A 110,336-nucleotide genomic window follows, 5' to 3' on the forward strand; every position below is an offset into this window, starting at 1 on the left:
TTGCTGCTGCTGTTCATCGACGGTGCTTCCAGTAGGCAATGAGCCCGGACAGATAGTGCTCCACGTCGTCGATGCGAACGCGGAAGCTGTGGTGCTTGATGAAGAACGAACCGGCAATGCGGTCCGGGTTGCGGAAGAACATCGCGAGTTCGGGCCAGAAGTAGCCGTTGGCCAGGTAGCGCGCGCGATGCTCGAGCGCGCGGTCGAACTTGGCGCGGTCGAAGCCCTCGAGCAGCGGGCGCAGCGCGGGGTCGGCGGCCAGGCGCTCCACCATCTCGCGCGCAGCCATCATGAGCTCGAGCAGGGTCGGGAAGGTGGTGATGCGCTCCAGCACGAAGTCCAGGTAGTCGGCCACGTTGCGCAGGCCGAACTGGTAGTAGCGCGTTTCGGGCCGATACCGCGTGAGCTCGTTGACGCAGTAGCTCAGCCAGTGGTCGTGCGCGCGCCAGTGCTCCGCGGTAATGAAGTGCTCGAAAGCCTTCTCGACCACGGCGAGCCAGCGCTCGTCCCGCGTGAGGCCGTACAGGCGCATCAGGCCGAAGGCCGCCTCGCCGTCGTAGTAGATGACGCGGAATGCGTCCTTCACCTCGAGCGACGGGTAGTTCAGCACGTGCACGAAGCGCCCGGTGGCCGGATCCTGCATGGCCTGGATGCCGAGCGCGAGCTGCTCCATCAGCGGCAGGTATTGCGGATCGCCCGTGAGCTCCGTGTATTTGACGAGCGCCAGCAGGCACACCGCATTGCCGCCGAGCTTGACCTCGTCGCCGATGTCCAGCAGGTAGGCCGCGCGCGTGCCGCCGGGCAGCTCGGCCTGGCGGATCAGCCGCTGCGTCAGCAGCGACAGCGAGCGGTCGATGGCCGCCTTCTGGCTGTCGCTGCGGGTCAGCTCCCAGGCCTCGAGCAGCGCATAGGTCGAGCTCGCGTGGCGCAAGGTGTTGTAGGTGGGAATCGCGCGGTCGAAGCACGGGAACCAGCCGTAGTGGAACTCGCCCGTGGGCTTGATCTGCGCCGCGAGATAGTCGCTCGCGCTGTCCACCAGGCTGCGCACCTGGCCGGCGCCCCACTCGGGCAGCGTGCGGTAGCCCGCCGCCTGTCCCTTGGGGGTGATGGGCCACGCGCCCTCCGCATCGGCATAGGCCGCGCGCGTGGTGAAGCACCACACCGGCGCCGCGTCGTCCTGCGGAAAATCGAGCTCGACACCGAAGCGCCGCTTCGCATGAAGGCGCAGGTTGCCCGGATTGGGCTCGGCATGGCCCACCATGCCGTTGTAGAAGATGGCGCTGCCGTTGATCTCCGGCGCGAGCAGCGCCGCGTCGAACGCCGCATCGAGGGACACGCCCTGGTTGAAGTAGTTGCGCTTGGTGCGCGCCAGGCGGTCCTTCAGCGCGCCCCAGCTCATGGGCTCGACCTGGTCGACCAGCTCCACGCGCACGCGGCGCGGCTGCATGCCGATGCGCTGTGCGAGCGCAATCGCCGCATCGCTGGCCTTTTGCCAGGCCTGCTCGGCGCTTTCGGCGCGCCCGGCGACCACGCGCGCGCGGCTCGCGCCGTCGCCCAGCGCAATCAGCACCACGCAGCCGGCCTCGGGCGTGGCGGCGGCGCCGGGCAGCGTGCCGTCCGGAGCGGCCAGGAGCTGCCTGGCGCGGTTCAACAGATCCATGGAGAGAGTCGGTTCTTGGGTCATTGCAGGCGCGAATGATGACAGGCCGCGCGCGCCCGCTGCAAATTCGGCGGCCTCTACGCGCGCCGCTCAGGTCCAGGTTTCGAGCACCGCGCTGCGCACCGCCTCGACGGCGCTCGCGTGCCGGCCTTGCGCCGCGAGCCAGCACAGCCAGGTGCGCGAGCGCCAGCCGTTCCAGATCGCGAGCTCGCCGTTGCGCTCGCCCTGCTCGGCCTGGTCGAGCCGCAGCAGGCCCGCGCCCATGCCGCTTGCGACCATGCTGCGCACGGCGCTTTCGCTGTCGGCCGTGCGGCCCTGCCGGTAGTCGCGGCCGGCACCCGCGAACAGCTTCTCGAGGTGCGTGCGCAGGATGCACGTGGGCGGCGTGCCCACCCACGGCAGCTGGGTGAGTTCGTCGAGCGTGAGGCCCGGGTGGGCCTCGGAAACCGGCAGCGGCAGCGCCACGACCAGCTCGACCGGAACCAGGCGCAGCAGCTCCATGCCTTCGACCTGCTCGCTGTCGCTGAGCGCGTAGGCGCAGTCGAGCTCGCCGCGCTGCACCGCCGCCAGGGTCTCGAACGACAGGCCCTGCCGCAGCTGCAGCGTGACCTGCGGATGGCGCTCCGCAAGCTTGACCAGCACCTCGCCGAGCCTCAAGGCCACCGGATCGACCACGGTGCCGAAGCGCACCACGCCCTGCGCCGCGCCGCGCAGCTGTTCGGCGGCCGAGCGCATGCGCATGGCCGAGGCCAGCGTGCGTTCGGCTTCCTCGAGCAGGCTGCGCCCGGCCTGCGTGGGCACCATGCCGCGCGGCGTACGCTCGAACAGCTTCACGCCCAGCTCGTCCTCCAGTGCCTTGAGCTGCGCGCTGACGGCCGGCGCGCTGGTGAACACGCGCTCGGCGGCGCGGGTGAGGCTGCCCTCCTTCGCAATAGCAACGAAGGTCTTCAGTTGGTAGAGCTCCATGGCCCAAATTGTGAGCGCTGGCGCGGCCCGCGTCCGTTCGTTTTTTCGGAGACCCCCGTCCAAAGAAGCGAATGGCCGCACCGCGCGGAAAAGCCGAAGCTTGGCGCCATCGATTCAATGCAACGAGGCTCGCACACCATGTTCACCGCCAATCCACGCCCGCTCGGCATTGCCGCGCTGCTGCTCGCCACCTCCGGATGGGGCGCCATGTTCCTTGTCGGCAAGGACGTCCTGCCGCACGTCGAGCCCGTATGGCTCACGCTGATCCGCTACAGCATGTCGGCCCTGCTGTTCGCTGCGCTGCTGCTGCCGCGCGGCGCGGCGCCCTGGCGCAAGCTGCGCCTGCACGCGCTGCCGCTGGCGCTGCGGGGCGCCGCGGGCTTCGGCGTCTTCAGCGTGATGCTGTTCGTCGGGCTCGCGCATTCAGTGCCCTCGCACGGCGCGGTGATCGTGGCCACCACGCCCATGACCACGCAACTGGTGCGCTGGGCCTTCGACGGCGTGCGGCCCGCGCGCCTGGCGCTGCTGGCGACGGCGCTGGCGCTCGCGGGCGTCGCCATGGTGTCGGGCCTGCTCTTCGGCACCGCTTCTTCGTCCGCCGGCTCGACGCTCTTCGGCGATGCGGTCGCCTTTGCCGGCACGCTGGGCTGGATCTGGTACACGCGCGGCGCGGCGCGCTTTCCCACGCTCGACGTGGTCGAGTATTCGGCCCTCACCGTGCTGGCTTCCTGGCCGCTGCTGCTGGCGGGCGCGCTGATCGCCACCGCCTTCGGCGCGAGCCATGCACCCACTGCCGAGGGCCTGCGCCTCTCGTGGCACGCGCTGCTGTTCGTGGGCCTGGTGCCGTCCGCCATCTCCGTGCTGGCCTTCAACTACGGCGTGCGCACGCTGGGTGCCGTCACCGGCACGGCGTTCCTGAATTTCGTTCCGGTGTCGGCCTTGCTGATGGGCGTTGCGCTGGGCAGGCTGCCCTCGGCCCACGAGCTGGCCGGCATGGCGATGGTGGTCGGCGGGCTGCTGCTGCATACGGCCGTGAACCGCAGAGCCGCTGCGGCACCGGCGCCGCGCGCCGCAGGCAACAGCAACCCGGCCTACCGCACCTGCGGTGCCACGCGCTGATCCGGCAGCGTGCGATAGAAGTAGGTGGTGTCGCACGGCTCGCCACCGGGCAGCAGCGCATAGCCCGGAACGACGCCGACGCGCGTCCAGCCGAGCCGGGCATAGAGCCGCTCGGCCTCGGCGCTGGAGGTGTCGAGCACGAGCAGGGTCTTTCCGTATTCGAGGGCCAGCTGCTCGGCGGCCTGCATCAGCAGTGCGCCGATGCCCTGGCGGCGGGCACGCCGGTGCACGAGCATCTTCGAGACCTCGGCGCGGTGCGGCTGGTTCTCGGGTTGTGCGAGCACCAGCTGCACCGTGCCGACGATGCCTTGCGCGTCTTCGGCCACCAGCAGTGCGCGTTCTCCGCCTGCCACGCCCTCGGCCACGTGGCGCCAGAAGGCCAGTGCGCGCTCGCGCGTGAGCGGCAGCATGAAGCTGACCGAGGCGCCGCCTTCGACGCAGTCGACGAGCACGTCGGCCAGCTGGCGGACATGTGCGTCGTCGACGCTGGAGAGAACGCGGATGCGCGGCGCGGGGGTTGCTGCTGGCTTTGTCATGTCATCTCCAGGAAGAGGGCGAGGTGGCGATCACGACGGCATAGCGCGCGATCTGCCGCGTGGGGTTGTAGTAGCTGGTGGGGCGGTCGAGCACCAGCGCCAGGCAGTCGCCCGCGCCGAGCCGGTGGCGGTCGTCGCCGAGCGTGACTTCGATGCTTCCTTCGAGCACCCACACCTGCTGGTGAACCTGGGGTTCCCGCGCGCCGGTTTCGTAGGCCACGCGCGCCTTGGGCGGAAAAAGAACCTCGACGATATGGATCGGCGATGCGGAGCCGCCGGGCGACACGTTGCGGCGCACATAGCCCGAATGCGGATCGCGCCATTGCGGCTGGTCGGCCAGCCGCGACACCGGGCCCGGCTCGGGCAGGGGCACATCGAACAGCGACGCCAGCGGAACGCCGAGGCCGGTTGCGAGTTTTTCGAGCAGCACCGCCGTCGGGCTGCTTTCGCCCCGCTCGATGAGCGAGATCATCGAGCGGCTGACGCCGCAATGCGCCGCGAGCGCCTCGAGAGAAAGGCCGCGGTCGGCGCGCAGGTCTCGCACGCGCTGCGCGATGCGGTCGTTGAGGCTGGATGGCTGATTTTCCATAATGTCGGACAGAATATCCAACAAAATGGAAGAACAGTCAAGGCAAGCCGTCGGCCACCCTGGGCCTCGACGACGGCTCCCACGAATCAGGCGTGGTGGCGACCAGCTCCTTGAGGTTGGACCAGGGCTTTGCGCCCGGCACGGTGGTGCCGCCCGTGATCGCGACCTTCGCGAAGGCCACCATGCGCTCGCGCAGGTATTGCCTGTCGCTCTCGGGCCAGGTCTCGATCGAATGGGGTGCGCGGGCCACCACGATTTCACGTGCACCAGGGATGCGGTCGTAGGCGGCCACGGTGCCTTGCAGTGTTTCCGCACGGTCCCACGGGCCCTTGCCGAAGAACGCGGCCGGCCATTTGTGCATGCCCGCGAGCGGCGCCGAGTTCGGATAGAACAGGATGTGATGATCCGCCGCCATGCCGCCCAGGAACAGGTTGCGGTCGGCCAGGTCGGGCGAGGCGGGCAGGTAGCCCGCGCCGCTCGCGAATGAAGACAGCAGGATCGCGCCCCTGATGTTCGCAAGCCCCTTGGGCGGCTGGCATTCGGGCACCGGCATGTCGTAGCTGCACGCACCCGAAAAGTTCTTGGCCATGGCCCAGGCCGTGGACATCGAGCCGCGCGAATAGCCGCCGAGCAGGATCGGAATGCGCGTCGACTTCATGCCGCCCAGCAGCCTGCCTGCCGCCTCGCTGCCCTCGAGCACGCGGCCGTCAGGCGTGAGCAGCCGCAGGCCTTGGCCGGTGTCGAGTTGCGCGAGCACGCGAAACACGTCCTCGCCCTGCTCCAGCGTGTGGGTGTCGCTGAATCCGCCCGAGATGCCCTCGCCGCGCCGGTCGTAGGCCAGCACGTCGAAGCCCGCCTGGTGGAGCGCATCGAGGTTCTCGCGCCACCAGCGCTGGCCCATGGTCTCGGTGGTGGCGTTCGGAAATTTGACCTCGACCGCGCGGCCCGTGGCCGGGTCGATGCGGTAGGGCTTTTCATCGGGATGCTGGATCGCGGTGAGCTGCCCGCCGCCGCCCGGCGCCATGATCGCCAGCGCGCGCATCCTGCCGCCCTTGCCGTCGTCGACGCCGCGGCCTTCGATGTACCAGCCGCGCAGCTTGACCGGATCGGCCATCTTCAGGCCAAGGCGCTCGAAGCTGTCGCGCGGCACGGTGAACTCGACCACGAAGGTGCTGGCATCGGCGCGCGCAATGGCCTCGGCATAAGGCGCCTTGGCGAAGAAGGCCGGGCGCCGGATCTGCCGCAGGTCGACGAGCCCTTCCGGATCGATCCTGCCGGAGGGATCGACCACGCCGGTCGAGCGCGTCGAGCGCGCCTTGTTCGGCGGCAGCCAGCGCTGCATCTGCGCATCGATGCGCGCGAAGCAGGCGGCATCAGCCTTGCAGGCGCGCCAGCGCTCCTTCAGGCGCGCATCGGTGAATTCATCGACGTAGTAGTCGCTCCCGGCATAGCCCGCGGGCGGACGGTAGGCGTTGACGCCGAACGGCACGCAGACGGTGCGGCCATCGGGCTGCCGCAGCCGGTAGCCGGGCAGCTCGTGGTTGCGGTCGACGCCCACCCAGGCGCGGCAATCGGTGGGCGGCGGCTCGGCCCTCGCGCTTCTGGATGAAACGGCGTCGCCGTGCGAAGAGCAGCCGCCGATGGCCAGGGCCGCTGCGAGCACCGCGCCTGCGGCCGGACCGATGTGAAAGAACGCGTGCATGTTCCTGTCTCCTTTCGATCCGCGCCGCGCGCGGTTCCACTGCTACAACAGCATGAAGGCCGCGGCGGCCACGAGCGTGGGCCCGAGCGCACCCAGCAGCAGTCCGCCAGCGCCGATGGTCTCGTCGGAGAAGCCGCGCTTGAGCAGCGCGACGCCCGCGGGATTGGGCGCGTTGGCAATCACCGTCAGGCCGCCGCCGGCCACCGCGCCGGCGACGAGCATGTACTTGGATTCGTCCGGGATGTTCGTGATCAGCGAGCCCAGGTAGGTGAGCGCCGCGTTGTCGGTGATGGCCGTGAGGCCCAGCGCACCGAAGAACAAGGCCAGCGGCTGCAGGCTCGATACGACCGGCTCCAGCCACCACTGCTGCATGCCGCCCAGCACCACCAGCCCGGCCAGGAAGAAGCCGACGAGCAGCGCTTCCTTGATGATCAGCGGGCTCTGGTGGCGCTCGTAGGCCTGCGTGAATCCGAGGAACATCAGGAACAGCCCGAGGAACGCGACCGGATGATGCGCGAACAGCACGATGCCGGCCAGCAGCACCAGGTGCACCAGGGCCACGGCGGGCGGCACGGGCGCTTCGGAGAGCGCCGCGTCCGCGGCCGATGCGGCGGGCAGGTGCTTGCGCAGCACGAAGGTGGCCACGGTGGCGTTGACGAGCACGGCGATGGCGGCCTTCCAGCCGAAGGTGGCGAGCATGAAGGCGCTGTCCCATTGCCAGGTCGAGGCCACCATCAGCACCGGCGGCGCCGCGTACGACGTGAGCGTGCCGCCGATCGACACGTTGACGAACAGCACGCCCAGCGCGAGGTACTTCACCGCTTCGGGCACCTGCGGCCTGAAGATCTGCGGCGCGAGCATGAGCGCCGCGATGGTCATGGCCGCGGGCTCGGTGACGAGCGAGCCCAGCAGCGGCACGGCGGCCAGCCCGAGCCATGCCGCCGCGACGGGCGTGGGCAGCGGCAGCACGCGCGCAATGAGGCTCACGCCCGACATGACGGTGCGCAGCACGGGCCGCGAGGCGGCCACCACCATCACGACGAAGACGAACAGGGGTTCGGTGTAATTGCGCGACTCCGCATAGCCGAGCGCCGGCCCGCCGCCGACCAGCAGGGCCATCGCAAGCACGAGCACGATGGCCCAGAAGCCGAACACGACCTCCACCTCGCCCAGCAGGTGGAACAGGCCGGCGTGCCGGGGAAAGCGGTGCGACAGCCGCTCGAACTGCTTGGCGGCAAAGGTGTGGAGGAGCGCCACGGCAAAGATGGCTGCGGCAACGTACTGGATGGTGGGCTCTTGCATGGGAGGGTGGCGTGGCTGATCCGCGTGGCGGCCCGACCATCGCATGAACCTGCGGCGCCGCCAACCAGAAGCAAGGGCCCCGCACCCGGCCCCAGTTTAACGGTGCCCGCTAGGGTTGTTGCTGCAGGCGCTGCAGCAGCTCCGCGCTCGGATAGCCATCCGCGGGCAGGCCGACGCTGCGCTGGTAGCGGCGCAGCCCTTCGCGCGTGGCGGGGCCCATGACGCCGTCGGCCGCGCCGGTGGCAAAGCCGCGCTGGGTGAGCGCAGTCTGCAACTCGACCATCTGGCTGCGCGAGAGCGCCGACAGGCTTCTTGGCCATGGCGTCTGCACGTCGGGGCCGCCGCCAAGGCGCTGCGCGAGCAGGCCCACGGCGAGCGCGTAGTTGGTCGAGTTGTTGTAGCGCAGCACGGCGCGGAAGTTCGGCCCGACCAGGAAGGCCGGCCCCTGTGCGCCCGCGGGCAGCAGCACCGAGCCGTCGGCAAATTCCGGCAGCGGCTGGCCGTCCATCGTCGTGATTCCCTCGGCCGCCCACTGCGTGCTCGGCTGGCGTACGGCCATGTCGGCGCGGCCGTAGTCGAAGCCCGCCGGCAACTTGACCTCCACGCCCCACGGCATGCCGGCCTGCCAGCCCGAGCGAGAGAGAAAGTTGGCCGTCGAGGCCACCACGTCGGGCATGCTGCCCCAGATGTCGCGGCGTCCGTCGCCGTCTGCATCCACCGCGTAGGCCAGGAAGTTCGAGGGCAGGAACTGGGTCTGGCCCATGGCGCCCGCCCAGGAGCCGATCATGCGGCCGCGCGCGATGTCACCGCTGTCGAGGATCTTCAGCGCCGCGAGCAGTTCGCGGCGGGCCCAGTCTTCCCGCCGCCCCTCGAAGCCCAGCGTGGCCAGCGCGTCGATGACCGGCGTGCTGCCGTAGTTGCCGCCGTAGTTGCTTTCCATGCCCCAGATGGCGACGACGATGGTGCCCGGCACGCCGTAGCGCGCGGCCGCCGCATCGGCTTCGGCGCGAACCTGCAGCAGCTTGTCCTGGCCCGTGGCAATGCGCTGGGGCGAGACGGTGTTGTCGAGATAGTCCCAGGCCGTGCGCGTGAACTCGGGCTGGGCGCGGTCCAGCTCGATCACCCGCGGAAGAAACTGCACCTGGTCGAAGGCGCTTCGCAAGGTGGCCTCGCTGATGCCGGATGCGCGTGCGGTGGCGCGGAAGTCTGCGACCCATTTGGCAAAGCGCTGCTGCTCGAGCGCGGCAGTGTCCGTAGCTGCGGGCGTGGGCGTGGGCGCAGTTGCGGGCCGCTGACCCGCTGTGGTGCCCGGCGGCTGCGTTGCCGATCCGGGCGGTGCGGAAGCGCAGCCTGCGACAAGCGCCGCGATGGCTGCGGCCATGAGGGCGGGCCTGATGGTGGACTGCAGGAATGAGGTGCTGCTGGTTGGATGCATCCACGGATTCTCACCCGTGCTGCACGGCGGCAAGCCGTTCTCACGCGCCGACGCGCCCCTTTCCTACACCTGCGGTGGACGGGCTGGCAAGCATGGGTCTTTCGGCAGCGACCCTCCTCGGCTCGGCTATGCCTTGCCCGACGCCGCCTGCTGCGTGAAGGAGAGCGCCAGGAAATCGACGAAGGCCCGCACCCGCGCGGCCAGCTGGTGCCGCTGCGGGTACACGGCATAGATATCCGCATCGGGCGTGAAGTACTGCGGCAGCACCTGCACCAGGCGGCCGCTGCGCAGGTAGCGGTTGATGTCCCACTCGGCCCGCATCAGGATGCCGTGGCCTTCGAGCGCCCAGTTCACAGCGATCTCGCCGTCGTTGGTCGCCAGGTTGCCGCGCGTCCTGACGGACTCGGTGCGCGCATGGCGCCCTCTGCCGCTCGTCAGGCGCCAGACCCCATAGGCCTCCTCGCCCTGGCGGATGCCGATGCAGTTGTGCCTGGCCAGGTCGTTCGGCACCTTGGGCATGCCGCGCGCCGCCAGGTAGGCGGGCGATGCGCACAGCAGCCGGCGGTTCGACGCGATATGCCTTGCCACCACGCGGATGTCCGGCGGCGCGCCGAAGCGCACGCAGACATCGAACAGGTCCTCGCTCGGCGCCGGCGGATTGACCGACAGCTGCAGCTGCACTTCCACGGCCGGATGCTTGCGCACGAAGCGCGAGATCAGCGGCGCGACATGGCTGCGCCCGAAGCCCAGCGTGGCATTCACGCGCAGCAGGCCGCGCGGCGTGGCGCGCGACACGCCCAGCAGTTCCTCCATGCCGTCGATCTCGCCGAGGATGCGGCGCGCATGCTCCAGGTACAGCTCGCCCTCGGGCGTGAGGCTCATGCGGCGCGTCGAGCGGTTGACCAGCAGCACGCCGGCGCGCGATTCCATCAGCGCCAGGTGCTTGCTGACCGCGGGCGTGGTGATGCCCAGTTCCCGCGCAGCGGCGCTGAGGCTGCCGGCGCTGGCCAGGGTGGAGAAGAAGCCGAGATCGGCCGGAAGGATGGCGCTGCTCATCGCGGCTCCACTGTTGAATACAGGTTAACGATGGCTTCACTTTAGCGCCGATTCCGCGGGCTCCTGCTTCCTACAGTCGGAGCTCTTTCCAACCTCCCGCAGACATCGCCATGAAGACGTACAAGATCGCAACCATCCCCGGAGACGGCATCGGCAAGGAAGTCGTTCCCGCAGGCCAGAAAGTGCTCGAAGCGCTGGCTTCGGCCAGCAGCAGCTTCGGCTTTGAATTCGAGAACTTCGGCTGGGGCGGTGACTACTACCGCGCGCACGGCAAGATGATGCCGGACGACGGCCTCGACGCGCTGCGCGGCAAGGACGCGATCCTGTTCGGCTCGGCGGGCGATCCGCACATTCCCGACCACATCACGCTCTGGGGCCTGCGGCTGAAGATCTGTCAGGGCTTCGACCAGTACGCCAACGTGCGCCCGACGCGCATCCTGCCCGGCATCGATGGCCCCCTCAAGCGCTGCGGACCGGACGACCTGAACTGGGTGATCGTGCGCGAGAACTCCGAAGGCGAGTACGCGGGCGTCGGCGGCCGCGTGCACCAGGGCCATCCGATCGAAGCCGCCACCGACGTGTCGATGATGACCCGTGCCGGCGTCGAACGCATCATGCGCTTCGCCTTCAGGCTGGCGCAGTCGCGGCCCCGCAAGCTGCTCACGGTCATCACCAAGAGTAACGCCCAGCGCCACGCGATGGTGATGTGGGACGAGATCGCGCTGCAGATATCGAAGGAGTTTCCGGACGTCACCTGGGACAAGGAACTGGTCGATGCATCGACCGCGCGCATGATCAACCGGCCGGCCTCGCTCGACACCATCGTCGCGACCAACCTGCATGCCGACATCCTCAGCGACCTGGCCGCCGCGCTCGCGGGCAGCCTGGGCATCGCCCCCACCGGCAACATCGATCCCGAGCGGCGCTACCCGTCGATGTTCGAACCGATCCACGGCTCCGCCTTCGACATCATGGGCAAGGGCCTGGCCAATCCGGTCGGCACCTTCTGGTCGGTCGTGATGCTGCTGGAGCACCTGGGCGAGGCCGAGGCCGCGCGGCGCGTCATGCAGGCGATCGAAGCCGTGACGGCCGACCCCGCGCTGCACACGCGCGATCTCGGCGGCAGCGCCACCACGGCGCAGGTCACGCAGGCCGTGTGCGCGCGGCTCGCCTAAAGAAAACACACGGCGCAGACCGTCAGCCAGGAGACAAAACATGATGAAGCAACCATGCGCCACCAGGCGCCGCGCCCTCGCGGGAACCGTCCTGGCGACCCTCGGCCTTTGCATCGCGCCCTGGGCCACCGCGCAAGAGCCGTGGCCGGCCAAGCCGATCAGCCTGGTCGTGCCCTTCCCCTCCGGCGGCACCACCGACGTGCTGGCCCGCGCGCTGGCCGATGCGCTCTCCAAGGCCCTGGGCCAGCCCGTGATCGTGGAAAGCAAGCCCGGCGCCGGCGCCACGCTGGGCGCCGACTACGTCGCCAAGGCCAGGCCCGATGGCTACACGCTGCTGATGGGCGCGGTGCACCACACCATCGCGACCAGCGTCTACAAGAAGCTGCCCTACGACTTCCAGAAAGACTTTGCGCCCATCACCACGGTGGCGATGGTGCCCAATGTGCTGGTGGTCAACGCGTCGCTCACGCCGGCCAAGTCGGCCGCCGAACTGGTCGCGCTCGCCAAGTCGTCGCCGAAGGAGATGACCTACGGCTCCAACGGCAACGGCACGGCCCAGCACCTGATCGGCACCCAGTTCCAGGCCAGCACCGGCGTCAGGCTGCTGCACGTGCCATACAAGGGCAGCGGTCCGCTCACCACCGACCTGCTGGGCGGACAGGTGGACATGTCCTTCGACACCATCACGCCCGTGCTGCAGCACATCAAGGGCGGCAAGCTGCGCGCGCTGGCCGTCACCACCGCGAAGCGCTCCGCCGTGCTGCCCGACGTGCCGACGCTCGAAGAGGCCGGCCTGAAAGGCTTCGACATCGGCACCTGGTTCGGGGTGCTGGCACCGGCGGGCACGCCGAAGGACATCACCTCGAAGCTTCACGCCGAGATGGCCAGGATCATCAAGTCGCCGGAGTTCGCCGAGCGGATGCGCGCCATCGGCGCCGAGCCGATCGGCGACAGCTCCGCCGAGATGGCGGCGCGCATCCGCGAAGAGACGGTGAAGTTCGCGAGGCTGGTCAAGGAGGGCAAGGTCGCGGTCGAGTAGGGCCGGATTCACGACGATCTTGTTACTCCCCGCTGCGCCCGCCAATCCATAGAGTTGCCTTGCGGCGCCATCCACGGCGCGCCACAAGGAGCCGGCGATGAGCATCGAGAGCAGCAACGACAGCAGCAGGAAAACCCGCGTCGCGCAGGCGCTCGGCGTGTATCGGAGCATCGCTGCGTGCCATGAGCGCCTTGCACGCGGCGATGACGTCCACGCGCTCACCGCGGCGCTGATGCTGCCCTGCTACCAGGCCGGGTTCAGGCGCCTGGCGCGCGAGCTGGGCCCTGCGGAGCAGGACGAGCTGAGCGCCGCGCTGCGGCGGATGGAGCGCGCCGATGCGCCTTCCCTTCCCCGGCATGGGGCTCCTTCCGCCGTTCATCGAGCCCAGACCGCCTGATACACTTTGCGCGCGTTGTCAGGTGTCCTGGCGCCCCGTATCAACGGCGGGGTGGCCAGGGTGAAACGGGAAGTCGGTGCGCGGCGGTGGAGAGAACACCGCGCAATGCCGACGCTGCCCCCGCAACGGTAAACGAGTCAGAAGCAAGGCCCCGGGATTCGGTCCCGCGCCACTGTGCCGCGAACGGCATGGGAAGGTGGTCTTGCTGGAGAGCCGATGGCCTTCCGCTCGTGAGCCCGGAGACCGGCCTGACGACCAGCGCATGACCTTGCGGTGGGCGAGGATCGGCGGGCGGCGCATGGCGTCCGGCTCGATGCAGGTGTGCATCCGCCGGAACCGCATCCACTGACGCCCCTCCGATTTCTCCCGCTGCCCGGTCCTACCGACCATCTATCGCGCGGCGGGCGCGGAGGAATCATCATGATGAACGAGCGAGCCATCGCTCCAGGCAGTGCGCCGGCGCCGGGAACCGTGTGGTTCGTCGGTGCGGGCCCGGGCGATCCGGAACTCATCACCGTCAAGGGCCGCGGCCTCGTCGAGCGCGCCGGGGCGATCCTGTTCGCGGGCTCGCTGGTGAGCGAAGCCGCGATGCGCTGGGCGCATCCGGACTGCGCCATTGCCGACAGCAAGGACATGACGCTCGAGCAGATGTCGGCCTGGCTGATCGCGCAGGCCGCGCGCTGCGAGACCGTGGTGCGCCTGCAGACCGGCGACCCGGGCCTGTACGGCGCGCTGATCGAACTGGTGCAGCCGCTGGATGCGGCGGGCGTGCCGATCGGGGTGGTGCCGGGCGTGTCCTCCGCCATGGCATCGGCGGCCGCGGCGGTGGAAAGCCTCACGCTGCCCGAGGTCACGCAGACCGTGATCTTCACGCGCGTCGAAGGCCGCACGCCGATGCCCGAGGGCGAGTCGCTCGAGGCGCTGGCCGCGCACCACAGCACGCTGTGCATCTTCCTGAGCATCACGCTGCTGGGCAAGGTCACGGCCGCACTCGCGGCCGCCGGCTGGTCGCCCGATGCGCCCGTGGTGGTGGTCCACAAGGCGAGCTGGCCCGGCGAAGAGAAGATCGTGCGCGGCACGGTGGCGACTATCCAGGCGCTGTGCCGCGAGGCCCGCATCGCGACCCAGTCGATGATCATCGCCAGCCCCACGCTGGGCGCGCGGCAGTGGACCACGCTCGCCAAATCCAAGCTCTACGACGCGAGCTTCACGCACCGCTTCAGGCGCGCGAGCGTTCCCGCCGAAACCCTGCGCCAGGAACTTCCATGAACTCAGAAACCATTCTGCTGGTGGGCCACGGCTCGCGCGAAAAATCCGGCAACGACGAGATCGAGGCCTTCGCCGCGCAATGGCGCGAGCGGCAGCCGGGCTGGCGCATCGAGGTCTGCTTCATCGAGTTCTCCGAGATCACGATGAGCGAGGGCCTGCGCCGCGCCGCCGAGAGCGCGCGGCGCGTGATCGTGGTGCCGCTCATCCTCAATGCCGCGGGCCACGTGAAGATGGACATCCCGCAGGCCATCGACGGCGCCCGGCTCAAGTACCCGATGGTGCAGTTCCTCTATGCGCCGCACCTCACGGCCTGCGACCCGATCCTGGCGATCCTGCGGCGCCGCCTCAAGGACGCGATGCAGGCGCTCGACATGCCCGACCCGACCACCACCGGCGTGGTGATCCTGGGCCGGGGTTCGTCGGACCGCCAGGCCAACGGCGACATGGCCAAGATGGCGCGCTGGCTGATGGAGGAGACCGACCACGAGCTGGTCGACCTTGCCTTCACGGGCATCACCTACCCGCGTCTGGAGCGGGCCGTGCAGCGCCAGAGCCTGCTGGGCATGAAGCAGGTGGTGGTGCTGCCGTACTACCTGTTCAACGGCACGCTGGTCGAACGGATCGCGCGCCAAGTCGAACACCTGAAGGCGCAATACCCGACGATCCGTTTTGTCTCCACGCGCTACTTCGGCTTCGAGCCCGAGATCTTTGCGCTGCTGGAGCAGCGCGTGGATGACCTGCGGCGCGGCGCACCGGCCGCGCTCATGCCCTGCGACGGCTGCAAGTTCCGCGACTTCGCGGTGGAACACGGGCTGGGCGGCCATCACCATGGCGATGCGGGCGCGCACGGCCATGACCATGGTCACGATCACCATCACGACCACGATCACGACCACGCGCATGGCCACGCCCATGCGCACGATCCGGTGCCGGTGCTGCGATGAAGCCGGCGTCTTCCACGGCGGCCAACGTCGTCACCGAGCAGCTCACCGCGGCGGGCCGTGCCATCGAGCACGATTCCTTCGCGGTGATCGACCGCGAGGTGGCATCGCATGCCTACACCGCTGACCAGTGGCCCGTGGTGCGCCGCATGATCCATGCGAACGCCGACTTCGACTTCAACGGCCTGACCGACTTTCATCCTGAAGCGGTCGACGCCGCCATCGCCGCCATCCGCTCGCGCGCCAGCCGCGTGCTGGCCGATGTCGAGATGATCTGCGTCGGCCTCTCGGCCCCGCGCCTGGCCCACTTCGGCATGGGCACGCACCAGTTCATCAGCGACCCCGACGTGATCTCGCAGGCGATGGCCGAAGGCACCACGCGCGCGGTGCAGGCGATGCGCAAGGCGCATCGGCTCGGGCTGGTCGACGGCGCGATCGTCGGCATCGGCAATGCGCCCACCGCGCTGATCGAGATCGTGCGGCTGATCCACGAGGAGGGCGCGCGCCCCGCGCTGGTGGTCGGCATGCCGGTGGGCTTCGTGTCGGCGGCCGAGTCGAAGGACCTGGTCGCGCTCGAAAACGACGTGCCCTGGATCGTGATCCGCGGGCGCAAGGGCGGCTCCACGCTGGTGGTGGCCGCGATCCACGCGCTGCTGAGCCTGGCCGAGGCGCGCGAACACGCCGCATGATGGACAAGGGCGCGCCCCGCGGCACCCGCACCGGTTTCACGACCGGTGCGTGTTCGGCCGCGGCGGCGCGCGCGGCGGTGATCGGCCTGGTCACGGGGCAGGTGCCCGGCGAGGTCGAGTGCCTGCTGCCCAACGGCGACCTCGTGCGCTTCGCGGTGCACGACGGCCGCGTCGACGGCGCGAGCGCGCATGCGATGGTCATCAAGGACGCCGGCGACGATCCCGACTGCACCGACAAGGCCCATCTCACGGCCGATGTGCGCCTGCTGCCCGAGCTCGCGGGCCAGGTGGTGCTGGCCGGCGGCGCCGGCGTGGGCACCGTCACCATGCCGGGCCTCGGGCTCGCCGTGGGCGGCCCCGCCATCAACCCGGTGCCGCGCCGCAACATCGAGGCCAACGTGCGCGCGGTGGGCGCGACGCTGCTCGACGAAGTCGGCCTCGAAGTCGCCATCTCCGTGCCGCAGGGCGAGGAGATGGCCAGGAAGACGCTCAACGCGCGCCTGGGCATCCTCGGCGGCATCTCGATCCTGGGCACGACCGGCATCGTCAAGCCGTACTCCACCGCCGCCTACCGCGCGAGCGTGGTGCAGGGCGTGCAGGTGGCGGGCACGCTGGGCCACGGCGTGGTCGTGCTCACGACCGGCGGGCGCACCGAGAAATTCGTGATGGCCGAAATGCCGGAGCTGCCCGAGCCGGCCTTCGTGCAGATGGGCGACTTCCTGCGCTATGCGATGGGCGCCGCGGTCAAGGCCGGGATCCGGAAAGTGGTGATCGGCGGCATGGTCGGCAAGCTCACCAAGATCGCGCAGGGCGAGACCATCACCCACGCCGGCCGGGCAGAGGTCGACACCGGCCTGCTGGCCGACCTGGCCGCCGGACTCGGCGCGCCGCCCGATGTGTGCGATGCGATCCGCGGCAACGAGACCGCGCGCTATGCCGGCGAGCGCATGGACACGCTCGGGCTCGGCGCCGCCTTTCACACGGCGCTCGCGCAGCGCGTCATCCAGACGCTGCGCACACGCTACCCCGACCAATTCGAACTGAAAGTGCTGGTCTGCGACTTCGAAGGCCGAAAGATCGCGGAGGCGCCGTGAACGACAACGACAACAACATGACCCACAAATGCCGCATCCTCGGCGTGCTGGACGACGGCGATGCGAGCCTCGGGCGCAGCGCGATGGCCCATCTGCAGCAGGCGCAGCTGGTGATCGGCGCCGCACGCACGCTGGCGCTGTTCGCGCCGCACATCGCACCCGGCGCGGTGCAGCGCGACCTCACCGGCGCACTGTCGCAGGTGCCCGAATGGATCCGCGCCGCACAGGCCGAAGAGCGCCGCGTGGTCGTGCTGGCCACCGGCGATCCGCTGTGCCATGGCATCGCGGCCTTCCTGGCCGCACGCCTGTGCATCGAGGCGATCGAGGTCATCCCGAACGTGTCGACGCTGCAGCTGGCCTGCGCGCGGCTCGGCCTGCCTTGGCAGGAGATGAAGTTCGCCTCGGTGCACGCGAAGGACGCGGGCGACTGGCTGCCGGGATCGCCGCCCGCGCACGGCCTCTATGCACTGTTGCGCGACATCCGCCAGCACGACCGCCTGGCCGTGCTCACCAGCCCCGACAACACGCCCGACCGCATCGCGCGCATGCTGGTGGCCGAGGGCCTGGCCGACGATTTCGAGATGGCCGTGGCCGAGCGCCTGTGCCAGCCCGAGGAGCGCGTGGTCAGCGGCATGCGCATCGCGGCGGCGGCACAGATGCGTTTTGCCGACCCGAACGTGGTGCTGCTCTGGCGCACCCGGCTGCGCGCGCCGCAGGTGCTGTTCGGCCTGCCGGACGCGAGCTTCGAACAGCGCCATCCCGAGAAGGGCCTGATCACCAAGAACGAGGTGCGCGCCGTCTCGCTCGCGCGCATGCAGCTGCGCGCCGACAGCGTGGTGTGGGACATCGGCGCGGGCTCCGGCTCGGTCGGGCTGGAGGCGGCGCGGCTGTGCTGGCGCGGCCATGTCTACGCGATCGAGAAGAACGCGGACGACAGCGCCATCGTCGCGCGCAACCGGCAGGCCATGGGCATCAGCAACCACAGCCTGGTGCACGACAAGGCGCCCGAGGGCCTGGCGGCCTGGGCCGATCCGGACGCCGTCTTCATCGGCGGCTCCGGCGGCGAACTGGCCGAGCTCATCGCGCTGGTGCTGCGGCGCCTGCGTCCGGGCGGCTGGCTGGTGATGAACTTCGTGACCATCGAGAACCTCGCAGGTGCGGTCGAGGCGTTGAAGGCGCAGGGTGCGAGCTGGGACGTGCTGCAGCTGCAGGCCTCGCGCAGCAAGCCGATCCTGCACATGCACCGGCTCGCGGCCGAGAACCCGGTGTGGCTGGTCTGTGCGCAAAGGACTGAGGTCCGCGTGCTGACGGGCGGTGCGGCATGACGGCACCCGGCATGCTCCACGGCGTATCGCTCGGCCCGGGCGATCCGGACCTGATCACGCGCCGCGCCTGGTCCCTGCTGACGCGCACCGACGCGGTCTGGACCTACCCCGTGCGCAGCCTGCGCAAGGAAAGCTACGCGCTCGACATCGCGCTGCGCGCCGGCCTGTCGGCGCCCGCGCAGCACCAGGCGCTGCTGTTCCCGATGACGCACGACGCCGAGAAGCTCGCGCGCCACTGGCTGAAGGCCGCCGAGACCGTGCAGGCGCTGCTGGCGACCGGGCAGGACGTGCTGTTCCTGGTCGAGGGCGATGCCTCCACCTATGCGAGCTTCTGCTACCTGGCGCGCGTGCTGCGCGAGCTCGACCCGGCCGCGCGCATCGACGTGGTGCCCGGCGTCACCTCCTTCAACGCAGCCTGCGCGCGCCTGCAGCTGCCGCTCTCGGAGCAGGACGACACCGTGGCCATCGTGCCGGCGGCCTACGGCATTGCCGCGGTCGAGAAGATGCTGGACGACTTCGACACGCTGGTGCTCATGAAGGTCAAGCCGCTGCTCGACGACCTGATCGACCTGCTGGCGCGGCGCGGCCTGCTCGCGCACAGCCGCTTCATCGAGAAGGCCGGCTCGCCGGTCGAACGCATCGTGCACGACGTGGCCAGCCTGAAAGGCAGCAAGGTCAACTACCTGTCGCTGCTGCTGGTGAAGAACCCCGGCCGCGAACGCGGCGAACTGGTGCGCGGCTGCCGCAAGAAAACCAGCACCGAAATCGAAGAGGACGAAAACCCGAATGACGAATGAAGCCGCACCCCGCGTGGTGCTCGTGGCCATCACCAAGCACGGCGCGCAGCAAACGGCCGGACTGGCCCGCCTGCTGCCCGAGGCCAGCGTGTGCGTGGGCTACAAGTTCGCGCCGCTCATGGCCGGACTGCCCAACCCCGTGCGCGCCTATGCGGGCGCTTTCCGCGACGAGATCGCCGCGCTGTTCGCGGACTTCGACCAGATCGTGTTCTTCGTTTCGCTCGGCGCCGTGGTGCGCCTGATCGCGCCACACCTCAAGAGCAAGGACGAAGACCCGGGCGTGCTGGTGGTGGACGACGCCGCGCAGTTCGTGATTCCGGTGCTCTCGGGCCACGTGGGCGGCGCCAACGCGATGGCCGAGCAGGTCGCCGCGCTACTGGATGCCACGCCCGTGCTGACCACCGCGTCGGACGTGGGCAAGACCATCCCGGTCGACATCCTCGGGCGCGAACTCGGCTGGAAGGTGGAGGCGCCCAAGATCAACATCACGCGCGTCTCGGCCCATGTCGTGAACGGCGAGCCGGTCGCGGTGGTGCAGGAAGCGGGCAGCACTGATTGGTGGAACCGCCCGACTCCCCTGCCCGCCAACATCCACCGCTTCGCGCGCTTCGACGATGTGGATCTCGCGCGCTTCAAGGCCGTGCTGTGGATCACGCAGGCCGAAGTGAGCGCCGAGCGCTGGCGCACGCTGGCCGAGCGGCTCGTCGTCTACCGGCCGCCGCAATGAGCACCGTGCGCTACGCCATCGGCCTGGGCTGCGACCGCGGCACGCCCCAGCACACGCTGCAGCAGGCGATCGACGAGGCGCTGGCCGGCATCGGCGCGCAGCTCGCGCAGGTGGCCGCGGCCGCCAGCATCGACCTGAAGGCCGACGAGCCCGGCCTGCTGGCGCTGGCCGCGGCCCACGGCTGGGCGCTGCGCTTCTATCCCGCCGCGCAGCTGGCCGAGGTGCCCGTGCCGCATCCGTCGGAAACGGTGCGCCGCCACACCGGCACGCCTTCGGTCAGCGAGGCGGCCGCGCTGCTGGCCGGCGGCGGCCTGCCGATGGCGGCGCTGGTCGTCCCCAAGCACAGGCACCGCGGCACCGACGGGCGCCACGCGACGGTCTCGATCGCGCGCATGTCCTGATGAATCCCAACCCTCACCTCGAATGGAACCCGCAATGAACACCTCCTCCACGCACACCACTTCCCCCACCGGCGGCTTCGCCCATGCCGGCACGCCGCGCAACCTGCTGCTGCAACTGGCCGGCGCCGCGGCGCTGGGCCTGTTCGTCTTGTATGGCGTCGCCTTCGCCGAAAGCCCGCTCGCGCACAACGCCGCACACGACGTGCGCCACGTCACGGTCAAGCCCTGCCACTGAGCACGGAACATTCCATGATCTTCCAACGATTGATCTGGTGCGCACTGGCGGTGGCCGTGCTGGTGGGCAGCGTGCAGACCGGCGTGCAGCAGTGGCAGGCCACGCCGATCATCCAGGCGGCCGAAAGCTACGAGTCGCAGAAGGCCGCGCCCCTGCCGGACCACGGCCATGACGCGGCGCATGCCCACGGCGCGGCCGCGGATGAAGTGCAGTGGCAGCCCCAGGACGGTGCCGAGCGCAGCTTCTGGAGCTGGGTCGCCAACATGCTGCATGCCTTCAGCATGGCGCTGCTGGTGCTCGCGGCGATGGGTGTCTGCCTCTGGCGCGGCGCCCGCATGCGCTCGCTGCCGCTGGCGCTGCTGGTGTCTGCCGCCGGCTGGCTGAGCTTTCACTTCTGGCCCTCGCTCGGGCTGCCGGCCGAGATCCCTGGCATGGATGCGGCCCGGCTGGGTTCGCGCCAGGGCTGGTGGGTGCTGGCCGCGGCCGGCGCGGCGCTGGCCTGCACCTCGCTCGCGGGGCTGCGCAGCGCCTTGCGCTGGCCCGCGGCCGCGGCCTGGCTCGCGCTGCCCTTCGTGGTGGGTGCGCCGCAGGCCGCGGGCGATCCTTTCGCGGGCTTCGGCGCCGAGGCACAGGCCGCACTGCGGATGCTCGATGCGCGCTTCATCTGGGCGACCACCTGGATCTCGCTGAGCTTCTGGGCCTCGACGGGCGTGGCCTGCGGCCTGGCGTTCGAGCGCTGGCTGCGGCCGGCGCTGGCCGCTGCGTTCGATGATTCGCGCACTGCGCCGGCACTGGAGGTGAATCCATGAGCGGCAAGATTTCATTGGTCGGCATCGGCCCCGGCCACCACGACCACATGACGGGCCGCGCGCTGGCCGCGATCGCCGAAGCCGATGTGGTGGTCGGCTACAGCACCTACATCAAGCTGGTGGCCGACCTGCTCGAGGGCAAGGAGGTGATCCGCAAGGGCATGACCGAGGAGCTTGACCGCGCCGTCAACGCGCTCGAGCGCGCCCGCGAGGGCAAGAAGGTGGCGCTGATCTCCAGCGGCGACGCCGGTGTCTACGGCATGGCCGGACCGACCTACGAGGTGCTGTTCCAGGCCGGCTGGACGCCGGACTCCGACATCGCCGTCGAGGTGGTGCCCGGCGCGTCGGCCATCAACGCCTGCGCGGCGCTGGTGGGCGCGCCGCTCACGCACGACTTCTGCTCGATCTCGCTGAGCGACCTGCTCACGCCCTGGCCCGTGATCGCGCGGCGGCTCGACGCGGTGGCGGCGGCCGACTTCGTGGTGGCCCTGTACAACCCGAAGAGCGGGCGGCGCACCCAGCAGATCGTGCAGGCGCAGCAGCTCTTCCTGCGGCACCGGCGGCCGGACACGCCGGTGGCGGTGGTCAAGTCGGCCTACCGCCGGCGCGAGCGCATCGAGTTCACCACGCTCGCCCACATGAGCGAGTGCGACATCGGCATGCTGACGACGGTGCTCATCGGCAACAGCCACACCTTCGTGCAGCACGGCCTCATGGTCACGCCGCGCGGCTATGCCAACAAGTACGACCTGGACGATGGCGGCAACACGCGCAGCGGCGAGAAGCCCGGCCGCTCGCTGTCGACCGGCCTGCTGGGCTGGATGGCCAACCTGCGCGCCGACCACGCCGAGGGCGCGAGCGCCGCCGCGCTGGCCGCACAGCACCGCCTGCCCGCCGACTACATCGAGGCGGTGCTGGCCGCACCGGCCGAGGAAGAAAGCGCCGCGGCCGCGCCGCTCGAGGAGGCGCAGGAATGAGCGAAGTGGTCAAGCCCAGGATCGGCGGCTACAAGCGCCACCTGCTGGTCTGCACCGGACCGCGCTGCAGCCCCGACGGCGCCTCGCAGGACCTGTTCGACAGCCTGGGCGACAAGTTCAAGGCCGCGGGCCTCAACGAGGGGGCACTGCGCGTCAAGCGCAGCCGCGTCGGCTGCTTCGCGGCCTGCAAGGGCGGACCGGTGATGTGCGTGCAGCCCGACGGCACCTGGTACTACAACGTCACGCCCGAGAACATGGACCGCATCCTGTCGCAGCACCTGGTGGGCGGCGTGGTGGTGGAAGACCTCGTATTCCACCAGGGACCGGGGCTCGCGCCGGACGGCGACGCCTGAGGCGCCGCGGCGCCGGCTACTCGGCAAAAAGCAGCGCCGGGCATTCGAGCGAGGCGCGCACGGCCTGCACGAACTCGGCCGCCAGCTGGCCGTCGACCACCCGGTGGTCGAAGGAGGACGACAGGTTCATCATGCGCCGCGCGGCCACCGCGCCATCCTGCATCACCGGGCGCTGCACGATGCGGTTGACGCCGACGATCGCCACCTCGGGCGCATTGATGATCGGCGTGGACGCGATGCCGCCCAGCGCGCCCAGGCTGGTGACGGTGATGGTCGAGCCGCTCAGTTCGTCGCGCGTGGCCCGGCCCGCGCGCGCGGCCTCGGCCAGCCGCGCGATCTCGGTGGCGCTCGACCAGGGGTCGCGTGCTTCGGCGTGGCGCAGCACCGGCACCATGAGGCCGACCGCGGTCTGGGTCGCGATGCCGACGTGCACCGCGCCATGGCGCGTGAGCACGCCCGTCTCGTCGTCGAAGCGGGCGTTGATCTGCGGAAAGCGCGGCACCGCCAGCACGATGGCGCGCACCAGCAGCGGCAGCAGCGTCAGGTGGGCCCGCTCGCTACCCCAGCGTTCGTTGAGCCGCGCGCGCAGCAGCTCCAGCTCGGTCACGTCGACTTCCTCCACGTAGGTGAAGTGCGGGATGCGGCGCATCGCATCCTGCATGCGCTGCGCGATGCGGCGGCGCACGCCGGTCACGGGCACGGCCTCCTCGTCGTTGCGCTCCGCGTAGCGCGGCGGGCTCGGCGCCTGCGCGCCCTGCCGGCGGAGCAGCCAGGCGTCGAGATCCTCGTGCAGGATGCGGCCGTCGGCGGCGCTGCCCTGAATCTGCTGCAGATCGATGCCGAGCACTGCGGCGCGGTGGCGCACCGCGGGTGCGGCGAGCGGCTTGCCGGCCGAGGGTGGCGTGCGCACGGCCGGTGCGGATGCCGTTGCGGCTGCTGCCGCCACGGCTGGTGCAGGTTCAGGTGCCGGCGCACGTGCGGGTGCGGCCGGCACCTGCACCGCCTCACCCTGCGCGCCCACGTCGATCCGGATCAGCTCCGCGCCCACCGCAAGCTGCTGCCCCACTTCGCCGCCGAGCGCGAGCACCCGGCCCGCGACCGGCGAGGGAATCTCGACGGTGGCCTTGTCGGTCATCACGTCGGCCAGCACCTGGTCCTCGACCACCGTGTCGCCGGGCTGCACGCGCCATGCCACCAGCTCCACCTCGGCAATGCCTTCGCCGAGGTCCGGCACCTTGATTGCATGCGTGGCCATTCAGTTCTCCATGACGCGGCGCATCGCCGCACCGACGCGCGCCGGCCCCGGAAAGTAGGCCCACTCCTGCGCATGCGGATAGGGCGTGTCCCAGCCGGCCACGCGCTCGATCGGCGCCTCCAGGTAGTGGAAGCAGTGCTCCTGCACCAGCGCCACCAGCTCGGCACCGAAGCCGTTGGTGCGCGTGGCCTCGTGCACGACCACGCAGCGGCCGGTCTTCTTGACCGAAGCGACCAGCGTCTCCAGGTCCAGCGGCCACAGGCTGCGCAGGTCGATGATCTCGGCATCGATGCCGGTCTCCTGCGCGGCCGCTTCCGAGACGAAGACCATCGTGCCGTAGCTGATCACCGTCAGGTCGGCGCCGGGGCGGAACACGGTGGCCGACTCCAGCGGCACCGTGTAGTAGCCCTCGGGCACTTCGCCCAGCGGATGCGCCGACCAGGACACCAGCGGCCGCTCGTGGTGGCCGTCGAAAGGGCCGTTGTACAGCCGCTTGGGTTCGAGAAAGATCACAGGGTCGTCGTTCTCGATCGAGGCGATCAGCAAGCCCTTGGCGTCGCGCGGATTAGAGGGCATCACCGTGCGCAGTCCGCAGACATGCGTGAACAGCGCCTCGGGGCTCTGGCTGTGGGTCTGGCCGCCGTAGATGCCGCCGCCGCAGGGCATGCGGATGGTGATCGGCGCGGTGAAGTCGCCCGCCGAGCGGTAGCGCAGGCGCGCCGCCTCGGACACGATCTGGTCGTAGGCCGGATAGACGTAGTCGGCGAACTGCACTTCCACCACCGGGCGCAGGCCGTAGGCGCCCATGCCGATGGCCGAGCCGACGATGCCGCCCTCGTTGATCGGCGCATCGAACACGCGCGAGCGGCCGTACTTGGCCTGCAGGCCTTCGGTGCAGCGGAACACGCCGCCGAAGTAGCCCACGTCCTGGCCGTAGATGATCACGTTGTCGTCGCGCCCGAGCATCACGTCCATGGCGGAGCGCAGGGCCTGGATCATGGTCATCGAGGCCATGGCGTCATCCCTCGGCGGACAGCTGCGCGCGCTGCCGCTTCAAGTGCTCGGGCATCTCCTTGTAGACGTCCTCGAACATGGTCGCGGCGCCGGCGACGTGGCCGTCGGCCATGGAGCCGAAGCGCTCGGCCTCCTTCAGCGCGGTGTTCACCTGCGCTTCCAGGTCGGCCTGCGTCTGCTCATGCTCCTGCTGCGACCAGGCGCCGATGGCCGTCAGGTGCTGCGCCAGGCGCGGGATCGGATCGCCCAGCGGAAAATGTGCCCAGTCGTCGGCCGGGCGGTAGCGCGAGGGATCGTCCGAGGTCGAGTGCGCGCCGGCGCGGTAGGTCACCCACTCGATCAGCGTCGGACCGAGGTTGCTGCGCGCGCGCTCCGCGGCCCAGCGCGAGGCCGCCAGCACCGCGAGAAAGTCGTTGCCGTCGACACGCAGCGACGCGATGCCGCAGCCCACGCCGCGCGCCGCGAAGGTGGTGGCCTCGCCGCCGGCAATGGCCTGGAAGGTCGAGATCGCCCACTGGTTGTTGACCACGTTGAGGATCACCGGCGCGCGGTACACGTGGGCGAAGGTCAGCGCGGTGTGGAAGTCGGACTCGGCGGTGGCGCCGTCGCCGATCCATCCCGAGGCAATGCGCGTGTCGCCCTTGATCGCCGAGGCCATGCCCCAGCCCACCGCCTGGATGAACTGCGTGGCCAGGTTGCCCGAGATCGAGAAGAAGCCGGCGCGCTTCATCGAATAGCACACCGGCAGCTGCCGGCCCTTGAGCGGGTCGCGCTCGTTGGACATCAGTTCGCAGATCAGTTCGAGCATCGTCACGTCGTCGCGCGCCAGCAGCAGGCCCTGCTGGCGGTAGGTGGGAAAGCACATGTCGCCCTGCTGCAGCACCAGCGCGTGGCCGGTGGCAATGGCTTCCTCGCCAAGGCACTGGATGTAGAACGAGATCTTCTTTTGCCGCTGCGCGATCAGCATGCGGGCGTCGAAGGCGCGCGTCTTCATCATCGCGCGCAGGCCGCGGCGCAGCAGCTCGGGGTCGGCCTCGGGCGTCCACGGACCGACCGCGCGGCCCTCGTCGTCGAGCACACGCACCAGCGTGTAGGCCAGGTCGCTGGTGTCAGCCGGCGATGCGTCGATTGGCGGTTTTCGCACCTCGCCGGCACGCGACAGGTGGAGGTAGGAAAAGTCGGTCTCGTGCCCCGGCCGCCCCGTGGGCTCCGGCACATGCAGACGAAGAGATGCGCCCTGGCTCATCGCGTTGTCTCCGCGCTCGATGGGATCGTTCGCCAGCAAAGCCTAGCGAATTTCAGGCGGGAGCGCAGCCGGTCAACCGCGTATTCTTTCTTGCGGGCGCGTCAGTCCTTGGTTTCGAAGAAGGCGAGCTTGCGCGCGCGGGGCAGTGCCTTGACCCTGATTTCCGCCCGCAGCGCGGCCCCCTTGTCAGGGTAGGGGCGCGCCGCAAGCACGCGCAGCGGAGGACGCGCGCGCGTGAATTTGGCGCCCAGCCCGAACACATGCTGAAAGAAGCGCTGCTCCACGTCGAGCGCGATCCCCGTGTAGTACACGCCGCCTTCGCATTCCAGGAGGTAGAGCCAGTAAGGCACGGAACCGGGGTCGGGCAGGGATCGAGGCATGGCGCGGATTGTGCAGCGACAATATCCCGATGGCCCAAGGCAAACGCATCTCGGCGGACATCGACAGCGGCGCCCTTCAGGCGATCAAGCACATGGGTGCGCAGGCCAGGCTGGCACGCACCCTGGCCGGTGAAGGCCAGGCCGCAGCCGCCGCCCGGCTCGGCGTCCATGTCCAGACGGTCGCCCGAATCGAATCAGGCGAGCCGGGCGTCGCCATCGGGCACGTGCTGGGCATGCTTGCGCTCTACGGCATCGCAGCGAAGCTGCTGCTTCCCGGCGACGACCAGCCCGGCGCCTGAGCGGGTTCATCTGCGGAGTGCGCGCAGGCGGGAGCAGGCGTACAGTCGAACATCGAGCCCACCGGCGCTGGCAGCCGCCGCAGCCACATCGGGGCTCTCCACGAATGGAGGTCGAAGATGGCCCAGCATGCAATTACCGCTGTTCACTTCAACGACGCAAAGATGGACCTCGTCGCCATTCACCCGGTCGTGGAGCAGGAGTTCGGTTCGACGGAATTTGCCCTGGGCCCGGTGCGGCGAATCAGCGTCGGCGAATGCGCCGATCTCATTGCCGCCGGCGAGGAAGTGTGCCTTGCGCGGCGCACCGAAAACCATGCCTGGGAGGTCATTTGCGACGTCCAGCTCTTGCCGGGCGGATCCGGCATCACCGGCGTCGACATCGTGGGTCGTCCCAACAGTGCCTTACAGGGCCTTCCTGTGTGGGACTGAGCATGTTCCCGGCTGCCGCCCTGTTGCGCCGACTTGTCGGTTGCGGGAGCGCTCCGCATCCGGGCGCTCGCCATCGCAGCAAGCGCAGGCCGATTCAAGGCGTGGTTTGCAGTTGATCGAGGTCCAGCAGAAGATAACTCGCAGGCCGTTCTGCCTTCCGATTCCCGTCGTCGCTGACGATGATGATCCGGTCCACCCCGTCGATGACAGCCGGGCTTACCCCTTCTGCGCGCTCCAGGCCCTGAAGACCAGGAACCGTCACACGGCGCGGCGTGCCGCCTCGCTGCCCATTCCAGAGCCAGAGGGCGAACTGGCTCGGCTCGCGCGAAACCGGCCCACTGATGACCAGGTACTCGCCGATGGAGGGGACATAAGACAACCCACGAATTCCGTGGCCACCCAGATCCAGCGCATCGAGATCGGCCGCCACCCGAGGTGCCTCATCCGCCTCGAAGAGTTCATGCGGGTTCTCGATGCTGGCGATGAGTGCGCGGCCGCCGCGCAACGGGCTGCGAAAGCCGATCATCAGTCGTTGCTGGTCCGGGCTGATCTCCAACGCTTCGATATTGAGCCCGCCGCCGGTCTTGACATCCCGGATCCTGGCTGCGGAGGCCAGTTCAGGATGCTTCGCCGTCAGGGCACGCTTCAATCCGTCGACGACCTTGGGGCCCACAACCCGGCTCCCCTCGACCCGGAACCGAACCAGTCGTTCACGGGACTTCTTTTCGTCGCCTTCGTCGTCTCGAGAATGCGACGTGATGGCGTAGACGAAACCTGCCCGATCCAAGGCAAGTCCTTCGAGGTCATCCAGTCTCCAGAAGTCGCTGAAGATCTGAAACAGTCCGGCAGTGAGCTCGCTACCGTGGACACTTCCGTCGGCGCCGATCTCGACCACACTGAAGGGATGGCGCTTTTCGTCCTCGACCACAAGAAAGCGCCCGTCCGGCAACTGCTGGATTGCAGACGGCTCATAGAGGCCGGTCAAGGGCTGGAAAGCGGGAAATCCTTTGTGCGCCACGCAAGCATTGTCCACCCACCCGTATCTTCCCCCTTGCCTTTCTTTGCGCGCATCGGCACCGTCCGCCAAGCAGCCAGCGGCCCATGAACAAATCGGATCCTTCGCCCCCCCTCCCGGAACCGGGCCGGATTGCGCCGCGGTCGAAGGCCGCCGATCAGACCGGATGGAGCCGCTGGCTGCCGGGACTCCGCACGCTGCGCGGCTACCAGGCAGCTTGGCTGCGGCACGACATCGTTGCCGGACTGGTGCTGACCACGATGCTGGTGCCTGTCGGCATCGCCTACGCGCAGGCGTCCGGCGTACCCGGCATCCATGGCCTCTACGCGACCATCGTTCCGCTGCTCGCGTACGCCGTGTTCGGACCCAGTCGGATCCTGGTGCTGGGCCCGGATTCCTCGTTGGCGGCCGTCATTCTGGCCGTCGTCCTTCCACTGTCCGGCGGCGACCCGCATCGCGCGGTTGCTCTTGCGGCCATGATGGCGATCGTGTCGGGGGCGGTGTGCATCCTCGCCGGCGTCGTGCGCCTGGGCTTCGTCACCGAGCTTCTTTCCAAGCCGATTCGCTACGGCTACATGAACGGCATCGCGCTGACGGTATTGATCAGCCAGCTGCCCAGGTTTTTCGGTTTTTCGATCGAGGGCGACGGACCGCTGGAAAACCTGAAGGCCATCGCTGCAGCGGTGATGGATGGAAAGACCAACTGGACCGCGTTCATGGTCGGCGCAGGCACCCTGGCGGTCATCCTGCTGCTCAGGGGCCGCAAGCGCCTTCCGGGCATCCTGATCGCCGTGGTGGCAGCGACCGTGGTCGTCGGCGTGCTGGACCTTGCGGCACGCGCCGGGGTGTCGGTCCTCGGCGCCCTCCCGCAAGGCCTGCCTGCGTTCGCCATCCCGTGGATCACCAGCGCCGACATCGTTCCCGTCCTGATCGGCGGTGGCGTCGTCGCTCTGATCTCGTTCGCCGACACCAGCGTGCTCTCCCGTGTCTATGCGGCACGGACCCGCACCTCTGTCGATCCGAACCAGGAGATGGTGGCGCTCGGCGCCGCCAACCTGGCGGCCGGGCTTTTTCAGGGCTTTCCCGTCAGCAGCAGTTCGTCACGCACACCCGTGGCCGAGGCCGCAGGCGCCAGAACCCAGCTGAGCGGAGTCGTCGGCGCGCTTGCTGTTGCCCTGTTGCTGGTCGTGGCGTCGGACCTGCTGAAAAACTTGCCCACCAGCGCGCTGGCTGCAGTGGTGATCGCATCGGCCATCGACCTGATCGAGATCGCCGACCTGCGACGGATCTATCGCATCCAGCGCTGGGAGTTCTGGCTGTCGGCGGCCTGTACCGTTGGCGTGACCGTGCTGGGCGCGATCGAAGGCATCGGCCTGGCGATCGTGATTGCGGTCATCGAATTCCTGTGGGATGCCTGGCGTCCCTATTCCGCGGTTCTGGGGCGCGCCGACGGCGTCAAGGGCTACCACGACATCACGCGCTATCCCGACGCGCGTCTCATCCCCGGCCTGGTCCTGTTTCGCTGGGATGCGCCGCTGTTCTTCGCCAACGCCGAGCTGTTCCACGACCGGGCGCTCGACGCCATGGCTTCGTCGCCTACGCCAGTGCGCTGGCTGGTCGTTGCGGCGGAACCGATCACCAGCGTGGACGTGACCTCCGCCGACATGCTGGCCGAGCTGATCGAAACCCTGCACGCGGCCGGCATCCAGTTGTGCTTTGCCGAGATGAAGGACCCCGTCAAGGACAAGCTGAAGCGGTTCGGGCTGTTCGAGCGGCTCGGGGAAGCGGCGTTCTTTCCGACCCTCGGTGCCACCGTCCGTCGATATCTCGAGACCCATACGGTGGATTGGGTGGACTGGGAGGACGAGGGGCGCTGAGTTCATGCTGCACACCCTCGAGCTTTTGTTCGGCTGTATGGCCGCCTCCGTACAGTCCGTCAATATCCGCGGGATGGCTCGACGATGTTGTCCGGCAATTCGCCGGCCGAGACGCGCAGGATGTTGGCTGCGATCTGCCTGGCCGAGGATGACGGAATGGCCACGGACGCGAGGTGCGGGGTGATGAGCACGTTGGGCATGCTCCACAGCGCATCTCCGGCCGGCAGGGGTTCGCGCTCGAAGACATCCAGCGTTGCCGCGCCGATGTGTCCACTCTGGAGGAGTTCCGTCAACGCGGCCTGATCCACCAGGGCGCCCCTGGCGACATTGATGAGTGCAGCGCCGGGCTGCAATTTTTCGAGGCGGGCGCGATCGAAGAGCTGCTTTGTCTGCGGCGTGAGCGGCAGCATCAGGACGACGATGTCCGCCTGGCCGATCACGGAATCGAGCGTCTCCATGCCGGCTGAACACTCCACGCCATCGATCTGCGCAAGGCTGCGCGACCAACCCAGCGTTCTGAACCCCTGGCGCTGAATTTCATGCGCTGCCTTGGCTCCCAGATGCCCCAGTCCCAGCACCGCAACGGTTATTTCCTCCGGCGAACGCGGGTGGCGATAAGCCCACCGGCCTGCGCGCTGGGCCTGCTCGAAGACCGGAATATCCCGGGCGTGCCGGAGCACCGCGAACAGGACATACCCGGCCATCATCCGCGACATCTGCGGATCGGTAATCCGGGTGATCGGGATGTTCCTTGGGAGGTCGTCGCGCCCCACCAGCGAGTCGACTCCGGCGCCCAAGTTGATGATCAGACGCAGATTCGTCATGCGTTCGAAAATGCCCTGCGGGGGTTTCCAGACCATGGCGTAGTCGATCTCTTCCGGCCGCTCGGTCTGGCTTGCGTGAATCACCTGGAGTGCCGGAAGCTGGGTCTGAAGCGCCTTCTTCCAGGTCTGGAAATCGTCGAAGTCGCTATAGAAGGCCAGGGTGCCGACAGCCGCTGCTTCAGGAAACGTCATCTTCAGGAAACCTGTTTGTTCTTTCGCACCAGGCGTGCGACGGCCTCGATGGCAAGTTCGTAGCCGTCTGCGCCGAGTCCGGCAATGACGCCATCTGCCGCCTTGGAGATGTAGGAGTGATGGCGGAAGGGCTCGCGCTTCCAGATGTTGCTCATATGGGCTTCGATGATCTTCCCGGGAAAAGACAGCAGGGCATCGAGGATGGGGATGGACGTGTAGGTCAAACCGGCCGCATTGATGACGATGCCGTCCGCGACGCCACGGGCTTCCTGAATCCAGTCGATCAGCTGTCCTTCATGGTTCGACTGCAGAAAACGCAGGCGGACCTCCAGCGAGGCAGCCTTTTGCTCGCAGCGCGACTGCAGGACGGGGAAGCTGTCCGTGCCGTAGTTCCTGTTGGAATCCAGGCCATAGAGGTTGGCGTTGGGGCCGTTCAGGAACCAGACGGAGATGGAGGGATTCGAGGTTTCGGTCATCATTTTTCAAACTTCGCAGGGTTGGGTGGCCTGCATGGCGGGCAGGCTCTGGAAAGCTTCGTTCCAATGGGCGGCGATGCCGCATTTCGCGCGCCAGTTCAGTTCGGGAAATCGGAAGTCCAGATACCCCAATGCGCAGCCGATGGTGATCTCGCCGATGGTGGGCTTGTCGTGGGCCAGCCCGGATGCGATGGTTTCGATCGAGGCGAGGCAGGCCGTGACTTTGGTCAACAGGGCCTCGCGCCAGGTGGGCCACTGGAATTCGGGGGGACGCGCCGTCAGCTCGTAGCGCGCCAGCAGCGCGGCGTCGAGCAGGCCATCGCCCAGCGCCTGGCGGGTGAGCGCCGTCCATCGATCGGCGCCGGACGCGGGAAATATCGTCTCTGCGTCCGCCTGGCTGGCCAGGTACTCGCAGATCACCCGGCTGTCGTAGAGGACCTGGCCGTCTTGCAGGATCAGGGTCGGCACCTTGGCGAGCGGGTTGTGAGCCGCGATGCGCGGGTCGCGTCGAACCGGATGAGCGGCGCTGTCCAGCCGCTGGATCTTGTCGGCCTGTCCGGTCAGATGCGCGCACACCATGACCTTTCGCACGAAGGGCGATGTCGGAGCGAAGAGGAGTTTCATCATCAGGGCACCAGCACCAGCTTGCCGAACACCTTGCCGCTTTCCAGCATGGCATGCGATGCCGCGGCCTCACCGACCGGGAAAGTGGCGTGGATGCGCGGCGCGATCCGCCGGCGCTTCAGCAGCGGCATCACATGGTGGGCCAGGCGCTTGGCCATGCGGGCCTTTTCGGCATGACTTTGCGGACGCATGGTGGAAGAGTGCAGGCTCAGCTGGCGCTGCATCAGCGTCAGCAGTTCGATGCTGACCGCCGAGCCCTGCATGAAGGACAGGCTGACATGCCGTCCGCCGAAAGCCATGGCTTGAAGATTGCGGCGCACGTAGTCGCCGCCGACGATGTCGAGCACCACGTCCACGCCACGCCCCGCGGTGTAGTCCAGGCAGGCCTGGGTGAAGTCGGTGGTGGGCCAGCAGATCGCCAGATCGGCGCCGAGAGCTTTCAGTTCGGGGAACCGGGCTTCATCGTTGTCGGTCACGATGACCGTGCAGCCGGCCGCATGGGCCATCTGGATCGCCAGGGTGCCGATGCCGCCCGCGGCGCCGTGGATCAGCACCGTCTCGCCCATCGCCAGACGCCCGAGTTCGAACAGGTTGTGCCAGACGGTGAAGAGTCCTTCGGGCAAGGCCGCCGCCTCGATGTCGGACAGAGGGGCCGGCACCACGAAGGAATGATCGACCGACGCCGTGCACCACGGCGCATAGCCCCCGCCGGGCACCAGACTCATGAGCCGCTGGCCCACCAGCGCGCTGTCGGCACCCGGGCCGCAGGCGACCACCTCGCCACACACCTCCAGTCCGAGGACGTCGGTGATGCCGGGCGCGGGCTTGGCGATGCCCTGGCGCTGCATGACATCGGGCCGGTTGATGCCGGCGGCGAGCACGCGCAGCAGGACTTCACCGGCGCCGGGGACGGGCATGGGGCGCTCGGCCAGCACCAGCACGCTGGCATCGCCGGGCTCCCGGGCGACGATGGCTTGCATTGAACTTGGAAGGGAGGTTCTGATGTCGGTCATGGGGTTTGCCGGGGACTGGTGAAGACGCTGATGCCCTCATCGAGAAGCGCCAGCCCGACGACCGAGCCGACGGGCCAATGCTGCATGGCGCCCAGGCCCGCACTGCGCACGGTGACCACCTGCCGGGCCGTCCTCGGAACATCCACATCCACGTAGGTGTTGATGTGGTCGCCCTGGAAGACATGGTGAATCACGGTGCCGCTCAGGACCGAGCCGGCATGCAGGCTCTCCAGCAGGATGTGTTCCGGCCGGACGTAGACGTCCAGCCTTTCGCCTTCGTGCGATGCATCGACCAGCCGAGCCTGCGGAAGGCTGAGATGGCCGGAGCCCAGGCGCAGATGGATCTCGTGGGCGGTCTTGCCGTGGTAGTGGGCCGGCAGGATGTTCACGTCGCCAAGAAAGGACGCCACGAACGGATCCTGCGGGCTGCGGTACAGGTCGGCCGGCGATGCGATCTGGCGGATGACGCCGGCCGACATCACGGCGATGCGGTCCGACATCGCAAGCGCCTCGCCCTGGTCGTGGGTGACGAAGACCGTCGTCAGTCCCAGGCGGCGCTGGATCTCGCGAATTTCGACCTGCATCGAGCCGCGCAAGCTCTTGTCCAGGGCCGAGAAAGGCTCGTCGAGCAGCAGCACCTTGGGTTGGATGATCAGTGCGCGCGCCAGCGCCACACGCTGCTGCTGGCCGCCGGAGAGTTCGCGCGGCTTGCGGTGCCCCAGGCCGGTGAGCTTGACCATGGCCATCGCTTCCTTGACGCGCTGGGCCACCTCGTCCTTGGGTACGCCCCGCATCCGCAGGCCATAGCCGATGTTGCGCTCCACGGTCATGTGCGGAAAGAGCGCGTAGTTCTGGAAGACGATGCCGATCTGCCGCTTGTGCGGCGGATCGCTGGTCACCGGCTGGCCCTCGATGAAGATCTCGCCGCTGTCGGCCTCGGCAAAGCCCGCGATCAGGTTGAGCAGCGTCGTCTTGCCGCAGCCCGACGGACCCAGCAGGGTAAGGAACTCGCCACGCTTGATCTTCAGCGAGACCTCGTGCAGCACGGTCTGGTCGTGGTACTTCTTGACCACGCCTTCCAGACTGACGGCTGTGTCGGCCTGCGGATGCGAAAGGCTGGGCTGCGCTGCAGGGTCGGAGTGAACAACTTTCATGCGCGAACGATAAGCCAGGAGTCCGTGTCCGGGTCTTTGCCGAAATTGATGCAACCCCTCGGAAAAACGAAAGGTCTCGATGGCCGCGGGCACGAGCCCCGGCGTGGACCTTGCGGGCAGCGCTTTGCATTTTCCTAAGCCCTGAATCCGAAAAACGTGATTTTCAAATGCGGTGTGCTTCTTCAGACTCGCCTGCATCGATGGCTGGTGTCTCCAGGCTGCCTGGCGACGTGCATCAGTGGCGATCTTCTTTAGGAAACACAAATGTCAGTGGAAAAAATCAATACCGTGGTGGTCGGCGCTGGTCAGGCGGGCATCGCCATGAGCGAACATCTCTCGCTCGTGGGTGTGCCGCATGTGGTGCTGGAGCGCAAGCGGATCGCGGAACGTTGGCGCTCGGAGCGTTGGGATTCCCTGGTCGCGAATGGCCCCGCCTGGCATGACCGTTTTCCAGGGTTGAAGTTCGAAGGCGTTTCGCCGGAGGCATTTCCACCGAAAGAGCGCATGGCGCAGTATTTCGAGGACTACGCCGCCATGCTGAAGGCGCCCGTGCGCACCGGTGTCGATGTCAAGCAGGTGGAGCGCAACGTGGGTCGCCCGGGCTTCACGGTCACGACCTCCGAGGGGGTCATCGAAGCGACCAACATCGTTGCGGCCACCGGTCCTTTCCAGATTCCGGCCTATCCCAAGATCGTTCCCGAAACCGATAGCATCCAGCAGCTGCATTCCTCGGCGTACAAGAACCCGGGCCAGTTGCGCGAAGGTGCCGTGCTGGTCGTGGGTGCCGGCGCTTCCGGCTCGCAGATCGCCGAGGAGCTGCGCAAGGCGGGCAAGACGGTCTATCTCTCGGTGGGCGAGCACTACCGCCCGCCGCGCTCCTACCGCGGCCGCGACTACTGCTGGTGGCTGGGTGCCCTGGGCCTGTGGGACGAGGTCAAGATCAAGCCCAAGAAGCAGCACGTCGCGTTCGCCGTCAGTGGCTACGAGGGCGGCAAGACGGTCGATTTCCGTCGCCTTGCGCACATGGGCGTGACGCTGGTCGGCCTGACCAAGGCCCACAAGGACGGCGTCATCGAGTTCGAAGAAGGCCTGGCCAGGAATGTCGCGGACGGCGACCAGGCGTACTTCGACGTGCTGCGCGAAGCGGATGCCTACATCGAGCAGAACGGCTTGCCCTTTGCGCCGGAGCCCGAAGCCTGGGAACTGCTGCCGGACCCGGACTGCCTCAAGGAGCCGATCATGAGCCTGGATCTCGCCAAGGCCGGCATCACGACGATTCTCTGGGCCACCGGATTCGCCTTCGACTACAGCTGGCTGAAGGTCAATGCCTTCGATGAAAAAGGCGCGCCGTTTCACAAGCGGGGCATTTCCGCCGAGAGCGGCATCTACTTCCTGGGATTGCCGAACCTGGTCAACCGCGCTTCGTCCTTCATCTACGGCGTGTGGCATGACGCGAAGTACATCGCCGACCATATCGCGGTCCAGGACGCGTACATGTCGTACGGCAAGACCTGAGCTGCATGGCCGAGATCACCTGCATCGAAGACCTGCGCCGCCTCGCGAGGAAACGCGTGCCCCGGATGTTCTACGACTACGTGGATGGCGGCTCGTGGACCGAATACACCTACCGTGCCAACGAAGAGGATTTCGGCAAGATCGAGTTTCGCCAGCGCGTGGCGGTGGACATCGCCGAGCGCAGCACCGCCAGCACCATGGTGGGCCAGGCGGTCAGCATGCCGGTGGCGATCGCGCCCACGGGTCTCGCCGGCATGCAGCATGCCGATGGCGAGATCCTGGCGGCGCGCGCGGCGCAGAAGTTCGGCATACCGTTCACCTTGTCGACCATGAGCATCTGCCCGATCGAGGCGGTGGCCGAAGCGACCGGCCGCCATCCGTTCTGGTTCCAGCTCTATGTGCTGCGCGACCGGAGGTTCGTGGAAGGCCTGATCGAGAGGGCCCGGAACGCCAACTGTTCCGCGCTCGTGGTCACCATGGACCTGCAGGTATTCGGACAGCGGCACAAGGACAGGAAGAACGGCCTGTCCACTCCCCCTCGGCCGACCCTGCGCAACCTCGTGAACCTGGCGAGCAAGCCGCGCTGGTGCTGGAACATGCTGGGCACCCGGCATCGCCATTTCGGCAACATCGTCGGGCATGCGAAGGGCGTGGACAACATCGGCTCGCTGGTGGAGTGGACCCGGGAACAGTTCGATCCGCGCCTGTCGTGGCAGGACATCGAATGGATCAGGAAGCGATGGAACGGCAAGCTGATCGTCAAGGGCATCCAGGATCCCGAGGACGCGCGGCTGGCGGTTGAAAGCGGGGCCGATGCCATCGTGGTGTCCAACCATGGCGGGCGGCAGCTCGACGGCGCCTCGTCGTCGATCTCCACCCTGCCACGCATCGTGGAGGCCGTCGGACACCGGGTGGAGGTGCACATGGATGGCGGCATCCGCTCGGGGCAGGACGTGCTGAAGGCGATCGCGCTCGGGGCGCGCGGCACCTACATCGGCCGCGCCATGATGTACGGCCTGGGCGCCCTGGGAGAGAAAGGCGTTGCCACGGCCCTGCACCTCATCCAGAACGAACTCGATCTCTCCATGGCCTTCTGCGGCAAGACGGATGTCCGCGGCATCGACCGCGAAATCCTGCGCATGCGCTGAGGCCTACCGGCAAAGGAAGTCGACGAGCGCGGCCATCATCCGGTCGCAGGCTTCGATCTGCGACAGTTCCACGTACTCATCGGCCTTGTGCGCCACCTCGATGCTGCCGGGGCCGCAGATCAGTACAGGGGTTTCGCGCCAGCTCTGCTTGAACAAGCCGCCTTCGGATCCGAAATCGACCTTGGTGCGGCGGGTGCCGGGGGGCAGCAGGGAACTGAGCAAGCCCACGGCCGGCGAATCCTCGGGCGTGTTCAGGCTGGGGTAGCTGTTGGTCAGCTGGATGTCCGGCAAGGGCGCCTCGGGATGCACCGCATCGGCCGCCACGCGTTCGACCAGGCGTTGCAGCACGCGGGCCAGGATTTCCTCGGGCTGGTCCTCGGAGACATGGCGGATCTCGAAACTGAGCTCGCATTCGCTGGGCACGATGTTCAGGGCCCGGCCGCCGTGGATCACGCCGACATGGACCGTGGAGTAGGGCACGCCGTAGCCCTCCTCGCGAGGGCCGGTCTCCGACAGTTCACGCTGCACCTCGCGCACCGACGCGACGAGGTCGCTCGCCATGTGGACGGCGTTGATGAATCTGGGCGCCAGGCCCGAATGGCCGGCCTGGCCGCAGCAGACTGCCCGATAGGCGGACTTGCCCTTGTGACCCGTGCCGATGCGCATCAGGGTGGGCTCGCCGACGATGCAAAGATAAGGTGCGGGAAGGCCGTTCTCTAGCCGGCGCAGCAGGTGGCGCACGCCGACGCAGCCGATCTCCTCGTCGAAGGACAGGGCCAGTTGCAGGGGTCGCTTCAGCGGTCTGCGGGCCGCAGCCACCATGGCGATGACGGCACAGGCGACGAAGCCCTTCATGTCGGCCGAGCCGCGTCCGTAGATGCGGCCGTCCTTGTGCGTCGCCTCGAAGGGTGGCGAAGTCCAGGGCTGACCGTCCACGGGCACCACGTCGGTGTGCCCGGAGAGCAGGACACCCGGAACGCCTTGCGGGCCCACCGTGGCGAACAGGTTGGTCCTGCTGGCGTCCTGTGGGTCCAGTGCAAGGATCGATTCGATGCCGGCTTCCGCCAGGATCTCCTGCACCTTGTGGATGAGCCCGATGTTCGGCCTCAGGGAAACCGAGGGGAAGGCAATCAGGGTTTCCAGCAGCGAGATGCTGGACATGCTTGCGGCACTTTCTTGATCCATGGCGATGCGTTGGGCGCTTCAGGGCGCTGCGATGTGGGGGTCGAAAAATCTCGCCGCGCTCATGCCGGGGATGTACTGGTCGGAGATGTAGGCACGGCAGCGCTCCATGAAGACGCGGGTCAATCGCGACTGCTTCATCGGCTTGTACGTTGCCAGGCCAAGCTGCATCGGGCGATTGGTGCCGGCCAGACGCACACGCACCATGCGTTTGCCGTCGAGCGCCTGGTTCGATTTGGGCCGCACATTGAACAGCGCATACCCGATGCCGTTGGCCACCATGGACCGCACCACCTCCTCGGACCGCGAGCGCGCCACGATGTTCGGCGTGACGCCGGCCTTGGCGAAAAGCGAGGTGAAATACTCCCGGCTCATCGGCAGATCGAGCAGCACGTAGGGCTGGGCAGCCAGCTCCTCGAACGTGACAGCCTTCTCCTGCGCCAACGGATGCAGTTCGCTCACCAGCACATAAGGCGGCAGCGTCGCCAGGGTTTCGAACTCGATGTCGTCGCCCAGGTGCAGGTCGTAGGTGATCGCCAGATCGATCTCGAGCGCACGGATCTTGTTCATCAAGACCACCTGGTCGCCTTCGACCATCTCCACTTCCACCGCCTCGAACGCCCGGGAAAATCCGAAGATGACCTCGGGTGCAATCATGGCGGTGAGCGACTGGAAGCTGCCCACCCGCAAAACGCCTTGCATGACATCGCTCGAATCCGAGGCGATCTCATACAGGCGGGAGGACTGGTCGAGCACGTCTTCGCACTGCCGCAGCACCAGGGTGCCGATGGCGGTCAGTCCCAGTCCCTTGGAAGGATGGCGGACGAACAACTGCACGTTGAGTTCGGACTCGAGATGCGCAATGGCCGCGGAGATCGAAGGCGAGGAGATATGGATCTGCGCCGACGCGGCGGCGATGCTGCCGTGCGTCGCGGTGGCGACAAAATACTCCATCTGACGCAAGGAAACGCGGTTGAGCATGTCGAGTAGAGAAGAGGCTGGGGAGCGGCGCGGGACGTTGACAGTCCAGTGTACCGGCGGCCCTTCAGAGGTTTCCAGGCACCCCGAAGCTGGGGGCTGCGCGCGGGTCGAGCGCCCGCGTGATGTAGGCCTGCAGCTGCGGTTCGTACACCTTCCAGGTGGCGTAGAGGGCCTGCACCGGGTCGAGTTCCACCCAGTCCAGCCGCAGATCCACGATCGGCCAATTCTGCTCCCCGTAGACCAGCAGGCCGGCCGAATGCACAGGGCCTTCCTCGCCACCAGCCGCCTGGCCGGCGAGCATGGCCTGCATCAGGCGTTCGGCCAGCGGGCCTTCTGCGCTCTCGAATGCCGAGAGCATCGCCTGGGGCACCTCGGGTGTGAGCAGCATGTTGCCGGCGCAGGCAGCATGCGTGCCGACCACGCTGGCCAGGGTGCCGAGCGCCTTGGCCCCGGTGAAAACCACCGGCGGGTTCGACGCATCGATAGCCATCACCTGGCGGTAGTCGATGAAGGGACGCTTTTGCAACTCGGCCACGGCTTGCGCCGGCGTCAATCCGCTGGCGAGCAGGTCCAGGGCGAGCGGACCCAGGTCCGGATCGGTGATGTTCTGGCTGGCGGCGGCGCCCACGTGCGTGCGGCCGCGGATGCAACGCGAGGCGACCGCGGGGGAGGACGAGGCAACGGCGGCACCGAACTGCCCGGTGGCCGGGCAGCGCGCGATGATGGAGAACGTCATGGGGCTCAGTCGGGAATCATGGCAGTGGCATCGATTTCCACCAGCCATTCCGGACGGGCCAGGGCAGACACCACGATCCCTGTCGACACGGGGAAAACCCCTTTCAGCCAGCGGCCCACGACGAGATATACGGCCTCGCGGTAACGCGGATCGATGATGTAGATCGTGATCTTGCAGATGTCCTGGAGTTCGCCGCCGGCCTCCTTGAGCAGCATCGCTATGTTCGCCATGGCCTGCTCGGCTTGACCGCTGACATCGCCGATACAGACGCTCTCGGACGTTTCAAGGTTCTGTCCGATCTGCCCTCGCAGGAAAACGGTGCTGCCTCGAGCGACAACGGCCTGGCAAAGGTCGTTGTCGAGCTTCTGTTCCGGGTACGTGACCTTGGTATTGAAAGGCCGGATGCGGGTGTGTTTCATGTTGCGGAGGGCTGATGACGGGAATGGCAATGGTCATCGGCGTCGGACATCGGTGCCATTTGTATTTTCCGGGCGACCGTTTAGGAATTTCCGAGCTTTGCCCGCCGACCCGCGCCCATCAGGAAAATTGAGGCACCTCTAAGTAAAAGGCGACTTGGCCGCAAGTCGCGAGTTCCACATCATCCGGTCGCTGAGGTGAGTGGACATGGTGCTGGCGCAATGCCTGCACCTTCAGCGCGACTCGCCGACGGATTGCCTGCTCCGACCAACGTTCAACTTTTCGATCTGAGGGTTTTCAATGATTCGCAAGCTTTTGACACTGTGCGTGCTTTCCGCCACGCTGGCCGCCACATCGGCCTACTCGCAGGACAACGCCCTGGTGGTGAGCACATGGGGTGGCAGCTTCCGCGACCTCATCGACGAGAACATCGGCAAGGAGTTCACGAAACAGACCGGCGTGCCGGTGAAGTACGTGACCGGCGGCACCATCGACCGCCTGAACAAGGCCAAGCTCGCCTCCAAGCCCGAAAGCGACATCACGTTCACGACCTCGCATGTCGGCTGGCTCTATGTCAACAGCGACCTGTTCGAGCAGCTCGACAACAGCAAGATCCCGAACGCCAGCCGCCTGGTCGACCGCGCCAGGATCAGCCCATACCACATCGGCAGCTGGGCCTATGTGTATTCCATCGGCTATCGCGCCGACCTGCTGCCGCCCAGCGTCAAATTCGAAAGCTGGAATGACCTGTGGAATCCGGCCCTGAAAGGCAAGATCAGTGCCCCCGACTTCGACCCCAGCCATTTGATTGCGGTTTCCGCCATGCTGTCGGGCGGAGATGCCAAGTCCTGGGAAAAAGGGCAGGACAAACTCAAGGCGCTCAAGCCCAACTTCAAGGCCTTCTATACCAACGACGCCAATGCGCAGCAATTGATCGCCACCGGGGAAACGCCCGTGGAAGTCATTCTCTCGATGAACGCGTACCACATGGCCAGCCAGGGCGTGCCGATCAAGGTGGTCATGCCCAAGGAAGGTGCGGTGCTCGGCGTCGACACCATGGCCATCATGAAGGGAAGTACCAAGACCGACCTGGCCCACAAGTTCCTGAACATTGCGCTGTCGCCCGAAGTGCAGTCAAAGATCGTGGCTTCGAAGAAGGCCAGCCCGGTCGTCGACAACGCGACGGTTTCGGCCGAAGACGCCAAGCTGCCCGGCGTGTTCACCACCAAGGCACAGTGGGACACCCAGACCATCGTCATCGACAACAAGCTGCGCGCCGAGAAGACTGCGGAGTGGCGCAAGTGGTTCACCGAAAACATCATGAACTGACCCCGCTGGTCTCTGGAACAAGGTTCAGGAATGCGCTCCGATCTACGGGCCTGGCTGGTATCTCCAGCCGTCATTGTTGCGATGGGCATCGCTGTTTCACTGGCCGCGGTGTTCCAGTTCAGCTTTCGGGCGTTTGTCCCCGGCTCGCTGGATGTCGGCGGGCTGACTTTCGCCAACTTCTCCGGCATGGGCAAGTCGATCTATCTCGATGCGTTTGCCAATACCTTGCTGCTGAGTGTGGAGACGACGGTTTTCTCGCTTGTCGCCGCCTATCCCCTGGCCTACGCCCTGGTTCGTGTGAAGAACCGGGCTCTCAAATCCTTCATCCTGATCGTTTCGATCACGCCGCTGTTTCTGGGTGAAATCGTCCGGACCTACTCGTGGATCGCCGTCCTGGGCAGCAACGGCTTCATCAACGGCACCTTGCGAAAGCTCGGCTTGATCGAATGGCCGTTCGAACTCATGTTCACCCACCTGGGCGTGCTCGTCGCGCTGGTGCACGTGACAATTCCCGTGGTGGTCCTGATGCTCGCCACGGCGATCTCGCACATCAACCGCGACTATGAAAAGGCCGCGCAGAGCCTTGGTGCAGGCCCCGTCAAGACTTTCGTCACGGTCACGCTGCCTCTTTCGATGCCAGGAATTCTGGCCAGCATCACGACCGCCTTTGCCTGGACTTTCAGTGCCTTTGCGACGCCTCAGATGATTGGCGGAGGCCGCGTGCCCACGGTGTCAACCCTGGTCTACCAGCTCGGCTTTTCCTCGATGAATTTTCCACTGGCAGCCAGCCTGAGCGTGATGGGGCTGCTGATGACGACCGCGGCGCTCTTTGCCTTGGGACTCTTGACGAAGCGCCTGAAGACCGTTGGAGGACACTGAAATGAAAATCCGAAGTTCCCTGCCTCTGCCGCTGCGTGTTGCCGGACCGCTCCTGATCGCCATCCTGCTTGCATTCGTATTGTTGCCGGTGGTGGTGGTGACGATCGCCGCATTCAACGAAAAAGCGATCCTTGCCTTTCCGCCTGAATCGTATTCGCTCAAGTGGTTTGCGCGGGTGTTCAGCTATCCGGATTTCCAGGAAGGATTTCGCTCGAGCATGGTCGTCACCGGATGGTCTTCCTTCCTGGCCTTGGTGATCGGGACCTGTCTGTCCATCGCGGTGAAGCGGCTGGAGTTCCGCGGCAAGCAGCTCCTCCTCGCGATCCTGCATTCGCCGCTGGTGGTGCCGCATTTCACGTTGGGGCTGGGCCTGCTCATCCTGGTGTCGCAGACCTCGGTGCAACGTGGATACGGCATCGTCATTCTGTGCCACGTCATGCTGGTGCTGCCCTTTGTGCTCAGGAGCGTCTATGTTTCCATGGAGAACCTGGACGAACGGCTCGAGCAGGCGGCGGCCAGCCTGGGCGCGTCGCCGGTGAAGACGCTTTTCACCGTCACGGTTCCTCTTTTGGCTCCGGGGCTCTTCGGCGGATGGCTGTTCGCCGCCATCATGTCATTCAGCGAATTCACTGCATCGCTTTTCGTGACGACACAGGATACGCAGACGTTGCCGGTGGCCATGTACAACTATGTTCGGGAGTTTGCCGACCCGACCCTGGCGGCGCTCTCCGCTGTCTACATTGCGGTGACCGCGGCGCTGCTTGCGTTTGCCAACTATTTTCTGGGTTTGGGAAAAGTCCTCAACATCGAGGACAACCACTAGCGTAGCGCCAACCGATTCAACGCCCGGCTCGGACTTGATGTCGCCTTGGGAGTGCCTGGGCCAGAAACCCCGCGCCCACCAGCGCTTCACGATCCGGGCGCGAGAACTCGCTCGTATTGCCGAGCCCAGCCTCCTCACTCCACCGTCACGCTCTTCGCCAGGTTGCGCGGCTTGTCGACATCGGTGCCCCGCGCGCACGCCGTGTGATACGCCAGCAGCTGCAGCGGCACCACATGCAGGATCGGCGACAGCGCACCGTAGTGCTCGGGCATGCGGATCACGTGCAGCCCTTCGCTGCTCTTGATCTTCGTGTCGCCATCGGCCAGCACATAGAGCACGCCGCCGCGCGCACGCACTTCCTGCAGGTTGCTCTTGAGCTTTTCGAGCAGGGTGTCGTTGGGCGCCACGGCCACCACGGGCATCTCGCTCGTGACCAGAGCCAGCGGGCCGTGCTTGAGCTCGCCGGCGGCGTAGGCCTCGGCGTGGATGTAGGTCACTTCCTTGAGCTTGAGCGCGCCTTCGAGCGCGATCGGATAGTGCAGCCCGCGGCCCAGGAAGAGTGCGTTGTCCTTGCGCGCGAAGTCCTCGGCCCAGCCGATGATCTGGGGCTCGAGCGCGAGCACCGATTGCAGCGCGACGGGCAGGTGCCGCATCTCCTTCAGGTAGCGCGCCTCGTCGGCCTCGCTGAGGCGCCCCTTGGTCTGCGCAATGGCGAGCGTCAGCAGGAACAGCCCGGCCAGCTGCGTGGTGAAGGCCTTGGTCGAGGCCACGCCAATCTCCACCCCGGCACGCGTGATGTAGGCCAGCTTGCATTCGCGCACCATCGCGCTGGTGGCCACGTTGCAGATGGTCAGCGTCTGTTCCATGCCGAGCGAGCGCGCATGCTTGAGCGCGGCCAGCGTGTCGGCGGTTTCGCCCGACTGGCTGATGGTGACCACCAGCGTCTTCGGATCGGGCACCGAATCGCGGTAGCGGTACTCGCTCGCGATCTCGACCTGCGTCGAGATCTTCGCGATGCTCTCGAGCCAGTACTTGGCGGTGCAGCCGCTGTAGTAGCTGGTGCCGCAGGCCAGGATGAGGATCTTGTCGATGTCCTTGAACACGCGGTGCGCGCTCGCGCCGGTGGCGCCGTCCTGCCCGATGCCGTCGAACAGCTCGGGCACGATGCCGGCCACGCCCTCGAGCGTGTCGCCGATGGCGCGCGGCTGCTCGAAGATTTCCTTCTGCATGTAGTGGCGGTACGGGCCGAGCTCGGCCGCGCCGCTGTGCGCCTGCACGGTGCGCACCTGGCGCTGCACGGGCTTGTGGTTGCGGTCGACGATCCAGTATTTGCCGGGCTGCAGGTCGACCACGTCGCCTTCCTCGAGATAGACGATCTGGTCGGTCACGCCGGCCAGCGCCATGGCGTCGCTCGCAAGAAAGTTCTCGCCGCCCTCCTTGCCCGCGCCCAGGATCAGCGGCGAGCCCGCGCGCGCACCGACCACGCGCTGCGGCTCGTCGCGGCAGATTACGGCAATGGCATAGGCACCGTGCAGTTGCAGCACCGCGGCCTTCACGGCCTCGAACAGGTCGCCGTCGTAGAGGCTGTCGACGAGGTGGGCGATGACCTCGGTGTCGGTCTGGCTCTCGAACACGTAGCCCCTGGCTTCGAGCGCCGCGCGCAGGGGCTCGTGGTTCTCGATGATGCCGTTGTGCACCAGCGCGATGCGGCCCGGCCGCGCGCCTTGCGCATCAGCGCCCGGGCCATGGCTGAAGTGCGGATGGGCGTTGTGCACGGCGGGCGCGCCGTGCGTGGCCCAGCGCGTGTGGGCGATGCCGGTCAGGCCTTCGACATGGTCTTCGCGCACCTGCGTGACGAGGTCCGCCACGCGCGATGTGGTGCGCGCCCGCGCGAGCCCGCCCGCATGGACCGCCACGCCGCAGGAGTCGTAGCCGCGGTATTCGAGCCTCTGCAGGCCCTGGACCAGGACCGGAACGATGTTGCGATGGGACGCTGCGCCGACGATGCCGCACATGGTGAGCTGCCTTTGAATGAAGTAGAGGCTCGATGGTAGGAAGCAGTTGAAAAAATATGCATCCGAGATTCATGAAATTTCGAACTTTTCTTTCATCAATCGAGATCTCTGGATTTTTATTCCATAATTCAATTAAATATGGAATCAATTTCCCTGGATGCAATAGATCTCCGTCTGCTCGATGCGCTCCAGCGCGACGCCTCGCAGACCAACCAGCGGCTGGCCGCCGAGGTGGGCATCTCGCCGCCCACCTGCCTGCGCCGCGTGCAGCGCCTGCGGCAGGAGCGGCTGATCGAGCGCCAGGTTGCGCTGCTCTCGCCCGACCGGCTCGCCACGGTGCTGGGCCATGGCTTGCAGGCGGTGGTCGAGATTTCGCTGGACCGGCAGGACGCCGCGGCCCTCGATGCCTTCGAGGCCCGCGTGATCGCCGACGACGCCGTGCAGCAATGCTGGCGCGTCTCGCCGGGGCCGGACTTCGTGCTGGTGGTGGCGGCGCGCGACATGCCGGACTACGGCGCGCTGGCGCAGCGCCTGTTCACGGCCGACGCCAATGTGCGCAACGTCAAGGCTTTCTTCAGCCTGAAGCGCGCAAAGTTCGAGCCCAGGGTGCCGTTGGCGCCCTGAGGCGCCGCGGCAGACGCCCTTCGATCAGGCCTTCGGCTGTTTCTGCGGGCGCTTCCAGTTCGCAAAGCTGACCTGCTTGCCGCGCGCCACGGTGAGCGCGCCAGGCTCGGTCGATTTGTTCACCGTCGAGCCGCCGCCGATGGTGCCGCCCGCGCCGATGGTGACCGGCGCCACGAGCACGCAATTGCTGCCCACGTGCACGTCGTCCTCGATGACGGTTCGGTGCTTGTTGGCGCCGTCGTAGTTGGCCGTGATGCTGCCCGCGCCGTAGTTGACGCGCTGCCCCACGCTGGCGTCGCCCAGGTAGGCCAGGTGGTTGGCCTTGGCGCCGGCGGCGAGCGTCGAATTCTTCACTTCGACGAAGTTGCCGATGTGCACCTCGGCGCCCAGCTGCGCGCCCGGCCGCAGCCGCGCGAAGGGACCGACCAATGACCTTTCGCCCACGCTCACGCCGGCCTTCTCGCCGTCGATGTGGGTGAACGGATGGATCACCGCGCCCGCCTCGATGCGCGCGTTGGCAATCACGCAGTTGGCGCCGATGCGCACGCCCTCGCCCAGGAACACCGACCCCTCGAACACGCAGTTGACGTCGATCTCGACGTCGGCCTCGCAGGCCAGCGCGCCGCGCAGGTCGAAGCGCGCGGGATCGGCGAGCCGCACGCCTTGCGCCATCAGCGCATCGGCCTGCCGCAGCTGCCAGGAGCGCTCCAGCGCCGCCAGCTGCGCGGGGCTGTTGATGCCGGCGACCTGGAGTTTGTCGGTGATGACATGCGCGACCACGGGCACGCCGTCGGCCGCGGCCAGCTTGACGATGTCGGTGAGGTAGTACTCGCCCTGCGCGTTGCGGTTGTCCAGCCGCGAGAGCCAGCCCTTGAGCAGGGCGGCGGGCACGGCCATCACGCCGCTGTAGATCTCGCGGATCTCGCGCTGCGCCTCGGTGGCGTCCTTCTGCTCGACGATGGCCCTGACCTCGCTCCCCGCCTGCCCTTCGGCGCGCACGATGCGCCCGTAGCCGGTAGGATCGTCGAACTCGATGGTCAGCAGTGCGAGCCGCCGGCCTGCGCTGGCGGCGATCAGCGCGCGCAGCGTGTCCTCGCCGATCAGCGGCACGTCGCCCGACAGCACCAGCACCGTGCCGTCGTCGGGCAGGAGCGGCGCCGCCTGTTGCACCGCGTGGCCGGTGCCAAGCTGCGGCTCCTGCCGCGCAAACTGCAAGGCGGCGCCGATGGCGTTGCCGGCCATGGCGGCCTCGACCTCGGCCGCACCGTGGCCGGTGACGACGACCACATGGCGCGCACCGATGCGCGCGGCGGTATCGGTCACGTGCCCGAGCAATGCGCGCCCGGCCAAACGATGCAACACTTTGGGCAGCCTGCTTTTCATGCGCGTGCCCTTGCCGGCCGCCATGATGACGACGTCGACCGGTCCCTGGTTGTCTTGCGGAATCTGATTCATGCGTCTTTCTACCCGAATGCGTTGCGCCAAGCTGGCGCGGATTATCGGCGTGCTGCTGATGGCCGCCGCGCTCGCAGGCTGCAGCACGGTCAGGCTGGCCTACAACAACCTGCCCGAGGTGAGCTATTGGTGGCTCGACACCTACCTCGACTTCGACGGCTCCCAGACGCCCAAGGTGCGCGACGAGCTCGCGCAATTGCTGAGCTGGCACCGGCAGAACGAGCTGCCGCGGATCGCCGGCCTGCTGCAGGAAGCCCAGGCCCTGGCGCCGCACGACGTGACGGCGGCCCAGGCCTGCCGCATGGCGGACCAGATCCGCGAGCGCCTGCTGGCGGTCGCCGAGCGCGCGGAGCCGGCGGGCACCGAGCTGGCATTGAGCCTGACCGTGGCGCAGCTGCAGCAGCTCGAGCGCAAGTACGCGAAGAACAATGCCGACTACCGCAAGGACTGGCTCGAGCGCAACGCCGCCGATGTGCAGGAAAAGCGCTACGACCGCTTCCTCGACCGCCTGGAGGATTTCTATGGCCGGCTGAGCCCGGAGCAGCGCGAGCTGCTGCGCCGGCAGGTGGCGCAGTCGGTGTTCGACCCGCAGCTGGCCGATGCCGAGCGCCGCCAGCGCCAGCAGGAGGCGCTGCAGATGCTGCGCGGCTTCAACGCCACCAAGCCCCCGGCGTCCGAAGCGCGCGCGGCCATCCATGCCTACGTGATGCGCATCGCCGAGCCGCCCCCCGGCCCCTGGCGGGAGCATCAGCAGGCCCTGCTGCAGGAAGGCTGCCGCAACCTGGCCGCGCTGCACAGCACCACGAGCGCCGGCCAGCGGGAGCAGGCGGTGCGCCGGCTGCAGGCCTACCAGGACGACCTGCGGCAGCTGGTGGCCGCGCGTTAGATCAGCGGCGTCGGCCGCATCGGACGCTCGAAATAATCCCCCAGCGCCTCGAGCGCACGGGGCTCCAGGATGCGCAGCCAGCCTGCGTCGAGCTTGTAGAGCCCCAGGTTCTGCAGCCGGCGCAGCGTCTTGTTGGTATGCACCAGCGACAGCCCCAATGCATCGGCCAGGTGCTGCTGGCTGAACGGAAACTCGACCCAGCCGTCGCGCACCATGCCCACGCGCTGGGCCCGGCGGTACAGGTGCATCAGCAGCATGGCCACGCGCTCGGCCGCATTGCGGCGGCCCGTGGTCACCAGGTTGTCGTCCACCAGCTTTTCCTCGCGCGCGGCCAGCCAGGTGATGTCGTAGCCGAGCTTCGGCTGGGCATGGAACAGCTCCCAGAGCCTGCCGCGCGGAAATACGCAGAGCGTGGCCTCGCTGGCGGCCTCCACGCCGTGCGTGTGGCCGTCGGCAAACTCGTCCTGCAGGCCGATGAAGTCGCCGGGCAGCAGAAAGCTCAGGATCTGCCGTCGGCCGTCGCTCAGCGTCTTGTAGCGAAAGGCCCATCCGGCATAGAGCGTGAACAGCTCGGCGCTCGGCCGGTGCTCGTCGATGATGGTGGCGCCGGCGGCGACGCGGCGGGAGCCGGCCCTGAAGGATGCGATGGCTTCGAGCTCTTGCGGCGCGACCGGCAGGAAGGCTTCCATCCTGCGCAGCGCGCAGGCCTCGCAGGGATGGGGCCCCGGAGGGGGCGAGGCGGGGGGTGCATGGTCCTCGAATTTCACGCGCCACTATAGGCTTCGGGCCTGTGTCTTTTGACATTTCGCACGGCCCGGGAGATTCATACACTTCGCACGCCTTCCGCTTCCGAACGCATGACAGAAAAGCAAGCTCTCCACGAAGTCTTCTATTGCAGCATGCTCGCGCCGGACCTGCCGCCGGCCACCGTGGGCTCGATCGTGACCCAGGCCCGCGCGCGCAATGCCCAGTACGGCATCACCGGCCTTCTGGTCTTCGACGGCATGCGTTTCTGCCAGCACCTCGAAGGCCCGCACGGGGCAGTGGAGACGCTGATGCGCCGCATCGAACGCGACCCTCGGCACACCGACATCAAGGTCTTCCGCCGCGGCCCGCTCGCGGCGCGCCGCTACAGCGGCTTTGGCGTGGGCCTGGCCGAAAGCGAGGGGCCCGACCTCATGGCCGGCATCCGTGCGCTGGAGGGCGAAGCCGCGCTGGCGCACTTCCTGGCGCTGCGCCCCAGTTTCGACATCAACGGCTGAAAAAGAAAAAGGCGGCCGAAGCCGCCCTTTGCGTCCATGGAGGGATGACCGTTCAGGCCTGGTCCCACGAGTAGGTGGCACCGTAGCCATCCCATGCTTCCATGACGATGCGCTGGCCTGCGGCCACGTTCAGCGATTCGCCCGGGGCCAGCACCAGGTCTTCGCTGGGGCTGGCGGCCGTGGCGTCCGGCGTGACCCAGACCCGGCCTTGCCTGACCCGCAGCACACTGGCCGACCGCGCCTTCAGGCTCATCGCCTCGCCGGGAGCGATCTGCCAGGCACCGCGGCGCACGGCCGGCGGAACGGCGGAAGCGGCGCGGGTGGAAGACGGCAGGGAAGCAAGCGATTCGGTGGTGCAGACGGCAGTGGACATGATGAAACTCCTTGGGCGTTCTCCGAAGTGCGATGACAAGACAGAGGCAATAGCGCAGTTCGGGAATGAATGATCGTTTCCATGGCGTTGGCAGTCCAATGAAAACGAGGTAGCCTACTGATTCCGAATCCGCATCAATGCTCCGATGCCGCCCATGTCCCCATCCATGCAGCATTCGCAAACCCACCTGCGCTCCCGCCCCATTTCCGCGGGGCACCTGCGCGCCTTCGAGGCGGTGGCGCGCCACCTCAACTTCCGCGCCGCCGCCGAAGAAATGGCGCTCACCCAGTCCGCCGTGAGCCGCCAGATCCAGTCGCTCGAGGAAGAAGTGGGCGTGGCGCTGTTCCTGCGCCACACCCGGGCCGTGGAGCTCACGAGCGCGGGGGCGCAGCTGCTGCTCGCGGTGCAGCAGTCGCTGCCGCGCATCGATACGGCGGTACGCCAGATCCGCCAGAGCGCGGGGCGCAAGAGCGTGTCGCTCACCACCTTTGCGTCTTTCGCATCGATGTGGCTGATTCCGCGGCTGGAGGCCTTCCAGCGCGACAACCCCGAGATCGACATCCGCATCGACGCCAGCGACGTGGCGGTCGACCTGGAGGTGGCGGACGTCGACATCGCGCTGCGCTACGGCACGCGCGAGGTCATGCCGCCCAACGCCGTGCGCCTCTTCGGCGAAACGCTCACGCCGGTGGCGAGCCCCTGGCTCCTGAAGAGCAGCCCGCCCATCAAGACACCCGCCGACATCACCGGCTTCACGCTGATCGAGGCCGGCGACGCGCACCGCACGCACCTCGAATGGCTGACCTGGCGGCGCTGGTTCGAGGTCAACGGCCTGGAGCGCGCGCAGCCCAGGCGCTGGCTCTACTTCAACTACGCCTACCAGATGGTGCAGGCCGCGCTCACCGGCCAGGGCGTGACGCTGGCGCGCAGTTCGCTCATCGCCGAAAGCCTGGCCAACGGCGACCTGGTGGAGGTGCTGCCGCAGCACCGCATGGATTCGCCGATGGGCTACTGGCTCATCGCCGGGCCGCGCAATGCGCTGCGGCCCGAGATCAAAGCCTTCTGGGACTGGCTGCAGGTGCAGGCCATCACCACGCGCGAGACCATCGGCGAGGTGCCCGATCCGGACACCGTCGACAACCTCGATTGAAACGAGCCCCCCCCCGTCCCTCGCTCACTCCGTGTAGCTCGACTCCCCCCCTCGAGGGGGCAACACCGGCGGCCCGGCAAAGCCGGTTCCGCGGTGTTCCTGGCCTGGGCCGCGCTCGTTTCGCGACGGGCTCAGCCGGCAGGCCAGACCACGCCGTTGTCGTTGAGGATGGCATCCAACGGCAGGTCGTGCGCCTCGGGCTCGAAGTCTTCGAGGAAGCCGTTGGTGAAGCCCAGGCCCACCGTGAACGGGCGCGGCTCCAGCGCGGCCAGCGTGCGGTCGTAGAAGCCGCCGCCGTAGCCCAGCCGGTAGCCGCCGGCGCTGTAGCCCACGCAGGGCACGAAGAGCAGCGTGGGCACGATCAGTTCGGTGTCCTTGGGCTTGGGAATGCCGTAGGCGTCTTCCTCCATCTGGCAGCCCGGATACCAGGCGTGGAAGGTCAGCGTCTTGTGGACCTTGTTCATCACCGGCAGCCCGATGCGGCGGCGCTGAGGCTCGTCGATCAGCTCGCCGTCCTCCTTCCAGCGGTGCAGCGCGGGCAGCGGATCGAACTCGCCCTTGATCGGCCAGTAGGCGCCGATCACGGTGTCGGGCCGGCCCACGAGCCAGATCCGCATCACGCGCTGCAGCAGGTCGGCCCTGGCGAGCCGGTCGGGCATCGCCAGGCGCTGCTCGATCAGTGCTTTTCTCACCTGATCCTTGAGAAAACTCGTGGTCGCCGAGGTGTCGGCATCCTTTGACTTGTCCATAATCCCCCGATGCAGTTCCCAAGCATTTTGGCACCCATGCGGCATCGCCCGCGCAATGCAGCGTCCGCGCTGGTTTTTTCCGCCGTCCTGGCTGCCGCCGCACTGCTTTTCCAGCAGCCCGCCGCCGCACAGGCCAACAGCAACGACGACGTCCTGATCCAGATGAAGCAGGCGTTCCAGCGCGGCGACAAGGGCCGGCTCGCGGCGCTGCTGCCGCAGGCGCGCGGCCATGCGCTCGAACCCTGGGCCGCCTACTGGGAACTCAAGGCTCGCCTGCAGGAAGCCGCGCCGAACGAGGTGCAGGACTTCTTCGCCCGCTACCCCGGCACCTACCAGGAAGACCGGCTGCGCAACGACTGGCTGCTGCTGCTGGGCCAGCGGCGCGACTGGGACGGCTTTTCCGCCGCGCTGGCGGGCTTTCGCATGGGCGACGATCCGCAGGTGCGCTGCTACGCGATCCTGGTCGAGGCGCTGCAGTCCGGCAACACCACGCAGGCCCAGGCCCACGAGGTGCGCCGCGACTGGTTCGCGCAGAAAGAGGCGGACGACGGCTGCCTGACCGCGGCCGACCGCCTGGTCGCGGCCCGCCTGCTGTCGCCGAACGACGCCTGGAAGAAGGCGCGCCTGGCCATGGAGGCCAACCGGCCGCAGGCCGCGCGCGGCGCCGTGACCATTGCCGCGCCCGATGCGCTGCCGCTGTTCGAGGAACTCAACGCCAGCGCGGCCAAGTTCCTGACCGGCCGCGCCTTCGTGGCCGCCAAGTCGCGCAAGGAGCTGGTGGTGCTGGCGCTCATCAAGATCGCCATGGCCGACCCGGAGCAGGCCGCCACCCAGCTCGACAGCAAATGGGGCCCGATGCTTTCGGCCGAGGAGCGCAACTGGCTCTGGGGCACCATCGGCCGGCAGGCCGCCAGCAAGCTCTCGCCGCTGGCCGGCAGCTACTTTGCCAACGTCACGAAGAACGGCGACCTGTCCGACGACATGCTCGGCTGGCGCGTGCGCGCCGCGCTGCGCAACGGCCAGTGGAAAGAGGTGGTGCCCGCCATCAACGCCATGAGCGAAACCGCCCAGCTGGAGCCGACCTGGGTCTACTGGAAGGCGCGCGCGCTCAGCGCGGTGGGCGGCGACGACCGCCGCGCACAGGCGAGCGAGCTCTACCAGAGCATTGCGGGCACCCGCGGCTTCTACGAGATGCTGGCGCTGGAGGAACTCGGCCAGCGCACCGTGGTGCCCACGCGCCCGGCGCCGCTCACGCCCGAAGAAAAGAACGCCGCGCGCAGCAACATCGCGCTCAACCGCGCGCTCTACGCCATTGCGATCGGCCTGCGCTCCGAGGGCACGCGCGAATGGAACTACGCCACCAACCTGCACGACAAGGGCGGCATGGACGATCGCGCGCTGCTGGCCGCGGCCGACTTCGCCTGCCAGCGCGAGGTGTGGGACCGCTGCATCAACACCAGCGAGCGCACCAAGGGCATGATCGACGCCGAGCAGCGCTTTCCCATGCCCTTCCGCGACACGGTGCTGCGCAAGAGCCAGGACATCGGGCTCGACCCGGCCTACGTCTACGGCCTGATCCGCCAGGAAAGCCGCTTCATCATGGACGCGCGATCTGGCGTCGGCGCCTCGGGTCTGATGCAGGTCATGCCCGCCACCGCGCGCTGGACCGCGCGCAAGATCGGCCTGGCCGGCTTCACGCCCGGGCAGATCAATGACCACGAAACCAACATCACGATCGGCACCAACTACCTGAAGCTCGCGCTCGACGACTTCGACGGCTCCATGCCGCTGGCCGCGGCCGCCTACAACGCCGGCCCGGGACGGCCGCGCAGCTGGCGCAACGGCCCGGTGATGGAAGCCGCCATCTGGGCCGAGAACGTGCCCTTCAGCGAAACTCGCGACTATGTGAAGAAGGTGCTGGCCAACACCAACAACTACGCCGCGCTGATCAGCGGGCGCCCGCAGTCGCTGAAGGAGCGCCTGGGCCGCGTGGGCCCGCGCGACGCGTCGGAGCCCGAACCCAACAAGGACCTCCCCTGACATGAGCTGGGCCGGCCAGGTGCTGGACACCGTCGCGGCCGAATTCTCGGACGTGGGCGACGCCGCCCAGTTCACGCGCATCGTCGTTCGGCTGATGCTCGCGGCGGTGATCGGGTTCATGCTCGGCTTCGAGCGCGAGCAGCAGGGCAAGGCGGCCGGCGTGCGCACCCACATGCTGGTGGCCATCGGCTCGGCGCTGTTCGTGCTGATTCCGCAGCAGACCGGCATCGCGCCGGCCGACATGAGCCGGGTGGTCCAGGGGCTGGTGGCGGGCGTGGGCTTCCTTTGCGCCGGCACCATCCTCAAGCGCGGCCCGGACGAACATCACGTGCAGGGCCTCACCACCGCCGCGGGGCTGTGGATGACCGCCGCCATCGGCATGGCCTGCGGCCTGGGCCGCGAAGTCACCGCCATCCTGAGCGCACTGCTGGCGCTGGCCGTGCTTGCGCTGGTGCCGCGCCTGGTCGAGATGGTCGAGCGCCTGGTCGGGCCGCCGCGCGGCGAAGCCAAGTCCGGCGATGCGCCGCGCGTGATCGCTTCGCCCGACGACCCGCAGCAGCCGCCGCGCTGAAGAAGAATGCAGCGCCGCGGCGCATCAATTCGGCCGCATTTCGGCATCAATTCGCGGACGCGGCCCCGCTAGCATCGACGGTTTTTCTCTCTCTCATCCCAACCGCAGGATCGCACCATGCGCAAGCTCTACATCGGCAACAAGAACTACTCGTCCTGGTCCATGCGGCCCTGGGTGCTCATGAAGCAGGCCGGCATCCCGTTCGAAGAGGTGAAGGTCCGCTTCGATTCCTTCGCGCCCGACTCGCACTTCAAGAAGACCATGGGCGCGATCAACCCGGTGGCCGAGGTGCCGGCGCTGGTGGACGGCGAGCTGGTGGTGTGGGACACGCTCGCCATCGCCGAATACCTGGCCGAGAGCTTTCCCGAGAAGCAGCTCTGGCCCCGCGCCGCGGCCGACCGGGCCCGCGCGCGCAGCGTCTGCGCCGAGATGCATGCGGGCTTCGGCAACCTGCGCAGCCTCTGCCCCATGAACATCGAGGCCTCGCTGCCCGACGTCGGCGCACGGCTGCTGAAGGACAACCCCGCCCTGCAGGCCAACCTCGGCCGCATCGTGCAGATGTGGAGCGGCCTGCTCGACGCCCACGGCGGCCCGCTGCTGTTCGGCGGCTTCAGCATTGCCGACAGCTACTTCGCACCGGTGGGCACGCGCATCAAGACCTACGGCCTGCCGGTGCCGCCGGCCATCAGCGCCTACATCGAGCGCGTGCAGGCGCTGCCCGGCGTCAAGGCATGGATCGACGACGCCCTGGCCGAGAAGGACTTCGTGGCGTTCAACGAACCCTACCGCCAGCACCGCTGACCAGGGCGCGGCCCAGGCCGGGAACACCGCGGAACCGGCTTCGCCGGGCCGCAGGTGTTGCCCCCTTGGGGGGGAGTCGAGCTACACGAAGTGAGCGAGGGACGGGGGTGGGCCCTCAGAACCTGTAGGTCGCCGAGAGGTAGGTCACGATCGGGTTCAGCTTGAGCCTGGCCTCGCTGGTGGCGACCGGCAGCCCGGTGAGCGTCGTGGTCGTGAGCTTGGCCTTGGTCTTCAGCGGAATGTAGGAGACCGAGAACGACACGCCCCAGTGCTTGTCGATCTGGTAGGCAAGGCCGGCATTGAGCACGGGCGCGAACGAGCTGTCGAGCTTGGCGGTGGTCGAGGTGGAGAACGGACGCTGGCGCAGCTGGCTGCCGAGCGCACCCTGCAGCTCCGGCGTGAGCTGGATGTCGCTGTACCAGACATAGGTCGCCCCCAGGCCCACGAACGGGCGCAGCGCGGCATTGCCCTCGTTGAAGTAGTACTTGCCGAGAATGGTGGGGCTCCATTGGCGGGCTTCACCGAGTTCGCCCACGCGGGCCAGCGTGCCGGTACCTTCGAGCTTGAATTTCGGCGGAATGCCGAACACGCCCTCGACGGCCCAGTGGCTGTCGATGAAATAGATCGCGCTCAGGCCCAGCGTGTCCGAATCCTTGACGGATGCGCCCGAACCGGCCACCACGCTGCGCACCGGCGCGGTCAGCGTGAGCGGCTTGCTCGAATCCTGCGGCGCGAAATGAAGCCAACCCGCGCCGACCACCCAGTCTCCAGCGCTCTGCGCCCACGCGCCTCCCGACGCCAGCGCGCCGAAGGCCGTCAGCGCAAGCATTGTTTTCTTCATGACGTGATTACTCCTTTTGGTTTAAAAATCTTAAGCACGCGGCCTCCACTGCGACAGCGGCTACTTTTCGGGCATATCGACGAACGATCGTCCGATCGGCCCAAAAATTATCGAACGGTCGTTCTATTTTTCGATCCCGCGTAATCCCTACACTGGGCGCATGAAAACCTATCTCGTCGGCGGCGCGCTGCGTGACCGGCTGCTGGGGCGGCCGGTGTCGGACCACGACTGGCTGGTGGTGGGCGCCACGCCGGAGGAAATGGCGGCGCGCGGCTACCTGCCCGTGGGGCGCGACTTTCCGGTGTTCCTGCATCCGCAGACGCGCGAGGAATACGCGCTGGCCCGCACCGAACGCAAGAGCGCACCGGGCTACCGCGGCTTCACCGTGCACGCCTCGCCCGATGTCACGCTGGAACAGGACCTCGCGCGGCGCGACCTCACGGTCAACGCCATCGCGCTGCCCGCGGAGTTCGTGGACGCCGACGGCCGCTTCGAGCCCGACGCCGAAAAGCTCGCCGACCCCTTCCATGGCCGGCGCGACCTCGAGCAAAAGCTGCTGCGCCACGTCACCGACGCCTTTCGCGAAGACCCGGTGCGCATCCTGCGGGTGGCGCGCTTTGCGGCGCGCTTCGACGATTTCTCGGTCGCGCCCGAGACCATGGCGCTGATGCGCGAAATGGTCGAAGCCGGCGAGGCCGATGCGCTGGTGCCCGAGCGCGTCTGGCAGGAGCTCTCGCGCGGGCTGATGGAAACCCGCCCGTCGCGCATGTTCGAGGTGCTGCGCGCCTGCGGCGCGCTGGCGGTGTTGCTGCCCGAGGTCGACCGTCTCTGGGGCGTGCCGCAGCCCGAGGCGCACCACCCCGAAGTGGACTGCGGCGTGCACCTGATGATGGTCATCGACACCAGCGCGAAGCTGCAGGCTTCGCTGCCGGTGCGCTTCGCCTGCCTGATGCACGACCTCGGCAAGGGCACGACCGAGCCCGAGCTGCTGCCGCGCCACATCGGCCATGAGAAGCGCAGCGCCGAGCTGCTGCGCGCCGTGTGCGAGCGCTGGCGCGTGCCGGTCGAGATCCGCGAGCTGGCCGAGGTGGTGGCGCGCGAGCACGGCAACATCCACCGCAGCGGCGAACTCGCGGCCGCGGCGCTGGTGCGCCTGCTGGAGCGCTGCGACGCGTTTCGCAAGCCGGCGCGCTTTGCCGACGTGCTGCTGGCCTGCGAGTGCGATGCGCGCGGCCGGCTCGGCTTCGAGGACCGGCCCTATCCGCAGCGCGAGCGGCTGCTGGCCGTGCTGGCCACCGCGGCCGGCGTGCCCACCGATGCCGTGGCGCGTGCGGCGCAGCAATCCGGCGCCGCCGGGCCGCAGATCGGCGAGGCGATCCACCGCGCACGCGTGGAGGCCGTGGCGGCGTCGCTGGGCTGAAGCCCCGCCACAGACGTCCGACTTTGGCCGACAAGGGAATTGCCAGGCCCGTGTTATGGTTTTCACCGATGCCAATGTCCTCCCAGTTGCCACCTCCGTTGGGCCGAGATGCAGCCCTCTTTCTCGACTTCGACGGCACCTTGGTCGCGCTCGCACCCACCCCCGAGGCGATCGAGGTTCCTCCCGCCCTGGTGGCCCTGCTCGAAGATCTGCGCGACCAGCTCGGCGGCGCGCTGGCCGTGGTGTCGGGCCGCCAGATCGATGCCATCGACCGCTTCCTCGCGCCGCTGCGCCTGCCCGCCGCGGGTGAGCACGGCGTGCAGCGCCGCGACGCGCAGGGCCGCATGCAGGAGCAGCATGCACCCGATCTCGCGCCCATCCTGGACATCGCCAACGAACTGGCCCGCGTGCATGAAGGCCTGCTGGTCGAGCGCAAGCACGCGGCCATCGCGCTGCACTACCGGCTCGCGCCGCAGCTGGAGGCCGTGTGCCGCGATGCCATGTCGCGCGCCATCGCGGGCCGGCCGCTGCTCGAGCTGCTGCACGGCAAGTTCGTGTTCGAGGTCAAGCCCACCGGGGTCAACAAGGGCATTGCCATCGAATCCTTCATGACGGAGGCGCCGTTCGCGGGCCGCCTGCCGGTCTTTGCCGGCGACGACACCACCGACGAGAGCGGCTTCGCGGTGGTGCAGCCGCGCGGCGGCATCGGCATCAAGGTCGGCTCGGGCCCGAGCCTGGCGCTGCACCGGCTCGAATCGCCGCGCGCGGTCTTTGAATGGTTGGTGCAGCTGCGCGACCAGCTGGCCGCGCCGGCCCGCAAGAAAAACGAATCCCCGAGGAGCGATGGATGAGCGAGCTGCAATTGTCGAAAGCACCCGAGGATCGCGCGGGCATGTCCATTTCCGGGGCAGCCGGGCCTGCCGACCAGGCGCCGGTCGACCCGCGCGTTGCAGCTTCCGGTGCGCTGCGCGGCTTCGGGCCGCCGGCCGAGCCTTCGCTCAACGTGGGCGTGATCGGCAACTGCGCCTACAGCGCGCTCATCGATGCACGCGGGCGCGCCGTGTGGTGCTGCCTGCCGCGCTTCGACGGCGATCCGGTCTTCAATGCGCTGCTGCACCCGGGCGAGGAGGCCGGCGCCTGGGCCATCGAGATCGAGGACTTCGCCTCCAGCAAGCAGTGGTACGAGCCCAATACCGCGGTGCTGCGCACGCAGCTGTTCGACAGCGCCGGCCAGGGCATCGAGATCACCGACTTCGCGCCGCGCTTCTACAGCCGCTCGCGCTACTTCCGCCCGCTGATGATGGTGCGCCGCGTGCGGCCGATTGCCGGCGCGCCGCGCATCCGCGTGGCGCTCGATCCGCGCTTCCAGTGGGGCGCCTCGGGGCCGCTGGAGGTCACGCGCGGCAGCAACCACATCCGCTACGTGGGGCCGGACGTGACGCTGCGGCTCAACACCGACGCATCGATCTCGCACATCCTTTCGCGCCAGCCCTTCGTGATCTCGCGCGAATACAACTTCATGTTCGGCGTCGACGAAACCCTGCTCGACGGCATTGCCGACACCGCGCGCAGCTTCGAGCAGGAAACCATCGCCTACTGGCGCACCTGGAGCAAGCGCCTGGCCATTCCCTTCGAATACCAGGAGGCGGTGATCCGCGCGGCCATCACGCTCAAGCTCTCGCTCTACGAGGACACCGGCGCCATCGTCGCCGCCATGACCACGAGCATTCCCGAAGCGCCGGGCAGCCAGCGCAACTGGGACTACCGCTACTGCTGGCTGCGTGATGCCTTCTTCGTGGTGCGCGCGCTCAACTCGCTGAGCGAGGTGGGCACCATGGAAGACTACCTGCGCTGGCTCGGCAACGTGGTGATCGGCTCGCACGGCGAACACATCCAGCCGCTCTACGGCATCGGGCTGGAACGCGAGCTGCCCGAGTCGATGGTCGAGAACCTGCAGGGCTACCGCGGCATGGGGCCGGTGCGCGTGGGCAACCAGGCGCAGGAGCACTTCCAGCACGACGTCTACGGCAACATCGTGCTCGGCGCGGCGCAGGCCTTTCATGATCACCGACTGCTGAGCCGCGCGGGCGTGGCCGAGTTTCCGCACCTCGAAGCCGTGGGCGAACAGGCCATCCGCGTCTATGGCACCCCCGATGCCGGCATGTGGGAGCTGCGCACCCGCGCCCGCGTGCACACCAGCTCCGCGCTCATGAGCTGGGCCGCCTGCGACCGGCTCGCCAAGATCGCGCGCGCGCTGGCGCTGCCCGAACGCGCCGCCTACTGGCACGGCCACGCCGCGCGCATGAAAGAGGAAATCCTCGCCAAGTCGTGGTGCGAGGAGCGCCAGGCCTTCGCCGAAAGCTTCGGCGGCCACGAGCTCGATGCCAGCATCCTGCTGATGGTGGAGGTGGGGCTGATCGAGGCGCGCGACCCGCGCTTCATCTCGACCGTCGACGCCATGGAGAAGACGCTCTGCGACGGCCCTTACATGCGCCGCTACGAGGCGGCCGACGACTTCGGCAAGCCCGAGACCGCCTTCAACATCTGCACCTTCTGGCGCATCGACGCGCTCGCCAAGATCGGCCGCAAGGCCGAGGCGCGCCAGATCTTCGAGACCATGCTGGCCGCGCGCAACCCGCTCGGCCTGCTCTCGGAAGACACGCATCCGGTCACGGGCGAGATGTGGGGCAACTTTCCGCAGACGTATTCCATGGTCGGCATCATCAATGCGGCCGTGCGGCTTTCGGCGCCGTGGGATTCGTGCATATGAGCCGCTTGGTCGTCGTTTCCAACCGCGTGGCCGACCCGCGCAAGCCCGCCGCGGGCGGCCTGGCCGTGGCGCTCGGCGAAAGCCTGCAGCAAAGCGGCGGCATGTGGTTCGGCTGGAGCGGCCAGATCGTCGAGAACGGCCCCACGGGCGAAGGCGAGCTGCACATGCTGCAGGCCGGCAAGGTCACCCTCGCCACCATCGACCTGAGCCGCGAGGACCACGACAGCTACTACCTGGGCTACAGCAACGACGTGCTGTGGCCGGTGTTCCACAACCGCCTCGACCTCGCCCACTTCGACGCCGGCTTCATCGGCGGCTACCGGCGCGTGAACCAGCTGTTCGCGCGCAAGCTCAAGCCGCTGCTGAAGGACGACGACATCATCTGGATCCACGACTACCACCTGATGCCGCTCGCGGCCGAGCTGCGCGCCATGGGCTGCAGGCAGCGCATCGGCTTCTTCCTGCACATTCCGCTGCCGCCGCAGATCATCATCGCGGCCGTTCCGCAGCACGAATGGCTCATGCGCTCGCTGTTCGCCTACGACCTGATCGGCTTCCAGGCGCAGCAGGACGTGCAGCATTTCGAGCACTACGTGCGCAACGAGGCGCACGGCGAATACCTGGGCGACGAGATGTACCGCGCCTACGGCCAGACGGTGCGATGCGGCGCCTTCCCGATCGGCATCGACGTCGACGAATTCGCGGCGCTCACGCATGCGAAGGAATCGCGCGACATGTTCGAGACCATGAAGCGCGAGTATTCGCAGCGCCGGCTGCTGCTGGGCATCGACCGGCTCGACTACTCCAAGGGCATTCCGCAGCGCGTGCGCGCCTTCCGCGAACTGCTCGCCAACTACCCCGAGAACCGCCGCAGCGCCACGCTGATCCAGATCGCCTCGCCCACGCGCGAAACCGTCGACGCCTATGGCGACATCCGGCGCGAGCTCGAATCGCTGTGCGGCGCCATCAATGGCGACTACGGCGAGCTCGACTGGATGCCGGTGCGCTACATCCACCGCATGGTGGCGCGCAAGCGCGTGCCGGGGCTGTGCCGCGCGGCCGCGGTCGGGCTGGTGACGCCGCTGCGCGACGGCATGAACCTGGTTGCCAAGGAATACATCGCGGCGCAGGACCCGGCCGATCCTGGCGTGCTGGTGCTGTCGCGCTTCGCCGGCGCGGCCGAGCAGCTGAAGGAAGCGCTGCTGGTGAATCCGTACGACACGCACGGCACGGCCGAAACCGTGCAGCAGGCGCTGCAGATGCCGCTGGAGGAACGGCGCGAACGGCACCAGAAGCTGCTGTCGCGCATCCGCGAGCAGGACATCCACTGGTGGCGGCGCAGCTTTCTTGAGGCGCTGCGCCATGCCGCAAGCCAGCGGTAGGCTGGACGTCGGCTAGGTTCCGGTCAGTAGCCGCACCAGCCGCATGACGGGCCGGGCCTCTGCTGGCCGGACCGTGGATGCGGGCGCCTGCTGCGGCGCATGCACGCGCAGCCGCACCGGCGCCAGCGCCGACAGCTCGATCCAGCCGCCGCGTTCCAGCCGGTGCACGTCGCCCTCGGTCAGCGCGGTCTTCGCGGTGAACACGGTGTCGCCGAACCATGAGGGCGGCGAGACGAGCAGCGCGCGGCCCTCCAGCATCTCGAGCCAGGTGGCGGGGTCGAGCGCCGCGCGCAAGGCCTCGCCGGGTTGCAGGACGACGGTATCGGGCAGTCGGTCGAGGGTGGTGGGGGACATGGCGCGCCTTCTGGAGTGGGTGCGTTCATCGTAGGAATTCGGGCGCCCGGAAAACAGGCACACGCCCAGGCGATTCGCACCGGAACAGCGGTGGCTGCGGGGCATCTGTTATGGTCGTTTTCCTTCGCAACTGCATCTGTTTCTGGATGCGCGACAGAGGGAGCATCGAGGCCATGGATTCGCTACCGCTCTACCGCCAGCTCGCAGCGCACTACGTGGATGCGATCCACACCGGCTCGCTCAAGCAGGGCGACAAGCTGCCTTCGCTGCGCCGCCTCATGCGCCTGCACGGCATCAGCCTGTCGACCGCGCTGCAGCTTTGCCGCACGATGGAAAGCGACGGCTGGGTCGAGGCGCGCGACCGCTCGGGCTACTTCGTGCGCCGGCCGCGGCGCCTTGCCATCGCGCCGATGGAGGAGCCCGCGGCCGGCGTGCCGCCCGACCCGGCGCAGTACGTGGGCATCCACGCCAAGGTGTCGGACTTCGTGGCGCGCCGCCGGCAGCTTTCCGAGAAGCTCAACCTTTCGATCGCGCGCGGCGCACCCGAGCTGTATCCCGCGGAGGCGCTGCGCAATGCGATGACGCGCATGCTGCGCCAGCAGCCCGACATGCTGACGGTCGCGGCGCCGCTCAAGGGCCACCGCCAGTTCCGGGAGGTGCTCGCGCAGCGCAGCCTGCGCGTGGGCATGGCGATCTCGCCGGAAGACATCCTGGTCACCAACGGCTGCATCGAGGCGCTCAACCTCGCGCTGCGTGCGGTGGCGCAGCCGGGCGACACGGTGGCGGTGGAGTCGCCCACCTTCTACGGCCTGCTGCAGGTGCTCGAGAGCCTGGGCATGCGCGCGCTGGAGATCCCGACCAGCCCGCAGACCGGCCTCTCGATCGAGGCGCTGGAGCTCGCGATCCGTACCTACGACAACATCAAGGCCGTGGTGGTGGTGCCGCACCTGCAGAACCCGCTGGGCAGCGTGATGCCCGACGCCCACAAGGCACGGCTCGCGCAGCTGTGCGAACGGCATGAGATTCCGCTGATCGAGGACGACACCTACAGCGAACTCGTCGACGCCCCGACGCCGCCGCGTGCGCTCAAGTCCTGGGACGGCAGCGGCAACGTGATCCACTGCGCCTCGCTGCACAAGATTCTCGCGCCCGGCCTGCGGCTGGGCTGGATCACGGCCGGACGCTGGCACGCGCGGGTGGAGATGCTCAAGTACGCGCAAACCCGCAACAACGAGGGCCTCTCGCAAAGCGGGGCCGGCCTGTTCATGGCCACCGGCGCCTACGACCGCCACCTGCGCCATCTGCGCGCCTGCCTGAAGACGCAGCGCGAGCAGACCGCCGATGCGATCGCCGGCTACTTTCCGGCCGGCACGCGCATCAACCTGCCGCCCGGCGGGCTGCAGCTGTGGGTCGAGCTGCCCGAGCGCCTGTCGTCGTCACGGGTCTTCGATGCGGCACTCGCGGAGCGGATCGTGGTGGCGCCCGGCACGCTGTTCTCCAACTCCTCGCGCTTCGATCATTACCTGCGCATCAACTGCGGCTGGCCGTATGGCGAGGAGGTCGACACGGGCCTGCGCCGCCTGGGCCAGATCGTCGGGACGCTGATGAGCCGCGGTGCGCCGGCCTCAGAAGGTGTGAAGGAGCCGTCACCTTCTCAGTCGAGCAGTGCCAGGGCGGCGTAGTCGCCGACCTTTTCACCCAGCCCCGCGGGCACCAGCAGCACGCCGCGCGTGAGCGGCTTGAGCTTGCCGTCGACCTGCGCCTGCAGCCGCGGCAGCAGGAAGTCGCGGTGGTGCCAGAACACGCTGCCGCCCAGGCTGATGCGCTGGAGGTCGAGCGTGGCAATCAGGTTGTAAATCATCCGGCCCATCACGCGGCACAGCGCATCGACGATCTCGACGGCATGCGGCTCGCCGTCCGAGGCGGCCGCGAACAGGTCGGGCGCGGGCTGCCCGAAGCGGCGCGCGATGGAGTTGCCCGCCACCAGCGCTTCCACGTCGCCGTGGTTGCCGCAGCCGCACAGCGCGCCGCTGGCGTCGTCCGCCACGAAGCTGTGGCCCGCATGGCCGGCATTGCCGTTCTTTCCGCGCAGCGCACGGCCATCCACGCACAGGCCCACGCCCACGCCGGTGCTCCAGGTGACGTAGGCGCAGTGGTCCAGGCCCTGCAGCGCGCCCCAGTGGCGCTCGGCCTCGAGCGCGGCCACGGCGTCGTTCTCGACCCGTACGCGGCCAAAGCGCCGGGCCAGCGGGGCCTCGATGATCGCCGTCATCCAGTTGTTGGGAAGGCCGCGCGCGGGCCCCGCAATGCCGCCGCAGATGTTGGGCGTGGCCAGTTCCACCATGCCGTCGCGCAGCTCGAAGGGGCCGGTGGACGAGACGCCCACGCGGTCGATGTCGGCCGGCGCGATGCCCTGCTCGGCGCAGACCTCGTCGATCATGCGCATGATCTGCACCGCCACGGCGTCGTTGTCGCCGGTCTTGGCCGTGGGCTCGCTGCGGCGGCCGGCCAGCGGCGCATCGCTCGAAGGGGAAAGGCTCACGGCCACCTTGGTGCCGCCGATGTCAACGCAGGCTCTCATCGCGTGGTTCTTCTCTCTGGGTCTCAGGACGGGTTGTTCATCAACGGCGCTAGACGAAGCGCGCCACCAGCGCCGCGATCATGCTGAGCACCAAGGTGCTCGAGATCGGCAGCTGCCACTCGCGGCCGAAGGCGCGGAATTCGAAATCGCCCGGCAGCCGCCCAAAGCCGAACCGGCGCAGCCAGGCCGTGAGGCCGCTCATGAGCACCAGGGCAAGGACGACGACGATCAGCCAGCGGATCATGGGAACAGTCTAGGCCGCCAGGATGGCCATGGCTTGTCGGTGAAGTTCGGGCGTTGCGGCCGCGATCACCCGGCCGTCGGACGCCAGCCCCAGCGGCTGGCCCTGCCAGTCGGTGATGACGCCGCCCGCGGCCTCGATCACGCCGGCCGGGCCGAGGTAGTCGTAGGGCTGCAGCCCGGTTTCCACCACGAGGTCGATGGTGCCGCCCGCGAGCTGCGCATAGCCGTAGCAGTCGCCCCCGAAGCGCCGCATCGCGCACTGCCGGCTCAGCCGGTCGAAGGCCTGCCAGTCGGTGGGCGCGAAGATGTCGGGCGAGGTGGTGACGATGCGCGCCTTGGCCACCTCGGTGCAGCCGCTGGCATGCACCGGCTGGCCATCGCGCGTGGCGCCCTGGCCGGCCTGGCCGACCCAGCGCTCCTTGAGCACCGGCATGTCGATCATGCCCAGCACCACGCGCGAGCCCTGCAGCACGCCGATCAGCGTGCCCCACAGCGGCGATCCGGTGATGAAGCTGCGTGTGCCGTCGATCGGGTCGAGCACCCAGACGCGCTCGGCGTCGAGCCGCTCGAGGCCGTGCTCCTCGCCGAAGATGCCGTCCGCCGCGGCGCGCACGGCAAGGATCTCGCGCATGGCCGTCTCGGCGGCGCGGTCCGCCAGCGTCACCGGGCTCTCGTCGGCCTTGGTGATGATGTCCAGCGGCGTGCGGAAATGGCGCATCGACTGCGCGGCGGCGGCATCGGCCAGGGAATGGGCGATCGACAGCAGATCGGGGGCGGAAGAGCTCATGGGAAACCAAGCGTGCCAAAACCTGCGATTAGACCCGAGCCGGGCCCGGTTTGACACGCGGGGGGCCACCGCCCTAGCATGGTCCCGAAATTGCCGCATCGACCACATGGCTTCATTTCAACATCCGCGTCGCGCCCTGTTGGCGCTTGTGCTCGGCCTTGCGGCCGCAGCGGCCCAGGCCACCCCTTCCGCGTCGGAGCAAAAACTCATCGACACGCTGATCCTGCGCGTCTCGAAGATGACGACGATGACCTTCATGCGCAACGGCAATGAGCACGACGCCGCCGATGCCGCCAAGCACATGCAGGCCAAGTTCGACTACTTCAAAGACGAGATCGCCACCGCGGAAGACTTCATCGACCGCTGCGCCTCCCGCTCGGAGGTGACGGGTAAGCCCTACAAGGTCAAGATGCCGAACGGCTCGATGCGCGACGCCAACGAATTCCTCAACGCCGAATTGCGTGCGCTGCGCCGGGGCGGCGACAAGGCCGGCGCGGGTTGAGCCCGCTGCATCAGGGGAAAAAGCAGTCAGAAGGGCGCGTCGCCCACGATGGTGGTGCGGTTCAGGCGGCGGCGCAGGTGGTCAGGCGTGCCGGCCGCCAGGTGCATCAGCGAGCGGTTGTCCCAGAACACCAGGTCGTGCGGCGCCCATTGGTGGCGGTACACGAACTGCGGCTTCACGCTGTGCGCGAACAGCTCGGCCAGCAGCTCGTCGCTTTCCTGCTGCGGCAGGCCGACGATGCGCGTCGTGAAATGCTCGCTGACGAACAGCGCCTTGCGGCCCGTTTCGGGATGCGTGCGCACCACCGGCTGGACGGCAGGCGCGACCTGGTCGATCTGTTCCTGCGAGAGCTTGGGCCGCCACGGGTTCTTCGCGCGCAGCTCTTCGTACTTGGCGAGATAGCTGTGCTCGGCCTTGAGCGGCAGGATGCGCTGCTTCACCTCGGGTGAGAGCGTTTCCCACGCAAGATGCTGGTCGGCAAAGAGCGTGTCGCCGCCTTCGCTCGGCAGCTCCTGCGCATGCAGCAGCGAGCCCAGGCTGGGCTGTGGCTTGTACGAGATGTCCGAATGCCAGTAGACGCCCGCGTCGCCCAGGCCGATGGGCTCGCCGTTCTCCTTGATGTTGGAGACGATCAGGATCTCGGGATGGTTCTTCAGATGGAACTGGTGCAGCACATGGATCTCGAGCGGGCCGAAGCGGCGGCTGAATTCGATGTGCTCTGCCGGGGTGATCTGCTGGTTGCGGAACACGAGCACGTGGTGATCGAGGTGCGCACGGTGGATGCGTGCGAAGTCTTCGTCGTTGATGGGCCTGGAGATGTCGAGGCCGACGATTTCTGCGCCTACGGGGGCATTGAAGGGGCGCACTTCGAAGTGCTGGGGGGCGGTCATTGCGCCAATGTAGGTTTTGACGAGGGTTTTCTCAAAGAAATCTTTGTTGGTTGCTTATGGTTCTTTTTGAGTTCCGGGGCCGGGTCTCGCCCCGGCGGGCGAGCTACTTTCCTTTGCTTCGCCAAAAGAAAGTGAGGCCGCCGCCGGGCGGAATCCCGGCCCCGGAACAAAACAATTCAAAGCGTGTGACTCCGGTCCCCCTGCGAAAACCCCATCGCCTCCCACCCCTCCCCCACCGCAAACCCCACCACCTTGAACAGCTCCCCCATCTCATGCTCATGAATGAGCCGAGCAGCCATGCCCCTTTCGGCCGTGCTGCCCTGTCCCATTCTTTCGAGCAGCCCGCAGTTCAGCAGAAAGCGCGCCTGGCTGGTGTAGCCCAGCACCTCGAGCCCCGCCTCCTGCCCCGCAAGCGCAATGCCGGTGAAATTGACGTGCGCCGTGATGTCCTTGTAGCCCACATCCGAGAGGGGATCGCCGTCGGCCTGGTGCGCACGATGGCACATCACCGTGCCCATGTGGCGCTGCGGGTGGTAGTACTCGCGCTCCGGAAAACCATAGTCGATGAAGAAGGCCGCACCTTTCTTCAGGCGGTCCGCGAGGGTTGCGACAAAGGCCTCGGCCTGCGGATGGATCTCGGTCAGGTAGTCGTGCTCGCCAGGCACCTCGAACGGCGGCCGCAAGGCGGTTTCGCGGTCGGCCCAGGCCCAGCCGTCGGCGCGCGCGTTGCGCACCACGCCGCGCTCGAACCACTGGCCGCCCACGCGGGCCAGCAGCTGGACCGGCATCGCATCGAGCACCTCGTTGCCGACCACCACGCCCTGCATCGCATCGGGCAGTTCACCGAGCCACTCGACGCGGTCCGCGTAGCGCACCAGCGCCTGCTGCTGGCGCTCGCGCAGGGTGCCCGACAGGTCGACGATCCGGTAGCGCACGTCCGCGCGGCCCATCTCGTCGAGCGCATGCAGCAGCTGCACCGCGAGCGCGCCCGTGCCGGCGCCGAACTCCCAGACCGTGTCGGTGCCGGTCTTCGCGAGCGCCTCGGCCACCTGCGCCGCGAGCGCCTGCCCGAACATGGGCGTGAGCTCCGGCGCCGTCACGAAGTCGCTGCCCGAAGACGGCATGTGGCCGAACTTGGCCGAGCTGTTGGCGTAGTAGCCCAGCCCCGGCGCATACAGCGCGAGCGCCATGAAGCGGTCGAAGCCGATCCATCCGCCCGCCCGCTCCACCGAACGGGCAATCAGGATATCGAGGGCGATGGGTAAACTGTTTGTCGTCGTTTTTGTCGTCACCCGCCGATTCTCCCTTCTCTGCCCGCATGAGCACAGCGCCACTTCCTCCTGTTACGCCGGCCCGCCGCACCGTCCTCGTCACGGGTGCCGGCCGCCGGCTGGGGCGCGAGATTGCGCTGGCGCTGGCCGCGGGCGGCTGGCAGGTGGCGGTGCACTACCGCAGTTCGCAGGCCGAGGCCGCCCAGACGGTGGCCGATTGCGCGGCCCTCTCGGGCACGTCGGCATCGTTCGAGGCCGACCTGCTCGACGAAGGCGCCACCCGCGACCTGCTGCCGCGCGTGGCGGCGCACTTCGGCAGCGTCGATGCGGTGGTCCACAGCGCGGCCCTCTTCGAGCACGACGACGCCGCGAGCTTCAGCTACGCGCTCATGGAGCGCCATGCGCGCAGCAACACCGGCGCGGCCATCGTGCTGGCGCAGGCGCTGCACGACCACCTGGCGCTGCGCGGCGACGCGCAGGGCGCGGTGGTGCACATGCTCGACCAGAAGCTCTGGAATCCCAACCCCGACTTCCTGAGCTACACGCTCTCCAAGGCCGCGCTCGAGGCCGCCACGCCCATGCTGGCGCTGGCGCTGGCGCCGCGCGTGCGGGTGGTGGGCGTGGCGCCCGGCCTCACCCTGCCCAGCCACATGCTGGACGAAGACAGGTTCTCGAAGCTGCACACGCTGTCGCCGCTGGGCCGCTCTTCCACGCCGGCCGACGTGGCGGCCACGGTGAAGTTCGCGCTGGAGAACAACTCGATCACCGGCACCACGCTCGTGGTGGACGGCGGCCAGCACCTCATGAAATTCGACCGCGACTTCTCGCTGATGTGAGCCCCACCATGCCTTCCAACCCGATCGGCCGCCAGACACTCACCCTGCAGGGGCTGCGCTTCGACGCCAACCTGGGCATCCTCGACCAGGAAAAGACGGCGCCGCAGCCGATCCAGGTCGATGCCGAGCTGCATCTGGGCGCGCAGCCGCTGATGCCGAAGGACGACGACATCTTCCACGTGCTGGATTACCGCAAGGTGCGCCGCATCATCATCGACGAGTGCACGGCCGAGCATGTGAACCTGCTCGAAACGCTCATCGGCAAGCTCGCGCAGCGGCTGCTGCAGCTGCCCGGCGTGGTCGGCGTGCGGGTGAAGATCGCCAAGCTCGAGATCTTCGACGACTGCGAGGTGGCTATCCGCATGGAAGCCGGGGAATGGTGATCCAAGGCAAAATCGGCCCCTCCTCCCCCGATTTGCCTGACCGAAGCAGCCCACCCATGAACGCCGTCTGGATCGACGAGGCGCCCGTCGCCGGCGCCACCCCCGCCAATTCCCTGAAGATCGAACGCGAGACGCACAAGCTTGAGAAGCGCCTGTGCCGCGAGGTGGGCCGCGCCATTGTCGACTACAACATGATCGAGGACGGCGACAAGGTCATGGTGTGCGTCTCGGGCGGGAAGGACAGCTACGCCATGCTGGACATCCTGCTCAAGCTCAAGGCCCGCGCGCCGATCCATTTCGACATCGTCGCGGTCAATCTCGACCAGAAACAGCCCGGCTTCCCCGAAGAGGTGCTGCCCAAATACCTGAGCGAACTGGGCGTGGACTTCCACATCGAGAACCAGGACACCTACAGCATCGTCAAGCGCGTGATCCCCGAGGGCAAGACCACCTGCGGCCTGTGCAGCCGGCTGCGCCGCGGCATCCTGTACCGCGTGGCGGACGAGTTGGGCGCCACCAAGGTCGCGCTCGGCCACCACCGCGACGACATGCTCCAGACCTTCTTCCTCAACATGTTCTTCGGGGGCAAGCTCAAGAGCATGCCGCCCAAGCTGGTGAGCGACGACGGCAGGCACATCGTGATCCGCCCGCTCGCCTACGTGGCCGAGAAGGACCTGGTGCGCTGGGCCCAGCACCGCGAATTCCCGATCATTCCGTGCACGCTCTGCGGCAGCCAGGAAAACCTGCAGCGCAAGCAGGTCGGCGAAATGCTGCGCGAGTGGGACAGGAAATTCCCCGGCCGCGTGGAGAACATGTTCACCGCGCTGCAGAACGTGGTGCCCTCGCACCTGCTCGACGGAACGCGGCACGACTTCAAGGGTCTGAAGGCAACCGGCGTGGCCGACGAAGACGGCGACAAGGCCTTCGACGCGCCCTCCTTCGACCTGCTCTCCCAGGCACCTGCCGCCCTGCGCATCCTTCAGGGCTGAGCGGGCAACCCAGGGGAATTTTGGGCCGACTAGCCCGGAGATCCTCATGAAACGTGCGTTTTCAGCTCTTCTTCTGATAGCAAGCCTGAGCGGCTGCGCCACCTCCTGGGTGGTCGACAGCGATGTGAAAAGCTTCGCGTCGCCGGGCACCGTGGCGCCCGGCGCCAGCTACCGCTTCGAGCGCCTGCCGTCACAGCAGGCCGACCCCGCCCGGCAGGAATCGCTCGAGGCCATGGCCGCCGCCGCGCTCGAAAAAGTGGGACTGCGCCGCGACGATGCCAGGCCGCAATACAGCGCGCAGATCGGCGCCCGCGTCACGGCCGGCCTCTCGCCCTGGGCCGACCCGTGGCTCTTCGACGGGCCCTGGGGCTATGGCTACGGCTATCCCGGCTACGCACGCCGCTGGTATGGCGGCGGCTGGTACGGCGGCCCGGCCTTCATGCCGCCCGCGGCCAACCCCTGGTACGAGCGCGAAGTGAGCATCGTGCTGCGCGACATCGGCTCGAACCGCGTGGTCTACGAAACGCGGGCCCGCAACGAGGGCCCGTACAACGTCAGCGCGACCATCCTGCCGGTGATGTTCGAAGCGGCGCTGCAGGGCTTTCCGAATCCGCCGCAGGGCGAGCGCCGGGTGAACATCGAGCTGTCCACCGCGCAGAAGAAATGACGCGCTTCTAGAATCTGCCCGATGGAAGAAATCACCCGCCTGATTGCCGTTCGCCATGGCGAAACCGCCTGGAACGTCGACACGCGCATCCAGGGCCAGCTCGACATCGGGCTCAACGACACCGGGCTCTGGCAGGCCCGGCGCGTCGGGCAGGCGCTGGCGCACGAGGACATCGGCGTGATCTACGCCAGCGACCTGTCGCGCGCCTGGCAGACCGCGCAGGAAATCGCCAGGCCGCACGGCCTCGCGGTGCAGCCCGAACCCGGCCTGCGCGAGCGTGCCTTCGGCCGCTTCGAGGGCATGAGCTTTGCCGAGATCGAGTCCACCCTGCCCGAGCAGGCCCGGCGCTGGCGCGAGCGCGATCCCGAATTCCAGCCCGAGGGCGGCGAGAGCCTGCTGGTCTTCCGCGAACGGGTGACGCGCATCGCGTCAAAACTGGCCGCGCGCCATCCGGGCCAATTGGTGGCGCTGGTGGCGCACGGCGGCGTGATGGACGTGCTCTACCGCGCCGCCACGCGCCAGGAGCTGCAGGCGCCGCGCACCTGGCAGCTCGGCAATGCGGCCATCAACCGCATGCTGTGGACGCCCGAGGGCTTCAGCCTCGTCGGCTGGAGCGACACCGCCCACCTGGCGGCAGACGACGACGTTCTCGACGAGACAACGACCTAGGCGTGCGAGGCCGCATGCCCCGCGGCACCGCCGGCCTCGGCCTTGGCTTCGCCCGGCAGCTCGACCATCGGCCCGGTGCCGCTGTAGCGGTCGAGCGCCAGGTAGATCGCGGGCGTGATGTAGAGCGTGATCACCTGCGAGAAGATCAGCCCGCCCACCACCGCCACGCCCAGCGGCTGGCGCAGCTCGGCGCCGGCGCCCAGCCCCAATGCGAGCGGCAGCGCGCCCATCAGCGCGGCCAGCGTGGTCATGAGGATCGGTCGGAAGCGCAGCCGGCAGGCCTCGCGGATCGCATCCACCGGCTTCATGCCCTCGGTGCGCTGCGCATCGAGCGCGAAGTCGATCATCATGATCGCGTTCTTCTTCACGATGCCGATCAAAAGCAGGATGCCGATGGTCGCGATCAGCGTCAGGTCGAAGCCGAAGAGCTTCAGCGAGAGCAAGGCGCCCACGGCCGCCGACGGCAGCCCGGCCAGGATGGTCAGCGGGTGGATGTAGCTTTCGTACAGCACGCCCAGCAGCACGTAGATCACGAGCACGGCCAGCACCAGCAGCACGGCCTGGCTGGCCTGCGAGCTCTGGAACACCGCCGCATCGCCGCCATAGGTGGTGATGATCGACTGCGGCATTTTCAGCTCCTGCTTGAACTGGTCGATCTTCGCGGTCGCGTTGCCCAGCGGCACGTCGGGCGCGAGGTTGAACGAGACCGTCACCGCCTGCAGCTGCCCCTGGTGGTTGACCGAGGTGGGCCCCACGGTGCGCTTGACGGTCGAGAAGGCCGACAGCGGCACCAGCCGGCCGCTGGTGCTGCGCACCGACAGGCGCGACACGTCGTCCTCGAACTGCCGGTCGTTGTCGGCGGCCGAGAGAATCACCTGGTAGGTGTTGCTCGCGCCGTAGATGCTGCCGATCTGCCGGTCGCCATAGGCGTTGTAGAGCGCGGTGCGCAGGTCGCCCACGGCGACGCCGAGCACGCCGGCCTTGTCGCGGTCGATCTCCAGCGTGGCCTGCAGGCCGCGGTTCTGCGAGTCGCTGGTGACGTCGCGGAAGGCCGGGTCGGCGCGCATGCGCTCCATGAGCCGCGTGGCCCAGGGCACCATCTCGCCCGCATTGACGCTCTGCAGCGTGTACTGGAAGCGCGCCTTGCTCTGGCGGCCGCCCAGGCGCAGGTTCTGCACCGGCTGCATGTAGACCGCAATGCCCGGGATCTCGCGGAAGCGCTGGCGCAGCGACTCGAGCACCGCGGCCATCTTGGGACGCTCGCTGCGCGGCTTGAGCACGGCGAACAGCCGGCCGGAGTTCTGCGTGGCGGTCGGCCCGCCCACGCCGACGAACGAGCTCACGTAAGCCACGCTCGGGTCGGCCTGGAGCGAAGCGGCCACGCGTTCCTGCAGCGCGTTCATGGCGGTGAAGGAGATGTCCTCGGCCGCTTCGGTGGTGATCTGGATCTGTCCGATGTCTTCCTCGGGGAAGAAGCCCTTCGGAATGGAGACGAACAGCCAGGCCGTGACCACGAAGGTGCCGCCCGCCAGCAGCAGCATCAGCCTGCGGTGCGCGAGCGTCCAGTCGAGCGTTCGCATGTAGCCTGCATGCACCCAGCGGTAGCCGCGCTCGAAGGCGCGGCCGACTGCGGTGCCGGGCTCGGGGTGCTCTTCCTCGTGGTCGAGCACGCCTTCCTTGCGCGGCACGTGCTTGAGCAGCCGGCTCGCGAGCATCGGCACCAGCGTGAGCGACACGATGGCCGACACCAGCACCGCCAGCGCCACCACCACCGCGAATTCATGGAACAGGAGGCCGATCACGCCCGGCATGAAGAAGATGGGAATGAACACCGCCACCAGCGAGATCGAGATCGAGATGATGGTGAAGCCCACCTCGCGCGCCCCGCGCAGCGCGGCAGCCATCGGCTCCATGCCCTTTTCGACATAGCGCATGATGTTCTCGAGCACCACGATCGCGTCGTCCACCACCAGCCCCACGGCCAGCGTGATGCCCAGCAGCGAGACGTTGTCCAGGCTGTAGCCGAAGGCGTAGAGCAGGGCCACCGCACCGATCAGCGAGATGGGAATGGTCGCGGCCGGGATCAACGTGGCCACCAGCCGGTGCAGGAACAGGAAGATCACCAGCACCACCAGCGCAACGGTGCCCAGCAGCGTGAGCTGCACGTCGTGCACAGCCTCGCGGATGGAGAGCGAGCGGTCGTTCACCATGTGGATCTCGACCGATTGCGGCAGTTCGGCCTTGAAGCGCGGGATCAGTGCGCGCACCGCGTCCACCACCTCCACCGTGTTGGCATTGGGCTGGCGCTGAACGGCCAGCGAGATGGAACTCTGGCCGTTGAAGCTGCTCGCGGTCTTGACCGATTCGAAGCTGTCTTCGATGGTGGCCACTTCGTCGAGCCGCACCGGCGCGCCGTTGCGCTGCCCGACGATCAGCTTGGCGAAATCTTCCGCCTTGGTGAGCTGCCGGTTGGCCTGGATGGTGAGCGTCTGGCGCGGCCCGTCGAGCACGCCGACGGGCGTGTTGGCATTGGCCGAATTCACCGCCTTGGCCAGCTCGTCGAGCGTGATGTTGCGCGCATTGAGCAGGTCGGCATTGGCCTTGATGCGCACCGCGAAGGCCTTGCGGCCATACACCGCCACCTGCGCCACGCCGTCGATGGTGGAGAGCGTGGGCGAGATCAGGTTCTCGGCATAGTCGTTGAGCTCGGACGGGTTCATCGACGGCGAGATCAGCGAGATGAACAGCACCGGCGCGTCGGCCGGGTTCACCTTGCGGTACGAAGGCAGCTGCGTCAGTTCCTGCGGCAGCTGGCGCTGGGCGCGCAGCAGCGCGGCCTGCACGTCGACCGCGGCGGCGTCGATGTCGCGGCTGCTCACGAATTCCAGCGTGATCGAACTCACGCCCTGGGTGTTGACCGAGCTGATGGTCTGCAGGCCCGGAATGGTCGAGAACTGCTTTTCCAGCGGCAGCGCCACCGACGAAGCCATGGTGTCGGGGCTCGCGCCCGGCAACTGGGCGTTCACGTTGATGACCGGCGTGTTGTAGCTCGGCAGCGCGGCAACCGGGATGCTGAAATAGGCAAAGATGCCCGCCACCACCGCCGCCGCAGACAACAGCACCGTCATCGCGGGACGACGGATGCACAGCTCGGAGATGTTCATGCGCGTTCCCGCGGAGCCTGGGTGTCCGAGGAGGCTGCGCTGCCCGGCGTGACACCGGTGGTGCCGGCCGGTGCGGGCTTTTTGTCGACGCGAACCTTGCCGCCCGGGCGCACGTTCTGGCTGCCCTCGATGACTACCTGCTCGCCCGGCTCGACGCCGCTCACCGCCACCTTGGTGCCGAAGGTGTAGAGCACCTGCACCTTGCGGCGCTTGGCATTCATGGCCTGGTCGACCACGTAGAGCGAAGCGCCGTCGGACAGCATCATGAGCGCCGCGGCCGGCACCACCGTGGCGCCGGAGAGCGTGCGGACCGTGATCCGCGTGCCGACGAACTGGCCCGGCCAGAGGCTCTGGTCGGCGTTGTCGAACACCGCCTTGGCGCGCACGGTGCCGATCTGCGGATCGACCGTGTTGTCGACGAAATTGAGCACGCCGCTGAGCGGCTCCTTGCGCCCACTGACAAGCGCCTCGACCTTGGCCCGGCTGCGCGCCGCCGCCAGCAGGTCCTGCAGATTGGCCTCCGGCACCGGGAAGCTCACCGCGATGGGATCGAGCTGCGTGATGGTGACCAGCGACAGCGTGGGCTGCACCAGCGTGCCGGGGTAGATGTTGACCGCGCCAATGCGCCCCGCAATGGGCGCGCGCAAGGTGGCGTAGCCCAGCGCCACCTGCGCCGATTGCACCGCGGCGCGGTCGGCCGCCACCGCGGCGCGCTGCGCCTCGAGCTGCGACAGCGTGGCGTCCGTGGCGCTCTTGGAAATGAAGTTCTGCGCCAGCAGTTCCTGGCTGCGCCTGTACTGGCGCTCGAGGTCGGCCATGGTGGCCTCGTCGCGCTTCTGCTGGGCGCGCGCACGCGCCAGGTTGGCCTGGTCGTTGCGGTCGTCGAGCGTGAAGAGCAACTGGCCCTCCTTGACGAACTGCCCTTCCTTCACGTGCACCGCCGCAACGGTGTTGGTCACCTGCGGCCGCAAATCGACACTGTTGAGCGACACCACGCTGCCGTTGACCTGCACCGTGACCGGCACGTCCTGCCGCTCAGCGGTGGCGAGCGTGACGAGCGCGGCCGGCGCGCCATTCGCGGGGGCTCCACCGGCGGCGGCCGGCCTGGCGCTCTTTGCCGCCATGCGATCGCCCGACCCGTTCCACCACCATCCCGCGACGGCTACGATCAACACACCTGCAAGAGCGAGGACGAGTTTTTTCTTCATGGGTTCTTGTGCACTTTGGGCTGACAGCGGCTATTGGAGCAGCCGTCGACTCGCAGTGTCCGTGAGTGCCGTAAAGATAAGTAAAGCCGCAATGCCAGGGCCCATGTACAACCCGCTGTGGCAGGCGCCGGGGATGATTTCACCCCGCCGCTAAAATCGCCGCTCCACAGCCTCTGGATATACCCCATGAACCGCTGCAAGAAACCCACGAATGCTCTCACTTTCATAGCGCTTTGCACAGTAGCTGCAAGCCTTTTTTCCATTGGCGCCGCGGCCCAGTCCGAGGTGCCCCGGCCGCAGACCCAGAACGAGTCCCTGGTGGGCGGGCGCACCTTCCCGGTCGGCACGCTGCGCGGCAAGTTCATGGTGATCGACGGGGTCGACGTCGAACTCGACGGCAAGCCTGACCGCATGGCGCCGGGCGGCCGCATCCGCAGCGCGCAGAACATGCTGGTCATGTCCAGCACCATCACGGGCCAGAAATTCCTCGTCAACTACACGCGCGATGCCGCCGGCCTGCTGCGCGAGGTCTGGATCCTCACGCCCGACGAAGCCGTTGCCAAGCGCGAGTCGCTCGACAAGCCGCTGCTGAACATCTGGCCGTTCACTTCGAACGACACCGTCAACACGCAATAAAGATGCCGGCGGCCGCGCCCGCCGCGCCGCAGGACCACACAAGCGCCCTGCATCGGCCTTCCCGGCGAGGAAGGCCAGGAAAGCACCCCATGAGCAAAAAAGTATTTATCAAGACCTTCGGCTGCCAGATGAACGAGTACGACTCGGACAAGATGGCCGACGTACTGAACGCCGCCGAGGGCTACGAGCCGACGCAGAACGTGGACGAGGCCGACCTGATCCTGTTCAACACCTGCTCGGTGCGCGAGAAGGCCCAGGAAAAGGTGTTCAGCGACCTCGGCCGCGTGAAGCACCTGAAGGCCAGGGGCGTGAAGATCGGCGTGGGCGGCTGCGTGGCGAGCCAGGAGGGCGACGCCATCATCGCGCGCGCGCCCTACGTCGACATCGTGTTCGGCCCGCAGACGCTGCACCGCCTGCCCGAGATGCTGAAGGACCGCGAGCGCCTGGACCGTCCGCAGGTCGACATCAGCTTTCCGGAGATCGAGAAGTTCGACCACCTGCCACCCGCGCGCGTCGAAGGCGCCACGGCGTTCGTCTCGATCATGGAAGGCTGCTCCAAGTACTGCAGCTACTGCGTGGTGCCCTACACCCGCGGCGAGGAAGTGAACCGGCCGCTGGACGACGTGCTGGTGGAAATCGCCGGCCTGGCCGACCAGGGCGTGCGCGAAGTCACGCTGCTGGGGCAGAACGTGAACGCTTACCGCGGCCGCATGGGAGACACGGCCGAGATTGCCGACTTCGCGCTCCTGATCGAGTACGTCGCCGAGATCCCCGGCATCGAGCGCATCCGCTACACCACCAGCCACCCCAACGAGTTCACGCCGCGCCTGATCGAGGCCTATGCCAAGGTGCCGCAGCTGGTGAGCCACCTGCACCTGCCGGTGCAGCACGGCAGCGACCGCATCCTGATGGCCATGAAGCGCGGCTACACCGCCATGGAATACAAGAGCACGGTGCGCAAGCTGCGCGCCATCCGGCCCGAACTCGCGCTCTCCAGCGACTTCATCGTCGGCTTCCCGGGCGAGACCGACGAAGACTTCGCAAGGATGATGAAGCTGATCGACGACTGCCAGTTCGACAACAGCTTCAGCTTCATCTTCAGCCCGCGCCCCGGCACGCCCGCCGCCGCGCTGCACGACGACACGCCCCATGCGGTGAAGCTGGCCCGCCTGCAGACGCTGCAGCGCGTGATCGACGGTAACGTGCGCCGCTTCGGCGATGCGCTGGTCGGCACCACGCAGCGCGTGCTCGTAGAAGGGGCTTCCCGCAAGGACGCGAACGAGCTGATGGGCCGCACCGCCTGCAACCGCGTCGTCAACTTCGAAGGCGACGCGCGCCTGGTCGGGCAGATGGTCGACCTGCGCATCACGCGCTCGCTCGCCTACACGCTGCGCGGCGAAGTGGCCACGCGCGAATCGTCAACGGTGCCGGTTCCCGCCGCGCTCGCCGCCTGATGGCGAAGCGGCCGTCCAGACGGGGCTCGTTCCAGCAGCTCCTGCTTTTCGCGTTCCTGCTGATCACCGCCCTCCTGGTGGGCGTGGCGCTGCGCTCGGTATTCCAGTACGACGCGCTCATGACCCAGAGCCGCGATGCGGCGGCCCGCGCGCTGCGGCTCTCGGGCGCGGCCCAGTCGCTGGCCGAGCGCAGTGCCGCCATGGAGCGCGCCGGGCGCCAGTCGCTGGTGCTGAACGACGCCGTGCTGCGCCGCCGCTTCGACGACGCCGCGCGCGAAGCGCACCAGGTGCTCGAACGGCTCGAGAGAAACGGCCTCGCACCTTCGGGCATCGAGCTCTGGCGCGCCCAGCTCGGCGTGATCGAGGGGCTGATGAGCGGCAGCGCCGAGAGCGCGCTCTCGCGCGAAAGCGGCATGGCCATGCAGTTCCGCGAGCTCGATTCGCTGAACACGAACCTTGCGCAGCAGGCCCAGTTCCTGATCGAAATGCAGAACGACGCGCTGGCCAAGCGCATCGAGAATGCGCGCCGCCGGCTGATGCGCGAAGTGGTGGCCGCCAGCATCCTGGCGGTGTCGCTGGCGCTGGCTTTCGGCATCTGGCTCGCGCGCCCTTTCAAGCGGCTCGAGCACGCCATCGTCGGACTCGGCCAGAACCGGCTCGACGAGCCCATCGACATCCGCGGCCCGGCCGACGTGCGGCGCCTGTCGCAGCAGCTCGAGTGGCTGCGCCTGCGCCTGACCGAACTCGATGCCGACAAAGCGCGCTTCCTGCGCCACGTGTCGCACGAACTCAAGACGCCGCTGGCGGCGCTGCGCGAAGGCGTCTCGCTGCTGGAAGACGGCGTGACGGGTCCGCTCAATCCGGCCCAGCTCGAAGTGGCGCAGATCCTGAACCAGAACACCGTTTCGCTGCAGGGCCAGATCGAGGCGCTGCTGCGCTTCAACGCCGCCGCCTTCGAGGCCCGCGAACTGCGCCGCGAACGCACCGACCTGCTGCCGCTGGTCGAGGAGCAGATCGAGGCGCAGCGCCTGCAATGGCAGGCCCACGGCCTGCGCGTCCATGCCGAGGGCGAGTCGATCACGCTCCCGGTGGACCGCGCCAAGCTCGGCACGGCGGTGGCCAACCTGCTGTCCAACGCGATCCGGTATTCGGCGCGCGGCGGCGTCATTTCGATCGTGGTGTCCGGCACGCCCACCACCGCGTGCATCGATATCAACGACGCGGGCCCGGGTATTGCCGAGGGCGATCGGGACCGGATTTTCGAGCCTTTCTACAGGGGCGAACGCCAGCCCGAGCATGCCGTCAAGGGCACGGGCATCGGCCTTTCGATCGTGCAGGAGTACATTGCTGCCCATGGGGGCCGCATCACCCTGCTGCCAGAGGGGCCCGGCGCGCGCTTTCGCATCGAACTGCCGCGCACGGCCTGAACCCACCGTGAAGCCCCAGGGCATCCACCTGAAAACAAATACCGCCTCTTGCCTTTTCTTCAATCCATGCTTTTTCCGTTCGTCCGCAGTTCGACCCTGTCCGGGGCGGTGGCCATGCCTTTCGTCCTGCTGCTGGCCGCCTGCGCGACACAGCCCGCACCACCCGCCGAGGCCGAGGCCCTGCCGCCGCCGCCCGCCGTGCCGCGCGTGATGCCGGTCGAGGCCGAGCCCAAGGCGCCCGCCACGCAGCCCGCCTCGCTCTTCACGCTGATGACCCAGGGCCCGGTCGCGGCCATGCTGGCCTATGCCGACAAGATGCGCCCGCTGGGCGGCGCCGAGCTGGCCGCCGAAATCACCCGCGCCGGCGATCCGGGCGATTCGCCCACCGCCCAGATGCAGCTTGCACTGCTGCTCGCGCAGACCCGGGTGCCGGCCGACCTCGCGCGCGCGCTGGGCCTGATGCAGCGCGTGATCTCCAACCCCTCGCCCGAGGCGCAGCCCCTGCAGCCGCTGGCGCGCGCGCTCGCCGCGCGCTACGTGGAACAGCGCCGCGTCGAGGACGACCGCGACAAGCAGGCGCAGCAGGTGCGCGAAAGCCAGCGCCGCATCGACCAGCTGAACGACCGCATCGAAGCGCTGCGCGCCATCGAGCGCAGCTTCGCGCGTCCCAACAACGTGCCGGCGCCGACCCTGCCTCCGCCCTCCGGCACCAGGCCCAATCCATGAACCGCAGCCGGCGATTGCCCAAGGAGCCCCATCGATGAGCACGACCGGCGCGCGCCTGCTGGTGGTCGACGACGACCCGGACATGCTGCGGCTGCTCTCGATGCGGCTGAGCTCGGCGGGTTACCAGGTCACGGCCGTGACCTCGGCCGAAACCGCGCTCACGCAGCTCGAGATCGAGCATCCGCAGCTGGTGCTCAGCGACGTGCGGCTGCCCGGCCGCGACGGACTCCAGCTGTTCGACGAGATCCGAAAGCGCCACCCCTCGCTGCCGGTGATCCTGCTCACCGCCCACGGCACCATTCCCGATGCGGTCGAGGCCACGGCGCGCGGCGTGTTCACCTATCTCACCAAGCCCTACGACGGCCGCGAACTGCTCGACAAGATCGCGCAGGCGCTGGCGCTCGGCGCACCGGCCAGCACGCCCGCCAAGGCCGGCGACGAAAGCTGGCGCGCCGAGATCGTGAGCCGCAGCAACCGCATGTCCGAGCTGCTGGCCGAGGCGCGCATGGTCGCCAAGTCGGACGCCTCGGTGCTGCTGCGCGGCGACAGCGGCGCCGGCAAGGAACTGCTGGCGCGCGCCATCCACCGCGCCAGCCCGCGCGCCGACAAGCCCTTCGTGGCCGTCAATTGCGGCGCCATCCCCGAGGCGCTGCTCGAATCGGAGCTGTTCGGCCACATGAAGGGCGCCTTCACCGACGCCCACGCCAACCACAAGGGCCTGTTCCAGCAGGCCGACGGCGGCACGCTGCTGCTCGACGAAATCGGGGACATGCCGCCAGCCCTGCAGGTCAAGCTGCTGCGCGTGCTGCAGGAGCGCGCGGTGCGCCCGCTCGGCGCCAGCCAGTCGATCGAGGTCGACGTGCGCATCATCTCGGCCACCCACCGCGACCTGGATGTCGCCATGGAAGCCGGCCAGTTCCGCGAAGACCTCTATTACCGGCTCAACGTGGTCACGCTCACGCTGCCGCCGCTGTCGGCCCGGCGCGAAGACATTCCGCTTCTGGCCAACCACTTCCTGCAGAAGCTCTCGACCAAGTACGGCAAGCGCCTGTCCGGCTTCGCGCCCGAGGCACTCAAGGCGCTGGCCACCGCGGCCTGGCCCGGCAACGTGCGCCAGCTCTACAACGTGGTGGAACAGGTCTGCGCGCTGTCGAGCTCGCCGCTGATCCCGCTGGCGCTGGTGCAGCGCGCGCTGCGCGTGCCCACGGTCGAGGTCCAGACCTATGCCGAGGCCAAGCAGCGTTTCGAGCGCGACTACCTCGTCGGGCTGCTCAAGCTGACCGACGGCAACGTGGCCGACGCCGCCCGGCTGGCCGACCGCAACCGCACCGAGTTCTACCGCCTGCTGCAGAAGCACGAACTCACGCCGGGCCACTTCAAGGCCGACGCTGTCGCTCCGGGCAGCGAGCCTGTCGCCGACTAGCGACGCCCCTAAGTTGTTGATTTAAAAGGCCATTCTCCACCAGCCTCGCGGGCTTGTCGGGATTCGGCGACAAAAACCGGGGTTTCGGGGCCTTCCAGCCGGCTCCAACCCTGAAAACAGCATCCAGATCGCCATAAGTCGTTGATCTGAAAGCGTTTTTCCAGCCTGGCACAGGGTTTGCCCCTGTACAGGCATGACAGCACTCACCAGCCCATCTTTCGCACTGCGCCAGCAGCGCGACGGCCTGCGTCAAAAGCAGTTTTCCCCCGTGCGGCCTCGTGCCGCCGGTCATTCGGTGGCCGCGCTCGCAAGCGCGGGCGGCGCCGAACCGGATTGCGTGATCAAGCGCTTTCCTGCCATTGGCGACACCCCTTCCCTCGACAAGCAACGTTGGTAAATCACACATGAAGCCGAACGACTTCTCCCAACTGAACGTGCTGACCGAAGCCGACTTTTCGCACCGCAGCCCGGTGCGCGAAGAACGCCACCCCAATTCCGTGACCGCTCCGCCGGTCAACCGCGGCTCCATGACGCCCCGCCCCTGGCGCGGCTTCTGGAACAGCATCGGCACGGCCCTCCTGGTCAAGCTCGGCGCCGGCGGCAAGCCGGAAAGCCAGACCGCCGAAGCCGGCGCCCAGGTTAAGCAGCCCTGGCAACGCGCCGCGGCCCAGCGCCGCTTCGCATTCATGGCGCTCACGCTGCTGAGCACCGTGATCGCGTCCGTGCTGTTTGCCGGCGTGCAACCCGACTACGACAACGTCTGGCTCGAATACGGCCAGATCGGCCTGTACGGCCTGCTCTCGGGCTGGGTCGTCACCGGCTTCGTGACCGCGCTCATGGGCTTCTACGTCTCGGTGCGCGGTGACAAGCACGCGCTCTCGGTCAAGCAGGTGGCCCACCACCCGATGAACCCCGAGGCACGCACCGCGATCATCATGCCGATCTGCAACGAAGACGTTGCCACGGTGTTCGCCGGCCTGCGCGCCACCTGCGAATCGGTCGCAGCCACCGGCCACGCGAAGCAGTTCGACGTGTTCGTGCTGTCCGACAGCTACTCGCCCGAAACCGCCGCCGCCGAGCGCGCCGCCTGGGAAGACCTGCGCGCCGCGCTGGCCGACAGCCCCAACCAGCCGCAGGTCGAGGTGTACTACCGCCTGCGCACCCGCCGCACGCACCGCAAGGCCGGCAACGTCGCCGACTTCTGCCGCCGCTGGGGCAAGGACTACCGCTACATGGTCGTGCTCGACGCCGACTCCGTGATGAGCGGCGATTGCCTGACCTCGATGGTCAAGCTGATGGAAGCCAACCCTACCGCCGGCATCATCCAGACCGCCACGCAGGCCATCGGCCACGTGACGCTGCATGCCCGCGCGCAGCAATTCGCCTCCCGCGTGACGGGCCGCCTGTTCACGCTGGGCATGCAGTTCTGGCAACTGGGCGAATCGCACTACTGGGGCCACAACGCGATCATCCGCGTCGAGCCCTTCATGAAGCACTGCGCGCTGGCGCCCATCAAGGGCACCGGCGGCATGTCGGGCGGCATCATGTCGCACGACTTCGTCGAAGCCGCGCTGATGCGCCGCGCCGGCTACAACGTGTGGCTCTGCGCCGACCTGGTCGGCAGCTACGAGCAGCAGCCGCCGGACCTGCTGGCCGAACTGCAGCGCGACCGCCGCTGGTGCCAGGGCAACCTGCAGAACGCCCGCCTGATGGCCGAGCCCGGCATCCACCCGGTGCACCGCGCCATGTTCGTGACCGGCACCATGGCCTACGTCTCGGCGCCGCTGTGGCTCGCATTCCTGACGCTCGGCACCGCGCTGTGGCTGAGCGGCTCGAGCCTGATCTCCAGCTGGAGCGTGCTGCCGGCGGAACTCGCCGGCCTGTGGGTCTGGACCCTGTGCCTCCTGTTCCTGCCCCGCGTGCTCGGTATCGCGGCCGTGCTGATGCGCGGCGAGCAGCGCCAGTACGGCGGCCTCTGGGGCCTGGTGAAGAGCTCGGTGCTCGAAAGCGGCCTGGCCATCGTGCAGGCGCCGGTTCGCATGCTGGCCCACTCGCTGTTCGTGCTGGTCGCCCTCACCGGCATCAGGCTCGACTGGAAGTCGCCCCCGCGCGAAGCCGCTGCCGTGCCGTGGAAGGTCGCCGTGACGCAGCTCGCTCCCATGAGCGTGGTGGTCGGCGCGCTGGCCCTGGGTGTCGCAATGATCGATCCGAGCGCGCTGATCTGGCTCATGCCGGTGGGCCTGCCGCTGCTGCTGGCCATTCCGCTCACGGTGCTGACCAGCCAGATCGCGCTGGGCACCTCGCTGCGCGACCGCGGCTTCCTGCTGATTCCCGAGGAATCGCGTTCGCCGGCCGTGCTGCGCCGCGCCTGGATGCATGCGCTGCGCCTGGCGCGCCCTGCGGCACTGGCAACGGCCTGATGCGCTGAAGACACAGTCTCGAAAAAAGCCGACCTCGAGGTCGGCTTTTTTCATGGCGCGTGGCTAGAATCGCGCCTTCTTTTTTCAACCCACGGATCCCTCGATCCCCTGGAGCGCCAAGTGCCCCGATTCGCCGTCACAACCCCCTGACGCCGACAACACCACTTCACTGGTCATGTCGGGCGCCAAGCTGCGCATCCCGCTGACCAGACACGGCCTCCTCGGTCGCTGAAGTCGACTCTCTTCCCAGCTTCGCTCCCGCACGTTGTCGGTTCTTCCTGATTTGCATCCGGAGAACAACGTGTTCCCTCTCTCTTCCCTTTCATCGGTTCCACTGCTCAAGTACCCGCGTACTGCGCATCTGGAAGGCTCGCGCCTGCAGGCCGGCGACACCGACGCTGACCAGACGCCGTTGTCCGCGCTGCAGGGCCAGCATGTGGTCATCGAGGAAAAGCTCGATGGCGCCAACGCGGCCGTGTCGTTCACCTCCGCGGGTGAACTGCTGCTGCAGTCGCGCGGCCACTATCTCGCGGGCGGGGCCAGCGAGCGGCAGTTCAACCTGTTCAAGCACTGGGCCGCTGCGCATGAAGCGGGGCTGCTCGAACGGCTCGAAGACCGCTACGTCATGTACGGCGAGTGGTGCTTTGCCAAGCACAGCTGCTGGTACGACCGGCTGCCCGCGTTCTTTCTCGAGTTCGACCTCTACGATCGGCAGAGGCAGTGTTTCCTGTCGACGCCGGCACGGCACGCGCTGCTCGACGGCAGCCCGGTCGTTTCGGTGCCGGTGCTCTACGACGGCGAGATGCCGCGCCACGCGAAAGCACTGCGCCTCCTCGTGCGACCGTCGCTCGCGCGCAGTGCCGGCTGGAAGGCGGCCTTCGAACAGGCCGTGATGCAGGAAGGCCAGCCGCTCGACCTCGTGCGGCAGCAGACCGACCTGTCGGACCTGGCCGAGGGCCTGTACCTCAAGACCGAATCGCAGGGCGAGGTCACCGGCCGCTACAAGTGGGTTCGGCCTGATTTCGTGCAGACCATCCTCGACTCGGGCTCGCACCACAGCCGCCGGCCCGTGCTGCCCAATCGACTGGCGGCAGGCGTGGATCCGTACGCACCGACGCCCACGACCACATGGCAAGACCTGGGATTGCGCACATTGCACGCCCCAGCCGAACTCACGCCCCCCGGGAGAACGCGATGACCTGCGACGACTTGCGCGCCCTGGTGCCCGCGCCTGGCAAAGACACCGACTGGCGGCAGTGCTGCGAGCTGCTGCCGGGCCTGCTGCGCCTCGAAGAGACGCCGCAAGACCCGTACTACCACGCCGAAGGCAACGTCGGCATCCACACGCGCATGGTGCTCGACGCGCTGATGCAGGATCCGCACTACCAGCGCGCCGATGTCGACGGCCGTTTCGTGCTGTTCATGGCCTGCCTGCTGCACGATATCGCCAAGCCTGACACCACGGTGATCGACGAAGCCAGCGGCCGCATCGGTCAGCCCGGCCATTCGCGCCGCGGTTCGGTCGACGTCCGCGTGCTGATGTGGAAGGCGCGCGTGCCGTTCGCGCTGCGCGAAGCGGTATGCCGGATCATCGCGGTGCACCAGTTGCCGTTCCATGCCTTTGCCTCGCGCAAGGGGTTGCGGCCCGAGTGGCTGGTGCACAAGCTCTCGTGGGAGCTGAGCCTGCCCGACCTGTGCTGCGTGGCGCGCTGCGACATGCTCGGGCGCCACTACGAGAAGCGCGCGGACAGCATGGCCGATATCGCGCTCTTCGAGGAGCTGGCCCAGGAAGAAGGCAGCTGGGAAGGCTCCCGCCAAATGGCCGATGCCCACACTCGGCTGGCCTACTTCCGTGGCGCGGACACCAGTCCCGATTACCCCCTCTTCCAGACGACGGGTTCGCAGGTGACGGTGATGTGCGGCCTGCCCGCGAGCGGCAAGAACCACTGGGTGGCGCAGCACCGCAAGGGCTGGCCGGTGGTGTCCTTCGACGATGCGCGTGCCGAACTCGGGTTGAAGCACGGCGAAAACGACGGGCTGGCCGCGCACCACGCGATCGATCGGGCCAAGGCGCTGCTGCGCAGGCAGGAGCGCTTCGTCTGGAACGCCACGCACCTGAGCCAGCAGATGCGCGCCAAGACGCTGGACCTGCTCTGGGCGTACCACGCCCGGATCGAGCTGGTGTACCTGGAGGTGCCGCATCCCGAGCTGATGCGCCGCAACCGCGAGCGTGACACCACGCTGTCGAACGCGGGCATCGAGCGGATGCTGCATCGCTGGGAACTGCCCGCGCCGGTGGAAGCGCACGCGACGGTCTACGACGTGCAGACCTGAAAACGACGAAGCCCGCCGGAGCACCCTCCGGCGGGCTTCTATCTATATATATGCGTGGGGCTCAGAACGGCAGCTTGGGACCGCCGGGCCCACCCATCCCGCCCATCCCCTTCATGCCGCCCATCTTCTTCATCATCTTCATGAGGCCGCCGCCCTTCATCTTCTTCATCATGCCCTGCATCTGCTCGAACTCGTTGAGCAGGCGGTTCACTTCCTGAACCTGCACGCCCGCGCCGGCCGCGATGCGGCGCTTGCGCGTGGCCTTGAGCAGCTCGGGCTTGCGGCGCTCCAGCGGCGTCATGCTCTGGATGATGCCTTCCTTGCGGCGGATGTCGCGCTCGGCGCGGGTCATGTCGGCTTCGGTGGCCTTGGCGGCCATCTGCTGCGGCAGCTTGTCCATCAGGCTGGAGAGGCCGCCCATCTGCTTCATCTGCTGCAGCTGGCCGAGGAAGTCGTTCAGGTCGAAGCCCGCGCCGCTCTTGACCTTGGCCGCGAGCTTCTGCGCCGCCGCCACGTCGACGCCGGCCGTGACCTGCTCGACCAGCGCGACGATGTCGCCCATGCCAAGGATGCGGCCCGCATGGCGCTCGGCGTCGAACACCTCGAGGCCGTCGATCTTCTCGCTGGTGCCCGCGAACTTGATCGGCACGCCCGTCACCTGCCGCACCGACAGCGCCGCACCGCCGCGCGAATCGCCATCGGTCTTGGTCAGGATGATGCCGGTGAGCGGCAGCGCTTCCTTGAAGGCGCGGGCGGTGTTGATCGCATCCTGGCCCTGCATTGCGTCGACCACGAACAGCGTTTCGACCGGATCGAGCGCGCCGTGCAACTGCTTGATCTCGCTCATCAGCACTTCGTCGATGGCCAGGCGGCCCGCGGTGTCGACCAGCAGCACGTCGAAGAAGTGGCGCTTGGCGTGGTCGAGCGCGGCGCGCGCGATGTCGAGCGGCTTCTGGTCGGGCGTGCTCGGGAACCATTCGGCGCCAGCCTGCTTGGTGACCATCTTGAGCTGCTCGATGGCGGCGGGCCGGTAGACGTCGCCCGACACGGTGAGCACTTTTTTCTTGCGCTTCTCGATCAGGTGCTTGGCCAGCTTGGCGGTGGTGGTGGTCTTGCCCGCGCCCTGCAGGCCGGCCATCAGGATCACCGCGGGCGGCTGCGCCGCAAGGTTGATGTCGGACACGCCCTCGCCCATGGTCGCGGCGAGCTCGCGGTTGACGATGCCGACCAGCGCCTGGCCCGGCTTGAGCGAGCCCAGCACTTCCTGGCCGAGCGACTTTTCCTTCACCCGGGCGACGAAATCGCGCACCACGGGCAGCGCCACGTCGGCCTCGAGCAGCGCCATGCGCACTTCGCGCAGCATGTCCTGCACATTGCTTTCGGTGATGCGAGCCTGGCCGCTCATCGTCTTGACGAGGCGGGAGAACTTTTCTGTGAGGGCGGTGGCCATGAAGGAGATGCCTTGCTGCCCGCCGCGGCGGGTCATTGGAAAGTCGTGAACTGGTATCGGCCGCTTGCTGCCGCTTCGCGAAACACCGGGAACCGGTTCTGCCGAGCCTCTGGTGTCGCCCCGTTGAGGGGGTTGGCGCCGCGACGCGAAGTGCGCAAGCCTGGGGGAGATAAACTCCGGCAATGATTTTAGCGATCCCCTCCCCACTTGCCGTGGCGCTGGGCATCGCCACCGCGGCTGCCTATGGATTTGCCGCTGCCGCGGGTGCCCGGCTGAGCCGCAAAGCCACCCAGTGGGCCCTCGGGCTGGCGTGGCTTCTGCATGCCGCGGTGCTGGGCCATGGCCTGGTCGGCAGCCAGCCGAAATTCGGCTTCGCGCCCGCGCTTTCGGTCACGGCCTGGCTGGTGCTCACGGTCTATGCGGTCGAAAGCCGCATGTACCCGCAACTCAAGGTGCGCCGCGCGCTGGCCTGGCTGGGCGCGGCCGCCGTGCTGCTGGCCATCCTGTTTCCCGGCACGCCGCTGCATGTGTCGGCATCGCCCTGGCTGCCGCTGCACCTTGCGCTGGGCATCGCCTCGTACGGCCTGTTCGGCGCCGCGGTGGTCCATGCCTGGCTGATCACGCGCGCCGAAAAGCAGATCCGCCTTGCCGCCGCCGAGCCGCAAGGCGGTGTGCCGCTGCTCACGCTCGAGCGGCTCACCTTCCGCTTCGTGATGGCCGGCTTCGTGCTGCTTTCCGCCACGCTGCTCGCGGGTCTGCTGTTCAGCGAAACGCTGTACGGCGCGAGCGTGCGCGGCTGGAAGTGGGACCACAAGACGGTGTTCTCTGTGCTCGCCTGGATCAGTTTCGCGGTGCTGCTGATCGGCCGGGTCCGCTTCGGATGGCGTGGCCGCACGGCGCGGCGCGTGCTGTATGCCGGCTCCGCCCTGCTGCTGCTGGCCTATGTGGGCTCGCGCTTCGTGCTCGAAGTGGTGCTGGCGCGCGGCGCGACATGAAATACCTGCTCGTTCTCGCGGTGCTCTGGGTGGCGATCTGGCTCTGGCGCAAGAACCGCCGGGAGGAAATGCGCGAGACCCTGCGCGAAGAGGCGGCCCGCGCCGCCAAGCGCCCGCCCGCCGCGCCGGCTTCGCCGCAGGCCATGCTGCGCTGCGCCCATTGCGGCTTGCACCTGCCTGCAAGCGATGCGATCGCGGGGCCTGGCGACGCGGTCTACTGCAGCGCGGCGCACCGCCAGGCCGCCGAGCGCGGCTGAGCGGGCGCCGCATCGATGAGCGCAGCGCCAGGAATGCACCGGTGAGCTCTTCTCCCTGGGCGCGCGGCGAGCCCGCCACCGACTGGAGCACGCTCGAGCCGGGGCGCGGCGAAAGTGCCGCGCTGCTGCGGCTGTGGCGCGGCTTCATGGCGGCGCGCTGCTTCGTTGCGCTGGTGCTCGTGCTGCTGCAGGGCGTGGCCATGGCGCTCGGCCAGACGGTGCAGCCGCTGGCCGTGGCCCTTTCGGCCGGCTATCTGGCTGCCACCTGGCTGGGCGCCCGCTACGCGCATTTCACGCCACCGATCCGGGCCTTCGGCATGCTGTGGTTCCTCACCATCGGCATCGACCTGGGCACCTTCACCGCGCTGCAGGTGCTCCAGGGCGGCAGCATCAACTACACGCCGCTGTTCGCGCTGCCGGTGCTCATGAGCGCGGTGCTGGGCACGGTGACCGTGGGCCTGGGCACCACGGCCACGGTCACGCTGCTGCTGCTCGCCGATGCCGGCTGGCACTGGCTGCTGCAGCAGCCCGGCGATTCCTCCACCCGCTTCGTGCAGGCGGCGCTCACCGGCACCGGGCTCTTCGTGGTGGCCCTGCTGGCGCACGAGCTGGCGCGCCGGCTGGCACGCGAGGAAGAAACCGCGCTGCGCAACCGCAGCAGCGCGCAGATGCAGGCGCAGGTCAACGACCTGGTGATCGAGACGCTGAGCGAAGGCGTGCTGGTGATCGACGCCGAAGGCATGGTGCATGCGGCCAATCCGGCGGCCGACGCGATCCTGGGCCAGGGGCTGGGCCGGCTCGGCCTGCCGTTCGCGCTGCATGCGCAGCCCGCCTGGCATGCGCTGGCCGCGTTGGCGCGCCAGACCTTTGCGCGCCGCGCGCCGCAAAGCGAGGAAATCCCCGTGGCGCAGGCGCGCGGCGCCGCGCGCGAGGTGCGTGTGCGCACGCGGCTCACGCCCACCAGCGACCGGCACGTCGACAGTCTTTGCGTCATGTTCCTGCAGGACCTGCGCGAGCTCGAGGCCCGCATCCGCACCGAGAAGCTGGCGGCGATGGGCCGCATGTCGGCCGCGGTGGCGCACGAGATCCGCAATCCGCTCGCGGCCATCACGCAGGCCAGCGCGCTGCTCAACGAAGACCTCACCGACCCCGCGCACCGCAAGCTGACCAGCATGGTGCAGCACAACGCGCAGCGGCTCGCACGCATCGTGGACGACGTGCTCGACGTCTCGCGCGCGCGCCAGCAGCGCGTACTCTCGCTCGGCGAGCAGGTCGTGCTCGATCCCGCCGTGCAGGCGCTGGCCGAGGAGTGGGTGCGCCAGACGCAGCGCCAGGGCGTGCTGATCGCGCTGGACGCCGCCGACGCCGAAGTGCGCTTCGACGTCGAGCACCTGCGCCGGCTGCTCGTGAACCTGCTGGACAATGCGGCGCGCTACGCCAGCAGCCGCGCGGGCGCGATCCAGGTCGTCACCACCACGCAGCGCGGCAGTTCCGGCCGCCCGAGCCTGCAGGTGTGGAGCGACGGCGCGCCGCTGGAGCCGGCGGTGCAGCGCCACCTGTTCGAGCCTTTCTTCTCATCCGAGAGCCGCTCCAGCGGGCTCGGCCTCTTCCTGTGCCGCGAGCTGTGCCGGCGCCACGGCGCCACCATCGGCTACGAGCGGCGCGCACTGGTCGCGGGCGGGCCCGAGGGCAACGAATTCTTCGTCAGCTTCGCGCCCAGCGAAAACCGGCTGACACAATAGCGCCGTGAGCACTCCCCATCCCTCCATGCAGCGCCCGGCCAACATCCTGGTCATCGATGACGAGCCCGACCTGCGTACGCTGTACGAGCTGACCCTGCTGCGCGAAGGCTACCGCGTCGAGGCCGCCGGCAGCGTGTCCGAAGCCTGGCAGCACCTCGAGGCGGGGCAGTTCGATGCGGTGATCACCGACATGCGGCTGCCCGACGGACAGGGCATGGAAATCATCCATCGCATCCAGAAGAACCAGCGCAGCGAGCGCTGCGTGGTGATGACGGCCTACGGCTCCGCCGAGAACGCGGTCGAGGCGCTGAAGGCCGGAGCCTTCGACTACCTGACCAAGCCGGTCGACCTGAAGCAGTTCCGCGCCGTGGTCGCTTCCGCGGTGCAGGCGCAGCAGGCAGCGCCGGCCAAGGCCTGGCAGGCGGCGCCCGCGGGCCAGCCGCGCGCCGGCGCGCCGGCCGTTCCGGACAGCGGCGTCGCCGCGCTCGAGCGGCTGGTCGGCGACTCGGAGCCAATGCGCCTGGTCAAGTCGCGCATTGCCAAGGTGGCGCGCGGCATGGCGCCGGTGCTGGTGCGCGGCGAATCGGGCACCGGCAAGGAACTGGTGGCACGCGCCGTGCATGCCTGCAGCCAGCGCAGCGAGGGCCCGTTCGTGGCGGTCAACTGCGGCGCCATCCCCGAGAACCTGCTCGAGGCCGAATTCTTCGGCGCCCGCAAGGGCTCCTACACCGGCTCGTCGCAGGACCGCGACGGCTACTTCCAGGCCGCGCGCGGCGGCACGCTCTTTCTCGACGAAATCGGCGACCTGCCGCTGGCGATGCAGTCCAAGCTGCTGCGCGCGATCCAGGAGCGCAGCGTGCGCTCCATCGGCTCGACACAGGAAGACGCGGTCGACGTGCGCATCGTGAGCGCCACCCACAAGGATCTTCACGCCGAAGTCCAGGCCGGCCGCTTCCGGCAGGACCTGTTCTACCGGCTCAACGTGATCGAGATCGCCGTGCCCGCGCTGCGCGACCGGCGCGAGGACCTGCCGGCACTCTGCGCCGCGCTGCTCGCGCGCATTGCGCAGGACGGCGGGCTGCCGGTGCCGCATCTTTCCGCCGAACTCCTGCGCCGCCTTGCCCAGCACCGGCTCGACGGCAACGTGCGGGAGCTCGAGAACCTGCTGCACCGCGCGGTGGCGCTCAACGACGGCGACGAACTGCATCTGGACCTGATGGCACCGCGGCCGGAGGCTGCCGAAGCGCCGGCCGAGACGGCCATCGCCGAACCCGCACCCTCTTCTGCTGCGGCGTCCGGCGGCGAAACGCCTAGGTCGCCCGCCGCGGCCGTCGCGGAATCCAAGCCCTCGGCGCCCGCCCTCCCCTCGGACCTGCAGGCCTACCTCGATCAGCAGGAGCGCGAGATCCTCGTGCGCGCGCTGCACGAAAGCGGCTTCAATCGAACGGCCGCCGCCGCGCGGCTCGGCATGAGCCTGCGCCAGATCCGCTACCGCATCGCGCGGCTGGGCATCACCACGCCCGGCGGCGACGAAGGTGCCAGCACCAGCCATGCCGACGACTGAAGCACAGGCGAGCAACGACGACGGGCTCTGGCAAGCCGGCTGGTACCGCTTCGCCAAGGCGCTGCGCTCGCCGAATTTCGGCCCCCGGCCCGCCGGCGCGCAGACCGACCTGATCGTGCTGCACTCCATCAGCCTGCCGCCCGGCGAATACGGCGGCGACGCCGTGCAGCAGCTCTTCACCAACCAGCTCGACTGGGATGCGCACCCCTATTTCCAGTCGATCCGCGGCCTTGCGGTTTCCTCGCACTTCTATGTGCGGCGCAACGGCGAACTCTGGCAATTCGTGAGCTGCGACGAGCGCGCCTGGCATGCGGGCGTGTCGTCGTGGCGCGGGCGCGAGAACTGCAACGACGACTCCATCGGCATCGAGCTCGAAGGCCTCGAAGGCCAGCCGTTCGAAGAGGCGCAGTACGAGGCGCTGGCCAGCCTCTGCCCCGCCATTGCGCAGCACTACGCCATCGCGCACATCGCCGGCCACGAGCACATCGCGCCGGGCCGAAAACAGGACCCCGGCGCCGGTTTCGATTGGCAATTGCTGCGCGGGCACCTCGGCTGGAGTCCACGGATGTTTCCTCCGCAGGTGGTGCAGCGCTAATTTTTTCAATCGCGCGGCACCTCGCGATGCGCCGATCCCGCGGCGCAGCAATGAGAAAATTGCAATCGCCGCATTCAGCAACCATGCGCCCTGCAAGCCCAAATCGGCCTGCAAGCCACGCCCCATGCGGGTTGCGACAACATAGGCCAGTATTCATGCGGCATCGACGGCCGTATGCCGGACCGAAAGAAAAAACGGCAGGGGTTGTATCCACTGGAAAACGCTACATCTAGTGGGTTGTACACCCCTCAGACCCTAGATATAGTGTCCTCCGTCCGGTCAACAACGCCGGCGCGGCGCCTAACCAAGGCATCGCCATCCAACAAGAATTGCCAACCGAGAGGAAGCGAATGCAAACAGCCCTGAACACCCCATCGACCTCGCGTGCCGTTCCCTCCACGCCCACGCAGCAGCAGCGCGACACCGCTGGCTCGCCCGCCGGACAGAACCTCGCGCACTACCAGATCATCCGCCGCAACGGCGCCGTGGTTCCCTTCGAACCCAACAAGATCGCCATCGCGATGATGAAAGCCTTCCTGGCCGTGCACGGCACCCAGGGCGCGGCTTCGGCCAGCGTACGCGAAACCGTCGACGCGCTCACGCAAGGCGTGATCCGCGCGATGGTGCGTTCGCGGCCGGGCGGCGGCACCTTCCACATCGAAGACGTGCAGGACCAGGTCGAACTCGGCCTGATGCGCGGCGGTCACCACGAGATCGCGCGCGCCTACGTGCTCTACCGCGAGCGCCGCACGCAGGAGCGTTCCAAGCAGGTCGAGCAGGAAGCGCCGGCCACGCCGACGCTGCACGTGCTGGACAACGGCGAACGCGTCGCGCTCGACCTGAACCAGCTCAAGGGCCTGATCGAATCGGCCTGCGAAAACCTGGGCGACAGCATCACCGCCGCACCGATCGTCGCCGAGACGATGCGCAACCTGTACGACGGCGTGCCGCTCGACGAGGTCTACAAGGCCTCGATCCTGGCGGCCCGCACGCTGATCGAAAAAGACCCCGACTACACCTTCGCGACCGCCCGCCTGCTGCTGCACACGATCTTCAAGGAGATCATCGGCCGCGAAGTGATGCCCGCCGAGCGCGCCACGGCCTACGCCGACTACTTCCCGCAGTTCATCAAGAAGGGCGTCGAGAACGACCTGCTCGACGAGAAGCTGCTGCAGTACGACCTGCCGCGCCTGGGCGCCGCGCTCAAGGCCGAACGCGACCTGCAGTTCGACTACCTCGGCCTGCAGACCCTGTACGACCGCTACTTCCTGCACGTGCGCAAGTCGCGCATCGAACTGCCGCAGGCCTTCTTCATGCGCGTGGCCATGGGCCTGTCGCTCGGCGAGATCGACCGCGAAGCCCGCGCCATCGAGTTCTACGAGGTGCTGTCGTCTTTCGACTTCATGTCGAGCACGCCCACCCTGTTCAACGCCGGCACGCTGCGCTCGCAGCTGTCCAGCTGCTACCTGACCACCGTGCCCGACGACCTCGACGGCATCTACGAGTCGATCAAGGAAAACGCGCTGCTCTCCAAGTTCGCGGGCGGCCTGGGCAACGACTGGACCCGCGTGCGCGCGCTCGGAAGCCACATCAAGGGCACCAACGGCGAATCGCAGGGCGTGGTGCCCTTCCTCAAGGTGGTCAACGACACGGCCGTGGCCGTGAACCAGGGCGGCAAGCGCAAGGGCGCCGTCTGCACGTACCTGGAAACCTGGCACCTGGACATCGAGGAGTTCCTGGAACTGCGCAAGAACACCGGTGACGACCGCCGCCGCACGCACGACATGAACACCGCCAACTGGATTCCCGACCTCTTCATGCGCCGCGTGATGGAAAAGGGCACCTGGACGCTGTTCTCGCCCTCCAACGTGCCCGACCTGCACGACAAGTTCGGCGCCGACTTCGAGCAGGCCTACACCGCCTACGAAGAAAAGGCCGCGCGCGGCGAGATCAAGCCCTCGCGCACGGTCCAGGCCTCGGACCTGTGGCGCAAGATGCTCACGATGCTGTTCGAGACCGGCCATCCGTGGATCACGTTCAAGGACGCCTGCAACGTGCGCTCGCCGCAGCAGCACGCCGGCGTGGTGCACTCGTCGAACCTGTGCACCGAGATCACGCTGAACACCAGCGACACCGAAACCGCCGTCTGCAACCTGGGTTCGGTGAACCTGCTGCAGCACCTGAAGGACGGCAAGGTCGACCAGGAAAAGCTCAAGAAGACGATCTCGACGGCAATGCGCATGCTCGACAACGTGATCGACATCAACTACTACGCCGTGAAGAAGGCGCGCGACTCGAACCTGCGCCATCGCCCGGTCGGCCTGGGCCTGATGGGCTTCCAGGACGCACTGTACGAACTGCGCATTCCCTACGCTTCGCAGGAAGCCGTGCAGTTTGCCGACGAGTCGATGGAAGCCATCTGCTACCACGCCTACTGGGCTTCGACCGAGCTGGCCCGCGAACGCGGCAAGTACTCGAGCTACAAGGGCTCGCTCTGGGACAAGGGCATCCTTCCGATCGACACGCTCGATCTGCTCGAAAAAGCCCGCGGCGGCTACGTCGAGGTCGACCGTTCGGCCACCCTCGACTGGGAGGCCCTGCGCCAGAAGATCAAGGCCGACGGCATGCGCAATTCCAACTGCGTGGCCATCGCCCCGACCGCGACCATCTCGAACATCATCGGCGTCGACGCTTCCATCGAGCCCTGCTTCGGCAACCTCTCGGTCAAGTCGAACCTGTCGGGCGAGTTCACCGTCATCAACCACTACCTGGTGCGCGACCTGAAGCGCCTGGGCCTGTGGGACGACGTGATGGTGATGGACCTGAAGCACTTCGACGGTTCGCTGCGCCCGATCGACCGCGTGCCGCAGGACGTGAAGGCGCTCTACGCCACCGCGTTCGAAGTCGAGACCACCTGGCTGGTCGAAGCCGCAGCGCGCCGCCAGAAGTGGATCGACCAGGCGCAGTCGCTCAACATCTACATGGCCGGCGCATCGGGCAAGAAGCTCGACGACACCTACAAGCTCGCATGGCTGCGCGGCCTGAAGACCACCTACTACCTGCGCACGCAGAGCGCGACGCACGCCGAGAAATCCACCGTGCAATCGGGCCGCCTCAACGCGGTGTCGTCGGGCAGCGATGCACCTTCGGGCATGAGTGCACTCGAAGCGGCGGCTGCCGCAGCGAAGGCGCAGATGAGCGCGATGCCTGCCACCGACATCGCCTTCTGCGGCGTCGACGATCCGACTTGCGAAGCATGCCAATGACGCGCGAGTGATGTCAGAGAGGTGCATGCACGACGCGCGAACTCTCAGTCGATCACGGCATCGACTGACATCGCGCGATGCATGAGAGCAACATAACAACCACATAAATGGAGCGCGACGTGAACGAGCACTTTGCAACTCACATCGTTGCTCCGATAATTGAGCATTGGATTTTTCTATGTTGACCTGGGACGAAGAAGTCAAGCCCTCCTTATCAAAGGATATGCAACAAGGATTGCAGCAACACCACGCATCGACCAGCGGCCTGTCCGCAGGCCGACCGGTGGATGCTCCGACTTCGCCGATTGCACAACCCGCGGCACCCGCCGCGGCGCAGCGCGTCAAGGCTTCCGACAAGCGCATCATCAACGGCCAGACCGACGTCAACCAGCTGGTGCCGTTCAAGTACAAGTGGGCCTGGGAAAAATACCTCGCCACCTGCGCCAACCACTGGATGCCGCAGGAAGTGAACATGACGCGCGACATCGCGCTCTGGAAAGACCCGAACGGCCTGACCGAAGACGAGCGCCGCATCGTCAAGCGCAACCTCGGCTTCTTCGTGACCGCCGACTCGCTGGCCGCCAACAACATCGTGCTGGGCACCTACCGCCACATCACGGCGCCCGAATGCCGCCAGTTCCTGCTGCGCCAGGCCTTCGAGGAAGCGATCCACACGCACGCCTACCAGTACATCGTCGAGTCGCTCGGCCTGGACGAGAGCGAGATCTTCAACGCCTACAACGAAGTGCCGTCGATCCGCGAGAAGGACCAGTTCCTGATCCCGTTCATCGACGCCATCAGCGACCCCAACTTCAAGACCGGCACGCACGAGACCGACCAGACCCTGCTCAAGTCGCTCATTGTGTTCGCCTGCCTGATGGAAGGCCTCTTCTTCTACGTCGGCTTCACGCAGATCCTTGCGCTGGGCCGCCAGAACAAGATGACCGGTGCCGCCGAGCAGTACCAGTACATCCTGCGCGACGAGTCCATGCACTGCAATTTCGGCATCGACCTGATCAACCAGCTCAAGCTCGAGAACCCCGGCCTCTGGACCCCCGAGTTCAAGGCCGAGATCAAGGCCCTCTTCCTGAAGGCCGTCGAGCTCGAGTACAAATACGCCGAAGACACCATGCCGCGCGGTGTGCTCGGCATGAACGCCTCCATGTTCAAGGGCTACCTGCGCTACATCGCCAACCGCCGTGCGCAGCAGATCGGCCTCGAAACGCTCTTCCCGAACGAGGAAAACCCGTTCCCCTGGATGAGCGAAATGATTGACCTGAAGAAAGAGCGCAATTTCTTCGAAACCCGCGTGATCGAATACCAGTCGGGTGGTGCGCTCTCCTGGGATTGAATCTTTCGACAAGAATTAATGATTTCAAGAATTGCCCTTGCCACCGATCGCGCCGAAGAGCGCGGCATGGACGAGGGCTCAGGTGTTCATGGTGCTGGAGCTCAGATTCCAACGCCATGGATCGCTTCACGCTACCAACGTGCGTGGAGTGCTTCAATAGGTTGATTTTTTCAACTTGATCAAGGAGAAATAGAAATGGCAACTGCAAAGAAAGCGCCGGCTAAGAAAGCCGCTGCAAAGAAGGCTCCGGCAAAGAAGGTCGCGGCCGCTAAGAAGGCTCCCGCCAAGAAGGTAGCTGCGAAGAAGGCTCCGGCCAAGAAGGTCGCAGCGAAGAAGGTAGCCGCCAAGAAGGCGCCGGCAAAGAAGGTAGCCGCCAAGAAGGCAGCTCCGGCAAAGAAGGCCGCTGCCAAGAAGGCGCCGGCGAAGAAGGCCGCAGCGAAGAAGGCTCCTGCCAAGAAGGCGGCGGCGAAGAAGGCTCCGGCAAAGAAGGCCGCTGCCAAGAAGGCCCCTGCGAAGAAGGCCGCCGCCAAGAAGGCTCCTGCCAAAAAGGCCGCGGCCAAGAAAGCCGCGAAAAAGCCCGCTGCCAAGCCTGCCGCTGCTGCCAAGAAGCCTGCTGCGAAGAAGGCTGCCAAGGCTCCTGCCGTAGCGCCTGCTCCTGCTGCGCAAACGACGCTGAACCCCCAGGCAGCCTGGCCGTTTCCGACGGCCAGCAAGCCCTGAGTCTGCTCAGCGGCCTTGACGGCAAAAAGCCCGGCACCTCACGGTGCTGGGCTTTTTTTATGGGCGCCTGCCAGCGGGTGGCTCAGAGGCCCAGCGCCTTCAGGTCGATCTGGTAGTTCTGCGGCCCGCGCTGCGCGATCTTGAGCGCGCCGATGCGGTTACCCAGTGCCGCGCACTGCGCGAGCGGCCATTCCTTCTCCAGACCGAACAGCAGCGCGCCGCGCCAGGCATCGCCGCAACCGGTGGGCTCGACCACCGCCGCCGGCGTCACGCCCGGCACATGCTCGCGTTCGCCGTCGATCCAGACCTCGCAGCCCTCGGCCGCCAGCGTCACGACCAGGCCGCGCACCCGCTTCGAAATCTCGCCCAGGCTCCAGCCGGTGCGCTGCGACAGCATCTTGCCTTCGTAATCATTGACGACGACCCAGCTCGCCAGGTCGACGAAGTGCCTGAGCGCCTCGCCGTCGAACATCGGCAGGCCCTGGCCCGGATCGAACACGAACGGAATGCCGGCTGCGGCGAACTGCTCCGCGTGCTGCAGCATCGCCTCGCGGCCGTCGGGCGCGATGATGCCGACGCGGATGTCTTCGCGCGCGGCGATCTTCGTGAGGTGCGCCTGCTGCATCGCGCCGGGGTGGAACGCGGTGATCTGGTTGTTGTCGACGTCGTTCATGATCATCGCCTGCGCGGTGAAGGTGTCGTCGAGCTGGCGCACGAACTCGGTGCTGATGCCCAGCATGCGCATGCGCTCCAGGTAATCGGCGCCGTCGCTGCCCAGGGTGGCCATCGGCAAGGCAGTGCCGCCCAGCGCATTGAGGCTGTAGGCGATGTTGCCGGCACAGCCGCCGAAGTCGCGCCGCAGGCCCGGCACCAGGAACGACACATTGAGGATGTGCAGCTGGTCCGGAAGGATCTGGTCGGCGAACCGGCCCTCGAAGGTCATGATGGTGTCGAACGCGAGGGAACCGCAAATCACTGCTGCCATGGGTGAGCCGTTGGGTAGAAATGGATGAATGGAATGAGAAGGCGGGCGCGAGCCAAGCCTAAGGATAGAACGCTTCGACGCGGTAGCCGGCAATGGGGGGCAGCGCGGCCGCTTCGGTCGCGGACAAACTCAGCGGCAATGACGCCGCCTGATCGGAGCGCGCCGCAAGCACCGCTGGCGCGCCGTAGTCCGCAGCCATCAACACGCGACGCACGACGGCGCGCTCCTGCGTGTCGAGCAGCGAGAGCTCGACGGCCGGCATGGCCAGCGGAACGGCCGCGCCATTGCGCAGCGTGAAGTTGAGCCGGTAGTCGTTGTTGCCGGTTTTCTCGCGCGCGAAGGCCGCGCCCTCGATCACGATGTCGCCGATCTGCCGCAGCGCGGTGAGCTCGCAGCCAGTCGCGCGGCACAGGGCCGCGAACGCGGGACGCAGGTTCGGCTGGCGCGCGACGATGCCGTCGCGTTCGTGGCGCAGGACCTGCACAACCAGAAGCAGGACGGCGAGCGCGGCCAGCAGCCAGAGCCAGCGCCGTGCCCCAGGGCGCTGCCAGACGCTTGCGGCGCGACGGCCCAGGTTCTCGCTGCCATCGGAAAAAGGAAGCCGCTCCGAATCTTCCGCATCGTCGCGGACCGCCGGCAAAGGCGAAGGGAGCAGGCCCGGTTCGGGCTCGCTCGCCTCCCGCACCATCGAGGCCGACATCTTTGCGGCGGCGCGCTCGTCGCGCGCCTTGGCGCTCGCGATCTTGGCCGACTTGATGCGGGCCCGGCGCAGCGCCTTTTGCATCTGCACCTGGTCGCGGTCTGGTTCGGGCGCGTGCTTTTCGTCTTCTTCGCTGGCGGTTGTCGCCATCTCGCGCGCCTGGAGGCGCAGGGCCGGCAACGGTGGTGCGGGCGGGGGCGGCGGCGAAGGCGGAGCCGCCAGATTCAGGTCGATGTTCGGAAACGGCGGCAGCGAACTCGCCGGCGGCCGCCATTCGGGCTCGTTGGCTTCGAAGTCGGTCCACAGCTCGTCGGCGACGATGCCGTGCGCCGGCAAGGCGAAGGCGGGCGCGGGAGCTGGTGCAGGCGCGGGGTCGGGTGCCGGCACCCGCTCGGCCTCGGAAGGCGCAGCTGCAGCCTCCGGCGGCTCGCGATGCTCGGGTTCGTCGTCGAAGAAATCAGCGTCTTCGATCGCATCGGAGGAGGACGGCTCGGTCGATGCAGCGGGTGCCGGTGCCGGTGCCGGTGGAGGCGCAGCGCTCGTGGCCGGCGGGCCATCGGGCGCCTCGTGCAGGTCGAGCGTGGCGTCGAACACGTGGCTGCAGCGTCCGCAGCGCACCCAGCCATCCGAAATGCGAAGCTGGTCGCGCACCACCTTGAAGGTGGTGGCACAGGCGGGGCAGCGCGTGACGAGGCTCATGACGGGGCGATTGTAGGGTTGGGCCCTCGCCGCGCCAGTGGGATCAAACGCGAAACGGCAGGCGCGCGCGTCCTCAGCAGCGCGCCATCATGAGGATCCAGCCATCCTCGCTGTCGCTGACTTCGAGCGCGGCATAAGGCGCATAGGCCTGCTTCAGCTCGTCGGCCTGGCGCTCGAGGATGCCGGCCAGCACCAGCGATCCACCGGCCGCCACGTGGCTGCGCAGCAGTGGCGCAAGCACCTTGAGCGGCGTGGCCAGGATGTTGGCCAGCACGGTGCCGTAGCGGCCCTTGGCCGCTTCGGGCAAGCCGGCATTCAGCCGCACGCCGTTGGCTTCGGCATTGAGGCGGGTCGACGACACCGCCGCCTCGTCGATGTCGACGGCATCGATGTCGGTCGCGCCGAACTTCGCCGCGCCGATGGCCAGGATGCCGGAGCCGCAACCGTAGTCGAGCACGCGCTGGCCGGCGAACGAACCCTGCCTTGCGATCCAGCGCAGGCACATGCGCGTGGTGGGATGGGTGCCGGTGCCAAAGGCAAGCCCCGGATCGAGCCGGATCACCTGCCTTGCCTGCTCGGGCGGCTCATGCCAGGTCGGCACGATCCAGAATTCGGGCGTGATCTCGACCGGCGCGAACTGCGATTGCGTGAGCCGCACCCAGTCCTGCTCGGGCACCGGCGCCACGCCCAGCACCGCACAGCCTTCGAAGAAATCCTGCAGCGCAAGCACCGACGCGGCTTCTTTCGCAAGCGCTTCATCGGCAAACAGCGCAATCACGCGCGAACGCTGCCAGCCTTCCTTGGGCGGCGGCATGCCGGGCTCGCCGAACAGCGCCTGCTCGGCATCGGTCTGCGCGTCGGCGTCTTCCACCGACACGCTGAGCGCATCGAGTGCGTCGAGCGCATCGCTGAGCGTTTCGACCCGGTCTTCCGGCGCCATCAGGCGAAGTTCAAACATGGCGTCAGGTGTCCGCTTAGCGTTTGTGCGCTGCGAGCCACTCTTCCAGGTAATGGATGTTGGTGCCGCCGCTCATGAACTTGGCGTCGACCATCAGCTCGCGGTGCAGCGGGATGTTGGTCTGGATGCCTTCGATCACGGTTTCGTTGAGCGCCGTGCGCATGCGCGCCATGGCCTGCTCGCGCGTGTCGCCGTAGACGATGATCTTGCCGATCATCGAGTCGTAGTTGGGCGGCACGAAGTAGTTGGTGTATGCATGCGAATCGACGCGCACGCCAGGGCCGCCCGGCGGGTGCCACATGGTGATGCGGCCCGGCGACGGCGTGAACTTCCAGGCGTCCTCGGCGTTGATGCGGCACTCGATGGCGTGGCCGCGCATCTCGATCTGGCGCTGCGTGAACGGCAGCTTCTCGCCGGCCGCCACCATGATCTGCGTCTTCACGATGTCGATGCCGGTGGTGAACTCGGTCACCGGGTGCTCCACCTGCACGCGCGTGTTCATCTCGATGAAATAGAACTCGCCGTTCTCGTAGAGGAACTCGAAGGTGCCGGCGCCGCGGTAGCCGATCTTCTTGCAGGCCGCGGCGCAGCGCTCGCCGATCTTCTCGATCAGCTTGCGCGGAATGCCGGGTGCCGGGGATTCCTCGATGACCTTCTGGTGGCGCCGCTGCATGGAGCAGTCGCGCTCGCCCAGGTAGACCGCATTCTTGTGCTTGTCGGCCAGGATCTGGATTTCGACGTGGCGCGGGTTCTGGAGGAATTTCTCCATGTACACGGCCGGATTGCTGAATGCAGCGCCGGCTTCCGCCTTGGTCATCTGGATCGCGTTGATCAGCGCGGCCTCGGTGTGGACCACGCGCATGCCGCGGCCACCGCCGCCGCCTGCCGCCTTGATGATGACCGGATAGCCGATGGCGCGGGCAATGCGCTTGTTGGTGGTGGCGTCGTCCGAGAGCTCGCCCTCGGAACCCGGCACGCACGGCACACCGGCCTTGATCATGGCCTGCTTGGCCGAGACCTTGTCACCCATGACACGGATGTTTTCAGGCGTCGGGCCAATGAACTGGAAACCGCTCTGCTCCACGCGTTCGGCGAAATTGGCGTTCTCGCTCAGGAAGCCGTAGCCGGGGTGGATGGCCTCGGCGTCGGTCACCTCGGCCGCCGAGATGATGGCCGGCATATTGAGATAGCTCAGCGACGACGGCGCCGGGCCGATGCACACGGCCTCCTGCGCGAGCTTGACGTACTTGGCCTCGCGGTCCGCTTCGGAATAGACCATCACGGCCTTGATGCCGAGTTCGCTGCAGGCGCGCTGGATCCGGAGGGCGATTTCGCCGCGATTGGCAACCAGGATCTTCTTAAACATGTGCGCCCCCGCGGCTGCATCGCCCGCACGCTGCGCGTGCCAGGGCAATTTGACGGCCTTCGCCCGCCCGCGCCGAGGCGCGAGCCCCTCGGTTCGCAACCAGAATCTTCTTGAACATGGTCACTCGATGATGAACAGCGGCTGGCCGTATTCGACCGCCTGGCCGTTTTCGCCGAGGATCTGGGTGATCGTGCCGGACTTGTCGGCTTCGATTTCGTTGAGGATCTTCATTGCCTCGATGATGCAGACCGTGTCGCCCTCGTTGACCTTGCTGCCGACTTCGACGAAGGCCGGGGCGCCCGGGCTGGAGGAGCGGTAGAAAGTACCCACCATCGGCGACTTGATCGCGTGGCCGGTGGGTGCCGCTTCGGGTGCGGGGGCGCTGGGAAGCGCGGGTGCCGCCGGTGCGCCGGCAGCAGGAGCAGCGGCAGGTGCAGCCGCCACGGTCTGTACATATTGCACCGGGGCAGCGCCGCCGCCCTTGACGATGCGAACCTTGCCTTCGGTTTCAGTGATTTCCAGTTCGGAAATATTGGATTCCGACACCAAATCGATCAGTGTCTTGAGTTTGCGCAGATCCATGGAGCTCCAGTGCCGACTTTGCCGGTCAATAGGATGTAACTTGGCTAAAAATCGGTGATTTTCAGCGATTGGCGGCTAATGCCGAGTGTGTATCTGATTCTAACCGTGAACCAGTTCACGCCGCCAAGCGTCCAGGTCGGCCGCTTCGAGCTTGCCCATTTTACGAGCCGCCATTTCGCCCGTGCCGTTCAGGACCAGCGTGAACGGCAATCCGCCGCCCGTGTTGCCTAGGTTCTTGACCAGTTCGGTCCCCTGCAGGCCGGCCAGGCCCGTGGGATAGCTGACCGGCGTCTTCTGCAGGAACTTGCGCACCGCGCTGGGCTGGTCGATGGCCAAGCCCACAACTTGCCAGCCGTTCGCACTATTTTCGCGGAAGAAGCGGTCGATCATCGGCATTTCTTCAACACACGGCGGACACCACGTGGCCCAGAAGTTGAGCAACAGCGGTTTGCCGCGCAAACTGGAAAAAACCAGTTCGCCGCCCTCCGGCCGCTCGAAGCGCTGCTCCCAGAAACTCGCGGCCAGCACCTCGCCCTTCGGGCTGCTGCCGCGCTCACGCCACCATGCGCCGCCCAGGCCGGCCGCAGCGGCCGCGACCGCCACGCCGCCATAAAGGAGGCCTCGCCGTGTGGGCGAAGAAGTCATTCACTGTCCTTTTCACTTTCGATCAGCCGGCGCAGCGCCGCGAGGTCGCCGCGCGGCGTGCGGCCCTGGGCGTCGGGCCGGAGCGCACCGCGCAGGTCGTCAAGGTCGTACACCAGCAGGTGCACGCCGATTTCCTCGCCCAGGGCACGGCTTGCGGCGTGCACGCTCAGCGCCTCCACCTGCTCGCCGTGAAACCCGGTGACCATCCGCGGCTCGTAGTCCACGTGGTGGTCGATCAGGGCAATCTCGGCCGACTTGGAATCATCGCAGAACAATTGAATATAAATGTCTGACAACCGCGTGGCGGTGCCGTGCCAGACCGCGCCCCCCACATGCGGACGGAACGCCGCCATGCGCTCCATCCATTCGAGCGCGAGCAGCCGCAGCGCACGCAGCTCCTGCGGCTGGGTGTCGGCGCAATAGAGCGCGATGTAGTCGCGCACCTCAGCCTCCACCTCGTCGTTGTTCGGCAGCGCCGTGCGCGAGGACAAGCCCAGGTCGCGCAGCGCCCGGCGCTTGGCCGGACCGTACTCCAGCCCCTCCTCGACGACGAGGCGGGCTGCAGCGGCGGCAATCTCGCGCTTGGTGGACGTGTCCATCGGCACATTTTGCCCGCAGTACGGCGCCCCTCGCACAAACATCAGTACAAGGGACGAGGACTGGAGCGCGTGCACCGCTTGCCGCCTCCCTAGAATCGCCCGATGCACATTCATATTCTTGGCATCTGCGGCACGTTCATGGGCGGATTGGCCGCCCTGGCGCGCGAGGCAGGCCACCGGGTCACGGGCTGCGACGCCGGCGTGTACCCGCCCATGAGCGACCAGCTCCGGTCGCTCGGCATCGACCTGATCGAGGGCTTCGGCGCGGACCAGCTCGCGCTTTCACCCGACGTCTTCGTGGTCGGCAACGTGGTTTCGAGGGCCCGGCTGGCCGACGGCACGCCCAAGTTTCCGCTGATGGAAGCCATCCTCGACGCCGGCAAGCCCTACACCAGCGGCCCGCAATGGCTGGCCGAGCATGTGCTGCTCGGCCGCCATGTTCTGGCCGTGGCCGGCACCCATGGCAAGACGACCACCACCTCGATGCTGGCCTGGGTGCTCGAACAGGGCGGCAAGGCGCCGGGGTTCCTGATCGGCGGGGTGCCGCTCGACTTCGGTGTCTCGGCGCGGCTCGGCGAGGGCCCAGCCTTCGTCATCGAGGCAGACGAATACGACACGGCCTTCTTCGACAAGCGCAGCAAGTTCGTGCACTACCGCCCGCGCACCGCGGTCCTCAACAACCTGGAGTTCGACCACGCCGACATCTTCGACGACCTGGCCGCCATCGAACGCCAGTTCCACCACCTCGTGCGCACCGTTCCCGGCACCGGCCGGCTGGTGGTGAACGCCACCGAGGAAAGCCTGCAGCGCGTGCTGGCGCAGGGCTGCTGGAGCGAGCTGGCGCGCTTCGGCGCGGGCGGTGAATGGCAGGCCCGCGGCACGCATGACGCCTTCGACGTGCTGCGCCACGGCGAAGCCGTCGGCCGGGTCGAGTGGGACCTCTCGGGCCTGCACAACCAGATGAACGCGTTGGCCGCCATTGCGGCCGCCGAGCACGTGGGCGTGGCGCCGGCCGATGCGGCGCGCGCGCTGGGCAGCTTCAGGAACGTTCGCCGCCGGATGGAACTGCGCGGCACCGTCGAGCGCAGCGGCGGCGCGATCACCGTCTACGACGATTTCGCCCACCACCCCACCGCCATCCGCACCACGCTCGACGGGCTGCGCAAGAAGCTCGACGACGCCGGCCGGCAAGGCGAACGCATCCTTGCGGCCTTCGAGCCGCGCAGCAACACGATGAAGCTGGGCGTCATGGCGGCGCAGTTGCCGTGGAGCCTGGAAGCGGCCGACCTGTCGTTCTGCCACACGGCCGGGCTCGACTGGGACGCCGCCGCAGCCCTCGCGCCGATGGGCGAACGCGCACAGGTGGCCGCTGCCATCGAACCGCTGGTGGCGCAGATCGTCGCGGCGGCGCGGCCTGGCGACCATGTCGTGTGCATGAGCAACGGCGGCTTCGGCGGCGTGCACGACAGGCTGCTCGCGGCACTGCGCGCCGACGCCGCGCCATGACGGCCATGCGCGCCCGCGAACTGATCGAGACCCTCGCGCTGCAACCGCACCCCGAGGGCGGCTGGTACAGCGAGGTGTTCCGCTCGGCAGCGAGCGTCCTGCCCACCGATGGCCGCGCTGCGCGCAGTGCGCTCACCAGCATCTACTTCCTGCTCGAGGCCGGACAGCATTCGCGCTGGCACCGGGTGCTGTCGGATGAAGTGTGGGTGCACCTGGAAGGCGTGCCGCTCGCGCTCTGGACCTGCGACGCCGCGCTGCGCACGGCCCCGGCCCATGTGCGGCTGGGGCCGGTCGACGCCCATGGCACGCGGCCCCAGCACGTGGTGCCGGCCGGCCAGTGGCAGGCCGCCCGGCCCATCCAGGGCCACGCGAGCGGCGACTACACGCTGGTCGCCTGCATGGTCGGGCCGGGCTTCGACTTCGCCGACTTCTCCCTGGTGCCGCCAGACAGCGATGAAGCCGCCGCAATGCGGCACCACTGGCCCGAACTGGCCGGAATGCTTTAACCCCGGCGCCGCTTGATCGCCTGCGACAGGGTGTCGAGCACCTGCACCGAGTCGTCCCAGCCCAGGCAGGCGTCGGTGATGCTCTTGCCGTATTCGAGGCCCGAGAGCTGGTCCTTGCCCGGCGTGAACTTCTGCGCGCCGGCTTGCAGGTGGCTTTCGACCATCACGCCGAAGACGCGGTTCGAACCCTCGGCGATCTGGTTGGCGATGTCCTTCGCCACGTCGATCTGCTTCTGGTGCTGCTTGGAGCTGTTGGCGTGGCTGCAGTCGACCATCAGCGTGGGCGGGAGCTTGGCGGCCTCGAGGTCCTTGCAGGCCGCCTCGACGCTGGCGGCATCGTAGTTCGGCGCCTTGCCGCCGCGCAGGATGACGTGGCAGTCGCGGTTGCCGTTGGTCTGCACGATGGCGACCTGGCCGTTCTTGTGCACCGAGAGAAAGTGGTGGCCGCGCGCCGCCGCCTGAATGGCGTCGGTGGCGATGCGGATGTTGCCGTCGGTGCCGTTCTTGAAGCCGATGGGCGCCGACAGGCCCGAGGCCAGCTCGCGGTGCACCTGGCTTTCGGTGGTGCGCGCGCCGATGGCGCCCCAGGCGATCAGGTCGCCGATGTACTGCGGCGAGATCACGTCGAGGAACTCGCTGCCTGCGGGCAGGCCGAGCCGGTTGATGTCGATCAGCAGCTGGCGCGCCATGCGCAAGCCCTCGTCGATGCGGTAGCTCTCATCCAGGTACGGGTCGTTGATCAGGCCCTTCCAGCCGACCGTGGTGCGCGGCTTCTCGAAGTACACGCGCATCACGATCTCGAGCGTGCCGGCGTACTTTTCGCGCTCCGCCTTGAGTCGGCGGGCGTATTCGAGCGCTGCGGCCGGGTCGTGGATGGAGCACGGGCCCATCACCACCAGCAGCCGGTCGTCCTTGCCCGCCATGATGTTGTGGATGCTGCGGCGGGTGCCTTCGATCAGCGTCTCGACCGGCGTGCCGCGAATCGGGAAGAAGCGGATCAGGTGTTCGGGAGGGGGCAGCACGTTGATGTCCTTGATGCGTTCGTCGTCGGTCTTGCTGGTTTTTTCGACGCTCGCATACCAGCTGTCGCTGGCGGGGGCAGTGTTCGTGCTCATGGTGCTTTCCTTGTTGGAGTGGATATCGTCAGGGCATAAAAAAACCGCCGGGGCTCGAGGCGCCGGCGGTTTTGGGAGGGTGTTCGTTTGCTTTACGCGCTCGCCTCTCGTCCGCCGGAAACCGGGAACCAAAAGTAGGCAAAGAAATAAGCGCGGAGGGCGGACATGTGGGCGAAATGTAGCACGGAAAACGAAAAGCCGGGCAAAGGCCCGGCTTCAAGGGCTCAGCGGTAGCCGGATTCGTTGGGGTTGTGGATGATCCAGATCAGGTTGCCGCTGGAGTAGTCGCCCATGCCGCCGCCCGCGAAGACCAGACGGCCCTGGCCCTTGTAGGTCATCTCGTAGCGATGGCGGTCGCTGCCGAAATAGAACGGGATGAAGGCCTTGCCCGTCACGTAGGCGCCCTGGTCGGTCGGCGGGCCGGCAAGGTCGGTGACCTGCTTGGCGCTCATGCCGATCTGCAGCCGCGTGAACCTGCTGTTGCGCGCCGGATTGCCGGTGATCTCGCCTTCGTAGCCATTCAGGCCCTTGACGGTGCGGCCGCTGCCGGCTTCGACCTTGGAGGAATCAACGACGTTGCCCTTGGCGTCCATGCCGGCCTTGGCGCCGCCGCGTGCCGGGGCCGCGGGGGCGCTGGCCGCAGGTGCCGATGCCGCGGGCTGGCTCTCGCCCGAACCGCCACGCGAAGCGCAACCTGCGGTTGCCAGCGCCACGGCGGCAGCCGCGGCCCACAGGGCCGCAGACGAATTGATCCTGATCCTCATCGAATGCTCCTCTTTGTAAGAAATGAGGAGCGGAGCTTACAAGCTCTCAGGCCGTTCCGCCTACGGTCAAACCATCGATGCGCAGGGTGGGCTGGCCGACGCCGACCGGCACGCTCTGGCCTTCCTTGCCGCAGGTGCCCACGCCCGAATCCAGCGCCATGTCGTTGCCGATCATGGTCACGCGGGTGAGCGCGTCGGGGCCGTTGCCCACGATGGTCGCGCCCTTGACCGGGTACTGGATCTTGCCGTTCTCGACCCAGAAGGCCTCGCTGGCCGAGAACACGAACTTGCCGCTCGTGATGTCGACCTGCCCGCCGCCGAAGTTGGTGGCATAGAGGCCCTTCTTGATGCTGGCCACGATTTCCTTCGGGTCCTTGTCGCCGCCGAGCATGTAGGTGTTGGTCATGCGCGGCATCGGCACGTGGGCGTAGCTTTCGCGGCGGCCGTTGCCCGTGGTCTTGACCTTCATGAGGCGCGCGTTGAGCGAATCCTGGATGTAGCCCTTGAGGATGCCGTCCTCGATCAGCACGTTGCGCTGGCTGGCGTTGCCTTCGTCGTCGACGTTGAGCGAGCCGCGGCGGTCGGCAATGGTGCCGTCGTCGAGCACCGTCACGCCCTTGGCCGCCACGCGCTGGCCGATGCGGCCCGAGAAGGCGCTCGAGCCCTTGCGGTTGAAGTCGCCTTCCAGGCCGTGGCCGATGGCTTCGTGCAGCAGGATGCCGGGCCAGCCGGAGCCGAGCACCACGGTCATTTCGCCGGCGGGCGCCGGGCGTGCATCGAGATTGGTCAGCGCGGCCTTCACGGCCTGGTCGACGTATTCGGCAATCTGCGCGTCGTTGAAGTAGGCCAGGCCGAAACGCCCGCCGCCACCGCCCGAGCCGACCTCGCGCCGGCCGTTCTGTTCGGCGATCACGGTGACCGACAGGCGCACCAGCGGGCGCACGTCGGCCGCCAGCGTGCCGTCGGCGCGCGCCACCAGCACCACGTCGTATTCGCTAGCGAGGCCCGCCATGACCTGCGCCACGCGCGGGTCGCGCGAACGCGCCAGCTTCTCGACCTTTTCGAGCAGCTTGACCTTGGCCGTGCTGTCGAGGGTGGAAATGGGGTCGATGCCGTTGTAGAGCGACCGGCTCGAGGCGATCTTGCGGGTTGCGGTCTTCACGCGGCCGGTGCGGCCTGCGGAGGAAATCGAGCGCACCGTGCGGGCCGCGTCGAGCAGCGAAGCTTCGGAGATGTCGTCCGAATAGGCGAAGGCCGTCTTCTCGCC

Annotated in this window: 109 protein-coding genes and 1 riboswitch (2 of these 110 cut by a window edge); of the genes, 61 read left to right on the top strand and 48 right to left on the bottom strand. The window is 67.7% G+C overall.

Annotated features, from left to right (window positions below):
• From IB278_RS07570 to IB278_RS07580, 3 genes are all read right to left on the bottom strand, one after another.
• On the bottom strand, positions 1-17 hold the 5' portion of the coding sequence (locus tag IB278_RS07570) for an aldose epimerase family protein (protein ID WP_192323101.1). Its footprint begins 1,057 nt before the window's first position; the window shows 17 of its 1,074 coding nt (coding positions 1-17); its start codon is at positions 15-17; its stop codon lies off the left edge, out of view.
• Positions 14-1,660: a Mur ligase gene (locus tag IB278_RS07575; RefSeq protein WP_225612788.1), complete on the bottom strand. Its 1,647-nt coding sequence runs from the start codon at positions 1,658-1,660 to the stop codon at positions 14-16. The genes IB278_RS07570 and IB278_RS07575 overlap by 4 nt, the downstream gene beginning before the upstream one ends.
• A 90-nt stretch (positions 1,661-1,750) precedes the next feature.
• Complete coding sequence (locus IB278_RS07580; protein WP_145740824.1) at positions 1,751-2,626, bottom strand: LysR family transcriptional regulator; 876 nt, start codon at positions 2,624-2,626, stop codon at positions 1,751-1,753.
• Between the two features lie 138 nt (positions 2,627-2,764).
• Between IB278_RS07580 and IB278_RS07585 the strand changes: the two genes are divergently transcribed.
• Complete coding sequence (locus IB278_RS07585; protein WP_192323102.1) at positions 2,765-3,745, top strand: DMT family transporter; 981 nt, start codon at positions 2,765-2,767, stop codon at positions 3,743-3,745.
• Here the strand turns inward: IB278_RS07585 and IB278_RS07590 are convergent.
• The 6 genes from IB278_RS07590 to IB278_RS07615 form a co-directional block, all read right to left on the bottom strand.
• A complete protein-coding gene (locus tag IB278_RS07590; RefSeq protein WP_192323103.1) occupies positions 3,718-4,281 on the bottom strand; it encodes a GNAT family N-acetyltransferase in 564 nt (187 codons plus the stop codon). The genes IB278_RS07585 and IB278_RS07590 overlap by 28 nt on opposite strands.
• 1 nt (position 4,282) lies before the next feature.
• The gene (locus IB278_RS07595; RefSeq protein ID WP_192323104.1) at positions 4,283-4,870 is read right to left on the bottom strand and encodes a helix-turn-helix domain-containing protein; all 588 of its coding nucleotides are present in this window, start codon (positions 4,868-4,870) and stop codon (positions 4,283-4,285) included.
• A 37-nt stretch (positions 4,871-4,907) separates the two neighbouring features.
• Positions 4,908-6,572 (bottom strand): alpha/beta fold hydrolase, encoded by a 1,665-nt coding sequence (locus tag IB278_RS07600; RefSeq protein ID WP_192323105.1) that lies wholly within the window; start codon positions 6,570-6,572, stop codon positions 4,908-4,910.
• A gap of 42 nt (positions 6,573-6,614) precedes the next feature.
• Complete coding sequence (locus IB278_RS07605) at positions 6,615-7,874, bottom strand: putative Na+/H+ antiporter (protein ID WP_192323106.1); 1,260 nt, start codon at positions 7,872-7,874, stop codon at positions 6,615-6,617.
• A gap of 109 nt (positions 7,875-7,983) precedes the next feature.
• Entirely contained in the window at positions 7,984-9,309 is a 1,326-nt protein-coding gene (locus IB278_RS07610) for a lytic murein transglycosylase (protein ID WP_192323107.1), read from the bottom strand.
• A gap of 126 nt (positions 9,310-9,435) precedes the next feature.
• Positions 9,436-10,365: a LysR substrate-binding domain-containing protein gene (locus tag IB278_RS07615; RefSeq protein ID WP_192323108.1), complete on the bottom strand. Its 930-nt coding sequence runs from the start codon at positions 10,363-10,365 to the stop codon at positions 9,436-9,438.
• Between the two features lie 110 nt (positions 10,366-10,475).
• Here IB278_RS07615 and IB278_RS07620 point away from each other — a divergent pair, with 110 nt between their 5' ends.
• From IB278_RS07620 to IB278_RS07690, 15 genes are all read left to right on the top strand, one after another.
• Positions 10,476-11,540: a tartrate dehydrogenase gene (locus tag IB278_RS07620; RefSeq protein ID WP_192323109.1), complete on the top strand. Its 1,065-nt coding sequence runs from the start codon at positions 10,476-10,478 to the stop codon at positions 11,538-11,540.
• A 40-nt stretch (positions 11,541-11,580) separates the two neighbouring features.
• A complete protein-coding gene (locus tag IB278_RS07625; protein WP_192323110.1) occupies positions 11,581-12,579 on the top strand; it encodes a Bug family tripartite tricarboxylate transporter substrate binding protein in 999 nt (332 codons plus the stop codon).
• A gap of 97 nt (positions 12,580-12,676) precedes the next feature.
• Positions 12,677-12,976, top strand: a complete 300-nt coding sequence (locus IB278_RS07630; RefSeq protein ID WP_225612790.1) for a hypothetical protein — start codon at positions 12,677-12,679, stop codon at positions 12,974-12,976.
• Positions 12,977-12,979: 3 nt separating this feature from the next.
• Positions 12,980-13,243, top strand: a riboswitch (cobalamin riboswitch).
• Between the two features lie 156 nt (positions 13,244-13,399).
• Positions 13,400-14,245, top strand: a complete 846-nt coding sequence (gene cobM, locus IB278_RS07635) for a precorrin-4 C(11)-methyltransferase (RefSeq protein WP_145741988.1) — start codon at positions 13,400-13,402, stop codon at positions 14,243-14,245.
• On the top strand, positions 14,242-15,189 hold the full coding sequence (locus IB278_RS07640) for a sirohydrochlorin chelatase (protein ID WP_192323111.1): 948 nt from the start codon (positions 14,242-14,244) through the stop codon (positions 15,187-15,189). Before cobM ends, IB278_RS07640 begins: the two co-directional genes overlap by 4 nt.
• Positions 15,186-15,875, top strand: a complete 690-nt coding sequence (locus IB278_RS07645; protein WP_192323112.1) for a precorrin-8X methylmutase — start codon at positions 15,186-15,188, stop codon at positions 15,873-15,875. Before IB278_RS07640 ends, IB278_RS07645 begins: the two co-directional genes overlap by 4 nt.
• Complete coding sequence (locus IB278_RS07650; protein ID WP_192323113.1) at positions 15,872-16,969, top strand: cobalt-precorrin-5B (C(1))-methyltransferase; 1,098 nt, start codon at positions 15,872-15,874, stop codon at positions 16,967-16,969. The genes IB278_RS07645 and IB278_RS07650 overlap by 4 nt, the downstream gene beginning before the upstream one ends.
• A complete protein-coding gene (cbiE, locus tag IB278_RS07655) occupies positions 16,966-18,294 on the top strand; it encodes a precorrin-6y C5,15-methyltransferase (decarboxylating) subunit CbiE (protein ID WP_412556319.1) in 1,329 nt (442 codons plus the stop codon). The genes IB278_RS07650 and cbiE overlap by 4 nt, the downstream gene beginning before the upstream one ends.
• Positions 18,291-19,091 (top strand): precorrin-2 C(20)-methyltransferase, encoded by an 801-nt coding sequence (gene cobI, locus IB278_RS07660; RefSeq protein WP_145740797.1) that lies wholly within the window; start codon positions 18,291-18,293, stop codon positions 19,089-19,091. Before cbiE ends, cobI begins: the two co-directional genes overlap by 4 nt.
• Positions 19,081-19,818 carry a cobalamin biosynthesis central domain-containing protein gene (locus tag IB278_RS07665; protein WP_145740795.1) on the top strand — a complete coding sequence of 246 codons (738 nt, stop codon included), beginning with the start codon at positions 19,081-19,083 and terminating at the stop codon, positions 19,816-19,818. The genes cobI and IB278_RS07665 overlap by 11 nt, the downstream gene beginning before the upstream one ends.
• Positions 19,815-20,219: a cobalamin biosynthesis protein gene (locus IB278_RS07670; protein ID WP_192323114.1), complete on the top strand. Its 405-nt coding sequence runs from the start codon at positions 19,815-19,817 to the stop codon at positions 20,217-20,219. Before IB278_RS07665 ends, IB278_RS07670 begins: the two co-directional genes overlap by 4 nt.
• Positions 20,220-20,253: 34 nt before the next feature.
• The gene (locus IB278_RS07675; RefSeq protein ID WP_192323115.1) at positions 20,254-20,454 is read left to right on the top strand and encodes a CbtB domain-containing protein; all 201 of its coding nucleotides are present in this window, start codon (positions 20,254-20,256) and stop codon (positions 20,452-20,454) included.
• A 14-nt stretch (positions 20,455-20,468) separates the two neighbouring features.
• Positions 20,469-21,263: a CbtA family protein gene (locus IB278_RS07680; protein ID WP_192323116.1), complete on the top strand. Its 795-nt coding sequence runs from the start codon at positions 20,469-20,471 to the stop codon at positions 21,261-21,263.
• Positions 21,260-22,240 (top strand): precorrin-3B C(17)-methyltransferase, encoded by a 981-nt coding sequence (gene cobJ, locus IB278_RS07685; protein ID WP_192323117.1) that lies wholly within the window; start codon positions 21,260-21,262, stop codon positions 22,238-22,240. Before IB278_RS07680 ends, cobJ begins: the two co-directional genes overlap by 4 nt.
• Positions 22,237-22,593 (top strand): (2Fe-2S) ferredoxin domain-containing protein, encoded by a 357-nt coding sequence (locus IB278_RS07690; protein WP_192323118.1) that lies wholly within the window; start codon positions 22,237-22,239, stop codon positions 22,591-22,593. The genes cobJ and IB278_RS07690 overlap by 4 nt, the downstream gene beginning before the upstream one ends.
• 16 nt (positions 22,594-22,609) lie before the next feature.
• Here the strand turns inward: IB278_RS07690 and IB278_RS07695 are convergent, their stop codons facing one another.
• The 4 genes from IB278_RS07695 to IB278_RS07710 form a co-directional block, all read right to left on the bottom strand.
• Positions 22,610-23,848, bottom strand: a complete 1,239-nt coding sequence (locus IB278_RS07695) for a dihydrolipoamide acetyltransferase family protein (protein ID WP_192323119.1) — start codon at positions 23,846-23,848, stop codon at positions 22,610-22,612.
• Entirely contained in the window at positions 23,849-24,862 is a 1,014-nt protein-coding gene (locus tag IB278_RS07700) for an alpha-ketoacid dehydrogenase subunit beta (RefSeq protein WP_145740784.1), read from the bottom strand.
• A gap of 4 nt (positions 24,863-24,866) precedes the next feature.
• Positions 24,867-26,108, bottom strand: a complete 1,242-nt coding sequence (locus tag IB278_RS07705; protein ID WP_192323120.1) for a 3-methyl-2-oxobutanoate dehydrogenase (2-methylpropanoyl-transferring) subunit alpha — start codon at positions 26,106-26,108, stop codon at positions 24,867-24,869.
• A gap of 101 nt (positions 26,109-26,209) precedes the next feature.
• On the bottom strand, positions 26,210-26,488 hold the full coding sequence (locus tag IB278_RS07710; protein WP_192323121.1) for a GIY-YIG nuclease family protein: 279 nt from the start codon (positions 26,486-26,488) through the stop codon (positions 26,210-26,212).
• Positions 26,489-26,517: 29 nt separating this feature from the next.
• On the opposite strand from IB278_RS07710, the gene IB278_RS07715 reads away from it, so the two are divergent.
• Positions 26,518-26,787, top strand: coding sequence for a helix-turn-helix domain-containing protein (locus IB278_RS07715; RefSeq protein ID WP_192323122.1), 270 nt, complete (start codon positions 26,518-26,520; stop codon positions 26,785-26,787).
• A gap of 117 nt (positions 26,788-26,904) precedes the next feature.
• Positions 26,905-27,216 carry a hypothetical protein gene (locus IB278_RS07720; RefSeq protein WP_192323123.1) on the top strand — a complete coding sequence of 104 codons (312 nt, stop codon included), beginning with the start codon at positions 26,905-26,907 and terminating at the stop codon, positions 27,214-27,216.
• Positions 27,217-27,310: 94 nt separating this feature from the next.
• On the opposite strand, the gene IB278_RS07725 is transcribed toward IB278_RS07720, so the two are convergent.
• Positions 27,311-28,201: a DUF3616 domain-containing protein gene (locus IB278_RS07725; protein WP_225612791.1), complete on the bottom strand. Its 891-nt coding sequence runs from the start codon at positions 28,199-28,201 to the stop codon at positions 27,311-27,313.
• A gap of 116 nt (positions 28,202-28,317) precedes the next feature.
• On the opposite strand from IB278_RS07725, the gene IB278_RS07730 reads away from it, so the two are divergent.
• Positions 28,318-30,108 (top strand): SulP family inorganic anion transporter, encoded by a 1,791-nt coding sequence (locus IB278_RS07730; RefSeq protein WP_192323125.1) that lies wholly within the window; start codon positions 28,318-28,320, stop codon positions 30,106-30,108.
• A 59-nt stretch (positions 30,109-30,167) separates the two neighbouring features.
• Here the strand turns inward: IB278_RS07730 and IB278_RS07735 are convergent, their stop codons facing one another.
• The 5 genes from IB278_RS07735 to IB278_RS07755 are packed head-to-tail and all read right to left on the bottom strand — an operon-like array spanning position 30,168 to position 34,391.
• Complete coding sequence (locus tag IB278_RS07735; RefSeq protein WP_192323126.1) at positions 30,168-31,124, bottom strand: 2-hydroxyacid dehydrogenase; 957 nt, start codon at positions 31,122-31,124, stop codon at positions 30,168-30,170.
• A gap of 2 nt (positions 31,125-31,126) precedes the next feature.
• Positions 31,127-31,603 (bottom strand): type II 3-dehydroquinate dehydratase, encoded by a 477-nt coding sequence (locus tag IB278_RS07740; RefSeq protein ID WP_192323127.1) that lies wholly within the window; start codon positions 31,601-31,603, stop codon positions 31,127-31,129.
• A 3-nt stretch (positions 31,604-31,606) separates the two neighbouring features.
• On the bottom strand, positions 31,607-32,224 hold the full coding sequence (locus IB278_RS07745; protein WP_209536483.1) for a glutathione S-transferase family protein: 618 nt from the start codon (positions 32,222-32,224) through the stop codon (positions 31,607-31,609).
• Between the two features lie 2 nt (positions 32,225-32,226).
• Entirely contained in the window at positions 32,227-33,204 is a 978-nt protein-coding gene (locus IB278_RS07750) for an NAD(P)H-quinone oxidoreductase (protein WP_192323129.1), read from the bottom strand.
• Positions 33,205-33,233: 29 nt separating this feature from the next.
• Entirely contained in the window at positions 33,234-34,391 is a 1,158-nt protein-coding gene (locus IB278_RS07755) for an ABC transporter ATP-binding protein (RefSeq protein WP_192323130.1), read from the bottom strand.
• 264 nt (positions 34,392-34,655) lie between these two features.
• Here IB278_RS07755 and IB278_RS07760 point away from each other — a divergent pair, with 264 nt between their 5' ends.
• Both IB278_RS07760 and IB278_RS07765 read left to right on the top strand, forming a co-directional pair.
• Positions 34,656-35,906, top strand: a complete 1,251-nt coding sequence (locus IB278_RS07760; RefSeq protein WP_192323131.1) for a flavin-containing monooxygenase — start codon at positions 34,656-34,658, stop codon at positions 35,904-35,906.
• Positions 35,907-35,911: 5 nt separating this feature from the next.
• Positions 35,912-37,054 carry an alpha-hydroxy acid oxidase gene (locus IB278_RS07765; protein WP_192323132.1) on the top strand — a complete coding sequence of 381 codons (1,143 nt, stop codon included), beginning with the start codon at positions 35,912-35,914 and terminating at the stop codon, positions 37,052-37,054.
• A gap of 3 nt (positions 37,055-37,057) precedes the next feature.
• On the opposite strand, the gene argE is transcribed toward IB278_RS07765, so the two are convergent.
• The 4 genes from argE to IB278_RS07785 form a co-directional block, all read right to left on the bottom strand.
• Entirely contained in the window at positions 37,058-38,215 is a 1,158-nt protein-coding gene (gene argE, locus IB278_RS07770; RefSeq protein WP_192323133.1) for an acetylornithine deacetylase, read from the bottom strand.
• A 42-nt stretch (positions 38,216-38,257) separates the two neighbouring features.
• A complete protein-coding gene (locus tag IB278_RS07775) occupies positions 38,258-39,217 on the bottom strand; it encodes a LysR substrate-binding domain-containing protein (RefSeq protein ID WP_192323134.1) in 960 nt (319 codons plus the stop codon).
• A 64-nt stretch (positions 39,218-39,281) separates the two neighbouring features.
• Complete coding sequence (locus IB278_RS07780; RefSeq protein WP_192323135.1) at positions 39,282-39,953, bottom strand: DUF1028 domain-containing protein; 672 nt, start codon at positions 39,951-39,953, stop codon at positions 39,282-39,284.
• Between the two features lie 5 nt (positions 39,954-39,958).
• Complete coding sequence (locus tag IB278_RS07785) at positions 39,959-40,372, bottom strand: RidA family protein (protein ID WP_192323136.1); 414 nt, start codon at positions 40,370-40,372, stop codon at positions 39,959-39,961.
• A 298-nt stretch (positions 40,373-40,670) separates the two neighbouring features.
• Between IB278_RS07785 and IB278_RS07790 the strand changes: the two genes are divergently transcribed.
• The 3 genes from IB278_RS07790 to IB278_RS07800 are packed head-to-tail and all read left to right on the top strand — an operon-like array spanning position 40,671 to position 43,401.
• Complete coding sequence (locus IB278_RS07790) at positions 40,671-41,699, top strand: ABC transporter substrate-binding protein (protein WP_192323137.1); 1,029 nt, start codon at positions 40,671-40,673, stop codon at positions 41,697-41,699.
• A gap of 30 nt (positions 41,700-41,729) precedes the next feature.
• Positions 41,730-42,578, top strand: coding sequence for an ABC transporter permease (locus IB278_RS07795; protein WP_192323138.1), 849 nt, complete (start codon positions 41,730-41,732; stop codon positions 42,576-42,578).
• 1 nt (position 42,579) lies between these two features.
• Positions 42,580-43,401 carry an ABC transporter permease gene (locus IB278_RS07800; RefSeq protein WP_192323139.1) on the top strand — a complete coding sequence of 274 codons (822 nt, stop codon included), beginning with the start codon at positions 42,580-42,582 and terminating at the stop codon, positions 43,399-43,401.
• 134 nt (positions 43,402-43,535) lie between these two features.
• On the opposite strand, the gene glmS is transcribed toward IB278_RS07800, so the two are convergent.
• A complete protein-coding gene (glmS, locus tag IB278_RS07805; protein WP_192323140.1) occupies positions 43,536-45,416 on the bottom strand; it encodes a glutamine--fructose-6-phosphate transaminase (isomerizing) in 1,881 nt (626 codons plus the stop codon).
• A 138-nt stretch (positions 45,417-45,554) separates the two neighbouring features.
• Here glmS and IB278_RS07810 point away from each other — a divergent pair, with 138 nt between their 5' ends.
• Positions 45,555-46,040 (top strand): Lrp/AsnC family transcriptional regulator, encoded by a 486-nt coding sequence (locus tag IB278_RS07810; RefSeq protein ID WP_192323141.1) that lies wholly within the window; start codon positions 45,555-45,557, stop codon positions 46,038-46,040.
• A gap of 24 nt (positions 46,041-46,064) precedes the next feature.
• On the opposite strand, the gene glmU is transcribed toward IB278_RS07810, so the two are convergent.
• Complete coding sequence (glmU, locus tag IB278_RS07815; RefSeq protein WP_192323142.1) at positions 46,065-47,495, bottom strand: bifunctional UDP-N-acetylglucosamine diphosphorylase/glucosamine-1-phosphate N-acetyltransferase GlmU; 1,431 nt, start codon at positions 47,493-47,495, stop codon at positions 46,065-46,067.
• On the opposite strand from glmU, the gene IB278_RS07820 reads away from it, so the two are divergent.
• On the top strand, positions 47,494-48,381 hold the full coding sequence (locus IB278_RS07820; RefSeq protein WP_225612793.1) for a DUF6279 family lipoprotein: 888 nt from the start codon (positions 47,494-47,496) through the stop codon (positions 48,379-48,381). The two genes, glmU and IB278_RS07820, sit on opposite strands and share 2 nt — an antisense overlap.
• Here IB278_RS07820 and IB278_RS07825 read toward each other — a convergent pair.
• Positions 48,378-49,070 carry a Crp/Fnr family transcriptional regulator gene (locus IB278_RS07825; protein ID WP_192323198.1) on the bottom strand — a complete coding sequence of 231 codons (693 nt, stop codon included), beginning with the start codon at positions 49,068-49,070 and terminating at the stop codon, positions 48,378-48,380. The genes IB278_RS07820 and IB278_RS07825 overlap by 4 nt on opposite strands.
• A 168-nt stretch (positions 49,071-49,238) precedes the next feature.
• Between IB278_RS07825 and IB278_RS07830 the strand changes: the two genes are divergently transcribed.
• Positions 49,239-49,643, top strand: coding sequence for a BLUF domain-containing protein (locus IB278_RS07830; protein WP_192323143.1), 405 nt, complete (start codon positions 49,239-49,241; stop codon positions 49,641-49,643).
• A 52-nt stretch (positions 49,644-49,695) separates the two neighbouring features.
• On the opposite strand, the gene IB278_RS07835 is transcribed toward IB278_RS07830, so the two are convergent.
• Positions 49,696-50,016: a DUF2917 domain-containing protein gene (locus tag IB278_RS07835; protein ID WP_192323144.1), complete on the bottom strand. Its 321-nt coding sequence runs from the start codon at positions 50,014-50,016 to the stop codon at positions 49,696-49,698.
• A gap of 166 nt (positions 50,017-50,182) precedes the next feature.
• On the opposite strand from IB278_RS07835, the gene IB278_RS07840 reads away from it, so the two are divergent.
• The gene (locus tag IB278_RS07840; protein WP_145740764.1) at positions 50,183-51,166 is read left to right on the top strand and encodes a LysR substrate-binding domain-containing protein; all 984 of its coding nucleotides are present in this window, start codon (positions 50,183-50,185) and stop codon (positions 51,164-51,166) included.
• A gap of 131 nt (positions 51,167-51,297) precedes the next feature.
• Here the strand turns inward: IB278_RS07840 and IB278_RS07845 are convergent, their stop codons facing one another.
• On the bottom strand, positions 51,298-51,915 hold the full coding sequence (locus IB278_RS07845; RefSeq protein ID WP_192323145.1) for a 5-formyltetrahydrofolate cyclo-ligase: 618 nt from the start codon (positions 51,913-51,915) through the stop codon (positions 51,298-51,300).
• A gap of 36 nt (positions 51,916-51,951) precedes the next feature.
• Here IB278_RS07845 and IB278_RS07850 point away from each other — a divergent pair, with 36 nt between their 5' ends.
• The 3 genes from IB278_RS07850 to IB278_RS07860 all read left to right on the top strand — a co-directional run bounded on the left by IB278_RS07850 (position 51,952) and on the right by IB278_RS07860 (position 55,327).
• The gene (locus IB278_RS07850; protein ID WP_412556320.1) at positions 51,952-53,955 is read left to right on the top strand and encodes a transglycosylase SLT domain-containing protein; all 2,004 of its coding nucleotides are present in this window, start codon (positions 51,952-51,954) and stop codon (positions 53,953-53,955) included.
• A 1-nt stretch (position 53,956) separates the two neighbouring features.
• Entirely contained in the window at positions 53,957-54,526 is a 570-nt protein-coding gene (locus tag IB278_RS07855) for an MgtC/SapB family protein (RefSeq protein ID WP_192323147.1), read from the top strand.
• Between the two features lie 117 nt (positions 54,527-54,643).
• A complete protein-coding gene (locus tag IB278_RS07860; RefSeq protein ID WP_192323148.1) occupies positions 54,644-55,327 on the top strand; it encodes a glutathione S-transferase family protein in 684 nt (227 codons plus the stop codon).
• A 115-nt stretch (positions 55,328-55,442) separates the two neighbouring features.
• Here the strand turns inward: IB278_RS07860 and IB278_RS07865 are convergent, their stop codons facing one another.
• Positions 55,443-56,168 (bottom strand): OmpW/AlkL family protein, encoded by a 726-nt coding sequence (locus IB278_RS07865; RefSeq protein ID WP_145740754.1) that lies wholly within the window; start codon positions 56,166-56,168, stop codon positions 55,443-55,445.
• A gap of 160 nt (positions 56,169-56,328) precedes the next feature.
• Between IB278_RS07865 and IB278_RS07870 the strand changes: the two genes are divergently transcribed.
• From IB278_RS07870 to otsA, 4 genes are all read left to right on the top strand, one after another.
• Entirely contained in the window at positions 56,329-57,588 is a 1,260-nt protein-coding gene (locus tag IB278_RS07870) for a multifunctional CCA addition/repair protein (RefSeq protein ID WP_192323149.1), read from the top strand.
• Positions 57,589-57,662: 74 nt separating this feature from the next.
• Positions 57,663-58,439: a trehalose-phosphatase gene (gene otsB / locus IB278_RS07875; protein ID WP_309933226.1), complete on the top strand. Its 777-nt coding sequence runs from the start codon at positions 57,663-57,665 to the stop codon at positions 58,437-58,439.
• The gene (locus IB278_RS07880; protein WP_192323151.1) at positions 58,436-60,358 is read left to right on the top strand and encodes a glycoside hydrolase family 15 protein; all 1,923 of its coding nucleotides are present in this window, start codon (positions 58,436-58,438) and stop codon (positions 60,356-60,358) included. Before otsB ends, IB278_RS07880 begins: the two co-directional genes overlap by 4 nt.
• Entirely contained in the window at positions 60,355-61,740 is a 1,386-nt protein-coding gene (otsA, locus tag IB278_RS07885) for an alpha,alpha-trehalose-phosphate synthase (UDP-forming) (RefSeq protein ID WP_145740749.1), read from the top strand. Before IB278_RS07880 ends, otsA begins: the two co-directional genes overlap by 4 nt.
• A gap of 12 nt (positions 61,741-61,752) precedes the next feature.
• Here the strand turns inward: otsA and IB278_RS07890 are convergent, their stop codons facing one another.
• Positions 61,753-62,094, bottom strand: a complete 342-nt coding sequence (locus IB278_RS07890; protein ID WP_192323152.1) for a hypothetical protein — start codon at positions 62,092-62,094, stop codon at positions 61,753-61,755.
• A gap of 173 nt (positions 62,095-62,267) precedes the next feature.
• Between IB278_RS07890 and IB278_RS07895 the strand changes: the two genes are divergently transcribed.
• Entirely contained in the window at positions 62,268-63,776 is a 1,509-nt protein-coding gene (locus IB278_RS07895; RefSeq protein ID WP_225612794.1) for a PLP-dependent aminotransferase family protein, read from the top strand.
• Here IB278_RS07895 and IB278_RS07900 read toward each other — a convergent pair.
• The 3 genes from IB278_RS07900 to hisN are packed head-to-tail and all read right to left on the bottom strand — an operon-like array spanning position 63,749 to position 65,705.
• Positions 63,749-64,675, bottom strand: a complete 927-nt coding sequence (locus IB278_RS07900; RefSeq protein ID WP_192323153.1) for an ROK family protein — start codon at positions 64,673-64,675, stop codon at positions 63,749-63,751. The genes IB278_RS07895 and IB278_RS07900 overlap by 28 nt on opposite strands.
• A gap of 49 nt (positions 64,676-64,724) precedes the next feature.
• Positions 64,725-64,919, bottom strand: coding sequence for a DUF2905 domain-containing protein (locus IB278_RS07905; RefSeq protein ID WP_012746130.1), 195 nt, complete (start codon positions 64,917-64,919; stop codon positions 64,725-64,727).
• A 9-nt stretch (positions 64,920-64,928) separates the two neighbouring features.
• Positions 64,929-65,705, bottom strand: coding sequence for a histidinol-phosphatase (hisN, locus tag IB278_RS07910; RefSeq protein WP_192323154.1), 777 nt, complete (start codon positions 65,703-65,705; stop codon positions 64,929-64,931).
• Between the two features lie 106 nt (positions 65,706-65,811).
• Between hisN and IB278_RS07915 the strand changes: the two genes are divergently transcribed.
• Complete coding sequence (locus IB278_RS07915; protein ID WP_192323155.1) at positions 65,812-66,207, top strand: DUF5329 family protein; 396 nt, start codon at positions 65,812-65,814, stop codon at positions 66,205-66,207.
• 26 nt (positions 66,208-66,233) lie between these two features.
• On the opposite strand, the gene IB278_RS07920 is transcribed toward IB278_RS07915, so the two are convergent.
• A complete protein-coding gene (locus tag IB278_RS07920) occupies positions 66,234-67,097 on the bottom strand; it encodes a TauD/TfdA dioxygenase family protein (protein WP_192323156.1) in 864 nt (287 codons plus the stop codon).
• Between the two features lie 176 nt (positions 67,098-67,273).
• Positions 67,274-68,389: a class I SAM-dependent methyltransferase gene (locus IB278_RS07925; protein WP_192323157.1), complete on the bottom strand. Its 1,116-nt coding sequence runs from the start codon at positions 68,387-68,389 to the stop codon at positions 67,274-67,276.
• Positions 68,390-68,415: 26 nt separating this feature from the next.
• Here IB278_RS07925 and IB278_RS07930 point away from each other — a divergent pair, with 26 nt between their 5' ends.
• The 5 genes from IB278_RS07930 to IB278_RS07950 are packed head-to-tail and all read left to right on the top strand — an operon-like array spanning position 68,416 to position 71,912.
• Complete coding sequence (locus IB278_RS07930) at positions 68,416-69,204, top strand: SDR family oxidoreductase (protein ID WP_192323158.1); 789 nt, start codon at positions 68,416-68,418, stop codon at positions 69,202-69,204.
• 8 nt (positions 69,205-69,212) lie between these two features.
• Positions 69,213-69,587: a dihydroneopterin aldolase gene (locus IB278_RS07935; RefSeq protein WP_124960450.1), complete on the top strand. Its 375-nt coding sequence runs from the start codon at positions 69,213-69,215 to the stop codon at positions 69,585-69,587.
• A 56-nt stretch (positions 69,588-69,643) separates the two neighbouring features.
• Positions 69,644-70,576 (top strand): tRNA 2-thiocytidine(32) synthetase TtcA, encoded by a 933-nt coding sequence (ttcA, locus tag IB278_RS07940; protein WP_145740735.1) that lies wholly within the window; start codon positions 69,644-69,646, stop codon positions 70,574-70,576.
• Between the two features lie 46 nt (positions 70,577-70,622).
• Positions 70,623-71,243 (top strand): DUF4136 domain-containing protein, encoded by a 621-nt coding sequence (locus IB278_RS07945; protein WP_192323159.1) that lies wholly within the window; start codon positions 70,623-70,625, stop codon positions 71,241-71,243.
• 21 nt (positions 71,244-71,264) lie between these two features.
• The gene (locus IB278_RS07950) at positions 71,265-71,912 is read left to right on the top strand and encodes a histidine phosphatase family protein (protein WP_145740732.1); all 648 of its coding nucleotides are present in this window, start codon (positions 71,265-71,267) and stop codon (positions 71,910-71,912) included.
• Here the strand turns inward: IB278_RS07950 and IB278_RS07955 are convergent.
• Together IB278_RS07955 and IB278_RS07960 are read right to left on the bottom strand one after the other, a co-directional pair.
• Positions 71,909-75,076: an efflux RND transporter permease subunit gene (locus IB278_RS07955; protein ID WP_192323160.1), complete on the bottom strand. Its 3,168-nt coding sequence runs from the start codon at positions 75,074-75,076 to the stop codon at positions 71,909-71,911. The genes IB278_RS07950 and IB278_RS07955 overlap by 4 nt on opposite strands.
• The gene (locus tag IB278_RS07960) at positions 75,073-76,200 is read right to left on the bottom strand and encodes an efflux RND transporter periplasmic adaptor subunit (RefSeq protein WP_145741980.1); all 1,128 of its coding nucleotides are present in this window, start codon (positions 76,198-76,200) and stop codon (positions 75,073-75,075) included. The genes IB278_RS07955 and IB278_RS07960 overlap by 4 nt, the downstream gene beginning before the upstream one ends.
• A 402-nt stretch (positions 76,201-76,602) precedes the next feature.
• On the opposite strand from IB278_RS07960, the gene IB278_RS07965 reads away from it, so the two are divergent.
• The 9 genes from IB278_RS07965 to IB278_RS08005 all read left to right on the top strand — a co-directional run bounded on the left by IB278_RS07965 (position 76,603) and on the right by IB278_RS08005 (position 86,704).
• Complete coding sequence (locus IB278_RS07965; protein ID WP_225612796.1) at positions 76,603-76,920, top strand: hypothetical protein; 318 nt, start codon at positions 76,603-76,605, stop codon at positions 76,918-76,920.
• Between the two features lie 89 nt (positions 76,921-77,009).
• Positions 77,010-78,374: a tRNA (N6-isopentenyl adenosine(37)-C2)-methylthiotransferase MiaB gene (gene miaB, locus IB278_RS07970; protein ID WP_192323162.1), complete on the top strand. Its 1,365-nt coding sequence runs from the start codon at positions 77,010-77,012 to the stop codon at positions 78,372-78,374.
• Positions 78,374-79,801: a sensor histidine kinase gene (locus IB278_RS07975; protein WP_192323163.1), complete on the top strand. Its 1,428-nt coding sequence runs from the start codon at positions 78,374-78,376 to the stop codon at positions 79,799-79,801. The genes miaB and IB278_RS07975 overlap by 1 nt, the downstream gene beginning before the upstream one ends.
• A gap of 114 nt (positions 79,802-79,915) precedes the next feature.
• The gene (locus IB278_RS07980; protein ID WP_225612797.1) at positions 79,916-80,527 is read left to right on the top strand and encodes a hypothetical protein; all 612 of its coding nucleotides are present in this window, start codon (positions 79,916-79,918) and stop codon (positions 80,525-80,527) included.
• A 34-nt stretch (positions 80,528-80,561) separates the two neighbouring features.
• A complete protein-coding gene (locus IB278_RS07985; RefSeq protein WP_145740723.1) occupies positions 80,562-81,950 on the top strand; it encodes a sigma 54-interacting transcriptional regulator in 1,389 nt (462 codons plus the stop codon).
• A 193-nt stretch (positions 81,951-82,143) separates the two neighbouring features.
• Positions 82,144-82,347 (top strand): hypothetical protein, encoded by a 204-nt coding sequence (locus IB278_RS07990; protein ID WP_012746113.1) that lies wholly within the window; start codon positions 82,144-82,146, stop codon positions 82,345-82,347.
• 7 nt (positions 82,348-82,354) lie between these two features.
• Positions 82,355-84,370, top strand: coding sequence for a glucans biosynthesis glucosyltransferase MdoH (gene mdoH / locus IB278_RS07995; protein ID WP_192323164.1), 2,016 nt, complete (start codon positions 82,355-82,357; stop codon positions 84,368-84,370).
• A gap of 301 nt (positions 84,371-84,671) precedes the next feature.
• Positions 84,672-85,568 carry an RNA ligase family protein gene (locus tag IB278_RS08000; protein WP_145740719.1) on the top strand — a complete coding sequence of 299 codons (897 nt, stop codon included), beginning with the start codon at positions 84,672-84,674 and terminating at the stop codon, positions 85,566-85,568.
• Complete coding sequence (locus IB278_RS08005) at positions 85,565-86,704, top strand: AAA family ATPase (protein WP_192323165.1); 1,140 nt, start codon at positions 85,565-85,567, stop codon at positions 86,702-86,704. The genes IB278_RS08000 and IB278_RS08005 overlap by 4 nt, the downstream gene beginning before the upstream one ends.
• Before the next feature lie 61 nt (positions 86,705-86,765).
• Here the strand turns inward: IB278_RS08005 and ffh are convergent, their stop codons facing one another.
• Positions 86,766-88,154 (bottom strand): signal recognition particle protein, encoded by a 1,389-nt coding sequence (gene ffh, locus IB278_RS08010; RefSeq protein WP_124960436.1) that lies wholly within the window; start codon positions 88,152-88,154, stop codon positions 86,766-86,768.
• A gap of 182 nt (positions 88,155-88,336) precedes the next feature.
• Between ffh and IB278_RS08015 the strand changes: the two genes are divergently transcribed.
• The 8 genes from IB278_RS08015 to IB278_RS08050 all read left to right on the top strand — a co-directional run bounded on the left by IB278_RS08015 (position 88,337) and on the right by IB278_RS08050 (position 98,644).
• Positions 88,337-89,149, top strand: coding sequence for an inner membrane protein YpjD (locus tag IB278_RS08015; protein ID WP_145740716.1), 813 nt, complete (start codon positions 88,337-88,339; stop codon positions 89,147-89,149).
• Positions 89,146-89,406 (top strand): PP0621 family protein, encoded by a 261-nt coding sequence (locus IB278_RS08020; protein ID WP_124960434.1) that lies wholly within the window; start codon positions 89,146-89,148, stop codon positions 89,404-89,406. Before IB278_RS08015 ends, IB278_RS08020 begins: the two co-directional genes overlap by 4 nt.
• Positions 89,407-89,447: 41 nt before the next feature.
• Positions 89,448-91,148 carry a two-component system sensor histidine kinase NtrB gene (locus tag IB278_RS08025; RefSeq protein WP_145740714.1) on the top strand — a complete coding sequence of 567 codons (1,701 nt, stop codon included), beginning with the start codon at positions 89,448-89,450 and terminating at the stop codon, positions 91,146-91,148.
• A gap of 25 nt (positions 91,149-91,173) precedes the next feature.
• Positions 91,174-92,712: a sigma-54-dependent transcriptional regulator gene (locus IB278_RS08030; RefSeq protein ID WP_192323199.1), complete on the top strand. Its 1,539-nt coding sequence runs from the start codon at positions 91,174-91,176 to the stop codon at positions 92,710-92,712.
• Positions 92,699-93,307 carry a 1,6-anhydro-N-acetylmuramyl-L-alanine amidase AmpD gene (gene ampD, locus IB278_RS08035; protein ID WP_145740712.1) on the top strand — a complete coding sequence of 203 codons (609 nt, stop codon included), beginning with the start codon at positions 92,699-92,701 and terminating at the stop codon, positions 93,305-93,307. Before IB278_RS08030 ends, ampD begins: the two co-directional genes overlap by 14 nt.
• 350 nt (positions 93,308-93,657) lie before the next feature.
• Positions 93,658-96,573 carry a ribonucleoside-diphosphate reductase subunit alpha gene (locus IB278_RS08040; RefSeq protein WP_145740710.1) on the top strand — a complete coding sequence of 972 codons (2,916 nt, stop codon included), beginning with the start codon at positions 93,658-93,660 and terminating at the stop codon, positions 96,571-96,573.
• 178 nt (positions 96,574-96,751) lie between these two features.
• Entirely contained in the window at positions 96,752-97,924 is a 1,173-nt protein-coding gene (locus IB278_RS08045; protein ID WP_145740708.1) for a ribonucleotide-diphosphate reductase subunit beta, read from the top strand.
• A gap of 195 nt (positions 97,925-98,119) precedes the next feature.
• Positions 98,120-98,644 carry a histone H1-like DNA-binding protein gene (locus IB278_RS08050; RefSeq protein WP_012746103.1) on the top strand — a complete coding sequence of 175 codons (525 nt, stop codon included), beginning with the start codon at positions 98,120-98,122 and terminating at the stop codon, positions 98,642-98,644.
• 82 nt (positions 98,645-98,726) lie between these two features.
• On the opposite strand, the gene IB278_RS08055 is transcribed toward IB278_RS08050, so the two are convergent.
• The 7 genes from IB278_RS08055 to IB278_RS08085 form a co-directional block, all read right to left on the bottom strand.
• Positions 98,727-99,629, bottom strand: a complete 903-nt coding sequence (locus IB278_RS08055; RefSeq protein WP_145740706.1) for a carbohydrate kinase family protein — start codon at positions 99,627-99,629, stop codon at positions 98,727-98,729.
• Positions 99,630-99,687: 58 nt separating this feature from the next.
• Positions 99,688-101,028 (bottom strand): zinc-ribbon and DUF3426 domain-containing protein, encoded by a 1,341-nt coding sequence (locus IB278_RS08060; RefSeq protein WP_192323166.1) that lies wholly within the window; start codon positions 101,026-101,028, stop codon positions 99,688-99,690.
• A gap of 73 nt (positions 101,029-101,101) precedes the next feature.
• A complete protein-coding gene (gene prmA / locus IB278_RS08065) occupies positions 101,102-101,986 on the bottom strand; it encodes a 50S ribosomal protein L11 methyltransferase (RefSeq protein ID WP_192323167.1) in 885 nt (294 codons plus the stop codon).
• A gap of 16 nt (positions 101,987-102,002) precedes the next feature.
• Positions 102,003-103,352 carry an acetyl-CoA carboxylase biotin carboxylase subunit gene (gene accC, locus IB278_RS08070; RefSeq protein WP_124960426.1) on the bottom strand — a complete coding sequence of 450 codons (1,350 nt, stop codon included), beginning with the start codon at positions 103,350-103,352 and terminating at the stop codon, positions 102,003-102,005.
• Positions 103,353-103,472: 120 nt separating this feature from the next.
• Complete coding sequence (gene accB, locus IB278_RS08075) at positions 103,473-103,934, bottom strand: acetyl-CoA carboxylase biotin carboxyl carrier protein (RefSeq protein ID WP_145740700.1); 462 nt, start codon at positions 103,932-103,934, stop codon at positions 103,473-103,475.
• Positions 103,935-104,033: 99 nt separating this feature from the next.
• Positions 104,034-104,579 carry a TlpA family protein disulfide reductase gene (locus IB278_RS08080; protein ID WP_192323168.1) on the bottom strand — a complete coding sequence of 182 codons (546 nt, stop codon included), beginning with the start codon at positions 104,577-104,579 and terminating at the stop codon, positions 104,034-104,036.
• Complete coding sequence (locus IB278_RS08085; protein ID WP_192323169.1) at positions 104,576-105,178, bottom strand: hypothetical protein; 603 nt, start codon at positions 105,176-105,178, stop codon at positions 104,576-104,578. Before IB278_RS08085 ends, IB278_RS08080 begins: the two co-directional genes overlap by 4 nt.
• A gap of 102 nt (positions 105,179-105,280) precedes the next feature.
• On the opposite strand from IB278_RS08085, the gene mpl reads away from it, so the two are divergent.
• Positions 105,281-106,684 (top strand): UDP-N-acetylmuramate:L-alanyl-gamma-D-glutamyl-meso-diaminopimelate ligase, encoded by a 1,404-nt coding sequence (mpl, locus tag IB278_RS08090; protein WP_145740695.1) that lies wholly within the window; start codon positions 105,281-105,283, stop codon positions 106,682-106,684.
• Positions 106,681-107,190, top strand: coding sequence for a cupin domain-containing protein (locus IB278_RS08095; protein ID WP_192323170.1), 510 nt, complete (start codon positions 106,681-106,683; stop codon positions 107,188-107,190). Before mpl ends, IB278_RS08095 begins: the two co-directional genes overlap by 4 nt.
• On the opposite strand, the gene IB278_RS08100 is transcribed toward IB278_RS08095, so the two are convergent.
• The 3 genes from IB278_RS08100 to tldD all read right to left on the bottom strand — a co-directional run.
• Entirely contained in the window at positions 107,187-108,305 is a 1,119-nt protein-coding gene (locus tag IB278_RS08100; protein ID WP_192323171.1) for a 3-deoxy-7-phosphoheptulonate synthase, read from the bottom strand. The genes IB278_RS08095 and IB278_RS08100 overlap by 4 nt on opposite strands.
• A gap of 224 nt (positions 108,306-108,529) precedes the next feature.
• Positions 108,530-109,069 carry a hypothetical protein gene (locus IB278_RS08105; RefSeq protein ID WP_192323172.1) on the bottom strand — a complete coding sequence of 180 codons (540 nt, stop codon included), beginning with the start codon at positions 109,067-109,069 and terminating at the stop codon, positions 108,530-108,532.
• A 46-nt stretch (positions 109,070-109,115) separates the two neighbouring features.
• A protein-coding gene (gene tldD / locus IB278_RS08110) for a metalloprotease TldD (protein ID WP_192323173.1) crosses the window boundary here: on the bottom strand, positions 109,116-110,336 show its 3' portion. Its footprint extends 240 nt past the window's final position; 1,221 of the gene's 1,461 nt are visible here — the last part of the coding sequence; the start codon falls outside the window, past its right edge; it ends in the stop codon at positions 109,116-109,118.

It is taken from the genome of Variovorax sp. VRV01 (assembly GCF_014852545.1).
Lineage (GTDB): Bacteria > Pseudomonadota > Gammaproteobacteria > Burkholderiales > Burkholderiaceae_C > Variovorax > Variovorax beijingensis_A.

What these genes read in the sequence shown, in the direction of transcription:
- IB278_RS07575 (WP_225612788.1), bottom strand. Translation starts at nt 1,660, where the DNA reads ATGGATCTGTTGAACCGCGCCAGGCAGCTCCTGGCCGCTCCGGACGGC.
- IB278_RS07580 (WP_145740824.1), bottom strand. Translation starts at nt 2,626, where the DNA reads ATGGAGCTCTACCAACTGAAGACCTTCGTTGCTATTGCGAAGGAGGGC.
- IB278_RS07585 (WP_192323102.1), top strand. Translation starts at nt 2,765, where the DNA reads ATGTTCACCGCCAATCCACGCCCGCTCGGCATTGCCGCGCTGCTGCTC.
- IB278_RS07590 (WP_192323103.1), bottom strand. Translation starts at nt 4,281, where the DNA reads ATGACAAAGCCAGCAGCAACCCCCGCGCCGCGCATCCGCGTTCTCTCC.
- IB278_RS07595 (WP_192323104.1), bottom strand. Translation starts at nt 4,870, where the DNA reads ATGGAAAATCAGCCATCCAGCCTCAACGACCGCATCGCGCAGCGCGTG.
- IB278_RS07600 (WP_192323105.1), bottom strand. Translation starts at nt 6,572, where the DNA reads ATGCACGCGTTCTTTCACATCGGTCCGGCCGCAGGCGCGGTGCTCGCA.
- IB278_RS07605 (WP_192323106.1), bottom strand. Translation starts at nt 7,874, where the DNA reads ATGCAAGAGCCCACCATCCAGTACGTTGCCGCAGCCATCTTTGCCGTG.
- IB278_RS07610 (WP_192323107.1), bottom strand. Translation starts at nt 9,309, where the DNA reads ATGCATCCAACCAGCAGCACCTCATTCCTGCAGTCCACCATCAGGCCC.
- IB278_RS07615 (WP_192323108.1), bottom strand. Translation starts at nt 10,365, where the DNA reads ATGAGCAGCGCCATCCTTCCGGCCGATCTCGGCTTCTTCTCCACCCTG.
- IB278_RS07620 (WP_192323109.1), top strand. Translation starts at nt 10,476, where the DNA reads ATGAAGACGTACAAGATCGCAACCATCCCCGGAGACGGCATCGGCAAG.
- IB278_RS07625 (WP_192323110.1), top strand. Translation starts at nt 11,581, where the DNA reads ATGATGAAGCAACCATGCGCCACCAGGCGCCGCGCCCTCGCGGGAACC.
- IB278_RS07630 (WP_225612790.1), top strand. Translation starts at nt 12,677, where the DNA reads ATGAGCATCGAGAGCAGCAACGACAGCAGCAGGAAAACCCGCGTCGCG.
- cobM (WP_145741988.1), top strand. Translation starts at nt 13,400, where the DNA reads ATGAACGAGCGAGCCATCGCTCCAGGCAGTGCGCCGGCGCCGGGAACC.
- IB278_RS07640 (WP_192323111.1), top strand. Translation starts at nt 14,242, where the DNA reads ATGAACTCAGAAACCATTCTGCTGGTGGGCCACGGCTCGCGCGAAAAA.
- IB278_RS07645 (WP_192323112.1), top strand. Translation starts at nt 15,186, where the DNA reads ATGAAGCCGGCGTCTTCCACGGCGGCCAACGTCGTCACCGAGCAGCTC.
- IB278_RS07650 (WP_192323113.1), top strand. Translation starts at nt 15,872, where the DNA reads ATGATGGACAAGGGCGCGCCCCGCGGCACCCGCACCGGTTTCACGACC.
- cobI (WP_145740797.1), top strand. Translation starts at nt 18,291, where the DNA reads ATGACGGCACCCGGCATGCTCCACGGCGTATCGCTCGGCCCGGGCGAT.
- IB278_RS07665 (WP_145740795.1), top strand. Translation starts at nt 19,081, where the DNA reads ATGACGAATGAAGCCGCACCCCGCGTGGTGCTCGTGGCCATCACCAAG.
- IB278_RS07670 (WP_192323114.1), top strand. Translation starts at nt 19,815, where the DNA reads ATGAGCACCGTGCGCTACGCCATCGGCCTGGGCTGCGACCGCGGCACG.
- IB278_RS07675 (WP_192323115.1), top strand. Translation starts at nt 20,254, where the DNA reads ATGAACACCTCCTCCACGCACACCACTTCCCCCACCGGCGGCTTCGCC.
- IB278_RS07680 (WP_192323116.1), top strand. Translation starts at nt 20,469, where the DNA reads ATGATCTTCCAACGATTGATCTGGTGCGCACTGGCGGTGGCCGTGCTG.
- cobJ (WP_192323117.1), top strand. Translation starts at nt 21,260, where the DNA reads ATGAGCGGCAAGATTTCATTGGTCGGCATCGGCCCCGGCCACCACGAC.
- IB278_RS07690 (WP_192323118.1), top strand. Translation starts at nt 22,237, where the DNA reads ATGAGCGAAGTGGTCAAGCCCAGGATCGGCGGCTACAAGCGCCACCTG.
- IB278_RS07695 (WP_192323119.1), bottom strand. Translation starts at nt 23,848, where the DNA reads ATGGCCACGCATGCAATCAAGGTGCCGGACCTCGGCGAAGGCATTGCC.
- IB278_RS07700 (WP_145740784.1), bottom strand. Translation starts at nt 24,862, where the DNA reads ATGGCCTCGATGACCATGATCCAGGCCCTGCGCTCCGCCATGGACGTG.
- IB278_RS07705 (WP_192323120.1), bottom strand. Translation starts at nt 26,108, where the DNA reads ATGAGCCAGGGCGCATCTCTTCGTCTGCATGTGCCGGAGCCCACGGGG.
- IB278_RS07710 (WP_192323121.1), bottom strand. Translation starts at nt 26,488, where the DNA reads ATGCCTCGATCCCTGCCCGACCCCGGTTCCGTGCCTTACTGGCTCTAC.
- IB278_RS07715 (WP_192323122.1), top strand. Translation starts at nt 26,518, where the DNA reads ATGGCCCAAGGCAAACGCATCTCGGCGGACATCGACAGCGGCGCCCTT.
- IB278_RS07720 (WP_192323123.1), top strand. Translation starts at nt 26,905, where the DNA reads ATGGCCCAGCATGCAATTACCGCTGTTCACTTCAACGACGCAAAGATG.
- IB278_RS07730 (WP_192323125.1), top strand. Translation starts at nt 28,318, where the DNA reads ATGAACAAATCGGATCCTTCGCCCCCCCTCCCGGAACCGGGCCGGATT.
- IB278_RS07735 (WP_192323126.1), bottom strand. Translation starts at nt 31,124, where the DNA reads ATGACGTTTCCTGAAGCAGCGGCTGTCGGCACCCTGGCCTTCTATAGC.
- IB278_RS07740 (WP_192323127.1), bottom strand. Translation starts at nt 31,603, where the DNA reads ATGATGACCGAAACCTCGAATCCCTCCATCTCCGTCTGGTTCCTGAAC.
- IB278_RS07745 (WP_209536483.1), bottom strand. Translation starts at nt 32,224, where the DNA reads ATGAAACTCCTCTTCGCTCCGACATCGCCCTTCGTGCGAAAGGTCATG.
- IB278_RS07750 (WP_192323129.1), bottom strand. Translation starts at nt 33,204, where the DNA reads ATGCAAGCCATCGTCGCCCGGGAGCCCGGCGATGCCAGCGTGCTGGTG.
- IB278_RS07755 (WP_192323130.1), bottom strand. Translation starts at nt 34,391, where the DNA reads ATGAAAGTTGTTCACTCCGACCCTGCAGCGCAGCCCAGCCTTTCGCAT.
- IB278_RS07760 (WP_192323131.1), top strand. Translation starts at nt 34,656, where the DNA reads ATGTCAGTGGAAAAAATCAATACCGTGGTGGTCGGCGCTGGTCAGGCG.
- IB278_RS07765 (WP_192323132.1), top strand. Translation starts at nt 35,912, where the DNA reads ATGGCCGAGATCACCTGCATCGAAGACCTGCGCCGCCTCGCGAGGAAA.
- argE (WP_192323133.1), bottom strand. Translation starts at nt 38,215, where the DNA reads ATGTCCAGCATCTCGCTGCTGGAAACCCTGATTGCCTTCCCCTCGGTT.
- IB278_RS07775 (WP_192323134.1), bottom strand. Translation starts at nt 39,217, where the DNA reads ATGCTCAACCGCGTTTCCTTGCGTCAGATGGAGTATTTTGTCGCCACC.
- IB278_RS07780 (WP_192323135.1), bottom strand. Translation starts at nt 39,953, where the DNA reads ATGACGTTCTCCATCATCGCGCGCTGCCCGGCCACCGGGCAGTTCGGT.
- IB278_RS07785 (WP_192323136.1), bottom strand. Translation starts at nt 40,372, where the DNA reads ATGAAACACACCCGCATCCGGCCTTTCAATACCAAGGTCACGTACCCG.
- IB278_RS07790 (WP_192323137.1), top strand. Translation starts at nt 40,671, where the DNA reads ATGATTCGCAAGCTTTTGACACTGTGCGTGCTTTCCGCCACGCTGGCC.
- IB278_RS07795 (WP_192323138.1), top strand. Translation starts at nt 41,730, where the DNA reads ATGCGCTCCGATCTACGGGCCTGGCTGGTATCTCCAGCCGTCATTGTT.
- IB278_RS07800 (WP_192323139.1), top strand. Translation starts at nt 42,580, where the DNA reads ATGAAAATCCGAAGTTCCCTGCCTCTGCCGCTGCGTGTTGCCGGACCG.
- glmS (WP_192323140.1), bottom strand. Translation starts at nt 45,416, where the DNA reads ATGTGCGGCATCGTCGGCGCAGCGTCCCATCGCAACATCGTTCCGGTC.
- IB278_RS07810 (WP_192323141.1), top strand. Translation starts at nt 45,555, where the DNA reads ATGGAATCAATTTCCCTGGATGCAATAGATCTCCGTCTGCTCGATGCG.
- IB278_RS07820 (WP_225612793.1), top strand. Translation starts at nt 47,494, where the DNA reads ATGCGTCTTTCTACCCGAATGCGTTGCGCCAAGCTGGCGCGGATTATC.
- glmU (WP_192323142.1), bottom strand. Translation starts at nt 47,495, where the DNA reads ATGAATCAGATTCCGCAAGACAACCAGGGACCGGTCGACGTCGTCATC.
- IB278_RS07825 (WP_192323198.1), bottom strand. Translation starts at nt 49,070, where the DNA reads ATGGAAGCCTTCCTGCCGGTCGCGCCGCAAGAGCTCGAAGCCATCGCA.
- IB278_RS07830 (WP_192323143.1), top strand. Translation starts at nt 49,239, where the DNA reads ATGACAGAAAAGCAAGCTCTCCACGAAGTCTTCTATTGCAGCATGCTC.
- IB278_RS07835 (WP_192323144.1), bottom strand. Translation starts at nt 50,016, where the DNA reads ATGTCCACTGCCGTCTGCACCACCGAATCGCTTGCTTCCCTGCCGTCT.
- IB278_RS07840 (WP_145740764.1), top strand. Translation starts at nt 50,183, where the DNA reads ATGCAGCATTCGCAAACCCACCTGCGCTCCCGCCCCATTTCCGCGGGG.
- IB278_RS07845 (WP_192323145.1), bottom strand. Translation starts at nt 51,915, where the DNA reads ATGGACAAGTCAAAGGATGCCGACACCTCGGCGACCACGAGTTTTCTC.
- IB278_RS07850 (WP_412556320.1), top strand. Translation starts at nt 51,952, where the DNA reads ATGCGGCATCGCCCGCGCAATGCAGCGTCCGCGCTGGTTTTTTCCGCC.
- IB278_RS07855 (WP_192323147.1), top strand. Translation starts at nt 53,957, where the DNA reads ATGAGCTGGGCCGGCCAGGTGCTGGACACCGTCGCGGCCGAATTCTCG.
- IB278_RS07860 (WP_192323148.1), top strand. Translation starts at nt 54,644, where the DNA reads ATGCGCAAGCTCTACATCGGCAACAAGAACTACTCGTCCTGGTCCATG.
- IB278_RS07865 (WP_145740754.1), bottom strand. Translation starts at nt 56,168, where the DNA reads ATGAAGAAAACAATGCTTGCGCTGACGGCCTTCGGCGCGCTGGCGTCG.
- IB278_RS07870 (WP_192323149.1), top strand. Translation starts at nt 56,329, where the DNA reads ATGAAAACCTATCTCGTCGGCGGCGCGCTGCGTGACCGGCTGCTGGGG.
- otsB (WP_309933226.1), top strand. Translation starts at nt 57,663, where the DNA reads ATGTCCTCCCAGTTGCCACCTCCGTTGGGCCGAGATGCAGCCCTCTTT.
- IB278_RS07880 (WP_192323151.1), top strand. Translation starts at nt 58,436, where the DNA reads ATGAGCGAGCTGCAATTGTCGAAAGCACCCGAGGATCGCGCGGGCATG.
- otsA (WP_145740749.1), top strand. Translation starts at nt 60,355, where the DNA reads ATGAGCCGCTTGGTCGTCGTTTCCAACCGCGTGGCCGACCCGCGCAAG.
- IB278_RS07890 (WP_192323152.1), bottom strand. Translation starts at nt 62,094, where the DNA reads ATGTCCCCCACCACCCTCGACCGACTGCCCGATACCGTCGTCCTGCAA.
- IB278_RS07895 (WP_225612794.1), top strand. Translation starts at nt 62,268, where the DNA reads ATGGATTCGCTACCGCTCTACCGCCAGCTCGCAGCGCACTACGTGGAT.
- IB278_RS07900 (WP_192323153.1), bottom strand. Translation starts at nt 64,675, where the DNA reads ATGAGAGCCTGCGTTGACATCGGCGGCACCAAGGTGGCCGTGAGCCTT.
- IB278_RS07905 (WP_012746130.1), bottom strand. Translation starts at nt 64,919, where the DNA reads ATGATCCGCTGGCTGATCGTCGTCGTCCTTGCCCTGGTGCTCATGAGC.
- hisN (WP_192323154.1), bottom strand. Translation starts at nt 65,705, where the DNA reads ATGAGCTCTTCCGCCCCCGATCTGCTGTCGATCGCCCATTCCCTGGCC.
- IB278_RS07915 (WP_192323155.1), top strand. Translation starts at nt 65,812, where the DNA reads ATGGCTTCATTTCAACATCCGCGTCGCGCCCTGTTGGCGCTTGTGCTC.
- IB278_RS07920 (WP_192323156.1), bottom strand. Translation starts at nt 67,097, where the DNA reads ATGACCGCCCCCCAGCACTTCGAAGTGCGCCCCTTCAATGCCCCCGTA.
- IB278_RS07930 (WP_192323158.1), top strand. Translation starts at nt 68,416, where the DNA reads ATGAGCACAGCGCCACTTCCTCCTGTTACGCCGGCCCGCCGCACCGTC.
- IB278_RS07935 (WP_124960450.1), top strand. Translation starts at nt 69,213, where the DNA reads ATGCCTTCCAACCCGATCGGCCGCCAGACACTCACCCTGCAGGGGCTG.
- ttcA (WP_145740735.1), top strand. Translation starts at nt 69,644, where the DNA reads ATGAACGCCGTCTGGATCGACGAGGCGCCCGTCGCCGGCGCCACCCCC.
- IB278_RS07945 (WP_192323159.1), top strand. Translation starts at nt 70,623, where the DNA reads ATGAAACGTGCGTTTTCAGCTCTTCTTCTGATAGCAAGCCTGAGCGGC.
- IB278_RS07950 (WP_145740732.1), top strand. Translation starts at nt 71,265, where the DNA reads ATGGAAGAAATCACCCGCCTGATTGCCGTTCGCCATGGCGAAACCGCC.
- IB278_RS07955 (WP_192323160.1), bottom strand. Translation starts at nt 75,076, where the DNA reads ATGAACATCTCCGAGCTGTGCATCCGTCGTCCCGCGATGACGGTGCTG.
- IB278_RS07960 (WP_145741980.1), bottom strand. Translation starts at nt 76,200, where the DNA reads ATGGCGGCAAAGAGCGCCAGGCCGGCCGCCGCCGGTGGAGCCCCCGCG.
- miaB (WP_192323162.1), top strand. Translation starts at nt 77,010, where the DNA reads ATGAGCAAAAAAGTATTTATCAAGACCTTCGGCTGCCAGATGAACGAG.
- IB278_RS07975 (WP_192323163.1), top strand. Translation starts at nt 78,374, where the DNA reads ATGGCGAAGCGGCCGTCCAGACGGGGCTCGTTCCAGCAGCTCCTGCTT.
- IB278_RS07980 (WP_225612797.1), top strand. Translation starts at nt 79,916, where the DNA reads ATGCCTTTCGTCCTGCTGCTGGCCGCCTGCGCGACACAGCCCGCACCA.
- IB278_RS07985 (WP_145740723.1), top strand. Translation starts at nt 80,562, where the DNA reads ATGAGCACGACCGGCGCGCGCCTGCTGGTGGTCGACGACGACCCGGAC.
- IB278_RS07990 (WP_012746113.1), top strand. Translation starts at nt 82,144, where the DNA reads ATGACAGCACTCACCAGCCCATCTTTCGCACTGCGCCAGCAGCGCGAC.
- mdoH (WP_192323164.1), top strand. Translation starts at nt 82,355, where the DNA reads ATGAAGCCGAACGACTTCTCCCAACTGAACGTGCTGACCGAAGCCGAC.
- IB278_RS08005 (WP_192323165.1), top strand. Translation starts at nt 85,565, where the DNA reads ATGACCTGCGACGACTTGCGCGCCCTGGTGCCCGCGCCTGGCAAAGAC.
- ffh (WP_124960436.1), bottom strand. Translation starts at nt 88,154, where the DNA reads ATGGCCACCGCCCTCACAGAAAAGTTCTCCCGCCTCGTCAAGACGATG.
- IB278_RS08015 (WP_145740716.1), top strand. Translation starts at nt 88,337, where the DNA reads ATGATTTTAGCGATCCCCTCCCCACTTGCCGTGGCGCTGGGCATCGCC.
- IB278_RS08020 (WP_124960434.1), top strand. Translation starts at nt 89,146, where the DNA reads ATGAAATACCTGCTCGTTCTCGCGGTGCTCTGGGTGGCGATCTGGCTC.
- IB278_RS08030 (WP_192323199.1), top strand. Translation starts at nt 91,174, where the DNA reads ATGCAGCGCCCGGCCAACATCCTGGTCATCGATGACGAGCCCGACCTG.
- ampD (WP_145740712.1), top strand. Translation starts at nt 92,699, where the DNA reads ATGCCGACGACTGAAGCACAGGCGAGCAACGACGACGGGCTCTGGCAA.
- IB278_RS08040 (WP_145740710.1), top strand. Translation starts at nt 93,658, where the DNA reads ATGCAAACAGCCCTGAACACCCCATCGACCTCGCGTGCCGTTCCCTCC.
- IB278_RS08045 (WP_145740708.1), top strand. Translation starts at nt 96,752, where the DNA reads ATGTTGACCTGGGACGAAGAAGTCAAGCCCTCCTTATCAAAGGATATG.
- IB278_RS08050 (WP_012746103.1), top strand. Translation starts at nt 98,120, where the DNA reads ATGGCAACTGCAAAGAAAGCGCCGGCTAAGAAAGCCGCTGCAAAGAAG.
- IB278_RS08055 (WP_145740706.1), bottom strand. Translation starts at nt 99,629, where the DNA reads ATGGCAGCAGTGATTTGCGGTTCCCTCGCGTTCGACACCATCATGACC.
- IB278_RS08060 (WP_192323166.1), bottom strand. Translation starts at nt 101,028, where the DNA reads ATGAGCCTCGTCACGCGCTGCCCCGCCTGTGCCACCACCTTCAAGGTG.
- prmA (WP_192323167.1), bottom strand. Translation starts at nt 101,986, where the DNA reads ATGTTTGAACTTCGCCTGATGGCGCCGGAAGACCGGGTCGAAACGCTC.
- accC (WP_124960426.1), bottom strand. Translation starts at nt 103,352, where the DNA reads ATGTTTAAGAAGATCCTGGTTGCCAATCGCGGCGAAATCGCCCTCCGG.
- accB (WP_145740700.1), bottom strand. Translation starts at nt 103,934, where the DNA reads ATGGATCTGCGCAAACTCAAGACACTGATCGATTTGGTGTCGGAATCC.
- IB278_RS08080 (WP_192323168.1), bottom strand. Translation starts at nt 104,579, where the DNA reads ATGACTTCTTCGCCCACACGGCGAGGCCTCCTTTATGGCGGCGTGGCG.
- IB278_RS08085 (WP_192323169.1), bottom strand. Translation starts at nt 105,178, where the DNA reads ATGGACACGTCCACCAAGCGCGAGATTGCCGCCGCTGCAGCCCGCCTC.
- mpl (WP_145740695.1), top strand. Translation starts at nt 105,281, where the DNA reads ATGCACATTCATATTCTTGGCATCTGCGGCACGTTCATGGGCGGATTG.
- IB278_RS08095 (WP_192323170.1), top strand. Translation starts at nt 106,681, where the DNA reads ATGACGGCCATGCGCGCCCGCGAACTGATCGAGACCCTCGCGCTGCAA.
- IB278_RS08100 (WP_192323171.1), bottom strand. Translation starts at nt 108,305, where the DNA reads ATGAGCACGAACACTGCCCCCGCCAGCGACAGCTGGTATGCGAGCGTC.
- IB278_RS08105 (WP_192323172.1), bottom strand. Translation starts at nt 109,069, where the DNA reads ATGAGGATCAGGATCAATTCGTCTGCGGCCCTGTGGGCCGCGGCTGCC.